Annotated in this window: 97 protein-coding genes, 5 tRNA genes and 1 pseudogene (1 of these 103 running past the window's edge); 48 read left to right on the top strand and 55 right to left on the bottom strand. The window is 74.6% G+C overall.

Annotated elements, in window-relative coordinates:
• From proB to ndk, 8 genes are all read right to left on the bottom strand, one after another.
• Positions 1 to 741: the 5' portion of a glutamate 5-kinase gene (proB, locus tag ACI789_RS00515; RefSeq protein ID WP_457006191.1), read on the bottom strand. The gene continues 381 nt to the left of window position 1, outside the view; the window shows 741 of its 1,122 coding nt (coding positions 1-741); the start codon lies at positions 739 to 741; its stop codon lies beyond the left edge, outside the window.
• A complete protein-coding gene (gene obgE / locus ACI789_RS00510) occupies positions 738 to 2,213 on the bottom strand; it encodes a GTPase ObgE (RefSeq protein ID WP_457006190.1) in 1,476 nt (491 codons plus the stop codon). Before obgE ends, proB begins: the two co-directional genes overlap by 4 nt.
• 75 nt (positions 2,214 to 2,288) lie before the next feature.
• Entirely contained in the window at positions 2,289 to 2,546 is a 258-nt protein-coding gene (rpmA, locus tag ACI789_RS00505; RefSeq protein WP_457006189.1) for a 50S ribosomal protein L27, read from the bottom strand.
• A 7-nt stretch (positions 2,547 to 2,553) separates the two neighbouring features.
• On the bottom strand, positions 2,554 to 2,865 hold the full coding sequence (gene rplU, locus ACI789_RS00500; RefSeq protein WP_456875603.1) for a 50S ribosomal protein L21: 312 nt from the start codon (positions 2,863 to 2,865) through the stop codon (positions 2,554 to 2,556).
• A 276-nt stretch (positions 2,866 to 3,141) separates the two neighbouring features.
• A complete protein-coding gene (locus tag ACI789_RS00495; RefSeq protein WP_457006188.1) occupies positions 3,142 to 6,270 on the bottom strand; it encodes a ribonuclease E/G in 3,129 nt (1,042 codons plus the stop codon).
• A gap of 270 nt (positions 6,271 to 6,540) precedes the next feature.
• Entirely contained in the window at positions 6,541 to 7,308 is a 768-nt protein-coding gene (locus tag ACI789_RS00490) for a TIGR03936 family radical SAM-associated protein (RefSeq protein WP_457006187.1), read from the bottom strand.
• A complete protein-coding gene (locus ACI789_RS00485; protein WP_457006186.1) occupies positions 7,308 to 9,236 on the bottom strand; it encodes a TIGR03960 family B12-binding radical SAM protein in 1,929 nt (642 codons plus the stop codon). The genes ACI789_RS00490 and ACI789_RS00485 overlap by 1 nt, the downstream gene beginning before the upstream one ends.
• Before the next feature lie 119 nt (positions 9,237 to 9,355).
• Positions 9,356 to 9,766 carry a nucleoside-diphosphate kinase gene (ndk, locus tag ACI789_RS00480; RefSeq protein ID WP_457006185.1) on the bottom strand — a complete coding sequence of 137 codons (411 nt, stop codon included), beginning with the start codon at positions 9,764 to 9,766 and terminating at the stop codon, positions 9,356 to 9,358.
• A gap of 85 nt (positions 9,767 to 9,851) precedes the next feature.
• Between ndk and ACI789_RS00475 the strand changes: the two genes are divergently transcribed.
• Positions 9,852 to 11,933, top strand: a complete 2,082-nt coding sequence (locus ACI789_RS00475) for a S8 family serine peptidase (protein ID WP_457006184.1) — start codon at positions 9,852 to 9,854, stop codon at positions 11,931 to 11,933.
• Here the strand turns inward: ACI789_RS00475 and ACI789_RS00470 are convergent.
• Positions 11,930 to 12,334, bottom strand: coding sequence for a DUF4233 domain-containing protein (locus ACI789_RS00470; protein ID WP_456919045.1), 405 nt, complete (start codon positions 12,332 to 12,334; stop codon positions 11,930 to 11,932). The genes ACI789_RS00475 and ACI789_RS00470 overlap by 4 nt on opposite strands.
• Positions 12,331 to 13,686 (bottom strand): bifunctional tetrahydrofolate synthase/dihydrofolate synthase, encoded by a 1,356-nt coding sequence (gene folC, locus ACI789_RS00465; RefSeq protein WP_457006183.1) that lies wholly within the window; start codon positions 13,684 to 13,686, stop codon positions 12,331 to 12,333. The genes ACI789_RS00470 and folC overlap by 4 nt, the downstream gene beginning before the upstream one ends.
• 42 nt (positions 13,687 to 13,728) lie before the next feature.
• Here folC and valS point away from each other — a divergent pair, with 42 nt between their 5' ends.
• Together valS and ACI789_RS00455 are read left to right on the top strand one after the other, a co-directional pair.
• Positions 13,729 to 16,326, top strand: coding sequence for a valine--tRNA ligase (gene valS, locus ACI789_RS00460; RefSeq protein ID WP_457006182.1), 2,598 nt, complete (start codon positions 13,729 to 13,731; stop codon positions 16,324 to 16,326).
• 177 nt (positions 16,327 to 16,503) lie between these two features.
• Entirely contained in the window at positions 16,504 to 17,421 is a 918-nt protein-coding gene (locus tag ACI789_RS00455; protein ID WP_457006181.1) for a DUF559 domain-containing protein, read from the top strand.
• 130 nt (positions 17,422 to 17,551) lie between these two features.
• Here ACI789_RS00455 and clpX read toward each other — a convergent pair whose 3' ends face one another.
• The 5 genes from clpX to ACI789_RS00430 all read right to left on the bottom strand — a co-directional run bounded on the left by clpX (position 17,552) and on the right by ACI789_RS00430 (position 22,382).
• Complete coding sequence (clpX, locus tag ACI789_RS00450) at positions 17,552 to 18,823, bottom strand: ATP-dependent Clp protease ATP-binding subunit ClpX (RefSeq protein ID WP_456919041.1); 1,272 nt, start codon at positions 18,821 to 18,823, stop codon at positions 17,552 to 17,554.
• Positions 18,824 to 19,110: 287 nt separating this feature from the next.
• Positions 19,111 to 19,737, bottom strand: a complete 627-nt coding sequence (locus ACI789_RS00445; protein ID WP_456919040.1) for an ATP-dependent Clp protease proteolytic subunit — start codon at positions 19,735 to 19,737, stop codon at positions 19,111 to 19,113.
• 20 nt (positions 19,738 to 19,757) lie between these two features.
• A complete protein-coding gene (locus ACI789_RS00440) occupies positions 19,758 to 20,393 on the bottom strand; it encodes an ATP-dependent Clp protease proteolytic subunit (protein ID WP_456919039.1) in 636 nt (211 codons plus the stop codon).
• A gap of 310 nt (positions 20,394 to 20,703) precedes the next feature.
• The gene (gene tig, locus ACI789_RS00435) at positions 20,704 to 22,173 is read right to left on the bottom strand and encodes a trigger factor (RefSeq protein ID WP_457006180.1); all 1,470 of its coding nucleotides are present in this window, start codon (positions 22,171 to 22,173) and stop codon (positions 20,704 to 20,706) included.
• Positions 22,174 to 22,308: 135 nt separating this feature from the next.
• Positions 22,309 to 22,382 (bottom strand) — tRNA-Pro (locus ACI789_RS00430).
• A 73-nt stretch (positions 22,383 to 22,455) separates the two neighbouring features.
• Between ACI789_RS00430 and ACI789_RS00425 the strand changes: the two genes are divergently transcribed.
• Positions 22,456 to 22,529, top strand: a tRNA-Gly gene (locus tag ACI789_RS00425).
• Between the two features lie 368 nt (positions 22,530 to 22,897).
• Here ACI789_RS00425 and ACI789_RS00420 read toward each other — a convergent pair.
• A complete protein-coding gene (locus tag ACI789_RS00420; protein WP_457006179.1) occupies positions 22,898 to 23,419 on the bottom strand; it encodes a hypothetical protein in 522 nt (173 codons plus the stop codon).
• A gap of 54 nt (positions 23,420 to 23,473) precedes the next feature.
• On the opposite strand from ACI789_RS00420, the gene ACI789_RS00415 reads away from it, so the two are divergent.
• A complete protein-coding gene (locus ACI789_RS00415) occupies positions 23,474 to 23,683 on the top strand; it encodes a hypothetical protein (RefSeq protein ID WP_457006178.1) in 210 nt (69 codons plus the stop codon).
• Here the strand turns inward: ACI789_RS00415 and ACI789_RS00410 are convergent.
• Positions 23,670 to 29,966 carry a hypothetical protein gene (locus tag ACI789_RS00410; RefSeq protein ID WP_457006177.1) on the bottom strand — a complete coding sequence of 2,099 codons (6,297 nt, stop codon included), beginning with the start codon at positions 29,964 to 29,966 and terminating at the stop codon, positions 23,670 to 23,672. The two genes, ACI789_RS00415 and ACI789_RS00410, sit on opposite strands and share 14 nt — an antisense overlap.
• Positions 29,967 to 30,743: 777 nt before the next feature.
• Here ACI789_RS00410 and ACI789_RS00405 point away from each other — a divergent pair.
• From ACI789_RS00405 to ACI789_RS00390, 4 genes are all read left to right on the top strand, one after another.
• Positions 30,744 to 30,893, top strand: coding sequence for a hypothetical protein (locus ACI789_RS00405; RefSeq protein WP_457006176.1), 150 nt, complete (start codon positions 30,744 to 30,746; stop codon positions 30,891 to 30,893).
• A gap of 369 nt (positions 30,894 to 31,262) precedes the next feature.
• Positions 31,263 to 32,339, top strand: a complete 1,077-nt coding sequence (locus ACI789_RS00400; RefSeq protein WP_457006175.1) for a YaaC family protein — start codon at positions 31,263 to 31,265, stop codon at positions 32,337 to 32,339.
• A 145-nt stretch (positions 32,340 to 32,484) separates the two neighbouring features.
• Positions 32,485 to 32,703 carry an excisionase family DNA-binding protein gene (locus tag ACI789_RS00395; protein WP_457006174.1) on the top strand — a complete coding sequence of 73 codons (219 nt, stop codon included), beginning with the start codon at positions 32,485 to 32,487 and terminating at the stop codon, positions 32,701 to 32,703.
• 65 nt (positions 32,704 to 32,768) lie between these two features.
• Positions 32,769 to 33,878: a site-specific integrase gene (locus ACI789_RS00390; protein WP_457006173.1), complete on the top strand. Its 1,110-nt coding sequence runs from the start codon at positions 32,769 to 32,771 to the stop codon at positions 33,876 to 33,878.
• A 205-nt stretch (positions 33,879 to 34,083) separates the two neighbouring features.
• On the opposite strand, the gene ACI789_RS00385 is transcribed toward ACI789_RS00390, so the two are convergent.
• Positions 34,084 to 35,571, bottom strand: a complete 1,488-nt coding sequence (locus ACI789_RS00385) for a hypothetical protein (RefSeq protein WP_457006172.1) — start codon at positions 35,569 to 35,571, stop codon at positions 34,084 to 34,086.
• Positions 35,572 to 35,804: 233 nt separating this feature from the next.
• On the opposite strand from ACI789_RS00385, the pseudogene ACI789_RS00380 reads away from it, so the two are divergent.
• Together ACI789_RS00380 and ACI789_RS00375 are read left to right on the top strand one after the other, a co-directional pair.
• Positions 35,805 to 36,047, top strand: a pseudogene (locus ACI789_RS00380) (tyrosine-type recombinase/integrase); the annotation flags it as partial.
• 395 nt (positions 36,048 to 36,442) lie between these two features.
• Entirely contained in the window at positions 36,443 to 36,862 is a 420-nt protein-coding gene (locus tag ACI789_RS00375) for a hypothetical protein (protein ID WP_457006171.1), read from the top strand.
• Between the two features lie 227 nt (positions 36,863 to 37,089).
• On the opposite strand, the gene ACI789_RS00370 is transcribed toward ACI789_RS00375, so the two are convergent.
• On the bottom strand, positions 37,090 to 38,061 hold the full coding sequence (locus ACI789_RS00370; protein ID WP_457006170.1) for a sigma-70 family RNA polymerase sigma factor: 972 nt from the start codon (positions 38,059 to 38,061) through the stop codon (positions 37,090 to 37,092).
• 69 nt (positions 38,062 to 38,130) lie between these two features.
• A complete protein-coding gene (locus ACI789_RS00365; protein WP_457006169.1) occupies positions 38,131 to 39,774 on the bottom strand; it encodes a hypothetical protein in 1,644 nt (547 codons plus the stop codon).
• A gap of 220 nt (positions 39,775 to 39,994) precedes the next feature.
• Here ACI789_RS00365 and ACI789_RS00360 point away from each other — a divergent pair, with 220 nt between their 5' ends.
• Together ACI789_RS00360 and ACI789_RS00355 are read left to right on the top strand one after the other, a co-directional pair.
• Entirely contained in the window at positions 39,995 to 41,308 is a 1,314-nt protein-coding gene (locus ACI789_RS00360) for a sensor histidine kinase (RefSeq protein WP_457006168.1), read from the top strand.
• Positions 41,296 to 41,940: a response regulator gene (locus tag ACI789_RS00355; protein WP_457006167.1), complete on the top strand. Its 645-nt coding sequence runs from the start codon at positions 41,296 to 41,298 to the stop codon at positions 41,938 to 41,940. The genes ACI789_RS00360 and ACI789_RS00355 overlap by 13 nt, the downstream gene beginning before the upstream one ends.
• Here the strand turns inward: ACI789_RS00355 and ACI789_RS00350 are convergent.
• Positions 41,879 to 42,289, bottom strand: coding sequence for an MmcQ/YjbR family DNA-binding protein (locus tag ACI789_RS00350; RefSeq protein ID WP_457006166.1), 411 nt, complete (start codon positions 42,287 to 42,289; stop codon positions 41,879 to 41,881). The genes ACI789_RS00355 and ACI789_RS00350 overlap by 62 nt on opposite strands.
• A 70-nt stretch (positions 42,290 to 42,359) precedes the next feature.
• Between ACI789_RS00350 and ACI789_RS00345 the strand changes: the two genes are divergently transcribed.
• Entirely contained in the window at positions 42,360 to 43,601 is a 1,242-nt protein-coding gene (locus ACI789_RS00345; RefSeq protein WP_457006165.1) for a GNAT family N-acetyltransferase, read from the top strand.
• A 94-nt stretch (positions 43,602 to 43,695) separates the two neighbouring features.
• On the opposite strand, the gene ACI789_RS00340 is transcribed toward ACI789_RS00345, so the two are convergent.
• Positions 43,696 to 44,187 carry a ribose-5-phosphate isomerase gene (locus ACI789_RS00340; protein WP_457006164.1) on the bottom strand — a complete coding sequence of 164 codons (492 nt, stop codon included), beginning with the start codon at positions 44,185 to 44,187 and terminating at the stop codon, positions 43,696 to 43,698.
• A 42-nt stretch (positions 44,188 to 44,229) separates the two neighbouring features.
• Here ACI789_RS00340 and ACI789_RS00335 point away from each other — a divergent pair, with 42 nt between their 5' ends.
• Together ACI789_RS00335 and ACI789_RS00330 are read left to right on the top strand one after the other, a co-directional pair.
• Positions 44,230 to 44,907 carry a DUF429 domain-containing protein gene (locus ACI789_RS00335; protein ID WP_457006163.1) on the top strand — a complete coding sequence of 226 codons (678 nt, stop codon included), beginning with the start codon at positions 44,230 to 44,232 and terminating at the stop codon, positions 44,905 to 44,907.
• Complete coding sequence (locus ACI789_RS00330; protein ID WP_457006162.1) at positions 44,904 to 45,665, top strand: MBL fold metallo-hydrolase; 762 nt, start codon at positions 44,904 to 44,906, stop codon at positions 45,663 to 45,665. The genes ACI789_RS00335 and ACI789_RS00330 overlap by 4 nt, the downstream gene beginning before the upstream one ends.
• Here the strand turns inward: ACI789_RS00330 and ACI789_RS00325 are convergent.
• Positions 45,658 to 46,413 (bottom strand): SDR family oxidoreductase, encoded by a 756-nt coding sequence (locus tag ACI789_RS00325; protein WP_457006161.1) that lies wholly within the window; start codon positions 46,411 to 46,413, stop codon positions 45,658 to 45,660. The genes ACI789_RS00330 and ACI789_RS00325 overlap by 8 nt on opposite strands.
• Before the next feature lie 64 nt (positions 46,414 to 46,477).
• Positions 46,478 to 47,143 (bottom strand): mycothiol-dependent nitroreductase Rv2466c family protein, encoded by a 666-nt coding sequence (locus tag ACI789_RS00320; RefSeq protein WP_457006160.1) that lies wholly within the window; start codon positions 47,141 to 47,143, stop codon positions 46,478 to 46,480.
• A 131-nt stretch (positions 47,144 to 47,274) separates the two neighbouring features.
• On the opposite strand from ACI789_RS00320, the gene pepN reads away from it, so the two are divergent.
• Positions 47,275 to 49,827 carry an aminopeptidase N gene (gene pepN, locus ACI789_RS00315; RefSeq protein WP_457006159.1) on the top strand — a complete coding sequence of 851 codons (2,553 nt, stop codon included), beginning with the start codon at positions 47,275 to 47,277 and terminating at the stop codon, positions 49,825 to 49,827.
• 133 nt (positions 49,828 to 49,960) lie between these two features.
• Here the strand turns inward: pepN and ACI789_RS00310 are convergent, their stop codons facing one another.
• Genes ACI789_RS00310 through ACI789_RS00300 form a run of 3 tightly spaced genes read right to left on the bottom strand, consistent with a single transcriptional unit; the run spans position 49,961 to position 52,319 of the window.
• The gene (locus ACI789_RS00310) at positions 49,961 to 50,425 is read right to left on the bottom strand and encodes a DUF5130 family protein (RefSeq protein WP_456919006.1); all 465 of its coding nucleotides are present in this window, start codon (positions 50,423 to 50,425) and stop codon (positions 49,961 to 49,963) included.
• A 48-nt stretch (positions 50,426 to 50,473) separates the two neighbouring features.
• Positions 50,474 to 50,848 (bottom strand): aa3-type cytochrome oxidase subunit CtaJ, encoded by a 375-nt coding sequence (ctaJ, locus tag ACI789_RS00305; protein WP_456919005.1) that lies wholly within the window; start codon positions 50,846 to 50,848, stop codon positions 50,474 to 50,476.
• Positions 50,849 to 50,885: 37 nt separating this feature from the next.
• Positions 50,886 to 52,319: an amidase gene (locus tag ACI789_RS00300; protein WP_456919004.1), complete on the bottom strand. Its 1,434-nt coding sequence runs from the start codon at positions 52,317 to 52,319 to the stop codon at positions 50,886 to 50,888.
• A 33-nt stretch (positions 52,320 to 52,352) separates the two neighbouring features.
• Here ACI789_RS00300 and kynU point away from each other — a divergent pair, with 33 nt between their 5' ends.
• The gene (gene kynU / locus ACI789_RS00295) at positions 52,353 to 53,609 is read left to right on the top strand and encodes a kynureninase (RefSeq protein ID WP_457006158.1); all 1,257 of its coding nucleotides are present in this window, start codon (positions 52,353 to 52,355) and stop codon (positions 53,607 to 53,609) included.
• Between the two features lie 62 nt (positions 53,610 to 53,671).
• On the opposite strand, the gene ACI789_RS00290 is transcribed toward kynU, so the two are convergent.
• Positions 53,672 to 54,529, bottom strand: a complete 858-nt coding sequence (locus ACI789_RS00290) for an SCO6745 family protein (protein ID WP_457006157.1) — start codon at positions 54,527 to 54,529, stop codon at positions 53,672 to 53,674.
• A 76-nt stretch (positions 54,530 to 54,605) separates the two neighbouring features.
• On the bottom strand, positions 54,606 to 55,262 hold the full coding sequence (locus tag ACI789_RS00285) for an HNH endonuclease (RefSeq protein ID WP_457006156.1): 657 nt from the start codon (positions 55,260 to 55,262) through the stop codon (positions 54,606 to 54,608).
• Positions 55,263 to 55,389: 127 nt separating this feature from the next.
• On the opposite strand from ACI789_RS00285, the gene ACI789_RS00280 reads away from it, so the two are divergent.
• Entirely contained in the window at positions 55,390 to 57,459 is a 2,070-nt protein-coding gene (locus ACI789_RS00280; RefSeq protein WP_457006155.1) for a prolyl oligopeptidase family serine peptidase, read from the top strand.
• A 134-nt stretch (positions 57,460 to 57,593) separates the two neighbouring features.
• Here ACI789_RS00280 and ACI789_RS00275 read toward each other — a convergent pair whose 3' ends face one another.
• The gene (locus ACI789_RS00275; RefSeq protein ID WP_457006154.1) at positions 57,594 to 58,556 is read right to left on the bottom strand and encodes an ABC transporter substrate-binding protein; all 963 of its coding nucleotides are present in this window, start codon (positions 58,554 to 58,556) and stop codon (positions 57,594 to 57,596) included.
• Positions 58,557 to 58,762: 206 nt separating this feature from the next.
• Here ACI789_RS00275 and ACI789_RS00270 point away from each other — a divergent pair, with 206 nt between their 5' ends.
• The 5 genes from ACI789_RS00270 to ACI789_RS00250 all read left to right on the top strand — a co-directional run bounded on the left by ACI789_RS00270 (position 58,763) and on the right by ACI789_RS00250 (position 64,971).
• Positions 58,763 to 59,779, top strand: coding sequence for a mechanosensitive ion channel family protein (locus tag ACI789_RS00270; protein WP_457006153.1), 1,017 nt, complete (start codon positions 58,763 to 58,765; stop codon positions 59,777 to 59,779).
• Between the two features lie 77 nt (positions 59,780 to 59,856).
• Positions 59,857 to 61,095: an MFS transporter gene (locus ACI789_RS00265; protein WP_457006152.1), complete on the top strand. Its 1,239-nt coding sequence runs from the start codon at positions 59,857 to 59,859 to the stop codon at positions 61,093 to 61,095.
• Entirely contained in the window at positions 61,092 to 61,517 is a 426-nt protein-coding gene (locus ACI789_RS00260; protein WP_457006151.1) for a globin, read from the top strand. The genes ACI789_RS00265 and ACI789_RS00260 overlap by 4 nt, the downstream gene beginning before the upstream one ends.
• Before the next feature lie 139 nt (positions 61,518 to 61,656).
• The gene (locus tag ACI789_RS00255) at positions 61,657 to 63,240 is read left to right on the top strand and encodes a glycoside hydrolase family 13 protein (protein WP_457006150.1); all 1,584 of its coding nucleotides are present in this window, start codon (positions 61,657 to 61,659) and stop codon (positions 63,238 to 63,240) included.
• 195 nt (positions 63,241 to 63,435) lie between these two features.
• Positions 63,436 to 64,971 carry an ATP-binding cassette domain-containing protein gene (locus ACI789_RS00250; protein ID WP_457006149.1) on the top strand — a complete coding sequence of 512 codons (1,536 nt, stop codon included), beginning with the start codon at positions 63,436 to 63,438 and terminating at the stop codon, positions 64,969 to 64,971.
• An 87-nt stretch (positions 64,972 to 65,058) separates the two neighbouring features.
• Here ACI789_RS00250 and ACI789_RS00245 read toward each other — a convergent pair whose 3' ends face one another.
• On the bottom strand, positions 65,059 to 65,427 hold the full coding sequence (locus ACI789_RS00245) for a hypothetical protein (protein WP_456921089.1): 369 nt from the start codon (positions 65,425 to 65,427) through the stop codon (positions 65,059 to 65,061).
• 598 nt (positions 65,428 to 66,025) lie between these two features.
• Between ACI789_RS00245 and ACI789_RS00240 the strand changes: the two genes are divergently transcribed.
• The 5 genes from ACI789_RS00240 (at position 66,026) to ACI789_RS00220 (ending at position 69,026) form a co-directional block, all read left to right on the top strand.
• The gene (locus tag ACI789_RS00240) at positions 66,026 to 66,592 is read left to right on the top strand and encodes a biotin transporter BioY (RefSeq protein ID WP_457006148.1); all 567 of its coding nucleotides are present in this window, start codon (positions 66,026 to 66,028) and stop codon (positions 66,590 to 66,592) included.
• 3 nt (positions 66,593 to 66,595) lie between these two features.
• The gene (locus ACI789_RS00235) at positions 66,596 to 67,330 is read left to right on the top strand and encodes an energy-coupling factor ABC transporter ATP-binding protein (protein ID WP_457006147.1); all 735 of its coding nucleotides are present in this window, start codon (positions 66,596 to 66,598) and stop codon (positions 67,328 to 67,330) included.
• Positions 67,330 to 67,959 carry an energy-coupling factor transporter transmembrane component T family protein gene (locus ACI789_RS00230; protein ID WP_457006146.1) on the top strand — a complete coding sequence of 210 codons (630 nt, stop codon included), beginning with the start codon at positions 67,330 to 67,332 and terminating at the stop codon, positions 67,957 to 67,959. The genes ACI789_RS00235 and ACI789_RS00230 overlap by 1 nt, the downstream gene beginning before the upstream one ends.
• Complete coding sequence (locus tag ACI789_RS00225; RefSeq protein WP_457006145.1) at positions 67,959 to 68,489, top strand: MOSC domain-containing protein; 531 nt, start codon at positions 67,959 to 67,961, stop codon at positions 68,487 to 68,489. Before ACI789_RS00230 ends, ACI789_RS00225 begins: the two co-directional genes overlap by 1 nt.
• Positions 68,490 to 68,594: 105 nt before the next feature.
• Positions 68,595 to 69,026, top strand: a complete 432-nt coding sequence (locus ACI789_RS00220; protein WP_457006403.1) for a YccF domain-containing protein — start codon at positions 68,595 to 68,597, stop codon at positions 69,024 to 69,026.
• Between the two features lie 21 nt (positions 69,027 to 69,047).
• Here ACI789_RS00220 and ACI789_RS00215 read toward each other — a convergent pair whose 3' ends face one another.
• The 4 genes from ACI789_RS00215 to ACI789_RS00200 form a co-directional block, all read right to left on the bottom strand.
• Positions 69,048 to 69,464, bottom strand: a complete 417-nt coding sequence (locus tag ACI789_RS00215; RefSeq protein WP_456921094.1) for an acyl-CoA thioesterase — start codon at positions 69,462 to 69,464, stop codon at positions 69,048 to 69,050.
• Positions 69,465 to 69,634: 170 nt separating this feature from the next.
• The gene (gene ettA, locus ACI789_RS00210; RefSeq protein ID WP_457006144.1) at positions 69,635 to 71,305 is read right to left on the bottom strand and encodes an energy-dependent translational throttle protein EttA; all 1,671 of its coding nucleotides are present in this window, start codon (positions 71,303 to 71,305) and stop codon (positions 69,635 to 69,637) included.
• Positions 71,306 to 71,406: 101 nt separating this feature from the next.
• Positions 71,407 to 71,928 carry a single-stranded DNA-binding protein gene (locus ACI789_RS00205; protein ID WP_457006143.1) on the bottom strand — a complete coding sequence of 174 codons (522 nt, stop codon included), beginning with the start codon at positions 71,926 to 71,928 and terminating at the stop codon, positions 71,407 to 71,409.
• 184 nt (positions 71,929 to 72,112) lie between these two features.
• On the bottom strand, positions 72,113 to 72,919 hold the full coding sequence (locus tag ACI789_RS00200; protein ID WP_457006142.1) for a class I SAM-dependent methyltransferase: 807 nt from the start codon (positions 72,917 to 72,919) through the stop codon (positions 72,113 to 72,115).
• 132 nt (positions 72,920 to 73,051) lie between these two features.
• Here ACI789_RS00200 and ACI789_RS00195 point away from each other — a divergent pair.
• Positions 73,052 to 73,124 (top strand) — tRNA-Arg (locus tag ACI789_RS00195).
• Between the two features lie 44 nt (positions 73,125 to 73,168).
• On the opposite strand, the gene ACI789_RS00190 is transcribed toward ACI789_RS00195, so the two are convergent.
• Positions 73,169 to 73,750, bottom strand: coding sequence for a hypothetical protein (locus ACI789_RS00190; RefSeq protein WP_457006141.1), 582 nt, complete (start codon positions 73,748 to 73,750; stop codon positions 73,169 to 73,171).
• A 439-nt stretch (positions 73,751 to 74,189) separates the two neighbouring features.
• On the opposite strand from ACI789_RS00190, the gene ACI789_RS00185 reads away from it, so the two are divergent.
• A complete protein-coding gene (locus tag ACI789_RS00185) occupies positions 74,190 to 74,894 on the top strand; it encodes a L,D-transpeptidase family protein (protein WP_457006140.1) in 705 nt (234 codons plus the stop codon).
• 49 nt (positions 74,895 to 74,943) lie between these two features.
• Here ACI789_RS00185 and ACI789_RS00180 read toward each other — a convergent pair whose 3' ends face one another.
• Positions 74,944 to 75,990: an LLM class flavin-dependent oxidoreductase gene (locus ACI789_RS00180; protein WP_457006139.1), complete on the bottom strand. Its 1,047-nt coding sequence runs from the start codon at positions 75,988 to 75,990 to the stop codon at positions 74,944 to 74,946.
• A 198-nt stretch (positions 75,991 to 76,188) separates the two neighbouring features.
• On the opposite strand from ACI789_RS00180, the gene ACI789_RS00175 reads away from it, so the two are divergent.
• The gene (locus ACI789_RS00175; RefSeq protein WP_457006138.1) at positions 76,189 to 78,159 is read left to right on the top strand and encodes a putative bifunctional diguanylate cyclase/phosphodiesterase; all 1,971 of its coding nucleotides are present in this window, start codon (positions 76,189 to 76,191) and stop codon (positions 78,157 to 78,159) included.
• Positions 78,160 to 78,169: 10 nt separating this feature from the next.
• On the opposite strand, the gene ACI789_RS00170 is transcribed toward ACI789_RS00175, so the two are convergent.
• A complete protein-coding gene (locus tag ACI789_RS00170; protein ID WP_457006137.1) occupies positions 78,170 to 78,964 on the bottom strand; it encodes an SGNH/GDSL hydrolase family protein in 795 nt (264 codons plus the stop codon).
• Between the two features lie 98 nt (positions 78,965 to 79,062).
• Between ACI789_RS00170 and ACI789_RS00165 the strand changes: the two genes are divergently transcribed.
• Positions 79,063 to 79,848, top strand: a complete 786-nt coding sequence (locus ACI789_RS00165) for a transglutaminase-like domain-containing protein (protein WP_457006136.1) — start codon at positions 79,063 to 79,065, stop codon at positions 79,846 to 79,848.
• A 62-nt stretch (positions 79,849 to 79,910) separates the two neighbouring features.
• The gene (locus ACI789_RS00160; protein ID WP_457006135.1) at positions 79,911 to 80,438 is read left to right on the top strand and encodes an NUDIX domain-containing protein; all 528 of its coding nucleotides are present in this window, start codon (positions 79,911 to 79,913) and stop codon (positions 80,436 to 80,438) included.
• 46 nt (positions 80,439 to 80,484) lie between these two features.
• Here the strand turns inward: ACI789_RS00160 and ACI789_RS00155 are convergent, their stop codons facing one another.
• Entirely contained in the window at positions 80,485 to 81,909 is a 1,425-nt protein-coding gene (locus ACI789_RS00155; RefSeq protein WP_457006134.1) for a dihydrolipoyl dehydrogenase family protein, read from the bottom strand.
• A gap of 35 nt (positions 81,910 to 81,944) precedes the next feature.
• Here ACI789_RS00155 and ACI789_RS00150 point away from each other — a divergent pair, with 35 nt between their 5' ends.
• On the top strand, positions 81,945 to 82,457 hold the full coding sequence (locus tag ACI789_RS00150) for a flavin reductase family protein (RefSeq protein ID WP_457006133.1): 513 nt from the start codon (positions 81,945 to 81,947) through the stop codon (positions 82,455 to 82,457).
• A gap of 95 nt (positions 82,458 to 82,552) precedes the next feature.
• Entirely contained in the window at positions 82,553 to 85,156 is a 2,604-nt protein-coding gene (locus tag ACI789_RS00145; RefSeq protein ID WP_457006132.1) for a bifunctional FO biosynthesis protein CofGH, read from the top strand.
• A gap of 69 nt (positions 85,157 to 85,225) precedes the next feature.
• Here the strand turns inward: ACI789_RS00145 and ACI789_RS00140 are convergent, their stop codons facing one another.
• Both ACI789_RS00140 and ACI789_RS00135 read right to left on the bottom strand, forming a co-directional pair.
• Positions 85,226 to 87,085, bottom strand: a complete 1,860-nt coding sequence (locus ACI789_RS00140; RefSeq protein ID WP_457006131.1) for a putative bifunctional diguanylate cyclase/phosphodiesterase — start codon at positions 87,083 to 87,085, stop codon at positions 85,226 to 85,228.
• A 74-nt stretch (positions 87,086 to 87,159) separates the two neighbouring features.
• Positions 87,160 to 88,056: an ATP-grasp fold amidoligase family protein gene (locus ACI789_RS00135; protein ID WP_457006130.1), complete on the bottom strand. Its 897-nt coding sequence runs from the start codon at positions 88,054 to 88,056 to the stop codon at positions 87,160 to 87,162.
• Positions 88,057 to 88,164: 108 nt separating this feature from the next.
• On the opposite strand from ACI789_RS00135, the gene ACI789_RS00130 reads away from it, so the two are divergent.
• Positions 88,165 to 88,812, top strand: coding sequence for an HAD family hydrolase (locus ACI789_RS00130; RefSeq protein ID WP_457006129.1), 648 nt, complete (start codon positions 88,165 to 88,167; stop codon positions 88,810 to 88,812).
• A gap of 40 nt (positions 88,813 to 88,852) precedes the next feature.
• Positions 88,853 to 89,878 carry an NADPH:quinone reductase gene (locus ACI789_RS00125; RefSeq protein WP_457006128.1) on the top strand — a complete coding sequence of 342 codons (1,026 nt, stop codon included), beginning with the start codon at positions 88,853 to 88,855 and terminating at the stop codon, positions 89,876 to 89,878.
• A gap of 41 nt (positions 89,879 to 89,919) precedes the next feature.
• On the opposite strand, the gene ACI789_RS00120 is transcribed toward ACI789_RS00125, so the two are convergent.
• The 5 genes from ACI789_RS00120 to ACI789_RS00100 all read right to left on the bottom strand — a co-directional run bounded on the left by ACI789_RS00120 (position 89,920) and on the right by ACI789_RS00100 (position 97,570).
• Positions 89,920 to 90,534: a GNAT family N-acetyltransferase gene (locus ACI789_RS00120; RefSeq protein ID WP_457006127.1), complete on the bottom strand. Its 615-nt coding sequence runs from the start codon at positions 90,532 to 90,534 to the stop codon at positions 89,920 to 89,922.
• A gap of 4 nt (positions 90,535 to 90,538) precedes the next feature.
• A complete protein-coding gene (locus ACI789_RS00115) occupies positions 90,539 to 92,443 on the bottom strand; it encodes a hypothetical protein (protein ID WP_457006126.1) in 1,905 nt (634 codons plus the stop codon).
• A gap of 228 nt (positions 92,444 to 92,671) precedes the next feature.
• Positions 92,672 to 93,835: an acyl-CoA dehydrogenase family protein gene (locus ACI789_RS00110; protein ID WP_457006125.1), complete on the bottom strand. Its 1,164-nt coding sequence runs from the start codon at positions 93,833 to 93,835 to the stop codon at positions 92,672 to 92,674.
• Positions 93,832 to 95,826 carry an ATP-binding protein gene (locus ACI789_RS00105; protein WP_457006124.1) on the bottom strand — a complete coding sequence of 665 codons (1,995 nt, stop codon included), beginning with the start codon at positions 95,824 to 95,826 and terminating at the stop codon, positions 93,832 to 93,834. The genes ACI789_RS00110 and ACI789_RS00105 overlap by 4 nt, the downstream gene beginning before the upstream one ends.
• Positions 95,827 to 95,956: 130 nt before the next feature.
• Complete coding sequence (locus tag ACI789_RS00100) at positions 95,957 to 97,570, bottom strand: carboxyl transferase domain-containing protein (RefSeq protein WP_457006123.1); 1,614 nt, start codon at positions 97,568 to 97,570, stop codon at positions 95,957 to 95,959.
• A gap of 135 nt (positions 97,571 to 97,705) precedes the next feature.
• On the opposite strand from ACI789_RS00100, the gene ACI789_RS00095 reads away from it, so the two are divergent.
• A complete protein-coding gene (locus tag ACI789_RS00095; protein WP_457006122.1) occupies positions 97,706 to 98,299 on the top strand; it encodes an SACE_7040 family transcriptional regulator in 594 nt (197 codons plus the stop codon).
• Positions 98,300 to 98,322: 23 nt separating this feature from the next.
• Here ACI789_RS00095 and ACI789_RS00090 read toward each other — a convergent pair whose 3' ends face one another.
• A complete protein-coding gene (locus tag ACI789_RS00090; protein WP_457006121.1) occupies positions 98,323 to 100,107 on the bottom strand; it encodes a hypothetical protein in 1,785 nt (594 codons plus the stop codon).
• A 160-nt stretch (positions 100,108 to 100,267) separates the two neighbouring features.
• Entirely contained in the window at positions 100,268 to 101,497 is a 1,230-nt protein-coding gene (locus ACI789_RS00085; RefSeq protein WP_457006120.1) for a hypothetical protein, read from the bottom strand.
• Positions 101,498 to 101,647: 150 nt separating this feature from the next.
• On the opposite strand from ACI789_RS00085, the gene orn reads away from it, so the two are divergent.
• Both orn and ACI789_RS00075 read left to right on the top strand, forming a co-directional pair.
• The gene (gene orn, locus ACI789_RS00080) at positions 101,648 to 102,337 is read left to right on the top strand and encodes an oligoribonuclease (protein ID WP_457006119.1); all 690 of its coding nucleotides are present in this window, start codon (positions 101,648 to 101,650) and stop codon (positions 102,335 to 102,337) included.
• A 63-nt stretch (positions 102,338 to 102,400) separates the two neighbouring features.
• Positions 102,401 to 102,476, top strand: a tRNA-His gene (locus tag ACI789_RS00075).
• 59 nt (positions 102,477 to 102,535) lie between these two features.
• Here the strand turns inward: ACI789_RS00075 and ACI789_RS00070 are convergent.
• Positions 102,536 to 103,894, bottom strand: a complete 1,359-nt coding sequence (locus ACI789_RS00070; RefSeq protein WP_457006118.1) for a sensor histidine kinase — start codon at positions 103,892 to 103,894, stop codon at positions 102,536 to 102,538.
• Positions 103,895 to 104,420: 526 nt separating this feature from the next.
• Here ACI789_RS00070 and ACI789_RS00065 point away from each other — a divergent pair.
• Positions 104,421 to 107,507, top strand: coding sequence for an Ig-like domain-containing protein (locus tag ACI789_RS00065; RefSeq protein WP_457006117.1), 3,087 nt, complete (start codon positions 104,421 to 104,423; stop codon positions 107,505 to 107,507).
• A 100-nt stretch (positions 107,508 to 107,607) separates the two neighbouring features.
• On the top strand, positions 107,608 to 107,853 hold the full coding sequence (locus tag ACI789_RS00060) for a hypothetical protein (protein ID WP_456920545.1): 246 nt from the start codon (positions 107,608 to 107,610) through the stop codon (positions 107,851 to 107,853).
• A 33-nt stretch (positions 107,854 to 107,886) separates the two neighbouring features.
• Here the strand turns inward: ACI789_RS00060 and ACI789_RS00055 are convergent, their stop codons facing one another.
• The 4 genes from ACI789_RS00055 to ACI789_RS00040 form a co-directional block, all read right to left on the bottom strand.
• Positions 107,887 to 108,165, bottom strand: coding sequence for a MoaD/ThiS family protein (locus tag ACI789_RS00055; RefSeq protein ID WP_456920544.1), 279 nt, complete (start codon positions 108,163 to 108,165; stop codon positions 107,887 to 107,889).
• On the bottom strand, positions 108,165 to 109,247 hold the full coding sequence (locus tag ACI789_RS00050; protein WP_457006116.1) for a WD40/YVTN/BNR-like repeat-containing protein: 1,083 nt from the start codon (positions 109,245 to 109,247) through the stop codon (positions 108,165 to 108,167). Before ACI789_RS00050 ends, ACI789_RS00055 begins: the two co-directional genes overlap by 1 nt.
• Positions 109,248 to 109,321: 74 nt before the next feature.
• Entirely contained in the window at positions 109,322 to 109,795 is a 474-nt protein-coding gene (locus ACI789_RS00045; RefSeq protein WP_457006115.1) for a hypothetical protein, read from the bottom strand.
• A gap of 79 nt (positions 109,796 to 109,874) precedes the next feature.
• Complete coding sequence (locus tag ACI789_RS00040) at positions 109,875 to 111,050, bottom strand: L,D-transpeptidase (RefSeq protein WP_457006114.1); 1,176 nt, start codon at positions 111,048 to 111,050, stop codon at positions 109,875 to 109,877.
• A gap of 194 nt (positions 111,051 to 111,244) precedes the next feature.
• On the opposite strand from ACI789_RS00040, the gene ACI789_RS00035 reads away from it, so the two are divergent.
• The 5 genes from ACI789_RS00035 (at position 111,245) to ACI789_RS00015 (ending at position 114,187) form a co-directional block, all read left to right on the top strand.
• Positions 111,245 to 111,317 (top strand) — tRNA-Lys (locus ACI789_RS00035).
• Positions 111,318 to 111,562: 245 nt separating this feature from the next.
• On the top strand, positions 111,563 to 112,129 hold the full coding sequence (locus ACI789_RS00030) for a hypothetical protein (RefSeq protein ID WP_457006113.1): 567 nt from the start codon (positions 111,563 to 111,565) through the stop codon (positions 112,127 to 112,129).
• Positions 112,130 to 112,180: 51 nt separating this feature from the next.
• On the top strand, positions 112,181 to 112,831 hold the full coding sequence (locus tag ACI789_RS00025) for a hypothetical protein (protein WP_457006112.1): 651 nt from the start codon (positions 112,181 to 112,183) through the stop codon (positions 112,829 to 112,831).
• Positions 112,832 to 112,925: 94 nt separating this feature from the next.
• The gene (locus ACI789_RS00020; protein WP_457006111.1) at positions 112,926 to 113,750 is read left to right on the top strand and encodes a helix-turn-helix transcriptional regulator; all 825 of its coding nucleotides are present in this window, start codon (positions 112,926 to 112,928) and stop codon (positions 113,748 to 113,750) included.
• A complete protein-coding gene (locus tag ACI789_RS00015) occupies positions 113,747 to 114,187 on the top strand; it encodes a VOC family protein (protein ID WP_457006110.1) in 441 nt (146 codons plus the stop codon). The genes ACI789_RS00020 and ACI789_RS00015 overlap by 4 nt, the downstream gene beginning before the upstream one ends.
• Here the strand turns inward: ACI789_RS00015 and ACI789_RS00010 are convergent.
• Both ACI789_RS00010 and ACI789_RS00005 read right to left on the bottom strand, forming a co-directional pair.
• Positions 114,172 to 114,912 carry a hypothetical protein gene (locus ACI789_RS00010; RefSeq protein ID WP_457006109.1) on the bottom strand — a complete coding sequence of 247 codons (741 nt, stop codon included), beginning with the start codon at positions 114,910 to 114,912 and terminating at the stop codon, positions 114,172 to 114,174. The two genes, ACI789_RS00015 and ACI789_RS00010, sit on opposite strands and share 16 nt — an antisense overlap.
• A complete protein-coding gene (locus ACI789_RS00005) occupies positions 114,909 to 115,082 on the bottom strand; it encodes a hypothetical protein (RefSeq protein WP_457006108.1) in 174 nt (57 codons plus the stop codon). Before ACI789_RS00005 ends, ACI789_RS00010 begins: the two co-directional genes overlap by 4 nt.
• Between the last annotated feature and the right edge of the window lie 261 nt (positions 115,083 to 115,343).

Raw genomic sequence — 115,343 nt, 5'->3', positions numbered from 1 at the left:
GGCGGCGGCCTGGGCGGTGGAGGTCACGACGACGGGGACGCCGGCGTGCGCCGCGATCAGCGCGGCCTCCACCTTGGTCGCCATCCCACCGGTGCCCACCCCGTTGCGGCGCGCGCTGCCGAGGGTGACGACCTCGAGGTCGGCGGGGTCGCGCACGGTGTCCAGCAGCCGGGCCGGGCCCTGGCGGGGGTCGCCGTCGTAGACGCCGTCGACGTCGGAGAGCAGCAGCATCGCGTCGGCCCGGGCGACGTGCGCCACGAGCGCGGCCAGCCGGTCGTTGTCGCCGAACCGGATCTCCTCGGTGGCCACCGTGTCGTTCTCGTTGACGATCGGCAGCACACCGAGGGTGAGCAGCCGGTCCACCGTCCGCTGGGCGTTGCGGTAGTGGCTGCGGCGGGTGAGGTCGTCGGCGGTCAGCAGCACCTGGCCGACGGTCACCTGGTGCTTGGCGAAGGCGTCGGCGTAGGTCTGTGCCAGCCGGACCTGGCCCACGCTGGCCGCGGCCTGGGCGGTGGCGAGGTCCCGGGGCCGGCCGGTCACGCCGAGCGGGGCCAGCCCCGCGGCGATCGCACCGGAGGAGACGAGCACGACCTCGCGGCCCTGGGCGCGCACCCCGCCGAGGACGTCGACGAGCGCGGTCAGCCGCGCCTCGTCCAGGCCCCCGGGCAGCGTGGTCAGCGACGAGGAACCGACCTTGACCACGACCCGGCGGGCGCCGGCGATCGCCTCGCGGACGGTCACCGGTCCTCCTCGGGCAGGTCCTCGTCGGTCCAGGTCTCGGTGAGCTCGTAGGGCACCCGGCGGGCCCGCTTGGCCGCCAGCCGCTCCTCGGCACGCACCCGGTGCGGGGCGTCGATCCGCGCGTCGGTACCGCGCCCGCCGAGGCCGGCGGTCTCCTCCGCGGAGAGCGTGCCGGCGGGCAGGGTCGGCACGAAGTCGAAGGTGACCTCGCCGATGGTGACCGCGTCGCCCTCCTGCGCCCCCGCCTCGGCCAGCGCCTCCTCCACGCCGAGCCGGTTGAGCCGGTCGGCCAGGTAGCCCACGGCCTCGTCGTTGGTGAAGTCGGTCTGGCGCACCCACCGCTCGGGCTTGACCCCGCGGACGATGAACGCCCCCTCCTCGTCCGGGTCGGCCTCGACGGTGAACCCGGTGTCGTCCACCGCGCGCGGGGTGAGGGTGATCCGGACCGGCTCGGGCTCGGGCAGCGCGGCGCGGTACTCCTCCACGGCCGCGGCCAGCGCGAAGCCCAGCTCCTTGAGCCCCTCCCCGGTCGCCGCGCTCACCGGGAAGACCCGCAGGCCGCGCACCTCCAGCGGCTCGCGCACCAGGTCGACCAGCTCCCGCGCGTCCGGCACGTCGATCTTGTTCAGGACGGCGAACCGCAGCCGGCCGACGAGGTCCTCGCGGTACTGGGCGAGCTCGTGCACCAGCGCGTCGATGTCGCTCTCGGGGTCGCGGCCGGGCTCCATGGTGGCCATGTCGACGACGTGCACCAGCACGGCGCAGCGCTCGATGTGGCGAAGGAACTCCAGGCCCAGGCCCCGGCCCTCGGACGCGCCGGGGATCAGCCCGGGGACGTCGGCCATCGTGAAGGCGACGTCGCCGGCGCGGACCACGCCGAGGTTGGGCACGAGCGTGGTGAACGGGTAGTCGGCGATCTTCGGGCGGGCCGCGGACATCGCCGCGATCAGCGAGGACTTGCCGGCCGAGGGGAACCCGACCAGGCCGACGTCGGCGATGCTCTTGAGCTCGATGACCGCGTCGAAGGCCTCACCCGGCTCACCCAGCAGCGCGAAGCCGGGGGCCTTGCGGCGGGTGTTGGCCAGCGCGGCGTTGCCCAGGCCGCCCTTGCCCCCGTGGGCGAGGACGACGCGCGTCCCGGCGCCGACCAGGTCGGCGACCACCCGCCCGTCGGGGGTGCTGACCACCGTGCCCGCGGGGACGCGCAGCACGCGGTCCTCACCGCGGGCGCCGTGCCGGTTGCTGCCCTCACCCGGGCGGCCGTTGCCGGCCTTCTGGTGCGGCCGGTGGTGGAAGTCCAGCAGCGTGTGGACGCTGGGGTCGACCTCGAGGACGACGTTGCCGCCGTCTCCGCCGTTGCCGCCGTCGGGGCCGCCGAGCGGCTTGAACTTCTCGCGGTGGATCGAGGCGACGCCGTGCCCACCGTTGCCGGCTGCCACGTGCACGACGACGCGGTCGACGAAAGCGGCCATGTCAGTTCTCTGTCGTCAAGCGCCACGAGCGCACGGGCCGACGGCCCGTGCGCTCGTGAGCGGAGTGGAGGAGGTTCAGGCCTCGACCGCGGAGACGGAGACGGTCTTGCGACCCCGCCGCGTGCCGAAGGTGACCGCACCCGGCTGCAGCGCGAACAGCGTGTCGTCGCCGCCGCGGCCGACGCCGAGACCCGGGTGGAAGTGGGTACCGCGCTGGCGCACGATGATCTCGCCGGCCTTCACGACCTCGCCACCGAAGCGCTTCACGCCGAGGCGCTGCGCGTTCGAGTCGCGGCCGTTGCGGGAGGACGAGGCGCCCTTCTTGTGAGCCATGTCGGCGTCAGCCCTTCGTGATGTCGCGGATGACCACGTCGGTCAGCGGCTGACGGTGGCCCTGACGCTTGTGGTAGCCGGTCTTGTTCTTGAACTTGTGGATGCGGATCTTCGGGCCCTTGCCGTGGCCGACGATCTCGCCGGTCACGGTCACGCCCGCCAGGGCCTGCGCATCGCTGGTGACGGTCTCGCCGTCGACCAGGAGCAGGGCCGGGAGGGTGACGGTGTCGCCCGCCTCACCCGCGAGACGGTTGACCGTGAACCGGTCGCCCACGGCCACCTTGTGCTGCCGGCCACCGGCCTTCACGACTGCGTACACCACTGACTCCTCGATCGCTTCTACGTGTCCTGCGTGCATCCCGGCGTCGGGCGCCGGGGCTGGACGGGCTGCTCGCCTCCCAGGCGGCACCGTGCGGCGCCCCGCCCGGGGCGGTGCAACCCGACCAGCGTACCCGAGCGGACCGCACCGGGTCGAACGGGGGATGGAGCTCTGCCGTGGCCCCGTCCCGGGCCCCGCCCTGAGCTCGCGAAGGGTGGGGAGGACGGGGTCCTTCCAGGGCCCCGTCTCCCTCAGGAGGCGGGGCCCGGCGGGCGCCTAGCTGGCGGGGGGCCCGGCCGGGCGGCTGGCCGCCCGACGGCGGCGCGGGCGGGTCCCCGTGACGACCGCGGTGCCGGTGCCGTCGTCGGCGGCCGGCGGCGCGTCGTCCGCGGCGGGTTGCTCGTCCACGGGACCGGCGTCCACGGGACCGGCGTCGTCGGGACCGGCGCCCGCGGGCACCGCCTCCTCGTCGTCCGTCGCCGCGGTCGGCTCGACCACAGCCGGGGCCGGCTCGACGACCGCAGGCTCAGCGGGCGCCGCCTCGGCCTGCGCCTCCTCGACCGGGGCCTGCTGCTCGACCGGCTGCGCCTCGGGCTGCGGCGTCTCGGCCTGCTCCGCCGCCGGCTGCGGCGCCTCGTCCGGGACCACCGCGTCGGGCTGGTCGGGCACGGAGGGCGCCTCGGCGTCGGCCACCTCGACGTCGGCCAGCTCGGCCTCCGCGGTCGCGTCGTCGTCCTGCGCCGGGCTCCCGGCGGCGGCGAGCACGGCGGCGTCCTCGGCGGCCCGCTCCTCGCCGGACTGGCTGCGGTTGCGGCGCCCCCGGCTGCGGCGCCCGCCGGAGCGGCCCTCGCCGTCGGGCTCGCCGGCTCCGGAGGCCTCCGCCACCACCGAGACGCTCTCGCGGACCTCGGCGGGGCCGTCGTCCCTCGCCCCGCCGTCCTTGGCCCCGGCGTCCTTCTGCGCGGTGTCCTTGCCGCCCCGGTCGGACCGGCCCTGGTCCCGACGGCCGTTGCCACCGCCGCTGCTGGACCCGCCGCCGGAGCCGTTGCCGCCCCGCCGCCGCTCGTCGACCGGGTCGGTGTGCACCAGCACCCCCCGGCCGCGGCAGTGCTCGCACGGCTCGGAGAAGACCTCCAGCAGGCCCTGACCGACCCGCTTGCGGGTCATCTGCACCAGGCCCAGCGAGGTCACCTCGGCGACCTGGTGCTTGGTGCGGTCGCGGCCCAGGCACTCGGTGAGCCGCCGCAGCACGAGGTCCCGGTTGCTCTCCAGGACCATGTCGATGAAGTCGATGACGATGATGCCGCCGATGTCGCGCAGCCGGAGCTGGCGGACGATCTCCTCGGCCGCCTCCATGTTGTTGCGCGTGACGGTCTGCTCGAGGTTGCCGCCCGAGCCGGTGAACTTGCCGGTGTTCACGTCGACGACGGTCATGGCCTCGGTCCGGTCGATGACCAGCGACCCGCCCGAGGGCAGCCACACCTTGCGGTCGAGCGCCTTGGCCAGCTGCTCGTCGATGCGCAGGTCGCGGAAGACGTCGCCCTCGCCGGTGAAGCGGGTCAGCCGGCCCACCAGCTCCGGGGAGACGTGCGCGACGTAGGCCTCGACGGTGTCCCAGGCGTCGCCGCCCTGGACGACGAGCTCCTTGAAGTCCTCGTTGAAGACGTCGCGGATGACCCGGATGGCGAGGTCGGGCTCGCCGTAGAGCAGCGTCGGCGCGCTGGAGGAGGTCTCCGCCTTCTTCTGGATGACCTCCCACTGCGCCTGCAGGCGGGCGACGTCGCGGGTGAGCTCCTCCTCGGACGCGCCCTCCGCGGCGGTGCGGATGATGACGCCGGCGTCCTCGGGGACGATCTTCTTGAGGATGTCCTTGAGCCGCTGCCGCTCGGTGTCGGGCAGCTTGCGGCTGATGCCGGTCATCGACCCGCCGGGCACGTAGACCAGGAAGCGGCCGGGCAGGTTGACCTGCTGGGTGAGCCGGGCGCCCTTGTGGCCGATCGGGTCCTTGGTGACCTGCACCAGCACCTTGTCGCCGGACTTGAGCGCCTGCTCGATGGAGCGCTGCTTGCCGGTCAGCCCGGCGGCGTCCCAGTTGACCTCGCCGGCGTAGAGGACGGCGTTGCGCCCCTTGCCGATGTCGACGAAGGCCGCCTCCATGCTGGGCAGCACGTTCTGCACGCGGCCGAGGTAGACGTTCCCGGCGAAGGACGTCGCCTGCGCCTGGGTCACGTAGTGCTCGACGAGGACGTCGTCCTCGAGGACGGCGATCTGGGTGCGCTCGCCCCGCTGGCGGATGACCATCTTGCGGTCTACCGCCTCGCGGCGGGCCAGGAACTCGGCCTCGGTGAGGATCGGCGCGCGGCGGCGGCCGGAGTCTCGGCCGTCCCGGCGGCGCTGCCGCTTGGCCTCCAGCCGGGTGGAGCCGGTGACGCCCTTGACGTCGTCCTCGCTGGTGGTGCGGCCGTCGCGGCCGGCCCGCTCGGGGCGCTCCTCCTCGGCGCTCTCGGCGCGCTCCTCACCGGTGCCGCGGCGGCGGCGCCGGCGACGGCGGCGGGTGCTGGAGCCGCCCTCGCCGTCCTCGGCCTCGCCGGCGTCCTCACCGGTGTCGGTGTCGGCGTCGGCGTCGGTGTCGTCCTCGTCGGACTCCTCGCCCTGCTCGTCGCCGTCGTCCTCGGCCGACTCGTCGCTGTCGTCGGCGGAGTCCTCGCCGCTGCGGCCCCGGCCGCGACCGCGGCGGCCCCGGCGGCGGCGCCGGCTGGCTCCGGGGCCGCCCTCCTCGCGGTCCTCGGCCGCCGCGTCGGTGTCCGCGTCGCCCTCGGTGTCGTCCTCGTCGGTGTCGAGGTCCTCGGCGGGAGCGGCCGGCTCGTCGGTACCCGGGCGGCGGCGGGACCGGCTGCGCCGCGAGCGGGGTGCTGGGGCCTCCTCGTCGTCGAGGTCCTCGGCCGGCTCGACGTCGGGCTCCTCCACCGCCGGGGACTCGGCGACGGGACGGCGGCTGCGCCGGCGCGGCGCGGGCGCCTCGGGCTCGGCCGGGGCGACGAAGCTGACGAACGCGGGCGCGGCCGGGGCGACCGGCGGCGGGGCGACGTAGGCGCCGGGGTCGGCGGCACCGGCCGGGCGGGTGGCCCGGCGGCGCGGGCGGGCGATGACGGCCGTGGGCTCCGGAGAGCTGAACTGCGCGCCGAAGCGCGAGACCGGGTGGTCCTCCGGCTCGGGCTCCTCGGCGGTGGCCTCCTCGGGGGTGGCCTCCTCCGGGTCCGTGTCCGGGCTCGCCGCCTCGAGGTCCTCCTGGGCGTCGTCGGCGGCGGAGGGGTCGGCGCCCTCCTCGGGAGCGGGCAGGACCACGCTCTCGTCGGTCCCGCCCGGGGTCGTCGCGGTGGTGTCGTCGTCGTTCTGGTCGGCCACGAGGGCTCGCCTCCTGTGCGGTGCTCCCGGGCGCCGATCACGAGGACTGGCGGCCGCGCAGGAGCACGGGGGTTGGGCGGGCCGGGCCGCCGCGCCGGTCAGGGCGGCGTGCTCGACTCGCGAAGTCTGTGGGCCGGCCCCCGGGCGACGGTTGTCGCGGCCGGGTGCCGGTGGTGCGGTGGAGCAAGGTCTGGCGGTGGTGCGAGATCTCGGGGTGCGTCACGTCTGGCAGCCGTTCCGCCGACGGCGCGAGGCCCCGGGCCCCACCGGTCAGATCGCCGCGTGCTCCCCCTGGCAGCGGGTGCGCGCCGCGCGGTCCGGACCGAGCGGGTCGGCCACGGTCCCGTTGTCGTCGAGCCGGCCCTGCGCCTCACGCACGGCCCGAGGGGGCGACGGCGGGCGCAGGTCGGCGACGGCAGCGAGAGCAGCCAACACGTCGTCGGGTCGAACGGCGGGCGTCACCTGCCGGACGACCATCGTCAGTATGGCACAACCTGATGTGCCCTCCGCCGCAGCCGAGGCCACCGCGGCGCGCGCGTCGACGTCCCGCAGGCCGTTCTTGGTGCGCTTGGCGACGGTCACCTCGTCCCTGACCAGGAAGGCCTCGACGGCGGCCGCGAGGTCGGCGGGCGACACACCGGGCAGCTCGACCCGCCAGGAGGTGGCGTCGATCCGGTCGGCCAGCGAGCCGGTGCCCTCGGCCGCCTCCACGCACTCGAGGACGTCGATCCCCGCGGGCAGCGACGCGTCCAGGGCCGCCCGCACCGCCTCGGGGTCGCACCGCTGCGCCAGCCCGATCTCGACGTACTCGGCCTCGCTGGCCGCGCCGGTCGGCGCCGCGCCGACGTAGCTGATCTTCGGGTGCGGGGTGAAGCCCGCGGAGAACGCCATCGGCACCCGCGCGCGGCGCAGCGCCCGCTCCAGCGCCCGGGCGAGGTCGCGGTGCGAGGCGAAGCGCAGCGGGCCGCGCTTGGCGTAGCGCAGCCGCAGCTTCTGGACGGTGGGCGGCGGGGGCGGCCCCTCGGGCTGGCGGGCCACTACCGGCCGACGACCGTGAGCGGGAGCAGGCTGCGCCCGGTCGGCCCGATCTGGATCTCGGTGCCGTTGGTCGGGCAGACGCCGCAGTCGTAGCAGGGGGTCCACCGGCAGTCGGCGACCTCCTCCTCGGAGATCGCGTCCTGCCAGTCGTCCCAGAGCCACTCCTTGTCCAGCCCGGAGTCCAGGTGGTCCCAGGGCAGGACCTCGGTCTGGGTCCGCTCGCGGGTGGTGAACCAGTCGAGGTCCACACCGAAGGGCGCCAGCTCCTCGGCGGCGGCCTTCGTCCAGCGCTCGTAGGAGAAGTGCTCGCTCCAGCCGTCGAACCGGCCGCCCTCGCGCCAGACCCGCTCGATGACCCGGCCCACGCGGCGGTCGCCGCGGGACAGCAGGCCCTCGACGGTGCCGGGCTGGCCGTCGTGGTAGCGCAGGCCGATGGAGCGGCCGACCCGCCGGTCGGCGTTGATCGCCTGGCGCAGCAGCCGCAGCCGGGCGTCGATGGTCTCGGCGCTGGCCTGCCCGGCCCACTGGAACGGCGTGTGCGGCTTGGGCACGAATCCGCCGATCGAGACGGTGCAGCGGATGTCCTTGCGGCCGCTGGCCTCCCGGCCGGCGCGGATCACCTCGACCGCGAGGTCGGCGATCTCCAGCACGTCCTCGTCGGTCTCGGTCGGCAGACCGCACATGAAGTAGAGCTTCACCTGCTGCCAGCCGTTGGCGTAGGCGGTGGTGACCGTGCGGACCAGGTCGTCCTTGGAGACGGTCTTGTTGATCACCCGGCGGATGCGCTCGCTGCCGCCCTCGGGGGCGAAGGTCAGCCCGGAGCGGCGGCCGTTGCGGGACAGCTCGTTGGCCAGCGTCACGTTGAACGCGTCGACCCGGGTGCTCGGCAGGCTCAGCCCGGTGTTGGTGCCCTCGTAGCGGTCGGCGAGCTCCTTGGCGATCTGCCCGATCTCGGAGTGGTCGGCCGACGACAGCGAGAGGAGACCGACCTCCTCGTAGCCGGTGGCGCGCAGCCCCTGGTCGACCATCGAGCCGATCCCGGTGATGGTCCGCTCCCGCACCGGGCGGGTGATCATGCCGGCCTGGCAGAAGCGGCAGCCGCGGGTGCAGCCGCGGAAGATCTCCACGCTCATCCGCTCGTGCACGCTCTCGGCGAGCGGCACCAGCGGCGTCTTCGGGTAGGGCCACTCGTCGAGGTCCATGACCGTGCGCTTGCCCACCCGTGCGGGGACGTCGTCCCGGGTGCGGGTCACGGCCGCGATCGCGCCGTCCGGGCCGTAGGAGACCGCGTAGAACCGCGGGACGTAGACGCCCTCGACGCGGGCGAGGCGGGCCAGCAGCTCGACGCGGCCGCCGGGCCGGCCCTGCTGCTTCCACGCCTTGACGACGTCGGTGATGTCGCCGACGACCTGCTCGCCGTCGCCGAGGACGGCGCAGTCGACGAAGTCGGCGATCGGCTCGGGGTTGAACGCGGCGTGCCCGCCGGCGACCACCACGGGGTGCGTCTCGTCGCGGTCGACCGCGTGCAGCGGGACGCCGGCGAGGTCGAGCGCCTCGAGCAGGTTGGTGTAGCCGAGCTCGGTGGCGAAGCTGACCCCGAGCAGGTCGAAGTCGGCGACGGCGCGGTGGGCGTCGACGGTGAACTGGCCGACGCCGTGCTCGCGCAGAAGCGCGGCGAGGTCGGGCCAGACGGCGTAGGTGCGCTCGGCCAGGGCGTCGGGGCGCTCGTTGAGCACCTCGTAGAGGATCATCAGGCCCTGGTTGGGCAGGCCGACCTCGTAGGCGTCGGGGTACATGAGCGCCCAGTGGACGGCGACGTCGTCCCACGCCTTGACCTGAGCGTTGAGCTCACCGCCGACGTACTGGATCGGCTTCTGCACCTGCGCGAGGAGCGGTTCGAGACGGGGGTAGAGCGTTTCACCGTTCATGACCCGTCCAGGGTAGACGCCGCCGTCGCACCCGTTCCCGCCCTGGCGCCCGCACGGCGGCCCCCTCGCAGGGCCCCGCCACGAGCGCGCGAGTGGCGGGGGGCGAGGGGGTTCCTCTCTCAGGCCAGGTCGGGGAAGAAGAGCTTGACCTCGCGCTCGGCGGACTCGGGCGAGTCCGAGCCGTGCACGATGTTGCTCTGCACCTCGAGGGCGAAGTCGCCGCGGATGGTGCCCGGCCCGGCCTTGACCGGGTCCGTGGCCCCGGCCAGTGCGCGGAAGGCCTCGATGGCGCGCGGGCCCTCGATGACCAGCGCCACCAGCGGACCGCCGGTGATGAACTCGACCAGCGAGGCGAAGAACGGCCGCTCGCGGTGCTCCGCGTAGTGCGTCTCGGCGGTGTCGCGGTCGAGGGTGCGCAGCTCGGCGGCCACCAGGCGCAGCCCCTTGCGCTCGAGGCGGGTGATGACCTCGCCGACGAGGCCGCGGGCGACGCCGTCGGGCTTGACGAGGACGAGAGTGCGTTCAGTCACGGGGCCGGAGCCTACGGGGACCTCCGGCTCACCCGAGGGGGTGGACCGGTTACGGGACCCCGGCGTCCGTGCCGATGACGTCTGCATGCCGTCCCGCCCGTGGCTCGTCCGGGGAGCCGTCGCCACCGCGCTCCTCCCCGTCCTGTCCGTCGTCGTCGCCTCCCCCGCGCTCGCGGAGGACGAGGCGACCGTCGACGTCCCGCCGGTGCTGGAGGCCGACCTCTCGGCCACGGAGGAGCAGACGCTGGCCGCCGCGACCAGCGGCGAGGGTGTCCCGCTGTCGGCGTTCGTCACGACGCCGGACGGCCCCGAGATCCTGACCCTGGACGCCGGCTCGCGCGCCGACGCCGCCACCGCGGCCGCCGTGCTCGAGGCCCAGCCGTCGGTCGAGGCGGCCGGCGTCTCCCAGCCGGCCCGGGCCACCAGCGTCACCTACGCGGACTACCTGTACGGCAACACGATGCTCCGCTCCGAGGCGGCGCGCGCCGAGGTCGACCACCCGTTGTCCGACGTCGTCGTGGCGGTCCTCGACACCGGGGTGTCGCGTCACCCGGAACTCGTCTCCGCCCTGGTCCCGGGCCGGAACTTCACCGACAGCGCCGGCGGGGCGCTCGACGTGACCGACCGTCACGGGCACGGCACCCACGTGGCGGGCACGATCGCCGCTGACGCCGGGTCGGACGTCGAGGGGGTGGCCCCCGGGGTGCGCGTGCTGCCGGTGAAGGTGCTCGGCGACAGCGGATCCGGGTGGGACAGCTGGATCAGCAGCGGCATCGTCTGGGCCGCCGACAACGGCGCCGACGTGATCAACATGTCGCTGGGCGGACCCGGCTCCTCGTCGGTCGAGGCCTCCGCCATCGCCTACGCCCGCTCCAAGGGCGTGACGGTGATCGCGGCCGCCGGCAACGAGAACTCCTCGGCGATGCACTCCCCCGCCGGCCTGCCCGGGGTGGTCGGCGTCGCGGCGGTCGACGACACGAAGGCGCGGGCCTCGTTCTCGAACTACGGCCCCTCGGTCGACGTCGCCGCTCCGGGCGTGGGCATCCTGTCGACCTACCTCGACGGTGACCTGGTCTTCATGAGCGGGACGTCGATGGCCTCGCCGCACGTGGCGGGCGTGGCCGCGCTGGTCGATGCCACGGCCCCCGGGCTGACCCCGGACCAGGTTGAGCAGGCGCTGGTCACGAGCGCCACCGACCTCGGCGCCGCCGGCCGCGACGACTACTACGGCTCCGGCCTGGTCGACGCGGTCCGCGCCGTGCGGGCGGCCGACGCCCTGGAGGCCGGCGGCAGCACCCCGGTCGTCGCGCCGCCGTCGGCTCCCGGCACCAGCACGCCGACGCCGTCCGCCGGCGCCGTGCGCGTTGCCTGGTCGCCGCCCGCCGATGACGGCGGTGCCCCGATCACCGAGTACCGGGTCTCCACCTACCGCGGCTCCACCCTCGTCGGGGTCACGACGGCCGCCGCCACCGCCCGCAGCGCCACGGTCGGCGGCCTGGTCAACGGGACCGCGTACACCGTCGCGGTCGCGGCGGTCAACGAGGCCGGCGTGGGGCCGTCGTCCGCACGCAGCGCCGCGGTCACGCCGCGCACCGCGCCCGCGGCCCCGGCGATCGGGCAGCCCACCCCGGACAACGCGGCGGTGACCGTGCGCTGGACCGCACCCAGGGACACCGGAGGCGCAGCCGTCACCGGCTACAGCGTGCGCGTCCACCGCGGCGACAGCGTGGTCAAGACCGTGACCGCCCGCGCGGGCAGCACCAGCCTGTCCGTGACCGGGCTGGCCAACGGCACCGGCTACCGGTTCAGCGTGGCCGCGGTCAACGCCGCCGGCACCGGGCGCTGGTCGGCCACGAGCGCCACCGTCACGCCGCGCACCGTGGCCGGCGCCCCCACGATCGGCCGGCCGTCCGCGGGCAACGCCGCCGCGACCGTCCGCTGGGTGGCCCCGAAGGCCACCGGAGGCGCCGCCGTCACCGGCTACACCGTCCGCGTGTACCGGGGCACGAAGGTCGTGAAGACGGTGACCGCCCGCGCCGGCACCACCAGCCTCGTCGTGAAGGGCCTGACCAACGGCACCGCCTACCGGTTCACCGTGGCCGCGGTCAACGCCGCCGGCACCGGGCGCTGGTCCGCGACGAGCGCCACCGTCACCCCGCGGCGCTAACGCGCCGGGCCGGCGTCGTCCTCCCCCGGGAGGCGCGCCGGCCCCGGCTCGCCGAACGGCGAGCCCAGCAGCTCCTTGCGGATCTGCAGCAGGTAGAGCCAGATCAGCACGAACGCGCCGGCGACGAACCACATGACGCTGTTGAAGAAGCCGGTCGCCAGCAGCGGCACCTGCAGCACGGTGCCGGCCACCAGGCCCCACGAGCGGCGCTGCACGCCGGAGGCGAGGACCAGGACGACGGCGAGCACCAGCAGCGCGGTGAGCCGGCCACCGGTCAGCCCGGGGCCGCTCTGCGCGATGCCCCGCGGCACGAAGAGGACGGCGATCCCCTCCAGGACGAGGACGGCCGCGGCCGCGCCGCGCAGCGCCCGGGCGGCGCGCGCCGGGTCGGGCGCCGTCACGGGACCTGGCCGCCCATCAGCGTCCGGGCCTCCCCCGCGGTGATGACGCTGCCGGTCACGAGCACCCCGGACCCGCCGAGCGCGTCGTCCGGCCCGGCCTCGGCCAGCTCGATCGCCTCCGTGAGGGCCTCGGGCAGCCGCGGCGAGACGCTCACCCGGTCGGCGCCGAAGACGTCGACGGCCAGCGCGCCCAGCTCGTCGGCGGGCATGGCGCGCGCCGAGCTGTTCTGGGTGACCACCAGCTCGGCGCAGATCCCCTCGAGCGCCGCGAGCATCCCCGCGACGTCCTTGCCGCGCACCGCCCCGACCACGCCGACCAGCCGGGTGAAGTCGAACGACTCGCGGATCGCGTCCACCGTCGCGGCCATGCCGGCCGGGTTGTGCGCGGCGTCGACCAGCACCGTGGGGCTGGTGCGCACCCGCTCCAGCCGCCCGGGCGAGCGGACCGCGGCGAACGCGGCGCGCACCGTCTCGACGTCGATCGTCCCGGTCGCCGCCCCGGCGCCCAGGAACGCCTCGACGGCGGCCAGCGCGGTCGCGGCGTTCTGCGCCTGGTGGGCGCCGAACAGCGGGAGGAAGACCTCGTCGTACTCGCCGCCCAGGCCCTGCAGCCGCAGCTGCTGCCCGCCGACGGCGACCCGGCGGTCGAGGACGCCGAACTCGGTGCCCTCCCGGGCGACCACGGCCTCCACCTCGACGGCGCGCCGCACCAGCGCGTCCAGCGCCCCGGGCTGCTGGTGGGCGAGGACGGCGATGGCGTCGCGCTTGATGATCCCGGCCTTCTCGCCGGCGATCGTGGCGACGTCGGGACCCAGGTACTCGGCGTGGTCGAGGGCCACCGGCGTCACGACGGCGACCCGCGCGTCGACCACGTTGGTCGCGTCCCAGGTGCCGCCCATGCCGACCTCGATGACGGCGACGTCGACCGGCGCGTCGGCGAACAGCGCGTAGGCCATGCCGACCACGACCTCGAAGAAGCTCATCGGGTGCTCGCCGGCGCTGTCGACCATCTGCACGTAGGGCGCGATGTCGTCGTAGGTCTCGACGAACCGCTCGGCACTCACCGGCTCGCCGTCGAGCACGATCCGCTCGCGCACCGACTGCAGGTGCGGGCTGGTGAACCGGCCCACCCGCAGGCCGAAGCCGCGCAGCAGCTCGTCGACCATGCGCGCCGTCGTCGTCTTGCCGTTGGTTCCCGCGACCTGGACCACCGGGTAGGCCCGCTGCGGGGCGCCGAGCAGGTCGAGCAGGGCGGAGATCCGGCCGAGCGAGGGCTCCAGCCGGCTCTCCGGCCAGCGGGCCAGCAGCTCCTTCTCCACCCGGGCCAGGTCACCGGTGCCGCCGTCGCTCATCCTCCCCAGGATGCCAGCCGCCGCCTTCCTAGGATGAGGCACATGGACACCCGCATCGCGACCCCGGACACGGCTGCCCCGGGAGCCGGGGGCGGCGTACCCGAGAAGCCGTCACTGGACGGGCTCGAGGAGAAGTGGATCGCCCGCTGGGCGGCGGAGGACACCTACGCCTTCGACCGCGCCGCCGCGCTGGCCGCGCCGCGCGAGCAGGTCTACTCGATCGACACCCCCCCGCCGACCGCCAGCGGCTCGCTGCACGTGGGGCACGTCTTCAGCTACACCCACACCGACATCGTCGCCCGCTACCAGCGGATGCGCGGCAAGCACGTCTTCTACCCGATGGGCTGGGACGACAACGGCCTGCCCACCGAGCGCCGGGTGCAGAACTACTACGGGGTGCGCTGCGACCCGTCGCTGCACTACGACCCCCACTTCGAGCCGCCGGCCAAGCCGGGCAAGGACCAGCAGCCGGTCTCCCGGCGCAACTTCGTCGAGCTCTGCGAGCGGCTGACCGCCGAGGACGAGCAGGCCTTCGAGCAGCTGTGGCGCCGGGTCGGCCTGTCGGTGGACTGGAACAACGTCTACCGGACGATCTCGGCGTCCTCCCGCGCCACCGCGCAGCGGGCGTTCCTGCGCAACCTCGCCCGCGGCGAGGCCTACGCGCAGGAGGCGCCGACCCTCTGGGACGTCACCTTCCGGACGGCGGTCGCCCAGGCCGAGCTGGAGGACCGCGAGCGGCCCGGCGCCTACCACCGGATCTCCTTCCACGCCGCGCACGGCCCGGTGTTCATCGAGACCACCCGCCCCGAGCTGCTGCCCGCCTGCGTCGCGCTGGTCGCCCACCCCGACGACGAGCGCTACCGGTCGCTGTTCGGCCAGACGGTGCGGACGCCGGTGTTCGACGTCGAGGTCCCCGTCGTGGCGCACCGCCTCGCCGAGCCCGACAAGGGCTCCGGCATCGCGATGATCTGCACCTTCGGCGACCTCAACGACGTCACCTGGTGGCGCGAGCTGCAGCTGCCCACCCGCGCGGTGATCGGGTGGGACGGCCGGCTCGTCGCCGACCCGCCGCCCGGACTCAACTCCGACGGGGCCGCCTCGGCCTACCGCGAGCTGGCCGGCAAGACCGCCCACGCGGCCCGCGAGCGGATGGTCGACCTGCTGCGCGACTCCGGCGACCTGCACGGCGACCCGAAGCCGATCACCCACCCGGTCAAGTTCTTCGAGAAGGGCGACCGGCCGCTGGAGATCGTCACCACGCGGCAGTGGTACATCCGCAACGGCGGGCGGGACGCCGACCTGCGCGAGGCGCTGCTGGCGCGGGGCCGGGAGATCCAGTGGGTCCCCGAGCACATGCGGCACCGGTACGACAACTGGGTCGAGGGCCTCAACGGCGACTGGCTGATCAGCCGGCAGCGCTTCTTCGGCGTCCCGTTCCCGGTCTGGTACCGGCTCGACAGCGAGGGCGAGCCCGACTACGCCGACCCGATCCTGGCGCCCGAGTCGGCCCTGCCGGTGGACCCGTCCTCCGACGTCCCCGAGGGCTTCACCGAGGACCAGCGCGGCAAGCCCGGCGGGTTCATGGCCGACCCCGACGTCATGGACACCTGGGCCACCTCGTCGCTGTCGCCGCAGGTGGCCTCGGGCTGGGACACCGACCCGGAGCTGTTCGCGCACGTCTTCCCGATGGACCTGCGCCCGCAGGCGCACGACATCATCCGCACCTGGCTGTTCTCGACCGTCGTCCGGTCGCACTACGAGTTCGGCGCCGTGCCGTGGTCGCACGCGGCGATCTCCGGCTTCGTCGTCGACCCCGACCGCAAGAAGATGTCGAAGTCGAAGGGCAACGTCGTCACGCCCATCGACGTGCTCGACCGCTTCGGCACCGACGCCGTCCGGTGGCGGGCCGCCGGTGCCCGGCCGGGCGCGGACTCGCCGTTCGACGAGGCGCAGATGAAGGTCGGCCGCCGGCTAGCCATCAAGATCCTCAACGTCGGCAAGTTCGTGCTGGGGCTGGGGGCGTCGGCCGACCTGTCGGCCTCGGCCGTGACCGAGCCGATGGACCTCGGCCTGCTGGCCGGGCTGGCGACGGTGGTCGACGAGGCGACGGCGGCCATGGACGCCTACAACTACACCCGCGCGCTCGAGGTGGCCGAGGCGTTCTTCTGGTCGTTCTGCGACGACTACGTGGAGCTGGTGAAGTCCCGGGCCTACGGCTCGGACGACGCCGCCCGCTCCGCGCAGGCATCGCTGGCGATCGCGCTGTCGGTGCAACTGCGGCTGTTCGCCCCGGTGCTGCCGTTCGTGACCGAGGAGGTCTGGTCGTGGTGGCAGTCCGGGTCGGTGCACCGCGCGCTGTGGCCGGCCGCCGCCGAGCTGCCGACCGGCGGGGACCCGACGGTGGTGTCGGTGGTCGCCGCCGCGCTGGCCGGGGTCCGCAAGGCCAAGTCCGACGCCAAGCAGTCGATGCGGGCCGACGTCGAGTCGGCGACGGTGACCGCGCCGGCGGAGCAGGTGCCGCTGGTGGAGGCGGGGCGCCGCGACCTGGTGGAGGCCGGCCGGATCGCCGAACTGTCGATCGTCGCCGGGAAGGGCCCGCTGACCGTGGACGTCGTCCTGGCCCCGCCTTCGGAGGCCTGAGGCGCGCCGCGGCCGGCCCTCCGCGGCCGCTACCCGCGGGTGATGTGCGGTCGTGGCGCGTTCTGAGTCGGGACCGCGCCACGACCGCACATCGCTGGGCCCTCCACAGCTCCGGGGTGGGTCCACAGAACCGGTGACGCGCCGCAGCGGTCGTCTTCCACGGGCGACGGTGGCCGCGTGGCGCGTGACCCCCTCCCCCTCCTCGGCCCCCACGGAGTCGCACGCGTCTCCGACCTCGCCGGCCGGGTGGACCGGCACACCGTCGGCCGCTGGGTCGCCGCCGGGCGGCTGCTGCGACCTCACCGGGGCGTCGTCGCGCTCCCTGAGTCCTGGGGGGACTGGCGGACCCGCGCCCTCGCCGGCGTCCTCGCGACCGGGGGCACGCTGAGCCACTGGTCGGCGCTGGCCGTGTGGCGGGTCGTCGAGGGCCACGGTCCCGTCCACGTCTCGGTCCCCGCCGGCCGTCGTGCCCTGGACAGCCGCGGGCTGGCCGTGCACCGAGTGCGCGACCTCGTCACCGACCACCTCGGCCCGTTCCCGGTCACCCTCCTCCCCCGGTCCCTCGCCGACAGCTGGGGGGCGGCACACGGACAGGGCGTGCACCGGCGGGCCGTGGAGCAGGCCCGCGGGGCCGTCATCGGCATGCTCCGGGACCGACGGGTGACCGTGGCTCAGCTGCGCGCGGAGACCCTGCGGCGCCCGGCCCTGCCGGGACGGCGGGAGCTGGCCGCACTGATCGGCCAGGTCGAGCAGGGCTGCCAGAGCGAGCTGGAGATCTGGGGTGTGCGCGAGGTCCTGCGGGCCCCGGGCATGCCGCGCTTCGTGCAGCAGCACCCCGTCGTCCTGCCCTTCGGCACGGTGCACCTGGACGCCGCCGTCCCCGAGTTGAAGGTCGCGGTCGAGCTCGACGGGGCGGCGTTCCACGGGAGCGCGGAGGACCGGGAACGGGACACCCGGCGGGACGTCGCGCTGGCCGCTCTCGGTTGGGTGGTCCTCCGCTTCAGCTACCGCCGACTGACCCGGGAGCCGGAAGCCTGCCGTCGGGAGATCCTCGCCGTCTGCAGGGCTCGACGGGAGCTGCTCGCGGCTCGGTGATGTGCGGTTGGTGGGCGTTCCCGGCGTAGAGCGCGCCCTGACCGCACATCACCGCCGGCACACGGTCGGGCCCGGGAACGCGAACGGCCCGCCTCCCCCACGGGGAGACGGGCCGTCGGTCAGCGGTGGCTCAGGCCGACTTCTCGCGCGGGGCGCGGGAGGGCTTGCGCGGCACGATCGTCGGGTTGACGTGCTCGAGCACGACCTCCTTGGTGATCACCACCGAGGCGACGTCCTCGCGGCTGGGCACCTCGTACATCACCGACTGGAGGACCTCCTCCATGATCGCCCGCAGGCCGCGGGCGCCGGTGCCCCGCAGGATGGCCTGGTCGGCGATCGACTCGAGCGCGTCGTCGGTGAACTCGAGGTCCACCCCGTCGAGCTCGAACAGCCGCCGGTACTGGCGCACCAGGGCGTTCTTCGGCTCGGTGAGGATGTTGATCAGCGCCTGGCGGTCCAGCTTCTCGACGCTGGTGATCACCGGGAGCCGGCCGATGAACTCGGGGATCATCCCGAACTTCAGCAGGTCCTCGGGCATGACCTCGCCGAAGACGTTGGCCTCGTCCATCTCCTTCTTGCTGCGGATCTCCGAGCCGAAGCCGATGCCCTGCTTGCCGGCCCGCGCCTCGATGATCTTCTCCAGCCCGGCGAAGGCGCCGCCCACGATGAACAGCACGTTCGTCGTGTCGATCTGGATGAACTCCTGGTGCGGGTGCTTGCGGCCGCCCTGCGGAGGCACCGAGGCCGTCGTCCCCTCGAGGATCTTGAGCAGCGCCTGCTGCACGCCCTCACCGGAGACGTCGCGGGTGATCGACGGGTTCTCGCTCTTGCGGGCGATCTTGTCGACCTCGTCGATGTAGATGATGCCGGTCTCGGCGCGCTTCACGTCGTAGTCGGCGGCCTGGATCAGCTTGAGCAGGATGTTCTCGACGTCCTCACCGACGTACCCGGCCTCGGTGAGGGCGGTGGCGTCGGCGATGGCGAACGGGACGTTGAGCATCCGGGCCAGGGTCTGTGCGAGGTGGGTCTTGCCGCAGCCGGTCGGGCCCATCAGCAGGATGTTGGACTTGGCCAGCTCGACCGACTCGTCCCGGCTGCCGGCGTTGCCGGCCTGCACCCGCTTGTAGTGGTTGTAGACCGCCACCGAGAGCGCGCGCTTGGCCTTGTCCTGGCCGATCACGTACTGCTCGAGGAAGTCGTGGATCTCCTTGGGCTTCGGCAGTTCGTCGAACTTCAGGTCCGACGACTCCGAGAGCTCTTCCTCGATGATCTCGTTGCAGAGGTCGATGCACTCGTCGCAGATGTAGACCCCGGGGCCCGCGATGAGCTTCTTGACCTGCTTCTGGCTCTTCCCGCAGAACGAGCACTTGAGCAGGTCACCGCTCTCACCGATTCGTGCCACCTGCTGACCTCCACCTCGGGGAATCAGGCCCTGGTCTCAGGTACCTGCGTGTGAACTCTGCCGATGTCCCGTGTCCGGCCTCGCCTGTCGTGCAGCTCCGCGAGGCTCTCCTCCCGGCGCTCAGGGCCGGGGGTCGGGCGCTCGCCGACGGTACCTGCCGGCCCCGGCCCCGAAGGGCGATGACTCGCCCTCCGGCCCCGACGCCAACCACATGCGTCCCGTGTCCCCCGACGGTACGGGTCGAAGGCGCGTCACGCGCCCCCTCGACCCGTACCGAATTCCGGGGATCAGGCCGGGAGGGCGTTGAGCTTCCGGCTCTGGATGACCTGGTCGACGATGCCGTAGGCCTTGGCCTCGTCCGCGGTCAGGATCTTGTCGCGCTCGATGTCGAGGCGGACCTGGTCGACGGTCTGGCCGGTGTGGCGGGCCAGGATCTCCTCCATCTGCGACCGGACCCGCTGGATCTCGGCGGCGTGGATCTCCAGGTCCGACACCTGGCCGCCGGACTCACCCGACGGCTGGTGGATCAGCACCCGCGAGTACGGCAGCGCCAGGCGCTTGCCCGGCGTCCCGGCCGCGAGCAGGACGGCGGCGGCGGAGGCGGCCTGGCCCATGCAGACGGTCTGGATGTCGGGCCGGACGAACATCATCGTGTCGTAGATCGCCATCAGCGAGGTGAACGAGCCACCGGGCGAGTTGATGTAGATCGTGATGTCGCGGTCCGGGTCGGCCGACTCGAGGGTGATGAGCTGCGCCATCACGTCGTTGGCCGACGCGTCGTCGATCTGCACCCCGAGGAAGATGATGCGCTCCTCGAAGAGCTTGTTGTACGGGTTGGACTCCTTCATGCCGTAGCTGGTCCGCTCCACGAAGGAGGGCAGCACGTAACGGCTGGAGGGCATCTGGAAGCTCATCGGTGTTCTCCTCGCAACCGTCAGTTGTCGGTGACCGGGTTGGCGCTGTCGGTCATGGCCGCCCGGCTGACCACGTGGTCCACGAAGCCGTACTCGAGGGCCTCCTGCGCGGTGAACCACCGGTCGCGGTCGGAGTCCTTCTCGATCTGCTCGATGCTCTGCCCGGTGTGGAAGGACTGCAGCTCGTTGAGCTCGCGCTTCGTGCGCCGGAACAGGTCGGCCTGGATGGCGATGTCCGACGCCGTGCCGCCGACGCCGGCCGACGGCTGGTGCATCATGATCCGCGCGTGCGGCAGGGCGTAGCGCTTGCCCCTGGTGCCGGCGGTCAGCAGGAACTGGCCCATCGAGGCGGCCAGGCCCATGCCGTAGGTGGCGACGTCGCAGTCGATGAACTGCATCGTGTCGTAGATGGCCATGCCGGCCGTCACGGAGCCACCGGGCGAGTTGATGTAGAGGTGGATGTCGCGCTTGGGGTCCTCAGCCGACAGCAGCAGCATCTGGGCGGCCAGCTGGTTGGCGATGACGTCGTCCACCTGGCTGCCCAGGAAGATGATGCGCTCGCGCAGCAGGCGCTCGTAGACCGAGTCGTTGAGGTTCATCCCCCCGGCAGCGGCACGCATGAGCGGCGCGCCGGCCAGGTTCGGGTTGGTGCTCACGGGTGCGGTGACCTCCGTTGGACTGTCGTGCAGGTCTCGGTGGGCGGGCGGGGTGGTGCGGGGCCCGGGAGGACCCCCAGGGACGTGGTGCCCCGGTGCTCGCCGGAGTCTGCGTCGACCCTAACGCGGAGGCGGGGGACGGCAGTCCCGGCGCGGGGGGTGTTCGCCGTGGGCGCATCTCCACCCGGGACGACGGACGCCGCCCCTCCCCTCGGTCGCGGGGTGGGACGGCGTCGGTCGTGGCGCTCGGCCGGCCCCGTCCAGCTCCCCGCCGCGAGCGAGCTCGGGGCGAGGAGGACGGGGTCCTCGTTCAGCTCTTGGCGGCGTCCTCAGTGCCCTCGGACGCGCTGTCGGCGGCCTCGGTCACCGGGGCGTCGGCGGCGTCGGTCGCCGTGTCGGCGACCTCGGGGGTCTCCTCCGCGGTGGTCTCGGCGGTCTCGGCGGCCGGGGCCTGGACGGTGCGCGGGCGCGCGCTCTCGAGGTCGACGACGTTGCCCGAGGCGTCGGTGATCGTCGTCTGCTCGAGCAGCTGGGCGAGGGTCTTGGTGCGGCGGACGTCGGCGACGAACTCGGCGATGTTGCCGCCCTGCTGCAGCTGCTGGGCGTACTGCTCGGGGCTCACCCGGCTGCGCGCGGCCTGGGCCATGATCTGCGCGGAGAGGTCCTCGTTGTCGACGGTGACCTCGCGGGCGTCGGCGACGGCGTCGAGGATGAACTGCGTCCGCACCGCCTCCTCGATGTTCTTGCGCTGATCGGCCTCGTAGGCCTCGCGGTCCTCGACACCGGACATCTGCAGGAAGGTGTCCCAGTCCATGCCGGCCTGCTGCAGGTCGCGCTCCATGGCGCTGTTGCGCCACTCGATCTCGCGGTCGACCAAGTTCTCCGGGATCGGCACCTCGACGGTGGCGATGAGGTGCTCGACCAGCTTGTCGCGGGCCTGGGCGCCCTGCTGCATGACCTTGGTGCGGGCCAGGCGGGTGCGGACGTCCTCGCGGAGCTCCTCGAGGGTGTCGAACTCGCTGGCGGTGGAGGCGAACTCGTCGTCGAGCTCGGGGAGCTCCTTCTCCTTGACCGAGCGGACGGTGACGGTGACGTCGGCGTTCTGGCCGGCGTTAGGGCCCTGCAGCATCGCCGTCTGGAAGGTCTTCGACTCGTCGGCGGACAGGCCGCGGAGGGCGTCGTCCAGCCCCTCCATGAGGCTGCCGGAGCCGACCTCGTAGGACATGCCGGTGGTCGAGCCGTCCTCGAGGACCTCGCCGTCCAGCCGGGCCTCGAGGTCGATGGAGACGAAGTCGCCGTCCTGGACCGGGCGCTCGACCGCGGTCAGCATCGCGAAGCGCTCGCGCATGACCGAGATCTGCTGGTCGATCTCCTCGTCGGTGACCTCGACGTCGTCGACGGTCACGGACAGGTCGTCCAGCGACGGCAGCTCGATCTTGGGGGCGACGTCGACCTCGGCGGTGAAGGCGAGGGTGTCGTTGTCGTCGAGGCGGGTCACCTCGATGTCGGGCTGGCCCAGGACGCGCACCTGGTTCTCCCGCACGACCTCGGAGTAGACCTCCGGGATGGCGTGCTGGACGACCTGCTCGAGCACCACGGGGCGGCCGACGCGGGTGTCGATGACCCGGTTGGGCACCTTGCCGGGGCGGAAGCCGGGCACGCGCACCTGGCGGCCGAGCTCCTTGTAGACCTCACCGAAGGCGTGGTCCAGGTCCCCCCACGGCACCTCGATCGCCATCCGGACCCGCGTGGGGCCCAGTTCCTCGATGGTGCTCTTCACAGCGGCAGTGCTCCTCGATCGAAAGACAGGGACGGGCGCCGGCCGGTCCGACGGCGCCGGGTCGACCCACGAGTCTAGAGACACGCGGCGAACGGCCGGGCCGGCGGGATGGGACCCCCGGTCGGCCTGGCGACGTCGGGGTGGCGGGATTTGAACCCACGGCCCCCCGCTCCCAAAGCGGGTGCGCTACCAAACTGCGCCACACCCCGTGGCGCACCGAGTCTAGGGGGACACCGCGCGGAGCGGTCGCTGGGCAGCGGTTACGCTGTCCGGGCACACCTCGCGGGTGTAGCTCAATGGTAGAGCCCCAGCCTTCCAAGCTGGCCATGCCGGTTCGATCCCGGTCACCCGCTCCACGCATGAGCGCAGGTCAACTGCGCCGTCAGGCTCTCTGGAGAAGGTCTGGAGGACCCTCCGGAAGGCCCGATATGGCCCCTTTTAACCCCTGTTTTCCGCCTCATTGGTCATGTTGTGGTCACGCCAGGCGGCGCATACGGCGAGGTTGCAGCCCCGTGCGAGCTGCCGTGGGGCGCGTGACCACGCTGTGGTCACGCGGTGAGCTCAAGGCCGTGCCGAGCGGCGATTCGTCGCGATTTCCTCCGTACGGCTCGGATCCGACAGTCCCGAGAGCAAGCGAACTGCCCGGCGAGCTCGGAGTGTTCGGGGAGGTGAAGACTCAAGCCGTTACTGGGCCAGGCCTGGCGACCGTGGCGGTCCTGCAGGCCTAGCTGGACGAGGTGCCGTCCTCGGTTGGCGTCCTTGATCTGGTTCCCTCCGCAGCTCCGTCCCGCGTGGCCACGCGAAGGAGGGCGACGACGGTGTCGCGGTAGGTCTCCGCCAGCTGCACCAGGGGGTGAGTCACGAGGATGTCCTTGTCGTCGGAGCCCGGCTCGGCGCCGTCCCCGCCGTCATGGGCCCCGTCGTCGCCGACAGCACGATCGCCTGGCCCGGCGTCGGACTCGCCCGCGCTGTGTGCCAGCCGGCGTCGGAGGCGCCGGATGGCGCCGTCATCGCGGAGCAGGAGGTCGAGACGTCGGTCGACGCTGGCCGCGTGGATGAGCAGCGCCACTTCGTCGGGCGTCAGGCGATCGCCGAAGGCACCCAGCCAGCCTTCCTCCAGCGGGGCGCTGGCGGCGGCGAGGTCGGCCAGCAGGCCCAGCACGTGATGGTGGAGGTGCTGCAGCCGGCCGAGGACGTTCATCCCGCCCCAGCCAGGATCGTCGAGCTCGGGCAGGTCGTCGAGCACGCGGACGATCTGGGCGGCCCGGCGCGGTGGCCATCCGCTCGGCCAGGCCGACCGGTGCTGCCAGAGCTGAAGGATGGCGGTCCTGGCTTCCGCCGCACGGGCATCCGCATCCGGGTCGCCGGCCGTCCGGGCGCGTTCGGCGGCGTCGACGAGGCCGGCGGTGTGGTGGGCGAGCCAGCGGGTGAGGGTCCGGTTGGTCCGGTCGCCGCGGAGCTCGGCAAGGATTCGCTCACCGAGGGCGGTGACGGGGTCAGCGGACGGTGATGTCGCCGGCGGCGTCGATGAGGTAGATGCGGCTGCGGGACGGCCGGTAGTCGTCGAGGTCCCGGTTGCGTCGGTGCCGTCCAATCCGAACCTCCACGATCAGGCTGGTGCCAGTGTCCGTGAGGTGTTGTAGCAACGTCCCGCGGTCGACCCGGACGCGGTAGCCGGCCGAGCTCGGCCTGTCGTCGTCGACGGCGTCGTCGTCGGCCCACTGCTCCGCGCGGGCCACCTCGGCTCCCGCGGGATTGAGCAGGGCGAGGCCGGTCGCGTCGGGTGTGGCGCCCACAGCGTCGCGAAACCGATGTCCGGGCAGCGGACGGGAGGGGCGCAGTTCGTGCGCGTACGGGTCGTGTTCGTCCATGGTGTGACGCCCGTCGCGGGCCGGCGCCAGCCAGCCACGCAGCACGAACGGGCCATGGTCCACCTCGAACTCGTCCTCGGCCTCGTCGGGCAGCTTCCAGTCCATCGGGTCGGAGGCCGCGGCGAGGGCGCGCTGCAGATCGGCGGCGTGATCCGGGCCAACGAGGGCCGACCGGATGGAGACGTCGCCGTACGCTCCGGACCGGCTGATGTCGGTGCCGCCTGCCACGATGACCCTCTCCGGCAGGTGTCCGTCGTCGAGTCCGAGGGCGTGGTCGAACTCGCCGTCAGTCGGGTCGTCCCACTCATCCAGCGCCGGAAGCTGCCCGAACAACCCCGGCTCCACCGGCACCGGGCTGCGCAGGTCGGCGAGCCACAGACCGCTGGCGAGGGGCAGATGCTGCTCGAGCCACTCCTGCCACGGGTCCCCGTCATCCCACTGGTCGACCAGCGCCGGCCGACCGGCGTCGACCAGTTCGCCGGCCGCCGCCAGCATCGCGTGGTACTCCAGGTACAGCCGGAGGTTCTCCTCCGGCGGGATGGAACCGTGCCGGTGGTTCGTCCGGTTCCAGGACCGCTCGTCGCGCAGGTCGCGGGTGTCGGTCCACCAGTCGTCCTCGCTCAGACCCCACCGATCGAGGATCCACCGTTCGGCCCGCTCGGCGACGTCGTCGACCGGAACGTCGAAGACGCGCGCGAGGGGGGCGTACCAGTACGGGATCGTGTCCAGGGGCTCGAAGCGGTACCGCCGGTCGTCAGACATCTGCCGGTCGCCCCAGGGCTGGCTGTGCCGGCGGCCGAGCAGGCACCCGATCGGTCGGTTCGTGAAGCGGAGCTCGCCGTCATCGGCGGTCGGGTGGCCGCCGATGGCGAGCGCGGCGGAGCGGGCGAGTTCCCGGATCTGGGCGTGCGGAAGGTCCCGGCTGGTCGCCAGCCTCACCAGCGTGGGGGCATGCGGCCGGAGCAGCGCCGGTCGGTCGGCGGCGACGCGGGCCAGCGCGGTGAGCATCGCCGCGAGAGCCGACAGCTGGTAGAAGTGCAGGTCACGGCTGCGGTACGGCCCGGGATCGGAGAGGTCCAGGCACCCGACCAGCGCCGCCGTGAGCGCGTCGACGGCACCGGCGTCGGCCGTGGTGAGCAACTCCCGGACGGCGTGCGCGGCCCGCCAGCGGATCTGCCGGCGTGGATGTCCGCAGGCGCTCCACAGCAGCATGACGACGGGCTCGGGCCCCGGGCCGCCGGCGGCGCCGACGCCACCGGTGACCTCAACCGCGTCATCTGCGTCGTCCGCGGCGTCGGCGAACAGTCCGGCGAGCGCGGTCGCGGCTTCCGCCGGAGCGCACAGCCCGCCGAGCACAGCGGCGATCGTTCGCCAGCCATGCGCGGTCAGGTGCGGCCGGGCGGTCGGCAGCGCCGCGAGGACGGCGCGGCGCACCGTCGTATCGTTGGCGATCCTGCGGAGTTGGTGCAGCAAGGTGCCGGGATCGTGACGCCAGGCCAGCTCGGTCAGGAAGCGGCCGAGGAAGCCGGGCAGCGCATCGGCCGCCCAGGCGCTGACCCCGGGCCAGTCGCGCCAGCGGTCGACGAGATCGGCCAGGACCGGGACCGCGGTGTCCACGCCCGGCCGGCCCGGGAGCGCCGCGACCGCGGTGAGTGCGTCCAGCCGCTCCCCCACGGGCACCGCGCCCGTGACTGCCTCGACGAAAGATCGCAGCGGCTCGGCGGCGACGTGCGCCTCTGCCAGCGCGGCGACGTCGTCGGCCAGCGTCGACCATCCCCGCGTGCCCGGGGCGTCGAGGAGCGCCTGGGCGGCCGGCGGGACGTCGCCCCCGAGCCAGGTGCGAGCCGGCCGGTCGCTGTCGCCGTCCACCTGCTCGTCCGGGCGCGTGAGCGCGCAGACGGGGGCCAGCTCGGCGCGCACGGCTCCCCCGAGGCCGCCGTCGTCCGCGGCGTCGAGGAGCTGGCCAGCGAACTGCGGCTGGAGGGCCGCCGGCACGTGGTGTCGCAGCCAGCGCGACGCACGTACCAGCGCGACACGGGCGGCGGCGGTGCCGGCGGCGCCGACGGTCGCCAGCCGGGCCACCAGGCCCAGCTGGTAGTCGAGGCGCACCTCGTCGCGCTCGACGAGGTGGTCGAGCGCGAGGGCGTGGGCGGCCGGGACAGCTCCGCCGTCGACCGCCCCGGTGAGCGCGGCGGGGAGGATGGCGGCGAGTGCCGCACGCGCCTCGTCGTCCCACCGGCTCGCGGCGGCCAGCCCGACGCCGGCGTCGAGCCGAGCGGCGGCGTGGGCGATCGCCGCGTACGGCATGACCGCGGAATCGGTCACGTGCGGGGCGACGCGCTCGGCGACGCGGATCAACGCGTTGGCCAGCCGCGTCCTCTCGGTCGCCGGGACGGCGGCGCGATCGGCCAGGTCGGCATGCACCGAGAGCAGCTGGGCGGCGTCGTCGTTGACGCCGGTCGCCGCGTCGACGGTCTGATCGAAGATCTGCCGGCCGAGTGTCGCGTCGATCCGCCCGGCGACCTCGGCGGCGCGGGCGAGGAGCTCCAGCCGGTCGGGCGCGGAGTACACGTCGGTCCGAGCGCGGGTAGCGGCCCGGAGGCACAGCTCCGCGGCCAAAGCTGTGTGCATGCCGCGGACGACGAGGACCTCGGCGAGGTCCAGCCACGACTGCGGGGCTCCGTCGCGGAGCAGTCTCGGGGCCGCGTCGACGATTTTGTGCAGCAGCCGCTCCGGAGCCCCGGCGTCGGCGACAGCCTCGGCAGCCAGGGCGGCCCAGGTGCGGAAGGACCGGTCGTAGGTGAACCACCGATGCCCGGCCGTCTCCAGTCGGCGCACCAGTTCGTGTTCGACGAGGTCGGCGACCCGATCGGTCACGGCGTCGCCCGCGACGGCGCGGGCGGCGAGTTCGGCGGTCCGTGCGAGCGGTGCCACGGGGTCCAGCCACTCCGCACGGTCACGGCTCCGCGGGTCGTGGTCCTGGCCATCGTCGCGCACTTCCGGGCGCAGGACGGCAGGGACCAGCCCATCCGTGGCCAGGTCCTGCCCGGACAGGGCGGCCGCGGCCGCGTGACAGCGGAGGATCGAGACGCCCTCCGCGTCGGGGGTCGCGAACGCCCATCTGGAGGCGGGCAGCTCGCGGGACCAGTGCCGCGCGAGGGCTGCGGCCGTCCGCCGATCGCCGTGGCGCAGCGCCGCGTCGAGCAGCCGCGTGTGCCACGGTCTCGGCCGTCCGGCGTCGGCTGCGAGCAGGGCGGGGATCACCTCGTCGAGCCAGGCGGCACCGCCTGCTGGCTGGGCGGTCGGGTGTGAGACGTGGGCCAGGATCGGAGCCTGCGCCCGCCGCGGGACGCGGTGCACCCGGAGGAACTCGCGGGCGTCCTCCAGGTCTATCTCGCCAGCCAGGCGCTCGGCCAGCCCCTCGACGGCATCCAGGATCAGCGTCACGGGGCGCCACCGACGCAGCCAGGCGATGGCTGCGTCGGTCCCGTCGAGCCGGTAGACGGCCTCAGCACCCGCGGCCACGTCGTCGTCGTCGACGTCCCAGTGCCGGGTCTCGTCGTCCCGGCCGGCCGCCCACCGGTGCAGCCACGCCTCGACGGCCTCCATGGTGGAGCGGGCCGAGGGGTGCCGCTCGGGGTCGCGGGCAAGGGCGGCCGCCAGCCGCATGAGGAGCGGCCCGAGCCATGGATCTCGGCTCTGGCGCAGTGCGTAGGCCCGCAGCAGTTCTACGTCCGCGTACCGCGCCACCAGGTCGAGGTGGGTCTCGACCAGCCGCGACAGGGTGTCGACCCGGGAGGCGGTGTCGCATCCGCGGGCAGCGATCCGGACGGCGGCGGCGGCATCCCCGCGCTCGCCCGCCGCCCGGGCGGCGAGGTCCAGCCGCCGGCCCTGCACCTGCTCCCGCCGGAAGCCGTCGGCGATCCCCCGCGGCTCGCCCTCCGCGAGCACCAGTTCGATCACCTCGTCCAGCCGGCCGGCGTCGAACAGGTGATCGGCGACGTGCGCCGCCGCGTCCGCGTCCCTGTCGCGTCTGTCCAGGAACAGCTCCGCCAGCCGCCCGTGGGCTGCCATCACATCGGTCGGGTCGACGCGGTCGCGGACGTAGGCTTCGAAGTCCTCGTCCCGGAACTGGATCGCGCCGTCGATCACCTCCACGCCCGGGGTGAGTCCGCCCGCGAACGCCGTCACCGCGTCGACGTCCACGTCGAGCGCGGCGGCCAGCACGTCCATGCTGACCGGCCGGGCGAGCGCCAGCATGAGGGCCAGCCAGCGTTGCCCCGTCGCCGCCGTGGCACGGCCCTGCAGCGCGGAGTCGAGCAAATCCTCGAACAACGCCTCCGGGGTGCGCCGGCACGCCTTCAACAGCGCGGGCACGTCCCGGCCGTCGGCGTCCGCCTCGGCCAGCGCGTAGAACTGGGTCCGCGGGTTCCCGCCGGTGCGCGCGTGGAAGACGGCGGCGTCGTCGTCGGACGCCTCCGGGCGCCGGCGCCGCAGGTGGCGGGCGGAGGCATCGGCATCGAAGGGACACACCTCGACCCGCGGCGCGGACCCGGCGCCCGTCGTGTCGATGCGGTGGGTGCGCGCCGTGAGGACCACGGCGACCCGCGGGGGCAGGGGCAATCGGAGCAGACCGGGCAGGAAGCCGCGATCGCCCCGCTCGTCGGCGGCGATCGCGGCGTTGTCCGCGGCGTCGACGCCGATCACGAGGAGCGCGTCGGGATCGAGGGTGGCGACCGCGCGGTTCAGCGTGCGGGACAGGTACCGCCACAGTTCCTCCTCCAGCCGTGGTGGCTGGAGCAGCAGCGGGGTACCGCAGCGCTGCGCCAGGTCGTTGATGAGCTGGACGACGAACCGGTGGGGGGTGTGCCGTTCCTCGCCGGAGCTCAGGTACTCCCCCCCGCCGTAGCAGTCGAACAGCACGAACGTCGACCCGCGGGGCAGGCGCTCGGGCACCTGCCGCAGCGCGGTCGTCTTCCCGGTTCCCGCCGGCCCGTGCGCGACGATGATCCAGCCGGGGTGCTCGAGGACCGCCCGGGCTATCGCGGCGGCGCCCGGGGTGGGCAGCGGGTCGGGGACGTCCGGCAGCCGCGGCGGGGCTGGGTAGAGGTCCTGGGCGTCGCCGACACCGAGCTCTGCGAGGACGTCGACGTCGCGCAGCCCCCTTCGCTGAGCCTCGGGCATCGCCTCGCGCCGAACCAGCTCGAACAGCCGCCGGGCGGAGTCCGATCCGCGGCCGGCGGTCAGCTCCGATGCGCTCGCCCGGACGCTGCGGGCGAGCGCCGCGCGGTGCAGCGCCCCCGTCTGGGTCAGGTCGAGGACGGCCATGAAGTCGCAGAACTCGCTGCTGGTCAGGCGCGAGCCCACCGCCCTGGACAGCGCCCGGATCACCTCGGCCTGCTTGGGAGGCAGCGCGCGGAGCAACGCGTCGCGGCGGGCGGCCGACGGCTGCGACCAGGCCCACTCCGCGGCCGCGGCGACGCTGGCCAGCAGCGTCGGATCGCCGGGCTGGTTGCTGACCAACTGGATCTTCAGCTTCTTCAGCACCAACTCCCGGCCGTGAGCCTCGACCAGCGGCCGGAACGCGGCGGCGAGATCCGCGATCACCGACCGCGGCGTCCCGGTGGATCCGGTCGCCCGCCGCTTCTCGCACAGCCGGGACACGGTCCACGCCTGGGCGGGATGACGGGTGCTGTACTTCAGCTGCGAGAGCACGACGGCCGTCGCGTCGTCGAAGTCCTCGCCGGCGAAGTACTCGGCGAGGTCGACGGTCTCGTACTGGTCGTCGGCGTCGTCGACAACGCTGAGCCCCTCGACGACCAGCAGCCGGCTGTGCGTGCCGGGCTCGATGAGGGCCAGCGCACGGCTCGCGGCCCACCAGAAGTGGAAGTCGTCACCGGCGTTGGACTCCGCCGCACCCATGCGTCGCCTCCTCCCGTCGGCGGCGTCTTGAGGGGCGCTGCCGCGGCCGCCCACGCTACGAGACTCCTGAGGTGTGGCTGGCGGAGATCCTCTCGTTGTCTCCGGACCGCTGCGGCCGTCAGCTGCCAGGGCTAGCGAAGACCGTGTCTGCGACGGCTTTGGACTCCAACTGGAGCCGGTGCCCGGTCCGCGCCTATCCGTTGGCGAAGGCCGCTCTTACGGCAGGCGGGCACCGGCCGGACCGACGCGCTTCGCCGGGAGGGCCGTCCCTCCTGCTCCGGTCCCTCGTCGGCGTGGGATTGATCAGGCACACCGGCATCAGCACCGGCGAATGGGCGACCAGGAGGTGTTCAAGTCAAGCTGTGACCGTGGGCTAAAGGTGACCAGTCCAGCGGAAGGCGCAGCACAATCATCAAGATCACTAGACGGCACACCTCTTGCATCTCGGATCCGGCTGCGCGCTGCTGGGATCGCCGGGTCAGTGCCGTTGGGCCGGTGCGAGGTCCTCCAGCCGACAGTGCATGAGGTGTGTCGGTCGGGGATCTTGAGATCGCGGAACCCGGCAGGTTGGGGTCAAGCGACACATCTCCAGGGCCGCGGGGACGCCTGAGGTCGCGTCCCTAAAGGCGGCCTATGGGACATCGACAGCGTCCGGGGGACGGTGGTCCGGCCGGCCGCTGGTCCTCCCGGACCGGGTGTACGGGATGGTCTGCTGGGGGTAGTGGCACCCCCCTGGCCGTCCGCACCTGGACGGCAGCCCCCGACTGGAAGGTCGGCATGGCCGAGAAGAGCGGTAAGGGCAGCGCCACAGCCAAGAAGGCGAACGCCAAGGCGAAGAAGGAAGGGAAGACGAACCCGCGCAAGAGCTCGGCCGCACAGAGCGAGCTGGGGAAGAAGGGCGGCAAGAAGGGCGGCAAGAAGTCCTGACCCAGCGCGGCTGTCGTCCCATCTGCCGCCGGGACGAGTAGCGCACCGACCGCCCACGCCCACAGCGCTGAACGGTGAGCTGCTCGTGCTGAAGGCATCGGTAGGACGCCGGACCGGACGATCGCCGGTGTCCCTGAGTGGGCCGCTTAGGGACACCAGTCATGAGGGCGGCCTAAGAGACTTCGTTGCTGCCAGCGGCCGATGTCGTCGAGCCGCGCCCGAACGTCCGCCGTGCGCTCCGCTTCGGAGGACCGAAGCCGATGGACGGTGGCGCTGAGGTCTGTTGAGGGCTGCGCGCACCGGCCCGTAAACACGTCAAGGGGAACGGTTCACAGCATGGATCGAGATCACTACCAGTAGCTTGGCAAAGTGACTAGACCGACTGGGCCGACCTATCGGGATCTGCTGGCGACTCCTCCGGCGGTTGCTTGGCGGCAGTTGCGAACCATCCGCCACGAGCCCCCCGGTGCCGCGAGGCGCGGGGACAGGAAGGCCGTCTTCGGAGCGGCCATGGAACAGGCCGAACAGTTCTTCGCGGCCGCCCAAGCTGTGGGCCCAGCGACGAAGCCAGTCCTTCTGTTCTATGGACTCAGCCAGGCGGCTCGGTCCGTCGCCGCTGCCAGCCTCTCGGCGAGACATGACGAGTGGCGACTCGCAGGCGGCCACGGACTCAGGGTCGGCCCTATGCAAGGAGTCGTTCGCACAGGCATTGCGTCGTTGGAGCTACAGGACAGTGGACGGGACACGTTCACCGGGCTAGCACGAATTCTCGGTGCCGCTTCGCTTCCTTCGGCGACCGCCCTGGGAGACCTTTGGTGCCTCGTCCCGGCGATGGAGTTGGCGCCGCTCACGGGCATGGGAGAGGACGCTCCGCTCGTTCTACGAGCCGAGGACGGGATGGTCCTCCGCAGCCAGCGCACCCGAGTCCGTATCGCACCCTTGCCAAGTGGCTTGATGCAGACCGAGTTCCTTGAGGATGGGGCGTCGGGCGACCTTGCGAAGGCGATCAAAGCGCAAAGAAGCGCGGTGTCCGCGTATTTGAACCGCTTTCCGACCTTGCAGGGCTGGTCCTTCGCCATGCCGGAGGGCAATCCAATCGGCGCGACGATGGTGTCGGCAGAGGAGTTCGAGATACCTATCTTGCTCGGACGTTCGACCTCTGCAGAGGCCGAGCTCAAAGACATCTTGAACCGTGTCTTCAACTACCAAGGCCTGACGTATGCCTTTCCCTCCGTGGGCTCATCCACTCTACCTGCTCACCCACTGCTGCTTTGGTACGGCATTCTCTACGGACTCTCGATGCTGTCTCGGTATGAGCCAAAGGCCTGGGCGCATCTCATTTCTATCGACGCGAGTGCAGATGCGTCTCCCATCGAAGGCGCGTTGGACGAAGCGATGCGCACACTTCCGCAGGTGCTCCTTCAGACATTGCATGACGTGGCCTAGCGGCCCACATGGGCCGTCCCGCTAAAGCAAGCGCTACCTTCATCGCTGACCCATAGTGGGCCGCTTAGGGACACCGTCGTGCGTTGGCCTCCCGGGGCGAGACGGCCCTGGAGGCTGACTGGAGACTGCTGCCCAGGCTTTCGTCATGACGGCGCACCAGAAGATCGACGAGCGGCGCTCCTCCGCCAACCCGCTGTTGACCGTCGCACAAGCGGGCGAGTATCTCGGCACCGGGGAGCGGTTCATCCGCCGGCTCATCACCGAGCGCCGGATCAGCTACGTCAAAGTCGGCAAGTATGTGCGCCTGGAGCGCTCGACGCTAGACGCTTTTGTGGATGCCGGCCGCATCCCCAGCCAGCGATGATTTCAACGGACTACCGCTGACGCTTCCGCCAAGGTCGCGGCGTGGCCAAGCGGACGTTCGGGTCGGTGGACCGGCTGCCGAGCGGCCGTTTCCGCGCCCGGTACCTCGGCCCCGACGGTCGGCGTTACGCGAAGGTCTTCGCTGCCAAGGCCGATGCCTGGGCCTGGCTGGCGAGCCAGCAGACCGACCTCCTCCGCAAGAGCTGGCGTGCCCCGAACGCAAGTCGCCGGACAGTCGGTGAGTACGCCGAGGACTACCTCGCCCGCACTGATCTCCGCGAGAGCACCCGCATCCTCTACGCGTCGCTGTGGCGTCATCACCTCGCCGAGCCATGGGCCGACGTTCCCGTCGACGAAGTCACGCCGGCCGCCGTCCGCTCGTGGCACGCCACGGCGGGCCGGACCACAGGCCCGACAGCGCTGGCCCAGTCGTACCGGCTCCTGCGCGCCGTCCTCAACATCGCAGTCGCCGACGAGGCTATCCCGTCCAACCCCTGCCGGCTGCGCGGCGCCGGAACGCCCAAGGCCGCCCGCCCCTCCCGGGCGCTCACGGCAGCGGAGGCGCTCCAGCTGGCGGAGCAACTGGGGCGAGACCGGAGGACCGAGCGCTACCGCGCACTCGTCTTGGTCTTGGCCTTCGGCGGTCTCCGGTTCGGCGAGGCCACGGCACTGCGCCGGTCCGACGTCCTGCCCGGCGGACGGCTGCGCGTCGAGCGCTCGGTCCGCCGCGTCGGCGGCCGGTGGGTGGTCGGCGAACCCAAGACCGACGCAGGACATCGAATCGTGACCCTGCCCGCCGCGGTCGCGGCCGTACTTGAGGACCACTTGGAGAAGCACGTCCCCGCTGCTCCGGACGCCCTCCTGTTCGCCACCAGTTCCGGCGGCTACCTCGCCCGCAGCAACTGGAACTCGACCTTCCGCCGCGCCGCCGACGCGATCGGCCTGCCGGCAGTCCGGCCGCACGAGCTGCGCCACACCGGCGCCACCCTGGCCGCGGCCACCGGCGCCACCACCAAGGAGCTGATGCGCCGGCTCGGCCACTCCTCCCCCGCCGCCGCCCTCCTCTACCAGCACGCCGCCGACGACCGGGACGCCGACATCGCCCGTGCTCTCGACGCCATGCTGGGCGCTGTCACAGCCACCCCGGATGACAGCACCCGGGGACATCGGAGGTGAAGGCAATGGACGTGGAAGATTGATTGAGGAGGTCGTATTGCCCAGCTCGAGTCTTACCCAGGATAGGGAGAAGTCTTGGGGCGACCGTTAGCCCGTCCGTCTCGTTGTCAGTTGCGATCCCGGCGATTCAGCCGATTCGCCTTCCCTGTCTTGGGTGCCACTAGCTCGCTGGACTTAACCAGCCCACCAGCGACAACTCCAAGTATTATTGGGGGAACGGCTCGCGCAACCTTAACCAAGTGCTGATCCGCATAGAGGCCTGGCGGATTCGATCCACGAAACCTTGCTCCCGCACGTCACCAGTGATCGTCTTCAGAGGATCGTCATCGATACGACTCAGACGCGAAAGTCCATCGCCCACCTTCACGAGGCAGTCGACGAAGATGCGCTGCGCCTCGAGGAGGGGAAGGTCATCGGGTGGTGCCAGGCCTTCATGCACCAATCTTGAGCGAGCCTCGTACAAGCGGCGCACTACGTCGCCGTCAGCTGAACTACCAGTCAACAGGGTGGCTCGCCTCTGCAGGCGAGCCGTAACGCCCGCTTGGTAGTGGCTCGTGAGGAGCATCTCAAAGGCGGTGCCGAGGCTAACAGTCGCATACCAGCGATTGACGCCCAGGCTCCGTCGGAAATAGTCGAGCGAAGTAAATAGCTTGCGCGCAGTCCTACCCTTCGCCGTTCGTGCCACCGACGGCCGGGACACTCTAGTCTGCAGATTGATCTCACCTAGAGCATTAAGGGCGCGCCAAAGATCCTCGCCTTCGTCGGCACGCTTGTTCCAATGATCTGAGTCGAGGATCACTGGCAGGTCGGAGAGCTCACCCAAATAGTCCGCATCCACGTTCATGGGCACGGCGTCTCCAGCAAGGACCCCTTGCGGGTCGGTACGTCCGTTCATCACGAAGTAATGCCCAATGTCTCGGGTGGCGAAGTTGTTCACCGTACTGGTAGTGAACATGACTTCTCGCGGGTCCTCGACCGCAGGCTGCGTGACCGCAAGACCAGCTAAGAATGAGGTTGCAATGTGAAGTCGATCGGTGATTAGGCGTTGATTCTCGTAATACGTGCCGCTGACCGCGGTAATCTTGACAGCCAAGAGTGGATTACGGCGTAGCCACGGAGCCCGGCTGCGCTCCCAATGCTGCAGCAGCCCCAGCGGCACCCCACCCTTGACACCGAACCAGTCGTGGACCTGCTCCAGCCAGGCACCGATCGATTCCATGTCCCATGTCTGGGAAGTCACTGCTATACCGAACTTTCGCGCGAGCCCCTCGGTCGTTACCGAGCTCTTATCGAGTAGCAGGTTGGCGCGCCGAAGACCGAGTCCGTATAGCGGATAGAGAACGTACGCTGGTTCCAGTGCCCGGCTACCGACAAGCTGACGAACAACCGCGTCAACGGGACTGGTCTCTCCGTTGCGGACTGCCGTCCAGAGCAACTCATCAAGCACGGTCACTCCTACAAACAAGTGCCGCGTCCACAACTGTCGCGCCATCTCGGCGCGGACGGTCACCAAGTGGTGACCGATCGGGCCCTGAGCATCAGTGGAGACGGCCCAATCTTCGACAGTCTCCCAATTGCGCAACTTCGAAGAGTTGTGAACGAGCCAATTCACGCTTTGCGCCACCCGCTTCCCAGCCTGCACGTCCGCAGATAGCTTGGTCGCGTTGACAGTGAGCGAGGGCGCCGCCGTCACGAAACTCCTCAATCCGAATGATCGTAGTTGCTTTATCGATGCACCTGACTACCCGATCATTAGGCCGACACGCTTCCATCGGCACCCCGACCCGATCGTTGGCGCCACATTAGGGTTACAACAGGCCAGCCGACGCGTCGGCTCGCTGACGAGCAAGCAGCCGGTCCACGGCAACGCAGCGATCCGGCGGCTACGCCGCCTGAAGCAACTGGAGCTCGACCGTCCGCTGCGCCGCCGACGCCGTCGGCCTGCCGGCAGTCCGGCCGCACGAGCTCCGCCACACTGGCGCCACCCTGGCCGCGGCCACCGGCGCCACCACCAAGGAGCTGATGCGCCGGCTCGGCCACTCCTCCCCCGCCGCCGCCCTCCTCTACCAGCACGCCGCCGACGACCGGGACGCCGACATCGCCGACGCACTCGACGCCATGCTCGGCGCGGTCACCGAGGCACCCGACGACGACGAGCGGCCGGAGTAGGGGCGATTGGTCACACAGTGGTCACGCCGGGCCCTCTGAGGGGCCGAAGCAAGCCCCCGACCAGCGCAGACGGGCCTACAGGGTCCCGCCTTCCAAGCTGGCCATGCCGGTTCGATCCCGGTCACCCGCTCCACGCGTCGTCGCAGGTCGGGATTCCTGTCTCGCTTCCTCGAGGATCGCTGGAGAGGCCCCGGAACGGTCGTTCCAGGCCCTAGGCGACCGGTGCTCCCGAACGCACGAAGGTGCACAGACCGCGCACGCCCGGATGGAGACGTGCCGGGCCGGCGCTAGTACGGTGTTCGTCCTGTCGCCCGTGAGCTGTGCCACCGCGAGCGAGGGACGGGATCCGAGGCTGGTCATCGGCGGGCGACAATCCGCTACAGCGCCAGGGGGCGATGGCCTTGAGGAAACGTCTTGTAGCAATCCCAGCGGTCGCGGTCTTCGCCACGACCACGGCAGCGGCGGTCGTGCTTGCGCCCGTGGCGGCGGCGGGAACGGTGCCCGTCGTCACCACGACCTGTCCACACACGCTCACCGTCGCCACGTTCGAGCCAGGGAACGAGGTCTCGGGCACCGCGACCGTGACCTCACGGGATGGGGCAGACCGGGTGAACCGGGGAGAGGGGCTCTTCCTCGTCGAGGAAGGAACGTCGAGGCCGTTCACCCAGGCGGTGCACCTGGGCGCCGAGAGCGAGGTGAGCCAGACCTTCTCCTTCACCGCCTCGGGGACTTCGCTGAGCGCTTGCCTCCTCGCAACGACTCAAGGCGGCGGTGAGGAGAACATCGGCACCGTGTGGACCAACGTGACGACGTAGACGACGTTGCGTCGTCCACGGGTAGGCCTCGGGCGCAGACGACCGCGGCCCCCACCGCGGGTCCAGCCCCAGGGCTTCACCGCCGCGCAGGCCGAGTACGGGGTGAACCAGGCAGGGTTCTGACCGACCCCGCTCGCCCGGACCCCGGCCCTCAGTGGCGCCGGGGTCCGGGGCGCCCCTGCGCCGTCGTCGCGGTGGAGCCGTCCGTTGGCCCCACAGAAGCAGCGTCAGGCCGGCTCAGTGGGCAGGCCCAGCCGGCGGAACAGGTCGTTGTCGAGGTCGAGGAAGCTCGAGATGTGGGCGATGCGGCCGTCCCGCACCTCGAGCACGTGCAGCGCCCACGGAGCGTGTCCACCCCCCGGCACCGGCCGGTACTGCGCGAACGCCGGCGCGCCGTTGGCCCGCGTGGCGAGGATCCGCGACCCGCGGCAGCCCGAGCCCGGCCCGAGCATCCAGGTGCCGATGTCCTCCGCCCCGCGCAGCCACATCTCGAACGGCGGCATGTGCTGGGTGGCGTCCTCGTGCAGGAGCGCGACGAAGGCGTCGATGTCGTAGCGCTCGAAGGCGTCGACGTAGCGGTCGAGCAGGTCGCGCTCGTCGTCGTCCAGTGGCGCGGGGTCGATCTCCCCGCCGACGTCGGCCAGCGTGGCCCGGGCGCGCTGCAGCGCGCTGTTCACCGAGGCGACCGTGGTGTCGAGCAGCTGGGCGACCTCGTCGGCCTTCCACCGCAGCACCTCGCGCAGCAGCAGGACGGCGCGCTGCCGCGGCGGCAGGTGCTGCAGCGCGGCGACGAACGCCAGCCGGATCGACTCCCGCTGCACCGCCTGGTCGGCCGGGTCGGAGTCCTCGGCGACCACCTGGCGGTCGAGCACCGGCTCCACCCAGGCCGACGACGGCTTGCGCGCGGCCAGCGAGGCCTCGACCGGCTGCCAGGGAGAGCCGGTCAGGTCCATCGGCAGGGCCCGGCGCTGCCGCCCCGAGAGCTGGTCGAGGCACACGTTGGTGGCGATGCGGTAGAGCCACGACCGCAGCGCCGACCGCCCCTCGAAGTCGGCCAGCCCCCGCCAGGCACGGACCATCGTCTCCTGGACGGCGTCGTCGGCGTCGAACGCCGATCCCAGCATCCGGTAGCAGTAGCCGGTGAGCTCCCGCCGGTGCTCCAGCAGGCGGGGATCGAGCTCTTCGCTGACGACTGTCACGGGGCCTCCTCGACTCGACGGCCGCGACAGCAGACCACAGGGCACCGACGAAACGGGAGGGGCCGGGCGCTACTGGTAGCTGATCAGCTCAGGTCGGGGGTTGACCTGCGCGATCGTCTCCTCCGGGCTGAGCATCGGGGCGTCCTCGTCGTAGAAGTTCTTCCACCCCCAGTACACGGCGTCCGGGTCGGTCTGCCGCAGCGCCTGCCAGGTCGCCTGCTTGTCCCCCTGCGAGCCCTGGCCGTCGGCGTGCACGAGCACCGCCAGCTCGTCGCGGGAGGTGTCCAGCCGCTCCCGCTCGGGGATCATCCGCACCTGGAACTGGTGCAGCACGAGCAGCTTCTGCGGCAGCGCGTTCTCGCGGGTGAGGTCGGCCAGCCAGGTCACCACCTGGTTGACCTCGTCGACCGACACCGACCCGATCTGGGTCAGGTGCACCTGCCCGGGCGCCAGCCGCCACTCCGGGTCCAGCGCCAGGCCCACGTAGGGCAGCTCGAGCAGCGACCGGTACTGCTCGGCCTGGGTGACGAAGTCGGTGCGGCCCGGCTGCAGGTCGAGGACGACGTAGAGCCCGGCCTCCCCCGCCGCCTCCACCCACGGCCGCAGCTGCTCGACGTCGGTCTCGGTGGAGTAGTTGCCGTCCGGGCCGGCGAACTCCGAGGCCACGGTCGCGATGACCTCGAACGCCGGGACGACGGTGGCGTCGGGGACCAGCCCCTCGTAGGGCGCCGCGTGCTGGCGAGCCCGCTCCACCGAGGCCTGCGGGTCCTGCTCGCCGAGCACGCCCAGCGCACCGCTGCCCGGGTGCCCGTAGAGCGCGACCAGGAAGTGCTCCGGGAACAGCAGCTGGCCACCTCCGGGCAGCTGCTCCCCGGTGGCGGCGGTGGCGAGCTTCCAGTCCAGCCCGTCCTCGGCGGCGAACCCCGCACCGAGGGCGACGACCGAGCCCGAGCCGTCCGCCAGCGCCTCCACCACCTCGGCCGACGCCCGCGGGTCGGTCGCGCCGCCGGTCAGCAGCACCCGCGCCCCGGCGGCCCGGGCGGTGGCGATCCCGGCCACGGACTCCGGCGTGCCGGCGGCGAGCACCAGGGTGCCGTCCAGCGGCTCGGCGCGCTCGACCGCCGGCAGCGCCGTCACGTCGCCGTCCGCACCGGGTGCGTCCCCGGGCGCCTGCAGGGCGACCGGGTCGTCCGGGTCCAGCTCGGCGACCGCCCCGGCCGCGGCGTCGCCGTCCACCTCGCGCGTCTCGGCGAGGTCCAGCCCCGTCGCCTCGGCGACCGCCTCCGGCGCGGCGGGGACGGCGACGACGTCGAGCCCATCGCCGAGCCCCTCGGCCTCGCCCACGGCCAGCACCGTCGTCGCGCCCAGGCGGTCCAGCTCGCCGGTGAGCGCGTCGGCCGCCCCGCCGTCGGCGGGCTGCACCAGCAGCGGGGCGCCGAGGCCGACCGCGGCCGAGGCGCCCAGCAGCGTGCCGGCCGCGTCGCCGTCGCGGGCGACCACGACCACCTCCGCGGAGTCGAACAGCGCGCGGCTGGCCGACGCGGCCGATGCGGCCGGGTCCTCGTCGGCGACGAGGGTGAACTCGGCGTCGGGGGCCGACGTCCCCACGCGCAGGGACTCCCCGGCCTCGGCGTCGGTGTCCTCGGTGAACGAACTGCAGCCGCCCGCGAGCAGTGCGGCGGCCATCACGATCGGCGCTGTCTTGGAGCGCACGGCTCCCTCCCCCGCCGGGCGTGCGGTCGCGCGGGGGCGCGACGACAGCGACGCGCTCGGCTGCCGGGGACCCTAACGGGGCGGGGTGCTGGACACGGCCCTGCCGCGCCACGAGCATCGGCCGCGACATGAGCACCGCACCCCTGTCGGGCCAGCCCGACACCCGATCGACCGGCTGGCGGGATGGGTCCGAGCCCCTCCCGCGGCGAGGCTCGACGGCATGACCACCGACACCGCCGTCCTGCCGACCGTGTCCCCGACCTCGAGCGCCCGCCCGTCCGGGTGGCTGCGCCAGCTCGGCGTCGACACCGGCTACTCGCTGCTCGCCTTCCCGCTGGCGATCGCCGCGTTCGTCCTCGTCGTGACCGGCCTGTCGGCCGGCACGGGCCTGCTCGTCGTGTGGGTGGGGGTCGCCGTCCTGGCGGCCACCCTGCTGGCCGCCCGGGGCCTGGCCGCCGTGGAACGCGCCTTCCTGCCCGGGGTGCTGGGCCGGCCGGTGCCCTCCCCGGCCTACCTGCGTGGCGGGGAGGGCGGCCGCGTGCGCCGGCTGACGACGCCGCTGCGTGACCCGCAGTGCTGGCTCGACGTGCTGCACGCCGTTCTGCGGTTCCCGTTCGCGATCCTCGGGTTCGTCGTCACGGTGACGTTCTGGGCGGGGGCCCTGGGCGGTCTCACCTACGGCCTCTGGGACTGGGCGCTGCCCGACGCGTCGGCCGACCCGGACAACACCGACCTGCTCGAGCTGCTCGGGTTCGAGTCGTCGCCGTGGTCGCGGATCCTGCTGTACACCGCGATCGGGGTCGTCTTCGCCGTCCTGCTGCCGTTCGTCGTCCGCGCGACGGCGCTGCTGCAGGCCCAGCTCGGCCGGGCCCTGCTGACCTCCCGGGCGGCCACCCAGGCCGAGATCGGCCGGCTGGCGCAGGGCCGCGACGCCGCCGTCGCCGCCGAGGCGGTCGCGCTGCGCCGGCTCGAGCGGGACATCCACGACGGGCCGCAGCAGCACCTGGTCCGCCTCGGCATGGACCTCTCCCGCGCCCAGCGGCAGCTCGACCGCGACCCGGACGCCGCCCGCACGACGCTCGGCGAGGCCGCCGTCCTGGCGAAGGAGGCGCTGGAGGAGCTGCGCGCCCTCTCCCGCGGCATCGCCCCGCCGGTGCTCGCCGACCGCGGCCTGGCCGCCGCGCTCGCCGCGATCGCCGCCCGCTCCCCCGTGCCGGTGGAGCTCTCGGTCGACCTGCCCGAGCAGCGGCTGGCCCCCGCCGTGGAGAACACCGCCTACTTCGTGGTCAGCGAGGCCCTGGCCAACGTGGCCAAGCACAGCGGCGCGTGCACCGTCCAGGTGGTCGTCGTGGCCGCCGGCCCGGCGCTGCGGGTCACCGTCGAGGACGACGGCGCCGGCGGTGCGGTGCTCGCGCCCGGGCACGGCCTGGCCGGGCTGGCCGACCGGCTGCGCGCGGTGGACGGCGTCCTGACCGTGGACAGCCCACGGGGCGGACCCACCCGGCTGGTCGCGGAGCTGCCGTGCGGGTCGTGATCGCCGACGACTCGGTGCTCCTCCGGGAGGGCCTGGTCCGGCTGCTCGAGGAGGAGGGCTGCGAGGTGGTCGCCGCCGTGGGCGACGGCCCCTCGCTGGTCCGGGCGGTGGCCGAGCACCGCCCGGACGTCGCCGTGGTCGACGTCCGGATGCCGCCCACGCACAGCGACGAGGGGCTGCGCGCGGCGGTGGAGGCCCGGACCACCGTCCCCGGGACGGCGGTGCTCGTCCTCTCCCAGTACGTCGAGGTGGCCTACGCCGACGAGCTGCTCGCCGACGGCCGCGGCGGGGTCGGCTACCTGCTCAAGGACCGGGTCACCGACCTCGACTCCTTCCTGGGCGCCCTGTCCGACGTCGTCGCTGGCGGCACCGTGCTCGACCCCCAGGTCGTGGCTCAGCTGTTCGCCCGCCGACGCGCCGACGACCCGGTACGGCGGCTGACCCCGCGCGAGCGCGAGGTGCTCGGGCTGATCGCGGAGGGCTCCTCGAACAGCGCGATCGCCCGGCGGCTGGTGGTCACCGAGGGCGCCGTCGAGAAGCACACCCAGCGGATCTTCGCCAAGCTCGGCCTCACCCAGGACGACGACCAGCACCGCCGGGTGATGGCGACCCTGGCCTACCTCCGCGCCTGAGCGGCGGTCCGGCTTCGTCGTACGCGGCGCGCAGCCGGGCGGGGGCGCGCAGCCGCCAGGCCTCGGTGAGCAGCTCGGCGAGCTCCTCGGGGTCGGCCGCGGCGAGGTCCACCACGACCATCGTCGAGTTCCGGTAGTGGTGCGGCACGGAGAACACCGCCGGCCGCTCGGCCGCCAGCGCGCGGTTCTCCCCCTCCGCCAGCCGGATCGCCACCCAGGTCTCCTCCGGTGGCATCGAGGCGAAGATCTTGTCCCGCACGCGCAGGCAGGCCATGTCCCAGGCCGGACGCTCGGTGGTCTCGGGCAGGGCGAGGGCGACGGCGCGGACGTCGTCCGGGGTGGCGGCCACGGCGCGCATCGTGGCACCGGCGTCCGACAACCCGTTCGCGACCGTCGGAGGGTGCCGGTAGACAGCGAGGGTGACCGATCTCGCCGACGCCCTCCGGCCCGCCACCGCCGAGGAGTGGCCCACCTTCAGCCGCGCCATGTTCACCGCCTTCGCCGAGCCGGCGCCGCGGTCCTTCGTCGACGCCGTCCCCGCGCACGCGGAGCTGGACCGCTCGCTCGGGCTGTGGGAGGGCGACCGGGTGGTGGCGACGTCGGGGGTCTACAGCCGGGAGATGACGGTGCCCGGCGCGGTCGTACCCATGGCGGGGGTCACCTGGGTGAGCGTCTCCCCCACCCACCGGCGGCGCGGCGTGCTGACCGCGATCATGCGGCGCCAGTTGACCGAGCTGCACGAGCAGGGCCGGGAGCCGGTGGCCGCGCTGTGGGCCTCGGAGGGCTCCATCTACGGCCGGTTCGGGTACGCGCCGGCCACCTGGCGGGGCAACCTCTCCGGCGCGGTCGGCCGGCTGCGGCTGCGGCCGGGCACCGGCGTCGGCAGCGGGCGGGTCGACGTGGTGACCGTCGAGCAGTACCGGGCCGCCGCGGTGGGCCTGTACGACCGGGTGCGCCGGTTCGTCCCGGGCAACCTGGCGCGCGACGACCGCTGGTGGGACCGCGCGCTGCGCGAGGAGGACGACCACCGCTCCGGCACGCCCGAGCGGCGGTACCTGCTGCACACCGAGCCCGACGCCACGGTCACCGGCTACGCCGCCTACCGGGTCAAGGGCGCCTGGACCGAGGACGGCGAGGCCGACGGCACGGTCACCGTCGAGGAGATCCGCGCGGCGGGCACCCCGGCCTACGCCGCGCTCTGGCAGTTCCTGCTGTCGATCGACCTGGTCCGCACGGTGAAGGCGCCGTCGCAACCGGACGACGACCCGCTGCGCCACCTGCTCGTCGACCCGCGCGCGCTGCACGCCCGCCCGATCGACGCGCTGTGGGTGCGCCTGGTCGACGTCGGCCGCGCCCTCGCCGCCCGGCGCTACCCCACGCCGATCAACCTGGTGTTCGAGGTCCGCGACCGGTTCTGCCCGTGGAACGACGGGCGGTGGGCGCTGACCGCGGGGCCCTCGGGCGGCTTCTGCGCGCAGACCGACAGCGACCCCGACCTGGTCGTCGACGTCGAGGCGCTGGCCGCCGCCTACCTGGGCGGCACCTCGCTGGCCACGCTCCAGGCGGCCGGCCGGGTCACCGAGGTGAGCCCCGGGGCGGTCACGCTGGCGGCGACCGCGTTCCGGTGGCCGGTCACCCCGTGGTGCCCGGACGAGTTCTGAAAGGACCCCGTCCTCCTCACCGCTCGCAGGCTCGCGGCGAGCCTCTGGACGGGGCCACGGCGGGGCCCTCCGGCGGGGCCGCGGCGCATGAGGGTCAGACCGGTTCCTCGCGGGTGGGCAGGCCGCCGGCGGGGCGGTGCCGGTTCTGCTCGTAGTCGGTGACCAGGCCGATGCGGCGGGCGTGCCGCTCCTCGCCGCTGAACGGGGTGGCGAGGAAGGTCAGCACCAGCTCGGTGGCCTCCTCGACGCTGTGCTGCCGGGCGCCGATGGAGACCACGTTGGCGTCGTTGTGCTGGCGGGCGAGCTCGGCGGTCGCGGTGTTCCACACCAGGGCCGCGCGGACGCCGGGCACCTTGTTCGCCGCGATCTGCTCGCCGTTGCCCGAGCCGCCGATCACCACGCCGAGGCTGCCCGGCTCGGTGACGGTGCGCTCGCCGACCTCGAAGCAGAACGGCGGGTAGTCGTCCTCGGCGTCGTACTCGAAGGCGCCGCAGTCGACCGGCTCGTACCCGGCGTCGGCGAGCGCCTTCTTCAGGTGCTCCTTGAACTCCAGCCCAGCGTGGTCGGTGCCGACGAAGACGCGCATGGCCGCGAGTCTGTCAGGCTGCCGCTCTGTCAGGCTGCCGAGGTGGCGGTGCTGGGGGTCGACGGCTGGCGGGGCGCCTGGGTGGGTGCGCGGCTCGAAGGCCGCACCGTGACGCTCCAGGTGCTGCCCGACGCCGCCGCCGTCCTCGCCGTGCCGGACGTCGACGTGGTCGGCATCGACATGCCGATCGGGCTCCCCGACGACGGCCCGCGCCGCTGCGACGACCAGGCGCGGGAGCGGCTGCGCGGCCTCGGGGCCGGCAGCTCGGTCTTCCCGACCCCGGTGCGGGCGGTGCTCGCCACCGACGACTACGCCGAGGCACGGGCGCTGTCCCGGGCGGCCACGCACCCGCCGCGGGCGCCGTCGGCCCAGGCGTTCCAGCTGGTCAAGGCGATCCGCGCGCTCGACGACGTCCTCGGCGACCCGCCGGTGGACCGCGTCGTCGAAGTGCACCCGGAGCTGGCGTTCCGCGCACTGGACGGCCGCGTGCGCGACCCGAAGGGGACCGCGCGCGGCACGGCCCAGCGACTCATCGCGCTGCGCGCCGTCATGGACGTCGAGGAGGCGCTGCTGCACGCCCCGCCGCGCGTCCCCGTCATCGACGCCCTCGACGCGTGCGCGGCGGCGTGGTCGGCCCGGCGGATCGCCGACGGGGTCGCCGAGTGCGTGGGCGACGGGGCCCGCGACGCCCGGGACCGGCCGATGCGGATCTGCTGGTGAGCTTCCGCGAGGTCGCCGACGGGGTCTTCGTCCGCCGGCACGAGTCCCTGGACCTCAACTGCGGGCTGGTCGTGGGCGAGGGCGCCTGCCTGGTCGTCGACACCCGCTCGGACCTCGGCGAGGCCGCCGACCTCATCGCCGCCGTCCGCCGGGTGACGTCGTCCCCCTGGACGGTGGTCGACACCCACGCGCACTACGACCACTGCTTCGGCAACGCCGCGTTCCGCCCGGCGACGGTCTGGGGGACGCGCGGGTGCGCCGCCGCCGTCCGCGCCACGGGCGAGGCGCAGCGCGCCGCGCGGGTCGCCGAGCTGCTGGCCGCCGGGGACCCGGCAGCGGCGGAGCGGGTGCGGCAGGCACCGCTGGACCCGCCGGACGCCCTGGTCGACGACGCCGCGGTCCTGGACGTCGGCGGTCGTGAGGTGGTGCTGCGGTTCCTGGGCCGCGGCCACACCGATCACGATCTGGTCGTGGAGGTGGACGACTGCGCCGTCTTCGCCGGGGACCTCGTCGAGGAGGGTGCCCCGCCGGCGTTCGAGGACGCCTTCCCCGCCGAGTGGCCGGCGACCATCGGTCGGCTGCACGCGCTGGCCCGCGGGCCGGTCGTGCCCGGTCACGGAGCGGTCGTCGACGCGGCCTTCGTGGGGGCGCAGCGGGAGGAGCTGCTGGCGGTGCTCGCCGCCGTCCGCGCCGGCCGGCTGGACGCCGGTCCCTACGACGAGGCGACGATGCGCACGGCCGCCTCCCGGCCTAGGTGAGCCGGCGGACGACGGGCAGCGGCAGCACCCGCAGCAGGGCCGCGACCGGCCGCCAGGGCCACTCCGGGACGTAGGCGCGCGCCGGCTCGCGCTCGATCGCCGCGGTGAGGGCGGTGACGCCGGTGTCCAGGTCGACGGTGAACGGGCCGCGCCGGCCGACGTTGATGTCGGTGGCGATGTACCCGGGCAGGACCGTGGTGACGCGGATGCCGGTGCCCAGGAGGTCGGCGCGGATGCCCTCCGCCAGGGAATTGAGCGCGGCCTTGCTCGCGCCGTACGCCGTCCGGGTGCCGTGCATGCCGCGGATCGAGGCGACCGAGGAGACGACCACGAGGTGGCCGGCGCCCTGGGCGCGGAACAGCTCGACCGCGGCCTCGCACTGGGCGTGCGTGCCCAGCACGTTGGTGAACAGCGTCGCCCGGTTGGCCCACGCCGTGCCGGTGCCGACCGAGGCGCCCTTGCCGATGCCGGCGTTGGCGACGAACCGGTCGATCCCGCCGAGCTCGCCGGCCAGCTCCGGGACCACCTTCTCGACCGCGGTGGCGTCGTCGACGTCCAGCTCGGCGGTCACCACGCGGATGCCGGGGTGCGCGGCGAGCAGCTCCTCGCGCAGCGCCTCGAGCCGGTCGGTGCGCCGGGCGGCGAGCGCCAGGTCGCGGCCCATCGCGGCGAACCGGCGGGCCATGCCCTCGCCGAGACCGGAGCTGGCGCCGGTGATCAGGATGCGCTGACGGACGGGACGCGACACACGGTCAGCATGCCCGACCGCGTCCGAGGGGCAGAGATGGCCATCTCTGCCCCTCGGACGGCCTTCAGCTGCGGCGGGTCAGCTCCAGCGCGTCGGCGGGCACCGAGTCCATGTCGGGGCCGGACAGGCGGGTCCGCTTGAGCTCCCAGAAGTCGGGCAGGTTGGCCAGCAGGACGGCGCCGTCGAAGGCCCGCCCGGCGTCCTCACCGGTCGGCACCTTGCTGATCACCGGGCCGAAGAAGGCCACGCCGTCGATGTGCATGACCGGCGTGCCGACGTCGTCGCCGACCGGGTCCATGCCCTCGTGGTGGCTCTTCTCCAGCGCCTGGTCGTACTCGGTGGAGGTGGCCGCCTCGGCCAGGGAGGCCGGCAGGCCCACCCGCTCCAGGGCCGGGGCGATCAGCTCGTCGAGCTCGACGCCCTCGTGGTGCCGCAGCGTGCCCATGGCGGTGTAGAGGTCGCCGAGGACCTCGTCGCCGTGCTGCTGCGCCGCGGCGATCGCGACCCGCACCGGGCCGATCGCCTTGGTCATCATCTCCTGGTACTCCGGCGGCAGGTCCCGGCCGCGGTTGAGCACGGCCAGGGACATGACGTGCCAGTGCAGGTCGATGTCGCGGACCTTCGCCGCCTCGAGCACCCAGCGGCTGGTCAGCCAGGCCCACGGGCACAACGGGTCGAACCAGAAGTCCACGCGGGCCTTCACGGGGGCGCTCTGCACTGCCTCGGTCACGGGTCACTCCTCGCTGCGCGACGTCTGTTCCGCCTGTTCCCAAGTCGGACGGCGGGATGGTTGTTCCCTCAACCGGACGAGGATCCCGCGCACCGCGAGTGGTGTCGGACGTCCGTGGGAAGCTGCCGTTCGTGGCCGTACCCAACCTGACCCGCGATGACGCCGCCCGCCGCGCCGAACTCCTGGCGGTGCACGACTACGACGTCCGGTTCGACCTGACCGACGGTGCCGGCGCCCCCGGCGAGCGCACCTTCGGGTCGACGACGACGGTGCGGTTCACCTGCCGCGAGCCCAGCGCGAGCACCTTCATCGACCTGGTCGCCGAGACCGTCCACTCGGCCACGCTGAACGGCACGGCGCTCGACGTCGCCACCTACACCGAGGAGGGCGGCCTGCCGCTGCCCGACCTCGCCGCGGAGAACACCCTCGTCGTCACCGCCGACTGCCGGTACTCCAACTCGGGCGAGGGCCTGCACCGGTTCGTCGACCCCGAGGACGGACAGGTCTACCTCTACACGCACTTCGAGCCGGCCGAGGCCAAGCGGGTGTTCACCTGCTTCGACCAGCCCGACCTCAAGGCGACCTACACCGTCCACGTGACCGCCCCGGCCGGCTGGGAGGTCGTCTCGAACACCGGCGGCCGCACGGTCGAGGACGCGCCCGCGGGCGCCCAGCTGGTGCACTTCGAGCCGACCAAGCGGCTGTCGACCTACCTGCTGGCGCTGATCGCGGGGCCGTACGCCAAGGTCACCGACTCGCACGAGGGCATCGCGCTGGGGCTGTTCTGCCGCGCCTCGCTCGCCCGGTACCTGGACCCCGACGAGCTGTTCCGGGTCACCAAGCAGGGCTTCGACTTCTACCACCGGGTGTTCGACTACCCGTACCCGTTCGACAAGTACGACCAGCTGTTCGTGCCCGAGTTCAACGCCGGGGCGATGGAGAACGCCGGCGCGGTCACGATCCTCGAGGACTACGTCTTCCGCTCGAAGGCCACCCGCGCCCGCTACGAGCGGCGCGCCGAGACGGTGCTGCACGAGCTGGCCCACATGTGGTTCGGCGACCTGGTGACCATGCGCTGGTGGGACGACCTGTGGCTCAACGAGTCCTTCGCCACCTACATCTCCACCCTCTGCCAGGCGGAGGCCACCGAGTACACGACGGCGTGGACGACGTTCGCCAACACCGAGAAGGCGTGGGCGTACGCGCAGGACCAGCTGCCCTCCACCCACCCGATCGCCGCCGACATGGTCGACGTCGCCGCGGTCGAGGTGAACTTCGACGGGATCACCTACGCCAAGGGCGCCTCGGTGCTCAAGCAGCTGGTCGCCTACGTCGGCCGCGACGAGTTCCTGGCCGGCGTCCGCCGCTACTTCCGCAAGCACGAGTACGGCAACACGACGCTGGCCGACCTGCTCGACCCGCTGTCGGAGGCCACCGGCCGCGACCTGTCGGCGTGGGCCGAGCAGTGGCTGCAGACCAGCCAGGTCAACACCCTGCGGCCGGTGTTCGAGCTGACCGACGACGGCCGCTACGCCCGCTTCGCCATCGAGCAGACCGCGGTGCCCGAGCACCCGGTGCTGCGCCGCCACCGGCTTGCCGTCGGCCTCTACGACCGCGGGCCCGGCGGGCTGACCCGTACCACCCGCGTGGAGCTCGACGTCGACGGGGAGCGCACCGAGGTGCCCGACCTGGTCGGCTCCCCGGCCGCCGACCTCGTCCTGGTCAACGACGACGACCTGACCTACGCCAAGCTGCGGCTCGACGAGCGCTCGCTGGCCACGCTCCAGGAGAGCATCGGCACCATCCCGGACTCCCTGGCCCGCGCGCTGTGCTGGTCGGCGGCCTGGGACATGACCCGCGACGCGGAGCTGCCGGCCCGAGACTGGGTCGCGCTGGTCCTGGCCGGGGTGGACGCCGAGACCGAGATCAGCGTCGTCCAGTCGCTGCTGGCCCGCGTGCAGAGCGCCCTGGCCAACTACGCCGACCCGCGCTGGGCCGAGACCGGCTGGCGCGCCCTGGCGGACAAGGCGCTGGCGGCGCTGGAGGCCGCCGAGCCGGGCAGCGACACCCAGCTGCAGTGGTCGCGCACCTTCGCCACCGCGGCGCGCACCGAGGAGCACGCCGCCGTCCTCCGCGGCCTGCTCGACGGCTCCCGCGTGGTCGAGGGGCTGCCGGTCGACGCCGACGCCCGCTGGGCGTTCCTGCACGGGCTGGTCGCCATCGGCGCCGCCGGGGACGCCGAGATCGAGGCCGAGGAGGCCCGCGACGCGACCGCGACCGGACGGCGGCGGGCCGCGACCGCGCGGGCGCTGCGCCCGACGGCGGAGTCGAAGCAGGAGACCTGGGAGCGGGCCTTCACCGACGACACCATCCCCAACGCGGTGCACGAGGCGATGCTGCAGGGCTTCTGGCACCCCGCCCAGCGGGAGCTGACCGCGGGCTACGTCGAGCGCTACTTCGCCGACGTCCGCCCGCTGTGGGACCGCCGTCCCGGGGAGATCGCCAAGAACGCGGTGCAGTACCTGTTCCCGCCGGTGGTGGAGCTGCGCACGGTGCAGGCGGCCGACGCCTTTCTGGCCGGGGAGGACCACCCGGCGCCGCTGCGGCGGCTGGTCGCGGAGGGCCGGGACGGGATCGCACGGTCGCTGCGGGCCCGGGAACGGGACGCCGCCGAGAGCGCCTGAGCCCGGACGCCACGGGGCCCGGCCGGGACGCTCGTCCCGGCCGGGCCCCGATGCGTGGGACGGCCCCGCCCGACCGTGGGCCCCTGCAGGGTCCGCCGCGAGCTCGCGAGTGGCGGGGGCAGGGGGTCCTTCGTCAGTGGGTGCGCAGGCTCCGCGGGTGGCCGGCCTGGTCGGACAGCTGGCGCAGCCCGTTGACGATGCCGCCCACCAGGTCGCCGGAGGCGAAGGAGTTGGTCATCGACAGCACCGCCAGCGCGCACGCCCGGTCGGGCAGCCGGCGGGACGCCGCGGCACCGGCGACCACCTCGATCACCCGCTGCCCGGGCGAGACCGCCAGGAGCACCGACTCGGCCAGGTGGTCCCCGGACCGCTCGAACAGCTCCTCGGCCCGCTGGCGCGTCTGGGCACCGAGGTCACCGATGTAGAGGGTGAACCGCAGCCCGGTCTCCCGGGAGGACATGGTCAGCGCCTCGTCCAGGCGGAGCAGGTCGCGGTAGCTGAAGATCGAGTCGAGCGGCTCGGCCTCGTCGGCCCGCGTCGGCAGGGTGCCGGCCGACGTCGCCGTGTCGTGCGACTCGGCTTCCAGCGCGCGGGTCATCGCAGGCCTCCGGAGGCGTTCTCGGTGCGGGTCTGGGGCGTCATCGGGTCACCACGTCCCTCGGGCGCCGCCGTAGGGGCGGGCCGAGGCGACGGCCGCCGGCGAGGGGGTGTGTCCCCCGCCGCCGTGCCCGCCCTGCGGCAGGGCCGGCGCACCGCCGTGCTGCTCGGGGTACATCGACGAGCCCAGCGCGGTGGTGCCGTCACCGGGGACGGCGGCCGGGCCGTGGGCCTCGGCCGGGCCGTGCCCGCCGCCGCCCTGCGGGTGCGGCTCGTACCAGACCGGCTCGTGCTCCCACGGCTGGCCCGGCTTGTAACGGGGCCTGCGGCGACGCGCGCCGGGGGCGAGCGTCAGCAGCGCGAGGAGGAGGACGACGGCCAGCGGGGCCACCACGTAGACGAGGATGGTCTCGACGACGGTCACGGCCCCAACCTACCGGCAGCCGCTCGGCGCCTCCTGGTCAGTCCCACCCGGCGGGGTGACGGTGCGCCCAGGGGCGCGCGGCCTCCAGTTGGGCGGAGAGCGCGATGAGGGTCGCCTCGTCGGCGGGCCGCCCGACGAGCATGGTGCCGATCGGGTGTCCGGCGTCGGTCCAGTGCAGCGGGACGCTGACCGCCGGCTGCCCGGTGACGTTGAAGACGGCGGTGAACGAGGCGTATCGCTTCTGCCGCTCGAAGTCGGCCGCGCCGTCCCCGTCGGCGTCGAACCAGCCCAGCGGCCGCGGCGTCATGGTCGTCACCGGCGCCAGCAGGACGTCGAAGGCCCGCGTGGCGTCGATGAACCGGCGGGAGAACAGCCGCAGTGCGGTCAGCGCCTCCATCGCCGCCTGGGCAGACAGCGCGAGGCCCCGGGCGCGCAGCTCGCGGGTGAGCGGCCGCAGCTCGTCGACCCGGCCGGGCGGGACCGGCAGCAGCGTGCCCGACAGCGACCACACCCGCTCGAAGGCGGCGAGCACCTCGGGGCCGAGCAGCCCCGGCGGGACGTCGTCCACCTCGTGGCCGAGGTCGGTCAGCAGCCGGGTGGCGTCGTCGAACGCGGCGGCGACCTCGGGCTCGAGCGCCGTGTCCGCCATCGGGGACTCCAGGTGCCGGCCGATCCGCAGCCGGCCCACCGGACGGTCGGCGTAGCCGAGGAACGTCTCGCCCGGCGGGGGCGGCGGGGCCCAGAGCGCGTCGCCGAGCACCGGCCCGGCCAGCACGTCCAGCATCGCCGCGGCGTCGCGCACCGTGCGGGCGATCGGCCCGTTGGTGCCCAGGCCGGTCACGTCGCCGCCCAGCGGCGCGTTGCTGACCCGACCGCGGGTGGGCTTGATCCCGAACAGCCCGTTGATGCTCGCCGGGATGCGGATCGAGCCGCCGCCGTCGCTGCCCTGGGCGAACGGCAGCATCCCGGCGGCGACCGCGACCGCCGCTCCCCCGCTGGACCCGCCGGCCAGCCGGGTGCGGTCCCAGGGGCTGCGCGCCGGACCGGCGAGGGCGTTGTCGGTGTAGCAGGGGAAGCCGAACTCGGGGGTGTTGGTCTTGCCGACGCTGATGGTCCCGGCCGCGGCCAGGGCGGTCACCACGTGGTCGTCGACGGTGGGCACGTTGTCGGCGAAGACCGTGCAGCCGTACGTCGTCCGGACGCCGGCGGTGTTGTTGAGGTCCTTGACCGCGGTCGGGACGCCCAGCAGCGGCGGCAGCTCGCCGCCGCGCGCGACCCGGTGCTCGGCGCGGCGCGCCGCGGCCAGGGCCCGCTCCGGGGTGACGGTGAGGAAGGCGCCGAGCCCGGGGTCGAGCGCCTCGACGCGGCGCAGCGCGTGCTCGACGAGCTCGACGGGGCTGACCTCTCGCGCGCGGACGGCGGCGGCCTGCTCGAGCGCGGTGAGGTCGTGCAGCTGGGTGCCGGAGGTCACGGTCGGGGACGCTAACCCGGTAGACAGGGCGGCGTGGACCTCTCCCGCGCGCACGCCCAGTCCCTCGACGCGGCCGACCCGCTGGCCGGGTTCCGGAGCCGCTTCGCCGGCGCCGGGGAGGACGGCGTCCTCTACCTGGACGGCAACTCGCTGGGCCGGATGCCTCGGGAGACGCCGGCGGCCCTGGCCCGCGTGGTCGAGGAGGAGTGGGCCCGCGGGCTGGTCGGCTCCTGGTCGTCGTGGATCGGCGCGGCCACCCGCATCGGCGACCTGCTGGCCGAGGGCGTGCTGGGCGCCCGCGCCGGCGAGGTGCTGGTGAGCGACTCCACGTCGGTGGACCTCTACAAGCTCCTGGTCGCCGGGGTCGACGCGCGGCCGGGCCGGGACGTGCTGGTCTGCAGCGCCGACGACTTCCCGACCGACCGCTACATCGTGGCCGGGGTCGCCCAGGCGCGCGGCATGACCGTGCGGGAGGTCCCGGCCGACGTCGACGACGGGCTGGACCCGGCGGTGCTGGCCGCGGCGCTCGACGAGCGGGTGGCCGTCGTCGTCCTGTCCGCGGTCGCCTACCGCTCGGGCGCGCTGGCCGACGTCGCCGCCGTCACGAGCGCCGCGCGGGAGGTGGGCGCACTCGTCCTCTGGGACCTCTCGCACGCCGCCGGCTCCGTTCCGCTGGACCTCACCGCCGCCGGCGCCGACCTCGCCGTGGGGTGCACGTACAAGTACCTCAACGGCGGGCCGGGCGCGCCGGCGTTCCTGTACGTGCGCCGCGAGCTGCAGGAGCAGCTGCGCCAGCCGATCTGGGGCTGGTTCGGCCAGCGGGACCAGTTCGCGATGGGGCCGGCCTACGACCCGGTGCCGGGCATCGAGCGGTTCGGCGTCGGGACGCCGCCGGTGGTGGCGATGGCCGCGGTGGAGGTCGGCGCCCGGCTGGTCGCCGAGGCCGGGATCGAGGCGCTGGCGGCCAAGGGCCGCGCGATGGGCGAGCTGACCGTCGCCCTGGCCGACGCGTGGCTGGCGCCGCTCGGCGTCACCCTGGCCTCACCGCGGGACCCGGCGCGGCGGGGCACGCACGTCACCCTCGCCCACCCGCAGGCCTGGCAGCTCACCCAGGCGCTGATCGACCGCGGCGTGGTCCCCGACTTCCGGACGCCGGACCGGGTGCGGCTGGGCCCCGCGCCGCTCTACACCCGCTTCGTCGACGTGTGGGACGCGATGGACTGCCTCCGCGAGATCGTGGCGACCGGCGCCCACGAGGCCTTCCCGGTGGAGCGCACCCGCGTCACCTGAACGGCCCTCGTACAGGGCCCCGCCGCGAGCTCGCGAGTGGTGGGGGGCACGAGGGTCCTGCTTCACTCCGGGTCGGGGACGCCGATCGGGTTGCGGTCGGGCCACAGCCCCGCAGCGAGGACGGCGCGCCGCAGCGGCACCAGCAGCTCGGCCAGCCGGTCGCACCCCACGTCGCCGAGCTCCCGCCACGGGCCCAGCGCCAGCCGGTCGGTGTCGGCCTCGACGGCGGCCACGATCGCGGCGCCCTCCGCGGTGAGCTCCTCGCCGGCCAGCCAGCCGCGACCGGCGAGGTCCGCGGCGGCGGCGTCCCACGCAGCGGCGTCCCACCCGCGGGCGCGCATGAGCCACTCCTTCTCCGTCCGGCCGGCCGCGGCGGCCAGGACGTGGGCGCCGACCCCGCTGATCTCCCGCTGCAGGAGCGCGGCGTCGTGCCCGTCGCCCCGGTGCTCCCGCAGCGTGGTGAGCGACTGCCACAGCGCCAGGTGCGCCTCGGCGGGGACCGGCAGGCCGGCGTTGGCCGCGGCCAGCGGCCGTCCGGGCAGGTCCACCGCCGCGGCGGCGACCCCGGCCAGCTCGGCCGCCTCGGCCGCGGCGGCCGGCCCGTCCTCGCCCAGCACCCGGCGCAGCGCCGCGTCGACCCCGGCCAGCCGCGCGGTGAGCGCCTGCTCCGGCGTCACCGCCTGCCAGACCGCCGGCACCCGCCGCGCCACGAACGCCGGTGCGAAGTTGTAGAAGGTCGCCGTCACCACCTCGGGGCCGACCGGCCCCAGCGGGGCGGCTCGCATGGCGAAGTAGGCCGACCAGAAGCCGGTCAGCCCGGCGGCCTCGGCGACCGACCGGGACTCGTCGGCGAAGTAGGTCAGCGCGTGGACCGGCTCCGCCAACGCCCACAGGCGCCGGGCCGTCGCCGGCGAGGTCACGGGGAGCCCCTGCTCCCCGGCCCCGTCCCGGGTCCCGCCCTGAGCTCGCGGAGGGTGGGGAGGACGGGGTCCTCGCTCACGCGACCTCCTCGCCGGCGCGCCGCACGGCCGCCTGGCCCACGCCCGCCCGCTCGCTGCCCTTCTCCGGCACGCCGAGCCACTCACGCCACCGCGGGTCGACGGTGCGGGCGCCGAGCAGCCGCCAGGCGGCTCCGCTCGGGGTCCGGGGCGGGTGCGGCAGCTTCCAGCCGAGCTCGGCCAGCGACCGGTCGGCCTTCGTGTGGTTGCACCGGCGGCAGGCCGCGACCACGTTGTCCCAGGTGTGGGTGCCCCCGCGGCTGCGGGGGACGACGTGGTCGATGCTGGTCGCCGAGCTCCCGCAGTAGACGCAGGAGGAGCCGTCCCGGGCGAAGACCGCGCGCCGCGACAGCGGCACCTGCGCCGGGTAGGGGACGCGCACGTACCGGGTCAGCCGCACCACGACCGGCACCGGCAGGGTGACCGTCTCGGAGTGGACCTGCTCGGTGGCGGTGTCCACCGACACCGCCTTCTCGGCGAGGACGAGCACGATGGCGCGGCGGCTGGACACCACGCACAGCGGCTCGTAGGTGGCGTTGAGCAGCAGGGTCGCTGCCGTCGTGGCCCGCGGTGAGGCGGGCGCCAGTGGGTGGTGGGGTGGGTCGTGCCGCTGACCTGGATGGCCGGCGGGCGACCCCGTTGCATGACGCGGCACGAGGCACCTCCGAGCGCCCGCGTGCCGCGCGCCGGGTGCAGTGCGACCCGTGGGCGCCCCCATTCTGACCTGCGACGCCGCATCCGCGCTGCCGGGAACCGTCCAGGGCCTCGATACCGTGACCCGGGTGCGCTATCCCGACGCCCCCCGGCTCGACCTCGTCGAGCACCTCCACGGCACCACCGTCGCCGATCCCTACCGCTGGCTGGAGGACCCCGCCGACGCCCGCACGGTGGCGTGGACGCAGGCCCAGGACGCCCTGACCGCCGACCAGCTGGCCGCCCTGCCGCTGCGCGACCGGTTCGCGGCCCGGCTGGCGGAGCTGGTGCACGCCGGCGCGGTCGGCGTCCCCGTGTGGCGGTCCGGCCGCGCGTTCTCCACCCGTCGCGACCCGGGGCAGGAGCACGCGGTCCTGCGCGTGCGCGAGCCCGACGGCACCGTCCGGGTCCTGGTCGACCCGACGGCGATCGACCCCTCGGGCACGACGACGCTCGACGCGTGGTCGCCGTCGTGGGAGGGCGACCGGCTGGCCTACCAGCTGTCCACCGGCGGCGACGAGGAGTCGCGGCTGTACGTCCTCGACGTGGCCACCGGCGAGCAGCTGGACGGCCCGGTCGACCGCTGCCGGTACTCCCCCGTCGCCTGGCTGCCCGGCGGCGAGGAGCTGTTCTACGTCCGCCGGCTGGCCCCCGAGCTGGTGCCCGCGGGCGAGGAGCAGTTCCACCGGAGGGTGTGGCGCCACCGGGTCGGTGCCGACCCCGACGCCGACGCCCTGGTGCACGGCGAGGGCAGCGACCCCGCGACCTACTTCGGCGCGCGCACCAGCCGCGACGGCCGCTGGCTGGTGGTCTCCGCGTCGGTCGGCACCGCTCCGCGGGACGACGTCTGGCTGGCCGACCTCGCCGGGGAGGGCGTCCTGCGCGAGCTGCAGGTGGGGGTCGACGCGCAGACCGCCGCGTGGGTGGCCCGCGACGGCCGGCTGTGGCTGATGAGCGACCGCGGCACGCCCCGCTGGCGGCTGGCCGTGGCCGACCCCGCCGACCCGGGCACCTGGGCGCCGGAGGCCTGGCGGGACGTCGTCCCCCAGCAGGAGGACGGCGTGCTCACCGACGTCGCCCTCGTCGACGGCGCGGACGGCGGCCTGCAGGTCCTCGCCGTGCACTCGGTGGACGCCACCGACCGGCTGTCGCTGTGGGCCGGGAACGGCTCCGGACGCGTCGCCGAGCTCCGCCGGCCCGGCGCGGGCAGCATCTCCGGGGTCAGCTCGCCGCCCGAGGGCGGGACGACGGCCTGGATCGGGTACACCGATCACGCCACGCCGCCGTCGGTGTACCGGTGGGACAGCGCCGCCCCGGCGGAGCTGGCCGGCTGGGAGCGGGCGCCGGTGGCCGGCGAGGTGCCCGAGGTGCACGTCGTCGAGACGCACGCGACGTCGGCCGACGGGACGCCGGTGCACCTGTTCGTGCTCTCCCCGACCGGACGGCCCGACACCCCGCGCCCGACGGTCCTCTACGGCTACGGCGGCTTCAACGTGGCCCTCACCCCGTCCTACACGGCGCAGGCGCTGGCCTGGGTGGCCGCGGGCGGCGTGTGGGCGGTGGCCAACCTGCGCGGCGGCTCCGAGCACGGCGAGGAGTGGCACCGGGCGGGGATGCGCGAGCGCAAGCAGAACGTGTTCGACGACTTCGCCGCGGCCGGCGAGCACCTGGTCGCCGAAGGCTGGACGACGCACCGGCAGCTGGCGGTGATGGGCGGCTCCAACGGCGGCCTGCTGGTCGGGGCGACGCTGACCCAGCGGCCCGACCTCGCCGCCGCCGTCGTCTGCAGCGCGCCGCTGCTGGACATGGTCCGCTACGAGCTCTTCGGCCTCGGCCGGACGTGGAACGACGAGTACGGCACAGCCGAGGACCCGGTCGAGCTGGGCTGGCTGCTCGGGTACTCCCCGTACCACCGGGTCGTCGAGGGCACCGCCTACCCGGCGGTGCTGTTCACGACCTTCGAGTCCGACACCCGCGTCGACCCGCTGCACGCGCGCAAGCTCGCCGCGGCCCTGCAGCACGCGACCAGCTCCGAGGCGCCGGTGCTGCTGCGCAGGGAGACCGAGGTCGGCCACGGGGCCCGCGCGGTCAGCCGGACGGTCGGGCTGGCCGCCGACCAGCTGGCGTTCCTCGCCGCGCACACCGGCCTGACCGGCTGAACGCGGCGGGCCCCGTCCCCCCTCTGCGACGGAAGGGGGACGGGGCCCGCTCTCGGCCTTCGCAGGCCACCGTCCCGGCCCCGTCCAGAGGCTCGTCGCGAGCCTGCGAGCGGTGAGGAGGACGGGGTCCTTGCTCAGTCCTGCTGGAAGTAGAGCTGGTCGAGGTCGACCTCGCCCTCGATGATCCCGTCCTGCTCGCCGAGCTGGAGCAGCTTCTCGACCGACTCCTGGTTGATCTCGCTCTGGTAGGTCGGCAGGGTCAGCTGCTGGGCGATCTCCGGGGAGATCTGGGTGTAGGTGCCCAGCACCTCACGCACCTGGTCGGGGTTGGCCTGGGCGTACTCCTGGGCCTCGACCATCGCGTCGGCGAACTGCTGCACGACCTCGGGGTTCTCCGCCGCGTACTGGTCGGAGGTGAAGTACCCCGCCACGGTCAGGTCGTCGTCGGTCTCGGTGTAGGGCGCCGAGACGCGGCGCAGCCCCTGGCTCTCCCCGACCGTCGCCGACGGCTCGACGGCGAAGGCGGCGTCCACCTGACCGGTGCTCACCGCGGCGGGCATGTCCGGGAAGGGGATCTCGACGAACTGGATGCTCGAGGGGTCACCGCCGGCCTGGCGGACGCTCTCCCGGACGACCGTGTCGCTGATGTTGTTGATCGAGTTGATCGCGACCCGCTTGCCCGCCAGGTCGGCGGAGGACTGGATCGGGCTGTCGGCCGGGACGACGACGGCGGCGAAGTCGTCCTCGGCGTTGCCGGTCGCGCCGGGGCCCGGGGCGACCAGGGCCAGCGGGACGCCGCGGCCGGTGGCCTGCAGCAGGCTGGTGATGTTGGAGAAGCCGAACTGGGCCTCCCCGTTGACGACGGCGGGCACGATCGCCGCGCCGCCCTGGGCGAGGAACGGCTCGACCTCCAGGTCGTGCTGCTCGAAGATGCCCTGCTGGATGCCGAGGTAGAGCGGGGCCACGTCCACGATCGGGATCGCGCCGACCCGGATCTGGGTGGGGCCGGACTCGCCGCCGCCACCGGAACCACCGGAGTCCTCGTCCCCGCCCCCGCAGGCGGCGAGCACCACGGTGCTCGCCAGGGCGAGGGCCATCCACGTACCACGCACAGGTCCTCCAGGGTGTTTCGTCGCCGGACACGTGCAGGACACGGATCCGACGCATGGTCGGCGGCGATCGTCAGATCGGTGTCGCGGCTGCGTCAACACGGCCGCCGGAACCGCTACCGAATCGTGGCCGGACGCCCGGACCTCCACGATGTGGTCCCACGGGGGGCCGGAACCTGAGAGTATTCCCCGTGATGACTGCATCACCCTCCGTGCTCGCCGCTGCCGACGACGGCCTGACCGGATCCGTGCCGGACTGCGCCGACTACTGGCTGTGCCAGAAGGTCTACGACTGGTTCGGGATGGACTGGCTGGCCCAGAACGCCCAGGCGCTGATCGCCAAGCCGGCCAAGATCCTGCTGATCGTCGTCCTCGCGACGGTGGTGCGGGCGCTGGCGCACCGCGCCATCCGCCGGCTCACCGACTCCACCGCCGGCGGCGCGGTGCCGGTGATCCTGCGGGCCCGCCGGGTCCGCGCCTCCGCGCCCGGGGAGGCCGGTGAGCACGTCGCGGCCCGGCGCACCCAGCGCGCCGAGGCGATCGGGTCGGTGTTGCGCAGCTTCTCGTCGATCGTCGTGCTGGGCATCGCCGTGGTGCTCGTCCTGGGCGAGCTGGGCATCAACCTGGCGCCGATCCTGGCCAGCGCCGGCGTGGTGGGCGTGGCGCTGGGCTTCGGCGCGCAGAACCTGGTGAAGGACTTCATCGCCGGCATCGGCATCATCCTGGAGGACCAGTACGGCGTCGGGGACGTCGTCGACCTCGGCGAGGTCAACGGCACCGTGGAGGCCGTGGGGCTGCGGATCACACGCCTGCGCGACGTCAACGGGGTCGTGTGGTACGCCCGCAACGGCGAGATCCTCCGGGTGGGGAACATGAGCCAGGGCTTCGCGCAGGTGGTCATCGACATGCCGGTCGCCCACGGCACCGACCTGGAGCGCTGCCGCACCGTCCTGCAGGAGGTGGCCGACGAGATGTACGCCGAGGAGGAGTGGGCGCCGGTGCTGCTCGCAGCCCCGGAGTCCCTCGGCGCCGAGCAGATCACCGCCGAGGGCGTCGTCATGCGGCTGCAGGTGCGCAGCACCAGCGCCGACCAGTGGCGGGTCGGCCGCGAGCTGCGCATGCGGCTCCAGGAGCGCTTCGTCCTCGAGGGGATCAAGACCCCGCTGCCCCTGGCGGGCGCGGTGCCCGGCGCGCGGGCGGGGGCGCCCTGACCGGGGGTGCGCCGGCGGGCCAGGGCCCGGCCGGCGCCACGCGCGCCCGCCCGGCGAGCTTCCGCTCGGTCTTCGCCGTGCGGGAGTACCGGCCGCTGTTCGGCAGCTACCTGCTGTCGACGATCGGTGACGAACTGGCCCGCGTCGCGCTGACCGTCCTGGTGTACCAGCGCACCTCCTCCCCGCTGCTCTCGGCGATCACCTTCGGGATCAGCTACCTCCCGTGGCTGCTCGGCGGCCCGCTGCTGTCCACCCTCGCCGACCGGTTCCCCCGGCACCGGGTCCTCATCGCGACCGACGTCGCCCGGGCCGTGCTGGTCGCGGCCATGGCGGTCCCCGGGACCCCGCTGCCGGTGCTGCTCGGGCTCCTGCTGCTGGTCGCGCTGGGCTCGCCGCCGTTCGAGTCGGCCCGCTCCGCGCTCATGGCCGACGTCCTGGACGGTGACCGCTACGCCGTGGCGACGTCCCTCACCAACGTCGTCGGGCAGGTGGCCCAGGTCGTCGGCTTCGTGCTCGCCGGCGCCCTCGTGGCCGTGCTCTCCCCGTCCGTGGTGCTGCTGCTCGACGCCGCCACCTTCGTCCTCTCCGCGGTGTGGCTGTGGGCGGGCCTGCAGCGCCGGCCGGCCCCCGACGACGGCGGGGACGCCGACGGCCCGCGCTCGGTCTGGCGGGACGCCGCCGACGGGCTGCGGCTGATCGGCCGGACGCCCCGGCTGCGCGCCATCATCGCGCTGACCTGGATCGGCACCCTGTTCGGCAACGCCTCCGAGGGCGTCGCCGCCCCCCTGGTCGACGAGCTGGGCCAGGGCGCCACGCAGGTCGGCATCCTGCTGGCCGCCAACCCCCTCGGCGCCACCGTCGGCGGGCTGGTGATCGCCCGCGCCGTCACCCAGGACCGGCGGGAGCGCCTGGTCCCGGGTCTGGTGCTGCTGTCCCTGGCGCCGGTCCTGCTGGCCGGGTTGGTGGCGGTGTGGGGCGACCCGGGGTGGGGCGCCTACGCCCTCGTGGTGGCGCTGGTGTTCGTGGCCGGGCTCGGGGCGGCGTGGCAGATCCCGCTCAACGTCGCCTTCGTCCAGGCGGTGCCGCAGGCCTACCGCGGGCGGGCCTTCGGCGTCGCGGTCAGCGGGCTCTACGGCGTCCAGGGGCTGGGCGTGCTCGCCGCCGGACTCGCGGCGGAGGGGATGTCCTCGGGCGCGGTGGTGGCCCTCATCGGGGGCGTGGGGCTGCTGGCCGTCGTCCCGCCGCTGCTGGCCTACGGACGTACCCAGGGTCACGTGGCAGCGGGCGCCGCGGCTGCGGGACGATCGGTGTCATGAGCCGTTCCCTGCCCTCGGCGCGGACCTTCTACCAGGAGGTCGGCGGTGCGCCGACCTTCGAACGGCTCGTGGCCCGCTTCTACGCGGGGGTGCGCACCGACCCGGTGCTCGCGCCGCTGTACCCCCAGGACGACTGGGACGGCGCCGAGGCCCGCCTGCGCGGGTTCCTCGAGCAGTACTGGGGCGGCCCGACCACCTACTCCGAGCAGCGCGGCCACCCGCGGCTGCGGATGCGGCACGCGCCCTTCGCCATCGGCCCGGCCGAGCGCGACGCGTGGCTGGCCCACATGCGCGACGCCGTCGACTCCCTCGAGCTCACCGCCGAGCAGGACGCCACGCTCTGGGGTTACCTGGAGATGGCCGCGCGCAGCATGCAGAACCGCTGGCCCGACGACACCCCCGGCGACCTCTCCATCGTCTAGAAGGACCTCCCTGCCCCCCGCCACTCGCAAGCTCGCGGCGGGTCCCTGCAGGGAGGCCGCCCGTCCTCCCGACCCCTCGCGAGCTCGGGGTGGGACCCGAGACGGGGCCGCACGCCCGCACTACTCCTCGAGGAGACCGGTGAGCCCTGCCCGCACGTTCCGCACGTCCGGCCCCGACTGGTGGCGGGACGCCGTCTTCTACCAGGTCTACATCCGCAGCTTCGCCGACGGGAACGGCGACGGCGTCGGTGATCTCGCCGGCATCCGCGCGCGGCTGCCGCACCTGGTCGACCTCGGCGTCGACGCGCTGTGGATCACGCCGTTCTACCCCTCCCCCATGGCCGACCACGGCTACGACGTCGCCGACCCCCGCGACGTCGAGCCGGCCTTCGGCGACCTCGCCGAGTTCGACGCCCTGCTCGCCGAGGCGCACGCCGCCGGCATCCGGGTGACCATCGACCTGGTCCCCAACCACAGCTCGCACCAGCACGAGTGGTTCCAGGCGGCGCTGGCCGCCGCCCCGGGCTCGCCGGAGCGGGCGCGGTACGTCTTCCGCGACGGCCGCGGCCCGGACGGCGCCGAGCCGCCCAACAACTGGCCGTCGGTCTTCGGCGGCCCGGCGTGGGACCGGGTGCCCGACGGGCAGTGGTACCTGCACCTGTTCGCGCCCGAGCAGCCGGACCTGGACTTCACCAACCCCGAGGTGCTCGACGACCTCGAGACGACGATGCGGTTCTGGCTCGACCGCGGCGTCGACGGCTTCCGCATCGACGTCGCCCACGGCATGGCCAAGCCCGAGGGCCTGCCGGACATGCAGCCGATGGAGGACACCGGCCTGCTCGACGACCACGGCCCGGGCGACCACCGGTTCGACGACGACGGCGTGCACGACGTGCACCGGCGGATCCGCGCGGTGCTCGACCGGTACCCGGGCACCATGGCCGTGGGCGAGGTGTGGGTCTCCGACGACGACCGGCTCGCGCAGTACCTGCGCCCCGACGAGCTGCAGCTGGCGTTCAACTTCAAGCTGCTGACCGCCGACTGGGCCGCCGAGGACCTCCGGGACGCCGTCGTGCACTCGCTGGCCACGGTCGAGGGCACCCCCGCCCCGGCGTGCTGGGTGCTGTCCAACCACGACCGCCCGCGGCACGTCACCCGCTACGGCGGCGGGGAGCTCGGCACCCGCCGGGCCCGGGCCGCGGCCCTGCTGCAGCTGGCCCTGCCCGGGGCGGCCTACCTCTACAACGGCGACGAGCTCGGCATGCCCGACGTCGACCTGCCCGACGAGGCGCTGCAGGACCCGATCTGGGAGCGCTCCGGCCACACCGAGCGGGGCCGCGACGCCTGCCGCATCCCGGTGCCCTGGTCGGGCAGCGAGCCGTCCTACGGGTTCTCCGCCCGCCGGGACACCTGGCTGCCGATGCCCGAGGGCTGGGGCCCGCTGACCGCGGAGGCGCAGGCGGCCGACGCCGGTTCGGTGCTGTCGCTGTACCGGTCGGCCCTCGCGCTGCGCCACACCTCGCCGGCCTTCGACGGGGAGTCGCTGGAGTGGCTGCCGGCCCCGGACGGCTGCCTGGCGTTCCGCCGTCCGGGCGGCCTGGTGTGTCTGCTCAACGTCTCCGGGGCCGACGTCCCGCTGCCCGAGGGCGAGGTCCTGCTGGCCAGCGCCGACGTGTCCCGCGGCGCCGTCCCGGCGGACACGGCGGTGTGGCTGCGCGCCTGAAGGAGGACCACCCTTCCCCCACGCCTCGCACGCTCAGGCGGAGGGTCCCTGGAGGGCGGCCGTTCCATCGCTTCACCAGGCGCCGGCTCCGTGCGCGGGTAGCATCGGACCCGTGACGAAGCGTCGCGGGGGACGCTGACACGACGATCGACCGACCCCGTGGTCGGGGACCATGCCGGGGGAGGCCGCCCGCCCATGACGCTGCTCAAGGTCGAGGGACTCACCAAGTCCTTCGGGGGGAGGCGCGTCCTGCGGGACGTCTCCTTCAGCCTCGGCGAGGGCGAGATCGTCGGGCTGGTCGGCACCAACGGCGCGGGCAAGTCGACCCTCGGCGACATCATCGCCGGGATCACCCCGGCCGACGCCGGGGCGATGACCTTGCAGGGGCACCCCTACGCCCCCCTGTCCGCCGACGACGCCCGCCACGTCGGGGTCGGGGTCGTCGAGCAGCTGGTCCGGATCGACCCCGAGCTCACCGTCGCCCAGGCCGTGTTCCGCGGCACGCCGGAGGGCGGACGCCCGCAGGCCGAGCTGCGCGAGCCGGCCCGGGTCCTGCTCACCGAGGTCGACCTCGACGTCGACCCCGACATCCTCGTCGGGGAGCTGCCCCACTTCGTGCACCCCCTGGTGGAGACCGCCCGCGTGCTGGCCGAGGACACCCGGCTGGTCGTGCTCGACGAGGTGTCGGCGGTCCTGCTGCCGTCGGAGGTCACCCGGCTGCACGCCGTTGCCGGCCAGCTGAGCCGGCAGGGGCGGGGCGTGCTCTACATCAGCCACCGGCTGCCCGAGATGCTCGAGGTGGTCGACCGGGTGCTGGTGCTGCGCGAGGGCCGGATCGTCCTGGACAGCCCGAGCGCGTCCCTCGACCCGGTCCGGCTCGCCGCGGAGACGGTGGGCGGTCCGGTGTCGCTGCCGGTGCGCCGGGAGCCGACGGTCCCCCAGCCGGCCCCGCCGGAGGACGCTCCGGTCCCCGCACCGGTCCGGCCGGCCCCCTCCGAGGAGGTCGCGCTGCGGGTCCGCAACCTGCGGGTGCCCGGCCGGGTCGAGGGCGTCGACCTGCTGCTGCGCCGCGGCGAGGTGGTCGGGCTGACCGGGCACCGAACCTCCGGCGTCCGCGAGATCGCCGGGGCCCTGACCGGGGAGCTGCCGGCGCTCAGCGACGAGGCGGTGCTGCACGGCGAGCCGCGCTCGTTGGACCCGACGGCGGACGACGAGGCCCTTCGGCTGCCCGTCTACCGCCCCGACGACGACGCCTACGGGGTCGACCCCGGCGAGACCATCGCCCGCACGCTGACCCAGGAGGCGTGGGGCTCGCTCACCGACCTGCGCAAGGAGATCGCCACCCTGCGCAACGTGATCGACACGGTGCACAAGCTCGACGTCAAGACGCTGAGCATCCGCACCGTCTTCGGCGCCCTGTCCGGCGGTGACCAGCACAAGCTGGCGCTGGCCCGGTGGATGGCCTCGGCGCGGGACGTCGTGGTGCTGCACGAGCCCACCCGCGGCCTCGACGTCCGGGCCCGCCAGCAGGTGCGGCAGCTGCTCGACGAGGCGACCGCGCACGGGACCTCGGTCGTCGTGGTGTCGGTGGACCCCGACGAGCTGGCCGACTTCTGCGACCGGGTGGGCATCGTGGCCGGTGGCCGCGTCGCCCGGTGGATCGACACCGGCGAGCTCGCCCTCGACGCCGTGCGGGAGCGGATCGTCGAGGCCGCCACCGCCGCCGCCTGAGCAAGGACCCCCTGCCCCCCACGGACGAGGGCCGACGGGGTCGCCGGCGCCGCCCGGCCCTCGGGCCGGGGCGGCGCCGCCGCCGCGTCAGACGCTGACGGTGCCCGCGATCGCCCGCAGCTTGTGCCGGGCCAGGGCGAGGTTCGCCGTCACGCGGTTGAGCACGAGGTAGATGAACAGGCCCGCGTTGCCCTGGCCCTTGAGCACGTTGATCAGGTGGTACTGGCTCTGCAGCGTGATGAGGATGTCCTCGACCTCGTCCTTGAGCTCGAGGTCGTTGATGGTGCGCAGCTTCGCGCGCACCACGTTCGAGTTCCCGGCGGCCGCGACGTTGAGGTCGAACCCGGGCGTGCCGCCTGCGGCGAGGGCCATCCCGCTGTCGATGTCGACGATCGCGGCGCCGTTGGCGCCCTCGATCGCGAGCAGGTCGGCGATGACGTTGTCGAGCTGTGCCACGGATGGGGCTCCTGTCGTCTCGTTGGTGGGCCGCAGCGGGGTGCTGCGCACCGGGTCGGGGGGCGACCCGGCTGGAGCGGACGGACCGGGCGTCTGTCGGCGCGCGGAGTGCCGAGGGGGCGCCGGTCCTGCGCGGGTGCGCGTCGCACCGGCCGGAGCGCGGTGCGCGGCCTCCTCGTCGACGGCGGGCGGCAGGTCCGGCGGCGTCCGGTACCCGGCGTCGGGTGCCGGCTCCGGGGACCGCGGTCGCTCCGCCGGGAGCTCCCGCGGTGCGGAGCGTCCCCACGGCCACAGGGACGTCCACCTCCCGCTTGCCATGCCGTGTTCCGCCTTCGCCGAGGGGGCTCAGGAACCCCAGACAACACGCCTCCGGCAGGCCCGGCAAACCGGCCGGCGTATCTGCAGGTGAGCGCGCAGGCACCGACGGCGACGACTTCCGAGACCCGTCGGACCAGGGTCCGACGACGGTGCGACGCCGCGGTCGCCGGCCCGGGGCGGTCGGGAAGCCGGGCGGCGGACGGCGGCCGGCCCTCCGGTACGTTCCGCGGGGACCCGAGCGCGCGGGGAACCGAGCCGCCGCCGTCAGGAGGAGACCGCCGTGAAGACCAGGGATCTCGCCTACATCGCGCTCTTCGCGGCGATCACCGCCGTGCTCGGTCTGCTCCCGCCGGTGCCCGTCCCCGGCATCCCGGTGCCGATCACCGCGCAGACCCTCGGCGTGATGCTGGCCGGCTCGGTGCTCGGCGCGAAGCGGGGCGGGCTGGCCCTGCTCGTCTTCCTGGCCGTCGTCGCGGTCGGCGCCCCGGTGCTCTCCGGCGGCCGGGGTGGCCTGAGCGTCTTCGTCGGGCCGACCGCCGGCTACCTCTACAGCTGGCCGGTCGCGGCCTTCGTCATCGGCTGGCTCACCCAGCTGTTCTGGCGGCGGTTCAACCTCGCCTGGGCGCTGGTCGCCAACCTGCTCGGCGGGGTCGTCGTCATCTACGCGATCGGCATCCCGTTCACCAGCCTGTACGGCGACGTCCCCCTCTCGGCGTCCTTCACCGGCGCGCTGGCGTTCATCCCGGGTGACGTGGTCAAGGCCGTCGCCGCCTCGGTCGTGGCGGTGGCGGTGCGCCGCGCGTACCCGGTGATCGAGGTGCCGGCCCGGCGCGCCACCGCCGGCTGACGCGTGCGCTGGGGACGGCGGGGCGCGACGGCGGCAGCGCCCGCGGCGACCCTGCCGCGCACCGGGATCGAGCTGCGTGAGGTCGGTCACGCCTACGGCGAGCGGACCGTCCTCACCGACGTCTCGCTGACCCTGACCGAGTCGCGAGTGGGGGTCATCGGGGCCAACGGCTCGGGCAAGAGCACGTTCGCGCGGCTGCTCAACGGACTGGTCGTGCCGACGACCGGGACCGTGCTCGTCGACGGCCTGGACACCCGCACCCGGGTGCGGGAGGTGCGCCGCCGGGTGGGGTTCGTGTTCCAGGACCCCGACGCGCAGATCGTGCACCCCACGGTCGCCGAGGACGTCGCCTTCGGGTTGACCAACCAGGGCGTGCCGGCCGAGGAGATCGCCCGCCGGGTGGACGAGGTCCTGGTGCGCTACGGGCTGGACGGGCACCGCGACCACCCCGCGCACCTGCTGTCCGGCGGCCAGAAGCAACTCCTGGCGATCGCCGGGGTGCTCGTGATGCGGCCGGAGCGGGTGGTGTTCGACGAGCCCACGACCCTGCTGGACCTGGCCAACACCCGGCGCGTGGCGCGGGTCGTCGAGGAGCTGGAGCAGGACGTCGTCGTCGTGACCCACCACCTGGACCTGCTCGACGGGTTCGACCGGGTGCTCGTGTTCGACGAGGGCCGGGTGGTCGCCGACGGCCCGCCCGCCGAGACGGTGCCCTGGTACGTGGCCAGGATGGCGTGATGCTGTCGCTGTACCTCCCGGGCACCAGCCCGGTGCACCGCGTCCCGGCGGGGCTGAAGCTCGCGGTGCTCGCGGCGCTCGGCGTCGGGCTGTTCCTGACCGCCCGCCTCGAGGTGCAGGCGGGGGCCCTGGCCGCGGTGCTGGTGCTGGGGCTGCTCGTCGCGCGGCTGCCGGCCGGCGCGCTCGCGGCGCAGGTGCGGCCGGTGTGGCCCTGGCTGGCCGCGCTGCTCGCCGTCCACCTGCTGGTCACCGACGCCGTCACCGGGGTGACCGCCGTGCTGCGCCTGCTGACGCTGGTGCTGGCCGCCGCGGTCGTCACCGCCACCACCCGCGTCACCGCACTCGTGGCCGTCGTGGAGTGGCTGGCCGCGCCGCTGCGCGTGGTGGGGGTCCGGCCGGCCCGGGTCGGCCTGGTCATCGCGATGACGCTGCGGTTCATCCCCCTGGTGGCCGAGCAGGCCGCCCGGATCCGCGAGGCGCAGGCCGCTCGCGGCGCCGGCCGGCTGCGCGCCGGGATGCTGGTGCCGCTGCTCATCTCGGTGCTGCGGCTGGCGCACACCCTGAGCGAGGCGCTGGACGCGCGGGGGGCCGACGACGTGCCGCCGCGGCGGAGCCCGAGGAGTGCGTGATGGGCGAGCTCGCCGAGATCTGGCTGGCCGAGGCGGCCGCCGCGCCGATGCGGCGGGTGGCCTCGGCCCGGCTGCTGCCCGGGCTGGGTCTGGAGGGCGACCGCTACGCGCTCGGCGGCGGCACGTGGGCCGGCTACCCCGACCTGGAGAAGCAGCTCACGCTCATCGACGCCGGCGACGTCGCGGCCGTCGCGGCGGAGGTGGGTGCCGACCTGACGCCCGGCGACATCCGCCGCAACCTGGTCACGACCGGGATCGACCTACCCTCGCTGGTGGGCCGGTGGTTCGCCGTCGGGGACGCGCTGCTGTTCGGGGCGAAGCGCTGCCCGCCGTGCACCCACCTGGAGCGGCTGACCGGGACGCGACTGGTCAAGGCGATGGTGCACCGCGGCGGCATCAACGCGGCGGTGTTCGCGGGCGCCGTGATCGCGCCCGGCGCCCCGGTGCGAGTGGTCTACGAGGAGGAGGCCGCGCGCCGGGGCGCACCGACCGGCGCCGACCGGCCGGTGCCCCGCGTCGTCGGTGGCTGAGGAGCCGCGGCCGGACTCCGGGTGGTCCGCCCCTCACCGTGGGGAGGCACCACGGCGCGCGGGGAACCGGCCCGGAGCCCGGCCCGTGGAACAGGCGTGGACACCATGCGGACGCTGCTCAACCTGGTCTGGCTGGTCTTCCAGGGCTGGATCCTGGCCCTCGCCTACGCCCTGGCGGGCCTGATCGCCTGCCTGCTGGTGGTGACGATCCCCTTCGGCATCGCCGCCTTCCGGCTGGCCGGCTTCGTGGTCTGGCCGTTCGGCCGGACGACGGTGCGGGCGCCCGGGGCCGGCGTCGCCTCGGCCCTGGGCAACCTGGTGTGGTTCCTGGTCGCCGGGTGGTGGCTGGCGCTGGTGCACATCGCCAGCGGCATCGCGTTCTGCCTGACGATCATCGGGATCCCGTTCGGGATCGCGTCGTTCAAGCTCGCCGCCGTGGGCCTGTTCCCGCTGGGCAAGCGCGTGGTCGAGACCGATCCCCCGCGGGACTGGCTGCACGCGGGCAGCGGCGTGGTGCAGGCGCCGGCCGTCCGCTGAGCCGGCGGGCCGGGCGAGGCCTCAGGACTGCGGCGCCTCGTCGGTCCAGCGGGCCAGGAACTCCTTCTCGTCGGGGGTGAGCCGGCGCGGCCGGTTGATCGAGAAGTCGAAGGGCACCAGCAGCGTGCTGCCGGTGACCGCGAGGTGGTCGTGGTCGAAGGCCTCGTAGTGGCAGCTGAAGGCGGCCGCCCGGATGCCCGACACCCAGATCTGGACGTCGAGCGGCCGGGGCGAGTAGACGACCGGGCGCTTGTACTGGATGTCGTGCGCGGCGACGACGGTGCCGCGGCGCAGGCCGGTGCGCTCCTCGAGCGAGGCCCGCTCGAAGAACAGGTCGACGCGGGCCATCTCGAAGTACTGCAGGAAGACGACGTTGTTGACGTGGCCGTAGGCGTCCATGTCCGACCAGCGCATCGGGACCTGCACCGTGTACCGCACGGCCGACACCCTGCCGTACGGCAGCCGCGGGCGCGCAGACGCCTCGGGCACGGACGCCGACGGCCGGCCGGAGCGCGTGCTCCGACCGGCCGTCGGTGAGGTGCTGCAACGGCCCCGCTGCAGGGTCCCGCGCCGGGCCTGCGAGGCGTGGGGGGCAGCGGGGTCCTCGTTCAGTCGCGGGTGAGCTTGCGGTAGGTCGCCCGGTGCGGTCGCGCCGCCTCCGGGCCGAGCCGCTCGACCTTGTTCTTCTCGTAGTCGGCGAAGTTGCCCTCGAACCAGAACCACTTCGAGTCGCCCTCGTAGGCGAGGATGTGCGTCGCCACGCGGTCGAGGAACCACCGGTCGTGGCTGACCACCACGGCGCAGCCGGGGAACTCCAGCAGCGCGGACTCCAGGCTGGTCAGCGTCTCGGTGTCGAGGTCGTTGGTCGGCTCGTCGAGCAGCAGCAGGTTGCCGCCCTGCTTGAGGGTCAAGGCGAGGTTGAGGCGGTTGCGCTCACCGCCGGACAGCACGCCGGCCGGCTTCTGCTGGTCGGGCCCCTTGAACCCGAACGCGGCGACGTAGGCCCGCGAGGGCATCTCGACGTTGCCCACCTGGATGTGGTCCAGGCCGTCGGAGACGACCTCCCACAGCGTCTTCTTGGGGTCGATGCCGCTGCGGTTCTGCTCGACGTAGGACAGCTTCACCGTCTCGCCGACCTTGATCTCGCCGTCGTCCGGCTTCTCCTCGCCGACCAGCATCTTGAACAGCGTGGTCTTGCCGACGCCGTTCGGGCCGACGACGCCGACGATGCCGTTGCGCGGCAGCGTGAACGACAGGTCGTCGATGAGGACGCGGTCGCCGAAGCCCTTGGTCAGGTCCCTGGTCTCGACGACGACGTTGCCCAGCCGCGGGCCCGGCGGGATCTGGATCTCCTCGAAGTCCAGCTTCCGGAACTTGTCGGCCTCGGCCGCCATCTCCTCGTATCGCTGGAGGCGGGCCTTGCTCTTGGCCTGGCGGGCCTTGGCGCCGGAGCGGACCCACTCCAGCTCCTCCTTCAGGCGCTTCTGCCGCTTGGCGTCCTTGGCGCCCTCGACCTTGAGCCGGGCGGCCTTGGTCTCGAGGTAGGTGGAGTAGTTGCCCTCGTAGGGGTAGGCGCGGCCGCGGTCGAGCTCGAGGATCCACTGGGCCACGTTGTCGAGGAAGTACCGGTCGTGGGTGACCGCGACGACGGTGCCGGCGTACTTCTCCAGGTGCTGCTCCAGCCAGGCCACGCTCTCGGCGTCGAGGTGGTTGGTGGGCTCGTCGAGCAGCAGCAGGTCGGGCGCCTCCAGCAGCAGCTTGCACAGCGCCACCCGGCGGCGCTCACCACCGGACAGGACGGTCACGTCGGCGTCCCCGGGCGGGCAGCGCAGCGCGTCCATGGCCTGCTCGATGCGTGCGTCGAGCTCCCAGCCGTCGTGGTTCTCGATGTACTCCATGAGCTCGCCCTGCTCGCCGAGGAGGGCGTCGAAGTCGGCGTCGGGCTCCCCCATCGCCGCGCTGACCTCCTCGAAGCGGGTCAGCGCGTCGCGGAGGGGCTTGACCGCCTCCTCGACGTTGCCGCGCACGTCGAGCTCCTCGTTGAGCGGCGGCTCCTGCAGCAGGATGCCGACCGTGGCCTCCGGCGCCAGCATCACGTCGCCGTTGGAGGGCTGCTCCAGACCGGCCATGATCTTGAGGACGGTCGACTTGCCGGCACCGTTCGGCCCGAGCACGCCGATCTTGGCGCCGGGCAGGAACGACAGGGTGACGTCGTCCAGGATCACCTTGTCGCCGTGCGCCTTGCGCGCACGGACCATCGTGTAGATGTACTGAGCCACTGGGCTTCGAGGCCTTCCGTCGTTCGCGAGTGGAGGGCGGGCCGGCCGACTACCGGCCCGCCCCCGTGCGTGCTCCCGTCCGATCCTCCCAGCCTCGACGACTAGACGTGCGCGGGCTCCGCGACGGGATCGGTGGGGTTCGTCCCGTACAACGCCTCGGGACCGTCGACGTAGTCCCGCCCGGACACCAGCTCGCCGGCCTCGCCGCCGAACGCGTCGTCGGCGGGCGCCGACGGGACCGGCCCCTCCTCCGCGCTGCGCGCCGGCCGGCTGCGCTTGAACAGGGCCGTCCCGCGGTTGAGGTTGGGCCCCACGGCGGTGGCCCGGATGCGCGGCACGCTCCGCCGGCCGTTCTCGCTCTCCCAGCTGTGCGTGCTCAGCGTGCCGTAGACGATGACGGGGTCGCCCTTGCTGACACTGCCGGAGACGTTGCCGGACAGCTCGTTCCAGCACTCGACGTCGACCCAGAAGGTCGTGCCGTCGACGAACTCCTGGGTGCGGCTGTCGAACCGGCGCTGGGTGGACGCCATGCGGAAGTTGGTGACGGGGTTGCCGCCGTCGGGGCTGAAGCGACGGGGCGAGTCGACGACGTTGCCGACGACGGTGACGTGGGTCTCGTTCACGGTGCTCCTCGGGTCTGCGCGGCGCCGGGACGGCGCGGCCGGCGCGGTGCCGGTGTGCCGTCGACCCTCGGCTGCGGGCACCCCGGAGAACAGCGGACCGGGGCATCTGTGGACGACCCGGCCCCCTGTGGACGACGCTGCCGACACCGCGGCGACCGCGTGCTGCACTCCCCGGGTGACCGCCTCACCTCCTCCGCCCGCGCACCGCCCAGGCGCGCGCGGAGAGCCGCACGACCCCGTCGGCCCCGACGGGCAGCCGTCGTCCGACCTCCGCCCGCAGCGCGGTCCGGTCGGCCTCGGCCAGCGAGGCCACGTACGCCGGCGCCGGCCCGGTGCCGCCGAGGAACGGCGTCCAGTAGTCGTCGAGGTCGCAGAACACCGTCGGGACGACGATCTCCCGGACCGACACGTCGGCCAGGCCGGCCCCGGTGAAGAGCGTGTGCAGGGGGTCGGGGGCGCAGCCGGGGAACCGGACCGCCTCGTCCAGCGCCCGGGCAGCCGGGTCGACCGCTGCGGCGGCGTCCCAGAACAGCCGGATCAGCTGCATGCCCTCGGCGTAGTCCCACACGTACGCGCCCACAACTCCCCCGGGCCGAGCCGCGCGGGCCATCTCGGCGAGCGCGGCGGCGGGCTCGGGCACGAAGTTGAGGACCAGAGCCGAGACCACCGCGTCGACCGATCGGTCGGCCACCGGCAGCGCCCGCGCGTCGCCTTCCCGGAACGAGGCCCGGGGGTCTCGGACGTGCGCGGTGGCGTGGCCGAGGAAGGCCGCGGAGGGGTCGACGCCGAGCACGCTCTCCGGCGCGCAGGCGGCGAGCACGGCCTCGGTCAGCGCGCCGGTGCCGCAGCCCACGTCGAGCCACCGCAGCCGGCCCGGCACGGCGAGCCAGGCCAGGAACCGCCGCGCGACCGGCCTGCTCCACCGGCCCACGTAGGCCTCGTACTGGGTAGCGCCGGCCCACGAGCCCGGCGCCACGACCGGCTGGTCCACGGCGGCCTCCCCACGCAGGGCGGCGGTTGCGCAGCAGATCGTCGTCCCGACCGACGGTCGGCACCAGAGGCGGGTGGCCCCTGGCCCGTCGGCGGACCGGAGGGGCGCCGGGGGTGCGATGATCGCCCCCGAGCGCCCGTAGCTCAGCGGATAGAGCAGGTGCCTTCTAAGCACTTGGTCGCAGGTTCGATCCCTGCCGGGCGCGCCCAGCGCACCGCCCGGCGGCGGCGGTGGCGCGACCGGACCCGGCTAGCAGGGACCTCCGCCGGTCGGTGCGACACCGGCGGCCAACGCCTGCGCAGCCTCCGGTGCAGGTGCCTCCCCCGGCACCGCGTCCAGCACGACCGTCCCCTCGTACGTGGTCTGGACCTCGCCGTCCACCACGACGTCGCGCATCTCGAGGAGCCCCCGGGCGCCCTGGAAGCCGTCCCTCCCACCGGTGACCGGGTGGGTGCAGGCACCTTCGATCAACGTCCCCGTGGCCGGGTCGAACGTCGCCCACTGGACGTAGTCGAACCGCAGGTCACCGGTCGGCTCGTCCGCCCCGCAGTTCGCGTCGAGGTCCACGTCGACGCAGCCCACGAACCGCTCGGTGCCGGTTCCGATCACCAGGGAGTCGGACTCGTACAGCGGGTCGAACGTGAGGATCCAGAAGTCCCCCAGCAGCCCTCCCTCGCTGCGGTAGGAGTTCTCGCCGACCAGGCTCTGGGTGCCCTCCACGTGCAGCGTGGTCGGCCCCTCCGGAGCGGCAGCCGCCGGAGCCGCGGTCGCCACGGACGAGCAGGCGATGACGAGGGCTGCCAACGGGGTGCTCCGCAGTGCGGCGTTCATCGATCTGCGCTCCCCTCGATGACCACGGAGCGCCGTTCCGACCGTTCCAGGCCATCGACGACGAGACGGTCGCCGGACGTTGCCGCGGGGCGACCTCGACGTGCAGAACAGAGCGACAGGAGAGGCGCACCGGAAGTCGGGCCGGAGGACGTCGATGACCTGCGTCCGGGATGCTAGGCCGGTCCACCGGCCTCGACGGCCCGGACGGCGACCGCGGACGGCGGCGTCCCGGTCGATCCCCGTCGGGCACAGCGGGTCACACCGGTGCGCACCAGGCGCCTGACGCGCGGTGACGCGGCGCACCTCTCCCGCCACCGCCGCCCCGTCCTGCACGCCCGCCTCGGCGGTCACCTCGGGGAGTTCCGGAACGGGTACGTTGCGCCGACCCGGGTGCACGCGCGGCTCCGCGCCTCCCGTCGAGCCGCCGGTGGAGGCAGCAGTGAGACAGCGCGTACCCGTCCTCGGGCTGATCGCGGCCCTGTTCCTGGGCGGCCTCGTCGGCGCCGCGCCGACCCCGGCCGCGGCGGCGACGACGTCCGGCCAGGTGGTGACCGTCTCCGCGCCGTCGGCGACCAGCACGTACGCGACGGTGGAGGCGTGGTCCCGCCAGCCCGACGGCCGGTACAAGCGGGTCGCGCGCTTTCCGAACGCCCGGATCGGCTCCGCGGGCATGGGCGCGGCCAGCGAGAGCGTGGCCCGCACCCCCGTCGGCCAGTTCCGGCTCAACCAGCCCTTCGGGATCAAGCCCGACCCGGGCGTCGCCGGCTACCACCGGGTCGACCGCAACGACGTGTGGACCGGCTCGACCGGCTCGGTGATCAACCAGCACCGGCGCTGCGCCCCGGGCACCTGCCCGGCCAGCTACGGCTCGATCGAGCGGCTGAGCAACTACCCGGGCGCCTACGACTACGCCGCCTTCATCGGCTACAACGCGCCGTCGCCCTACGGCACCGGCGCGGTCCGCGGGAAGGGCTCGGCGTTCTTCCTGCACGTGAAGAACTCGCGGGCCACCGCCGGGTGCGTGGCCGTGTCCTCGAGCCAGATGGTGTGGCTGCTGCGCTGGCTGCGCGCCGCGCAGAACCCGACCATCTCGATCGGCGTCGGGTCGCGGGCCTACGCGCCCATCCCCAAGCGCTACGTCTGACCCGCCGAGGCGGTGACCCGGGACCCCGGCGCCACCGCCCGGCGTCGGGTCAGCGGCTCCGCTCGGCCGGCGGCACCCAGCCGATCGCCGGGGCCACGTGGCGCACGATCGTCTCCAGCAGCCGGGCGTTGTAGTCGACGCCCAGCATGTTCGGCACCGTGAGCAGCAGCGTGTCGGCCTCGCGCACGGCGGCGTCCTTCGCCAGCTCCTCGGCCAGCTGTTCGGGCTCGCCGACGTAGCTCTTGCCGAAGCGGGCCCGCACGCCCTCGAGCAGGCCGACCTGGTCCTCGCCCGAGCGCTCCCCGAAGTACTGCCGGTCCAGGTCGGTCACGATCGGCATCACGCTGCGGCTGACCGACACGCGCGGTGTCCGCTCCCAGCCGGTGTCGGCCCAGGCCGCCCGGTAGCGGGCGATCTGGTCGGCCTGCAGCTCGTCGAAGGGCACGCCGGTGTCCTCGCTGAGCAGCGTGGAGCTCATCAGGTTCAACCCCTGCCGGGCGGTCCACTCGGCGGTGGCGCGGGTGCCCGACCCCCACCAGATCCGCTCGGGCAGCCCCGGCGACTGCGGCTGGATCGCCAGCCGGCCGGCCACGCCGCCGGTCATCCGCGGGTCGGCGTCCACGACCGGCTGCCCGGCGATCGCCGCCAGGAACAGCGCGGTCTTGTCCCGGGCGAGCTCGGCGTCGGACGAGCCCTCGGGCAGCACGTAGCCGAACGCCTCCGAGCCGCGCAGCGCCGTCTCGGGTGACCCGCGGCTGACGCCCAGCTGCAGCCGGCCGTCGCTGAGCAGGTCGGTGGCCGCCGCCTCCTCGGCCATGTACAGCGGGTTCTCGTAGCGCATGTCGATGACGCCGGTGCCGATCTCGATCCGGCTGGTCCGCGCGGCGATCGCGGCCAGCAGCGGGAACGGCGAGGCCAGCTGCCGGGCGTAGTGGTGCACCCGCACGAAGGCGCCGTCCACCCCGAGCTCCTCGGCGGCCACGGCCAGCTCGACGCTCTGCACCAGCGCGTCCCGGCCGGTGCGCACCTGCGACCCGGGGATCGGCTGCCAGTGCCCGAAGGACAGGAACCCGATCCGCTTCTCCACTGCGTCCACGCCCCCCGGAGCACCGCGGGGAGCGGGTCTGTTCCCGGCCGGTGGGGGACCTCACAGGGACGGTCGCCCCCGCTCGCGAGTCCCACCCACCCCTCCTGCCCCACCGCACACGGCTCATCACGCTCTGTGTCCGATCGACCACGACTCTCCGCTGACGGGTTCCGTCACTTCGCGGCTCCGGTCCCGCACCCTGTCCAGGTGACTCTGAGCGCCCCCGACGTACCGCGGCCCCGGGCGGGGACCCGCGGACCCGCCGCCGGCTCGAGGCTCCGCGCCATCGACACCCTGCTCGCCGACCGCGGCCAGCTCTTCCGCGCCCTGTTCCTCGAGGCGCCGATCCCCAAGGCGCTCGTCGACCTCGACGGGCACCTCCTCGTGGTCAACGAGGCGCTGTGCGAGCTCACCGGGCGCACGCCCGAGGACATGGTCGGCCGGCACGTCGACCTCCTCGCCCACCCCGACGAGGCGCCGGTCCCCGACCTCCCGCCGGACACCGAGACGGCGCTGGACCCGTGGCTGCGGCTGGACGGCGAGCGGCGGCTGCGCCGGGCCGACGGCGAGGAGCTGTGGGCGCAGCAGTCGCACCAGGTCATCCACACCAGCACGGGGGCGCCGCACTTCGTCGTCCTGTCGCTGGTCGACGTGACCGACCGCCGCCGCGCCGAGGAGGACCTGGTCCGACGGGCGTTCACCGACCCGCTCACCGGCCTGCCCAACCGCCGCGCCCTGGGCGACCGGCTCAACCACGCGCTGGCCCTGTCCCGGCGGCGGGGGCTGCAGGTGGGGCTCGTGCACCTGGACCTCGACCGGTTCCAGGCGGTCAACGACGTCCTCGGCCACGAGGCCGGCGACCAGCTGCTCACCCAGGTGGCCGACCGGCTGCGCTGGAGCACGCGGGTCGAGGACACAGCCGTCCGGCTGGGCGCCGACGAGTTCCTCATCCTCGCCGAGGACGTCGAGGACCTCGACGGCCTGCGCGCGCTCGCCGACCGGCTGCTGTCGGTGCTCGACGACCCGTTCCTCATCGGCGAGCGGGAGATCGTGCTGTCGGCCAGCGTCGGGCTCACCCTCGGCTCCGACGTCGCCCCCGACGACCTGCTGCGGCAGGCGCACAACGCCCTCACCCGCGCCAAGGCCGACGGCAGCCGGGCCCGCATCGAGGTGCACGACGGGGGGCTCAGCGACAGCGAGGTCGACGCGCTCCAGCTGGAGGCCGACCTCCGGCACGCCCTGGAGGCCGACGAGCTGCGGCTGTTCTACCAGCCGATCGTGTCGCTGACCGACGAGACGCTGCTCGGCTACGAGGCGCTCATCCGCTGGCAGCACCCCACCCGCGGACTGCTGCCGCCGGGCGCGTTCCTCGACGCCGCCGAGAACAACCGGCTGACCTCCCGGCTCGGCGCCTGGGTGCTCCGGCAGGCGTGCCTCGACGCCGCCGGCTGGCCCGTCGGGCTGCGGGTCCACGTCAACGTCTCCGCCCGGCACCTGGCCGAGCCCGGCTTCGCGGACCTGGTCGCCGAGGCGCTGGCCGAGTCGGGGCTGCCGCCCGAGCGGCTCGAGCTGGAGATCACCGAGTCGACGGCGCTGTTCGCCGCCGAGGCCACGCTGCAGGCCGTGTCGGAGGTGACCGACGCCGGCGTCACCCTCGCCCTCGACGACTTCGGCACCGGCTACTCCGCCATCACCGCGCTGCACCGGCTGCCCATCCACACGGTGAAGATCGACCGCTCCTTCGTCGCCGACGTGGTCACCGAGCCCTCGACCGCGGCGCTGGTGCAGGGCCTGCTCCAGCTCGGCCTGGGCATGGGCCTGCAGGTCATCGCGGAGGGCATCGAGGACCTCGAGCAGGCGCAGTGGCTGCGCGAGCACGGCTGCGCGATGGCCCAGGGCTACGCCTTCGGCCGGCCCGCGCCGCTGCCCGGCTCCGGCCCGGCGTCCGAGGACGACGAGCTCGCCGGGACCCTCCCGCCGGGCACGGTCACCGTGGAGGACGTGCTCGCCGCCGAGCAGCCGGCCGAGCCCGCCGTCGAGCCGCCGGTGACGCAGCTGATGAGCGTCGAGGAGCTGACCGCCGAGGGGCTCGCCGCGCACGACCTCACCGGCCACGACCTCAGCGGCCACGAGCCCGCCGGGGACGACCCCGAGGGCCGGCCCGCCGACCCGGAGTAGCCGGCGGCGGTCAGGCGCGCGGCAGGGCAAGCGGAACCGGTCGCTTGGCTGCGCGGCCGTCCCCGGAGGACCGGCCGCGCAGCCGGCGGGCGATCCACGGGGCGACGAAGCCGCGCACCCAGGCGGCCTCCTCGGCCATCGCCGCCCGCAGCGCCCGCCGCGGCTGCGGCGGCAGCGGGGTGCGCCAGTCGTCGCCGACCGGCAGCCCGAGCGCGGTCGCGGCGGCCAGCGCCGTCCTGCGGTGGCCCTCGTCGGTGAGGTGGATGCGGTCGGTGTCCCACATCCGCCAGTCCTGCAGCCAGTCGGCGCCCCACTGGTCGAGGACGACGGCGCCGTGCCGGGCCGCGATCGACCACAGCGAGGCGTTGAAGACGGCGACCCGCCCGCGGGTGCGGCGGATGATCGGCGTCTGCCGCGGGTCGACACCGGTCGCCAGGAGCACGTCGGCGCCCGCGGCCCGGAACCGCGCGACGGCGTCCTCGAGGGTGGCGGCCAGCCGGTCGGGGTCGGCGCCGGGGCGCAGCAGGTCGTTGCCCCCGGCGACCAGGCTCACCAGGTCCGGCCGCGCGGCCAGCGCCACCGGCACCTGCTCCTCGACGACCTGGTCCAGCAGCCGGCCTCGGACGGCGAGGTTGGCGTACTCCAGGTCGCCGTCGGCGGTGGCCGCCAGGTGCTCGGCCAGCCGGTCGGCCCAGCCGCGGTACTCCCCCGGCCGCCGCGGGTCGGGGTCGGCCAGCCCCTCGGTGAAGGAGTCGCCGAGGGCGACGTAGCGGCGCCAGGTGGTCCGGGAGGGCTCGAGCTGCACGCTCCCCACTCCAGCACGGGTTCGGCGCGGGAGCCGGTCCCGGGTGTGGTGACCGACCCCACAGCCCACCCGACCTGCGACGACGCGACCATGGAGGCATGCGGACCGACGTCGCGGCGACGATGACCATCTCCTCCCCGGCGCCGGCTCCGGCCCTGCTGCAGGTGGCCGTCGCGGCCCCGCGCGAGGAGCGGCTGACCGTGCTCTGCGACGGCCGGCCGCTGCCGGTCGAGGAGTTCGCCGTGGGCGAGGCCCGCGTGCACCGGGTGGAGCTCGCCGAGGGCACGACGACGGTGGCCTACACCGCCACGGTCGACGGCGACGGACCGCCCCGGCCGGTCACCCCCGCTGCGTGGGTCGAGGCGCTGCGGCCCAGCCGCTACTGCCCGTCGGACCAGCTGGAGGGCTTCGCGGCAGGCGAGTTCGACCGCACGATGCCGCGCGCGGAGCTGGTGGAGACCGTCGCCGGCTGGGTCCACGACCGGCTCACCTACACCGCCGGCGCCAGCCGCCCGGTCGACACCGCCGTCGACACCCTGCTCACCGGGCGGGGGGTGTGCCGCGACTACGCGCACCTGACCGTCACCCTGCTGCGCGCGCTGGAGGTGCCGGCCCGGCTGGTCGCCGTCTACGCCCCCGGGCTGGACCCGATGGACTTCCACGCCGTCGTCGAGGCCGACGTCGACGGCACCTGGCACGTCGTCGACGCGACCCGGCTGGCGCCGCTGCGCTCACTGGTGCGCATCTGCTCGGGCCGGGACGCCGCCGACACCGCGTTCCTGACGACCCTGGGCGGGGTGGCCCGGTTCGAGTCGATGACGGTCACCGCCACCGTCGAGGGCGAGCTCCCGCAGACCAGCACGGCGCCGCACCCGCTCCCCTGACGAAGGACCACCCTGCCCCCCACCGCTCGCAGGCTCGCGGCGGGCCCCTGCAGGATGGCCACGTGCGGACGACGAGCAGCCGGGAGGTCTACCGCAACCCGTGGATGCGGGTGCGGGAGGACACGTTCGAGCTCGCCGACGGCTCGCCGGGCCTCTACGGGGTGGTGGAGAAGTCGCACTTCGCGCTCGTGCTGCCCTACGCCGACGGCGGGTTCTGGCTGGTCGAGCAGTTCCGCTACCCGGTGGGACGGCGGGCCTGGGAGTTCCCGCAGGGCACCTGGACCCCCGGCACCACGGGTGACGCCGAGGAGCTCGCCCGCGCCGAGCTGGCCGAGGAGACCGGCCTGCGCGCGGGGTCGCTGCGCCACCTGGGCCACCTCGACCTCGCCCCGGGGCTGTCCACCCAGGAGTTCGACGTCTGGCTGGCCACCGACCTCACCGCCGGGCCGACCGCGCGGGAGGCCACCGAGGCCGACATGCGGCAGGCGTTCGTCCCCGAGCCCGAGCTGCGCGCGATGGTTCGGTCGGGCCGGTTCACCGACGGGCCGAGCCTGGCCGCCTACGGCCTGCTGCTGCTCGACCGCGGCTGAGTCCGCCCCTGCATGGGTCCGTCCCCGGTGAGGAGGACGGCCTCCTTCAGCCGCGGTAGGTCTCCAGCAGCCGCAGCCAGATCTCGCTGGTCGTCGGGAAGGCCGGGACGGCGTGCCACAGCCGGGCGATCGGCACCTCCCCGACCACCGCGACGGTCGCCGCGTGCAGCAGGTCGGCCACACCGGCGCCGACGAACGTGACGCCGAGCAGCACCTCCCGCCCCGGGTCGACCAGCGCGATCGCCGTCCCCCGGTAGCCGTCGGCGCACAGCCGCGCCCCCGCGACGTCGCCGAGGTCGTAGCGCACCACCCGGTGGGGCACGCCGTCCCGCTCGGCCTGCGCGCGGGTCAGGCCGACGGAGGCCACCTGCGGATCGGTGAACACCACCGACGGGGTGGCCACCCGGTCGGCGGTCGCGGTGACCGGCGACCAGTCGGCCAGCGACACCTGCTCCCCGCGGGCACGCGCGACGATCGCCGCGCCGGCCTGCCGGGCCTGGTACTTGCCCATGTGCGTGAGCTGCCGGCGGCCGTTGACGTCGCCGACGCCGTAGAGCCACGGCCGGCCGCGCACCTGCAGGGAGTCGTCGACGTCGAGGTACTCCCCCGGCGGCAGGCCGACGGTGTCGAGGCCGACGTCCCCGGTCCGCGCCCGCCGGCCCACCGCGACGAGCACCTCGTCGCCGCGCACCTCGCCGGAGGTACACCGCAGCACCACCTCGTCCCCCTCCCGGCGCGCCGCGATCACGTCCGTGCCCAGCCGGACGTCGACGCCCCGGTCGCGCAGCGCGGCGGCGACCGCCTCCCCGGCCTCGGGCTCCATGTCGTCGAGCAGCCGGTCGGCGCGCTGCAGCAGGGTGACCTGCGCGCCGAGCGCCTGCCACGCGGTGGCCATCTCGCAGCCGACGTACCCGCCGCCCACCACGAGCAGCCGGCCGGGGACCTCCTTGGCGCTGGTCGCCTCCCGCGGCGTCCAGGGCCCGACCTCCGCCAGCCCGTCCACCGGGGGGACGGCGGCCTCCGACCCGGTGCAGACCGCGACGGCCGACCGGGCGGTCAGCCGGGTCCTCGTCCCGTCGGGCCCGGTGACGACGACGGTGCGCTCACCCTCGAGCCGGCCGGCGCCGCGGACCAGGTCGATGCCGGCGTCGGCCACCCAGCGGGCCTGGCCGGAGTCGTCCCAGTGCCCGGCGAAGGAGTCGCGGCGGGCCAGGGTCGCGTCGACGTCCTGCTCGCCGGTGACCGCCTGCCGGGCGCCGTCCACGGCGCGCGCGGCCGCGAGCACCTCGCTGCCGCGCAGCAGCGCCTTGCTGGGCATGCACGCCCAGTACGAGCACTCGCCGCCCACCAGGTCGGCCTCGACGAGCGCGGCACTCAGCCCGCCCCGGACGACGACGTCGGCGACGTTCTCCCCCGTCGACCCGCCCCCGAGGACGACGACGTCGTAGGTCTTCTCGTCTGCGCCGCTCACCTGCCCGATCCTGTCGGTGTGGTCGACTGGCCGCCATGCCGGTCGACCCCGCCACCTACGCCGAGGCGCTCCGCCTGTACGCCGCCGGGGTGTGCCTGCTGACCGTGCGGGACGACATGGACGACGTCGGGACGACGGTCTCCTCGGTGATGAGCGTGTCGGCCGCCCCGCCGCTGGTGGCCGTGGGTCTGGCCGCCGACGGCTACCCCGCGGAGGTGCTCGAGGCGGTCGGCCGGTGCGCGCTCACCGTGCTCGCCGCCCCGCAGGCGATCCTCGCCAGCCGGTTCTCCTCCGCCGGGCGGCCCGGCGCGCGGCACCTGCTCGAGTCGGTGCCGTGGCGCCGGGCGGCCGGCAGCGGCGCGATCGTCCTGGACGCGGCGGTCGCGGCGCTGGACTGCCGGCTGGACCGGGTGGTCGAGGCCGGCGACCACGTCCTCGCCCTCCTCGAGGTGGAGGACGTGCCGGTGCTGGACGCCGCCGCCGTCCCGCTGGTGCGGCTGCGCGGCCGCTACGTCGAGGGCACCGGCGGGCCGGCCGGCCGGGCGTGATGCCCAGCCCCCGCCGCGAGCGTGCGGACGGTGGGGCCCACCGCGAGCCTGCGAGTGGTGGGGGGCAGGGGGTCCTTCCACTAGCGTCGGCCGGGATGACCGAGCAGCTCACGCCCACCGACTCCGCCCTCCGCCGCGCGCTGGCCCGCGCCGACCGCGGCGTGACGCTGGACGCCACCGAGGCCGAGATCCTGCTGTCCGCGCGCGGGCTGGGCCCCGGCGAGCCGCTGGACCGGCTGCTCACCGCGGCCTCCCGGGTCCGGGACGCGGGGCTGGCCTCGGCCGGCCGCCCGGGGGTGGTGACCTACAGCCGCAAGGTGTTCATCCCGCTGACCCACCTGTGCCGCGACCGCTGCCACTACTGCACGTTCGTGACCACGCCGGGCGCGCTGCGCCGGGAGGGCAGGGCGCCGTTCCTCTCCCCCGACGAGGTGCTCGACGTCGCCCGCGCCGGCGCCGCGCTGGGCTGCAAGGAGGCGCTGTTCACCCTCGGCGACCGGCCCGAGGACCGCTGGCCGGTCGCGCGCGAGTGGCTGGAGGCGCACGGCTTCGACTCGACCCTGGCCTACCTGCGAGCGATGGCGATCCGGGTGCTGGAGGAGACCGGGCTGCTCCCGCACCTCAACCCCGGCGTGCTGTCGTGGGAGGAGATCCAGCGCCTCAAGTCGGTGTCGGCGTCCATGGGGATGATGCTCGAGACCACCGCCACGCGGCTGTGGGCGGAGCCGGGCGGCCCGCACTTCGGCTCCCCGGACAAGGAGCCGGCGGTGCGGCTGCGGGTGCTGGAGGACGCCGGGCGGTCGGCGGTGCCCTTCACCACCGGCGTGCTCCTGGGCATCGGGGAGACCCCGGCCGAGCGGGTGGAGGCGATCGGCGCGATCCGGGCCGCGCACTCCCGGCACGGGCACGTGCAGGAGGTCATCGTCCAGAACTTCCGGGCCAAGTCGCGGACGGCGATGGCCGGCGCCGACGACCTGGAGCTGCAGGAGTACGTCGCCGCGGTCGCGGTCACCCGGCTGCTGCTCGGCCCGAAGGCACGGGTGCAGGCCCCGCCGAACCTGAGCGACTCCACCGAGCTGGGCCTGCTGCTGCGCGCCGGCGTCGACGACTGGGGCGGGGTCTCGCCGCTGACGCCCGACCACGTCAACCCCGAGCGGCCCTGGCCCAACATCGACAAGCTGGCCGCGCTGAGCGCCGAGGCGGGGTTCACCCTGCGGGAGCGGCTGGCCGCCCAGCCGCGGTACGTGCTGGAACCCGAGCCGTGGCTGGACCCGCGGGTGCGCCCGCACGTCGCCGCGCTGGCCGGGCCCGACGGGCTGGCGGTGGCCGACCGGATCCCGGCCGGGCTGCCGTGGCAGGAGCCCGACGAGGCGTGGACGTCGTCCGGCCGGACCGAGCTGCACGTCGAGGTCGACACCGTCGGGCGCACCGCCGACCGGCGCAGCGACTTCGACGCCGTCTACGGCGACTGGTCCGAGCTGCGCGAGCGGACGACGTCGGCTCGGGACGGGCACTCGACGGCGCTGGCGGTCGGCGACCGGGAGGTGCTCGCGGCGCTGCTGCACGCGGAGACCGACCCGGCCGGGCTCTCCGACGACGAGTACCTGACCCTGCTCGGCGCCGACGGCAGCGACCTGGAGCACCTGTGCGCGCTGGCCGACGCCGTCCGCGCCGACACCGTCGGCGACGACGTCACCTACGTGGTGAACCGGAACATCAACTTCACCAACGTCTGCTACACCGGCTGCCGGTTCTGCGCGTTCGCCCAGCGGCGCACCGACGCCGACGCCTACACCCTGTCGATGGCCCAGGTGGGCGACCGGGTCGACGAGGCGTGGCGGGCCGGGGCGACCGAGATCTGCATGCAGGGCGGCATCCACCCCGACCTGCCGGGCACCGCCTACCTCGACCTGGCCCGCGAGGTGAAGCGCCGGCAGCCCGGCATCCACCTGCACGCGTTCTCCCCCATGGAGATCGTCAACGGCGCGGCTCGCACCGGGCTGTCGTTCGAGGAGTTCCTGGTGGCCGCGAAGGAGGCCGGGCTGGACTCGGTCCCCGGCACCGCGGCGGAGATCCTCGACGACGACGTCCGCTGGGTGCTGACCAAGGGCAAGCTGCCCGCCGCGACGTGGATCGAGATCATCACCACCGCGCACCGGGTGGGCATCCCGACGACCTCCACGATGATGTACGGCCACGTCGACACCCCCGCGCACTGGGTGGCGCACCTGCGCACGCTGGCGGCGGTGCAGGACGAGACCGGCGGGTTCACCGAGTTCGTGCTGCTGCCGTTCGTGCACCACAGCTCGCCGATCTACCTGGCCGGCGTCGCACGCCCGGGGCCCACGGTGCGGGAGAACCGCGCGGTGCACGCCGTCGCCCGGCTGCTGCTCCACGGCCGGATCGCCAACGTCCAGACCTCCTGGGTCAAGCTCGGCGAGGCGGGCACGAAGGCGGTGCTGCAGGGCGGCGCGAACGACCTCGGCGGCACCCTGATGGAGGAGACGATCAGCCGGATGGCCGGCAGCGAGAACGGCTCGCTGAAGACCATCGCCGAGCTCGAGGCGATCGCCGCCGCCATAGGCCGCCCCGCCCGTCAGCGCACCACCGAGTACGGCACCCCGTCGGCCGAGCGGATGGCCACCGCGCGCTCGGACGAGGGCCGCCGCGCGCTGACGCTCTCGATCACACCGATATGACGCGTCCAGTGGCGAGCGGCCGTGGTCTCCGGTGCGGGGAGACCACGGCAGCTCGCCACTCGGGCCGGCTCAGCGGAGGGCGGTCACCGGGCCACGCGCGGTGGGGAGGGCCGGCCGCGGGGGCGGCTGCTGCGCGCCCGCGGGAGCCGGCCTGCCGAACAGGTAGCCCTGCGCGTGCGAGCAGTCCAGCGAGCGCAGGACGGCGTGCTGCTGGGCGGTCTCCACGCCCTCGGCGACGACGTCCAGGTGCAGGCTGCGGGCCAGCTCGATGATCGACGCGACCAGCGTCGTCGTCGTGCCGCCGGTGCCGAGGTCCTGCACGAAGCTGCGGTCGATCTTCACGATGTCCGCGGGCAGCCGGCGCAGGTAGGACAGGCTGGAGTAGCCCGTGCCGAAGTCGTCGATGGCGATGCGGACACCGAGCGCGCGCAGCGCCCGCAGCTGGCGCACGACCTGGTCGACGTCGCGGACGAGCACCCCCTCGGTGACCTCCAGCGTCAGCTGGCGGGCCGGCAGGCCGCTGCCGTCGAGGGCCTCGCGGACCGCGGCCACCACGTCGTCGTCGGCCAGCTGCCGCGGTGAGAGGTTCACCGCGACGCCCAGCGGCCGGCCGGCGAGCGCCGACCAGGCGGCCGCCTGGCGGGTGGCCACGGCCAGCACCCAGCGGCCGATCTCGACGATGTGCCCGCCCTCCTCGGCGAGCGGCACGAACTCCCCCGGCGGCACCAGCCCGCGGCTCGGGTGGCGCCAGCGCAGCAGCGCCTCGAAGCCGGTGACCGCGTCCGAGGCCAGGTCGATGGTCGGCTGGTAGTGCACCTCGAGCTGGCCGGCCGTGGTGGCGCGGGCGAGGTCCTCGAGCAGCTCGGCCTTGTCCCGCGCCGCCTGGGCCATGCCGTCGGCGTAGTGCACCAGCCGGTTCTTGCCCAGCGCCTTGGCCATGTACATGGCCAGGTCGGCGTTGCGCAGCAGGGTCACGGCGCTCCGCTCCCCGGCGGTGGCGGTGCCGGCCGCCCCGATGCTCACGTGCACCGACAGCGGCCGGCCGTCGACGGCGACCGGGTCGGCCAGCGCCCGCAGCACCCGCTCGCCGACGGCGTGCACGACCTCGGGGCCGCCGTCCACCACGACGGCGAACTCGTCGCCCCCGAGCCGGCCGACCCGGTCGCCGGCGCGCACGCACCCGGCCAGCCGCCGCCCGAGGGCGACCAGCAGCCGGTCGCCGGCGGCGTGCCCGCGGGCGTCGTTGACGTCGCGGAAGTCGTCGACGTCGAGCAGGAGCACGCCGACCGGGCCGCCGTCGCGGGCGAGCAGGCGCTCGGCGTGCTCGACCAGCCGCGTGCGGTTGGCCAGGCCGGTGAGCGGGTCGCGCAGCCCCTGCTCCTCGTTGAGCCGCCACGCCGCGAGGTGGGCCAGGCTGGCGGCCAGGACGAACGCACCGTGCAGCGCCGCCCACGCCCACGGGGAGCGGTGGGCACCCTCGTGCCCGAAGACCTCGTGCGGGAAGATGGTGCCCACGACCCCGTGGTGGACCAGGACCACCAGCAGCGCCAGCCCGAAGGGCAGCCAGCTCTGGTAGAGGGCCACCAGGCCGACGACGACGAAGAAGTGGAAGTGGGCCTCGGTCAGCCCGCCGAGGATGTGCACCAGCGCCACGGAGGCCAAGAGCAGACTGAGCGACGTCGCGGCCGCTTGGAGGGTCCGGCCGACGCCCGGCAGCAGCAGGAAGGCCAGCGGGTAGGCGACGCCGCACGTCACGAACACCGCGGTGAGCGCCGCGTGGCCGGCCCCCAGGGTCAGCAGGCCCAGGCCCAGGGCCTGGACGGCCGCGATCCACACGATGGCGCGGTGCCGCCGCTGCCAGACCTCGTCGGGCAGGCTCCGCCCTTCGGGGAGCAGGGCCACGATGCGGCCGGGGAGTCTGAGCTGCACGCCTCTGTCATCGCCCGGACACCGCCTGCGCTGGAGGGGTGCGGCCCGGGCGTCACCCCGAGGGGGGACGGCGGTCAGGCGGCGGCGCGCTGCTCCGGCCGGTCCGCGGGCAGGAGCAGCGGCAGGACCGGCGCCCGACGGCGGCGCCAGGGCAGCGTCCACCAGGTGCCCAGCAGCTCGTCGAACTCGGGCTCCAGCCGCGTCCAGCCGGCGCCGGGGTACGGCGTGAGCTCGCCGAACCACAGCTCACCGGCGTGCTCGTAGAAGTCCACGCGGAGCATGTCGTAGCCGGCGGCCAGGGCCGAGGCGGCGGTGAGCATCTCCGCGAGCCGGTCCGGCGGCGGGGTGTCCGGGCCGCGCCGGTAGCCGGCGGTCCACGGCAGCGGCGCCCAGTCCGGCGTCCGGAACCGGATCCGGTGCTCGGGTCCGCGGCTGGTGTGCTCCTCCACGAGCCGCGGCACGCCGTCGAAGACCAGGACCTTGAGGTCGACGGGCACCTGGCCGGGGACGCCGACGTACTCCTCGGCCAGCAGGCCCGGACGCGCCCGGCGGTAGGCCCACTCCTCGCTGAGCTCCCAGTACCGCTCCTCGACCCAGCCCTCCGTGCGCCGGGCCAGCTCGGCGGGGTCGGCCGCCCCCGAGCCGACGTGCACCCGGCGGCAGGAGTGGTTGGGCTTGACCACCCAGTGCGCCGGCAGCGCCACCTCGGCGAGCTCGGCGAGGTCGGTGCCGGCCCACAGCGTCCGCGGGATGCGCAGGCCGGCGGGTGCGCGCCGCCGGGCGTGCTCCTTCATCGCCAGCTTGTCGCAGGTGTGCGCGAGCAGGGCCCGGCGGTCGAAGCAGATGCGCCAGTTCAGCTTCTCGTTGAAGGTGCGCGGCCGCAGCAGGGGCGGGAACCGTCCGGTCACCTCGCGGTACTGCCGGATCCGGCGCAGCGGGAACGGGGCCGGTCGGGTCGGCAGCGCGGGCACCGCCCGACCTCACCAGCCCGTGCGCGCCCCGGCAACGCGAACCCGCCCTCCGAGCGGAGTGCGCACGCGCAGGTTTCCTGCGCCCCGGCACTCCGGTACTCCCCCGGCATGAGCCCGACGGTCGTGGTCGACCTGGACAAGGTGCTGCTCGGCGGGGACGCCTCGACGCTGTTCCTCTCCGGCCGGCTGCGGCAGTCGCCGCTGCACGCTCTGCCGCTGCTGCTGCTCGCCCCCGTGCTCCTGGTCGGCTCCGCCCTGCCCTGGACCCGCCCGCTGGCCGCCCGGCTCCTGACCCGCGTGGCCGTCGGCCGGCAGCCGGACGGCGGCGTGGCGGCGATCGCCGGCGCCTACCGCCGCGTCCTCGCCCGCAAGCCCGAGGCCGCCGTCGCCGAGGCCGTCGCCTGCGTGCGCCGGCACCAGCGGCAGGGCCACCGCGTCGTCGTCGCGACCGGTTGCGAGGAGACGATGGCCCGCGGCTTCCTGGCCGCCCTCGGGCTGGCGGACGTCGACGTCGTCGGCTCGACCGGGTCCTTCCGGCCGCTGCGGGTGCGCCGGGCCATGGGCGAGACGAAGGTGACCCTGCTCACCGAGCGCGGCCACCCGCCGCCGTGGGTGGCCGTCTACAGCGACAGCGCCTCGGACCTGCCGCTGTTCGCCGGCACCGCCCGCCCGGTGCTGGTCAACGGCGGCGGCCGGGCGGAGCGGGAGGTCCGGCGGGTGCTGGGGCGGCCGCCGGAGACGGTCACCTGGCGCTGACTCCGGCACTGATCGGCGCAGGAACGGGTAGGGCGCTGCCGTGCGAGCGATCACCTACACGCAGAACGGCGATGCCGACGTGCTCCGGCTCGTCGAGCGGCCCACTCCCGAGCCCGGTCCCGGCGAGGTGCGCGTGCGCGTCGCCTTCTCCGGGGTCAACCCGACCGACTGGAAGTCCCGCAGCGGCGCCACCGCGGGTGCCGCGATCGGCCCGGACGGTCAGATCCCCCACCAGGACGGCTCGGGCACCGTCGACGCCGTCGGGGAGGGCGTCGACCCGGTGCTGGTCGGCGAGCGGGTGTGGATCTGGGAGGCGGCCTGGCAGCGGCCGTTCGGGACCGCCGCCGAGTACACCGTCGTCCCAGCCCGGCAGGTCGTGCTGCTGGGCGCCGGCCCGTCCTTCGAGCTGGGCGCCGCGCTGGGCATCCCGTTCCTCACCGCGCACCGCTGCCTGACCGTCGCCGAGTCGCTCCCCGACCGGCTGGGCCCCGGCTCGCTGACCGGCTCCACCGTGCTCGTGCAGGGCGGCGCCGGCGCGGTGGGCAACGCCGCCATCCAGCTCGCCCGCTGGGCCGACGCCACCGTGATCGCCACGGTGAGCAGCCCGCGCAAGGCGCAGCTGGCCGCCGCCGCGGGTGCCAGCCACGTCATCGACTACCGGCAGCAGGACGTCGTCGCCGAGGTCCGCAAGATCACGGCCAAGGGCGTGGACGCCGTCGTCGAGGTGGCGCCGGCGCAGAACGCCGCCGTCGACGCGCAGGTAGTCGGGCTGCACGGTTCGGTCGCGGTCTACGCCAACAACGGCGGCGACGAGGTGACCCTGCCGGTCCGCACGCAGATGGGCCCGAACGCACGCTGGCAGTTCGTGCTCGTCTACACCGAGCCGGAGCGGGCCAAGGCGATCGCCGTCGAGGACGTGAACGCCGCGGTCCTCGACGGCGCCGTCCGGGTCGGTGAGGACGCCGGCCTGCCGCTGCACGTGCACCCGCTGGCCGAGACCGCGCAGGCGCAGCGCGCGGTCGAGGACGGCGCCGTCGGCAAGGTGCTCGTCGACGTCACCGCCTGAGCGGAGCGCCACGGGCGCAGTTCCCGCGCCGTGGCACTCCGCTACTCCCCCGGCGTCATCGACGGGAGGCGCTCGCTGCGCGGGGCCAGCCGCCAGGCGAGGAAGTCCGGCAGGCCGGCCCGCCAGCGCTCGCCGTCGTCGGTGCGGCGGCCGTCCCCGTGCAGCCCGGGCAGCCCCCGGGCGGCCTGGATGCCGTACGCCGCCTGCACGAGCTTGCCCGCCACGCCGCGGCGGCGGTGCTGCGGCGCGACGTAGACCTGGTGCACCAGGCCGGTGCCGGTCCACCAGCGCAACGCCGCGACCTGGTGCCGCCCGGCGACCCCGGCCGCCCGGGCCTGCTCACCGCTGAGCAGGGTGCCCTCGGCGTGCCGCGCGTCGGAGAAGGCCACCAGCGTGGTCGCCCCCTCGCCGGGCTCGGGGAGCTCGACGTACCAGAGCAGGGGCGCCTCAGGCAGGGCGACCTCGACGGAGTGCACCCGGGTGCCGTCCACGTCGGCCCGGACGGCGACCTGCCACCCGGCGGGGCGGCGCGCGTCGGGCAGGTCGACCACGGCGTGTGCCGGGAACTCCGCCGAGAGGACGCCGACCAGCGTGTGCTGCGCGGGCGAGCCCGGCTGCCGTGGTCCGGGCAGCCGGGCCCACCACCCGGAGAGCACCGGGTCAGTCCTGCCGGCGGGCGCGGCGGCGCACCAGGCCGAGGCCGACGACGACCGCGGCGACGAACAGGACGCCGAACCCGATCAGACCGGCCTCGAACGCCGTGCTCTCGCTGGCCGGCTCGAGCTGCTCGGAGCCGCCCGCGTCCTCAGCGACCGGCTGCGGCGAGGACGGCGCGGTGGACCGCTGGGGCGTCGTGGCCGACGGCGTCGCGGCCGGGGTGTCCGGAGCGACGGCGGCCGGGGCCGGGACCGGGGCGGGCACACCGCGCGAGCTGCCGTCGGTGCTGCCCTCGCTGGTGCGGCCGGTGGTGCCGCCGGTGGAGCCGCCGCCCGCGGCCTGCTCGTCGTCCGTCGAGGCGGGGACCGGGTCCGCAGCCGGCTCGGGGCGCGGACTCGGCTCGGTCGGCCGGCTCGGGGTCGGCGACGCCTCCGGGCTGTCGTCCGCGTCGCCGGTCGACCCGACGGGGCGGAGGCGGCGGGTCTGCTCGAAGGTCTGGTCGAGCTCGCCGTACCCCTCGTCGACCACCGGGGCGGAGAGCGCGGTGGTGAAGGTGTCGCCCGGGGCGTAGCCGGCGGGGGTGTGCACCGCCGTCATCCGCCACGTGCCGGGCAGGAAGCAGCCGGTGTGGACCACGAGCCCGTGCTCGTCCGTGGTGGGGACGGCGTCCTCGTCCGGTACGGCCGCTGCGGCTGCCGCGACGGCGGTCCCCGCGTCCTGGGCGTCGTCGGTGTCGGCGACCTCGCGGGAGTCGGCAGCCGCGACGGCGCCGGCGTCGGGGACCTCGCCGGGGTCGGTGCCCGCGTCGCCGGGGTCGGTGCCTGCGTCGCCGGAGTCGGTGCCTGCGTCGCCGGGATCGGTGTCTGCCACGTCGGGCGTGCCGGTGTCGGCGGTCGCGGCGCCGGTGTCCTCAGCCGCCGTGTCCGCGCTCGGGGACCCGGGCTCGGTGGCCTCGGAGTCGGTGGCCTCGGAGTCGGTGACCTCGGTGTCGGCGACCGCCTCGCCGTCCACGGCCGCAGCGCCGTCCGCCGGTGCAGTGCCCGCCGCCTCGGTTCCGGCGCCGGGGAGGGGCTCGCCGGCAGGGCTGCCCAGGCGCACCGGGAAGGGGTACTCCGGCTCCGGCGTCGGATCCTCCTCCGGCTCCTCCGCGGCCTGGCAGTCGTCGGCCGTCTCGGCGTCCGGGGCGTGCCGGTAGTCCGGCCCCGTCAGCTCGTAGCCCACCCCGGACACCGGCCGCCCGGTGACCCGGTCGACGACGGTGGTCTCGATGCGGGTGTGGAACCGGGAGGTGTTGGCGACCGCGAGCTCGTACGGCACCGCCGACGCCATGCTGCAGAACAGGCCTGCGAACGACTCCTCCTCGGGGTCGCAGATGGAGATCGTCCAGGACCGGCCCGCGGCCGGGGCCAGCCCGGGCACCGGCGTGGTCTGGCGCAGGGCGTACGCGCCGGCCGGGACGCGGACCACGGACGGGTCCTCGCTGCGCCCGGTGCCGAACTCGACGCGGCACGCGCCCGCGACGTCGGTGGTGCAGCGGAACGACGCGGTCTCGTCGGCGGTGCTGGTCAGCGTGAACTGCCCGCCGGACAGGTCCAGGTCACGCGGCGCGATGCCGTCCACGGCGATCCCGATGGGCACGGACGCCTTGCCGAGGCCGAAGTCCCCGTCGAGCGGGTCCTCCACGGCGGCGGCCGCCGGGGTCTCGTTCAGCGGTGCGGCCGCCGGGCGCTGCTCCTCGGGCTGGGTGCGGGGGTCGGCGCCCCCGGTCGCGGCGTCGTCCACCTCGGCCAGGGCGGCGGGAGCGGTGGCCGCACTGGCGACGAGCAGGCCGAGCCCCAGGGCGGAGCCCCGCGCGACCGCGGCACGGGACGGACGGGGGACGCGGGCGGGACGACGGGACGCCGACATCGCAGGACTCCTGGCGGTCTCCTGACGACCGTCGTCAGGAGCCGCCGAGAGCCTCCCCACGGACCCGTCCGGTCACAGCGCCGGGCCTGCCGACACGCCGTCCCCACCAGCGCCTTCGTCCCGCGCACCCCGCCCGTAACAGGGTCGCTCCCGTGCCGGTACCGGACCGTCCGGGTCCTGCCGGCAGCGGAGTGCCACGGGCGCGTTCTCCGCGCCCTCCCACTCCGCTCAGCCGACGCCGAGGTCGCGGGCGATGAGCATCCGCTGCACCTCGCTGGTCCCCTCGCCGATCTCCAGGATCTTCGCGTCGCGGTAGAAGCGGCCCACCGGGAACTCGTTCATGAACCCGTAGCCGCCGTGCACCTGGGTCGCGTAGCGGGCGTTGTCCATCGCGATCTCCGAGCTGTAGAGCTTGGCGATCGCGGCCTCGCGCTTGAACGGCTCGCCGCGCAGCATCTTCTCCGCCGCCCGGTAGTAGGCCAGCCGCGCGGTGGAGGCCCGCACCTCCATGTCGGCGATCATGAACTGGATCGCCTGGTTGCGGCCGATCGGCTGGCCGAACGCCTCCCGCTGCCCGGCGTACTTCACCGACTCGTCGACGCACCCCTGGGCCAGGCCGACCGCCAACGCGGAGATGGCGATCCGGCCCTCGTCGAGGATCGAGAGGAACTGCGCGTAGCCGCGGCCCCGCTCGCCGACGAGGTTCTCCTCGGGCACGCGGCAGTCGCTGAAGGACAGCTCGCGGGTGTCCGAGGCGTTCCAGCCCACCTTCGAGTACCGCTGGCCCACGGTGAAGCCCGGGGTGTCGGTGGGGACGGCGATCGCGGAGATCTCCTTGCCGCCGTCCGGGCGGGTGCCGGTGACCGCGGTGACGGTGACCAGGTCGGTCATGCCGGTGCCGGAGTTGGTGATGAACGCCTTCGACCCGTTGACCACCCACTGCCCGTCCTCGAGCCGCGCGGTGGTGCGGGTGGCGCCGGCGTCCGAGCCGCCGCCGGGCTCGGTCAGGCCGAAGGCGCCCAGCGCCTCCCCGGCGCACAGCCGCGGCAGCCACCGCTGCTTCTGCTCCTCGGTGCCGAACCGGTAGATCGGCATCGCGCCGAGCGAGACGCCGGCCTCGAGGGTGATCGCCACCGACGAGTCGACCCGCGCCAGCTCCTCCAGCGCCACGCACAGGTCGAAGTAGGTGCCACCCGACCCGCCGTACTCCTCGGGGAAGGGCAGCCCGAACAGCCCCAGCTCGCCCATCTGGCGGACGATCGCCGTCGGGAACTCGTCCCGCTCGTAGAACTCCCCGATCTGCGGTGCGACGACCTCCTGGGCGAACTCACGCACCAGCTTGCGCAGGGCGTCGGTCTCCTCGTCGAGCCGGTAGTCCAGCACGTCGGTCACTCCCCCTCGTCGGCGGCTCGTGGGGTCACCACGGCCACCCGCTCGTCGAGCCGGACCTGTCGGCCGGCCTCCACCGGGAGCTCGGCGACCGTCCCCGCGACGGGGGCGGTCAGCACGTGCTCCATCTTCATCGCCTCGACGACCAGCAGCGGGGTCCCCGCCTCCACCTGGTCGCCGACCGCCGCCTGCACCACCGTCACCGTCCCGGGCATGGGCGCGGTGACGACGCCGTCCCCGCCGGCGCCCTCGGCGGCGGAGTGCAGCCGCTCGTGCTCGCGGAAGGCCGCCACCCGGCCGTTCGCGGCCAGCCAGACGTCGCCGCCGGCGTGGACGACGGCGTACCGCGAGGTGACGCCGTCCAGGGTCACGGCGAGCTCGCCCCCGTCCCGCCGGGCGGTCGCGGGCACCGGGTCGGCGTCCCCCACCTGCACCTCGGCGGCCGCCGCCCGCCCGCGGACCCGCACGGTCACCGGCTCACCACCGGCGGCCTGCAGGCGGCGCACCGTCCAGGCGGGCTCGCCCAGCCGCCAGCCGTCGGGGACGTCCCAGCGGTCCACCACCGGCCCGGCCGGCTCGGCCTCCACCAGCAGCGCCAGCGCCGCGGCGGCGTACGCGGCCGGGGGCACCGGGTCGGCCGCGGTGAGCGCCTCGCCGCGCCGCTCGATCAGCCCGGTGTCGAGCCGGCCGGCGACGACGTCGGGGTCGGCCAGCAAGGCGCGGAGGAACGCGGTGTTGGTCGGCACGCCGAGGACGGCGGTGTGCCCGAGCGCGCCGACCAGCCGGGCCCGCGCGGTCGCCCGGTCGGGACCGGAGGCGATCACCTTGGCCAGCATCGGGTCGTAGTCGGTGCCGACCACCGACCCCACCGCCAGCGAGCTGTCCAGCCGGATGCCCGTGCCGCTGGGCTCGCGCAGGCCGAGCACGGTGCCCGCCTGCGGGAGGAAGCCGCGGGCGGGGTCCTCGGCGTAGAGGCGCGCCTCGATGGCGTGCCCGTCGAGCCGGACGTCGTCCTGGCCGAACGGCAGCCGCTCCCCCGCGGCCACCCGCACCTGCAGCTCGACCAGGTCCAGGCCGGTCACGCACTCGGTGACCGGGTGCTCCACCTGCAGCCGGGTGTTCATCTCGAGGAAGAAGAACTCCGCCGGCTTCTCCGCGTCGACGATGAACTCCACCGTGCCCGCGCCGGTGTAGCCGACCGCGCGCGCCGCCTCGACCGCGGCGGCACCCATCGCCGACCGCTGCGCCGGGGACAGCAGCGGCGACGGCGCCTCCTCGATCACCTTCTGGTGCCGGCGCTGCAGGCTGCACTCGCGCTCGCCGAGGTGGACGACGGTGCCGTGCGCGTCGCTGAGCACCTGCACCTCGATGTGCCGGGCCGCGCCGATGTAGCGCTCCACCAGCAGGGTGTCGTCGCCGAACGAGCCGCGGGCCTCGCGCCGGGCGGCGGCGATCGCGTCGGGCAGCTCCGCCTCCGACCGCACCACCCGCATGCCCTTGCCACCCCCGCCGGCGCTCGGCTTGAGCAGCACCGGGAAGCCGGCCTCGACCGCCGCGGCGGCCACCGTGTCGTCGTCCATGCCCGGCTTAGTGCGCCCCGGGACGACGGGCACGCCGGCGGCCGCGACGGTCTGCTTGGCGCGGATCTTGTCGCCCATCGCCTCGATCGCGGCGACCGGCGGGCCGATGAAGACGATCCCGGCCTTCTCGCAGGCGCGGGCGAACTCCACGTTCTCCGACAGGAAGCCGTAGCCGGGGTGCACCGCCTGCGCCCCGGTGCGGACGGCGGCGTCGAGCACCCGCTCGATCGACAGGTAGCTCTCGACGGCGGGCGCGGGCCCGATCGGGACGGCGACGTCGGCGACCTGGGTGTGCAGCGCACCGGCGTCGGCCGCGCTGTAGACGGCGACCGAGCGGATGCCCATCGAGCGCAGCGTGCGGATCACCCGGACGGCGATCTCGCCGCGGTTGGCGACCAGGACGGTGTCGAACATCGGGCTCACTGTTCGACTCCGCACTCGTTCCGCTCCTCGGTCGCTGGCGCTCCCTGCGATGCTCGCTCGCGCGTCGTTCTCACGGTCACTTCCCGATCCGTCGGGGCGGAGGCGGCCACGCCTGCCCCTCTCACATCCGGAAGACGCCGTAGCCGACGTCCTCGAGCGGCGCGTTGGCGCAGGCGGACAGGGCCAGGCCCAGCACGGTCCGGGTGGAGGCGGGGTCGATCACGCCGTCGTCCCACAGCCGGGCGGTGGCGTAGTAGGGGTGCCCCTGGGTCTCGTACTGGTCCCGGATCGGCTTCTTGAACGCCTCCTCCTCCGCGGCCGGCCACTCCCCGCCGCGGGCCTCCAGGCCGTCGCGGCGCACCTGGGCCAGCACCGACGCGGCCTGCTCCCCGCCCATCACCGAGATCCGCGCGTTGGGCCAGGTGAACAGGAACCGCGGCGAGTACGCCCGGCCGCACATCGAGTAGTTGCCCGCCCCGAAGGAGCCGCCGATGACGACGGTCAGCTTCGGCACCCGGGCGCAGGCGACGGCGGTGACCATCTTCGCGCCGTGCTTGGCGATGCCGCCGGCCTCGTAGTCGCGACCGACCATGAACCCGGAGATGTTCTGCAGGAACAGCAGCGGGATGCTGCGCCGGTCGCACAGCTCGATGAAGTGCGCGCCCTTGAGCGCCGACTCGCTGAACAGCACGCCGTTGTTGGCGACGATCCCGACCGGGTGGCCGTGCAGCCGGGCGAACCCGGTGACCAGCGTCTGCCCGTAGAGCGGCTTGAACTCGGCGAACCGGCTGCCGTCGACCAGCCGGGCGATCACCTCCCGGACGTCGTAGGGGGTGCGCGGGTCCGGCGGCACCACCTCGTAGACCGACTCCGGCGGGTACAGCGGCTCCTCGGCCGGCTCGACGTCCCACGGCCGCGGAGCCCGCGGCCCGAGGGTGGCCACGATCTGCCGGACCAGCTGGAGCGCGTGCGGGTCGTCCTCGGCCAGGTGGTCGATGACCCCGCTGACCCGGCTGTGCAGGTCGCCGCCGCCGAGCTCCTCGGCGGTGACCACCTCGCCGGTCGCGGCCTTCACCAGCGGCGGGCCGCCGAGGAAGATCGTGCCCTGCTCGCGGACGATGACCGCCTCGTCGCTCATCGCCGGCACGTACGCGCCACCCGCGGTGCACGACCCGAGGACGGCGGCGATCTGCGGGATGCCGGCCTTCGACATCGTCGCCTGGTTGTAGAAGATCCGGCCGAAGTGCTCGCGGTCGGGGAACACCTCGTCCTGCATCGGCAGGAACGCCCCGCCGGAGTCGACCAGGTAGACGCACGGCAGCCGGTTCTGCAGCGCCACCTCCTGCGCGCGCAAGTGCTTCTTCACCGTCATCGGGTAGTAGGTGCCGCCCTTGACGGTGGCGTCGTTGGCGACGACCACGCACTCGCGGCCGGAGACCCGGCCGATGCCGGTGATGATCCCGGCGGCCGGGGCGTCGCCGCCGTAGAGGCCGTGCGCGGCCAGCGGGGAGAGCTCGAGGAACGGGCTGCCCGGGTCGAGCAGCGCGTCGACCCGCTCGCGGGGCAGCAGCTTGCCGCGCTCCACGTGCCGCTGCCTGGCCCGCTCCCCGCCGCCTTCGGCGACCCGGCGCAGCTGGGCGGCCAGGTCGGCGGCGAGGTCGGCGTGGGCGGCGGCGTTCCGGGCGGCGGCCGCCCCGTCGGCCGTCGGTGTGCGGGAGAGCACAGGTGCGTCCACGGCGGCGATGTTAACGACGGTTCACTCGGTGGGTCAACGCGCGTTAGCATTCGCGCGGTGACCGAGCCGGTGAGGTCACCTGCGGATCGGAGCGCCGTCGGTCACGTGCCCGACGAGCGACGGCGAGGAGGGCATGTGGCCGAGGTCGACACCGCCCTGCACGCCGACGCGGCCCGGCCGTCCCGCCGGGAGCAGATCCTGCGCGCTGCCGCGCAGCTGTTCGCCGAGCGCGGCGCACGGGCGGTCGGGGTCGACGACGTCGGTGCGGCGGTCGGCGTCACCGGCCCGGCGATCTACCGGCACTTCGCCAGCAAGGACGCGATGCTCGCCGAGATGCTGCTGCGGATCAGCGAGCGGCTGCTGGCCGGCGGCACCGCCCGGGTGGCCGCCGCCGGCGACGACCCGCTCGCCCAGCTGCGCACGCTCATCGCCTTCCAGGTCGACTTCGCCCTCGACAACCCGGCGCTCATCACCGTGCACGACCGCGACCTCGGGTCGCTGGCCGAGGAGGAGGCCGCGCAGGTGCGGCGGCTGCAGCGCCGCTACGTGGAGGTGTGGGTCGACGTCCTGGGCCGGCTGCACCCCGGCGCGGACGTCGGGGCCAGCCGGGCCCGGGCGCACGCGGTGTTCGGGCTGATCAACTCCACGCCGTACAGCGCCGGGCGGGTGCCGCGGGCCGCGATGGCCGACCTGCTCGCCGCGATGGCCGAGGCCGCCGCCACCGCCTGATGCGCGGGGAGCACCCAGAAGGGTCAGCCGGCGACGGGATCGGGCATGGGCAGGACCAGCCCGGTCGAGGCCACGACGTCGAGGTCGTGCGCGGTGCCCTTCTTGCCGCCCCGGGCCCACGCCGTCTCCACGATCGTCACCGTGCTGCCCGACACCGCGCTGGCGTACTCCGCGTCCTTCAACTGGTCCGGCCCGCCGTCGTAGCGGGCGCCCTCGCGCAGCAGGTCGCTGACGTTGCCGCTGCCGTTGCGGTCGGCCAGCGCGCGCAGCGCCCGGGCGGGCGAGGCCTCGCCCATGTCGACCACCGACACCGACACCACGACCGGCCGCCCCTGGACCTCCGTCGAGTACAGCGCCCGCGCCAGGCCGGCGCAGTCGGTGTCGGAGAAGAAGTCCGCCACGGCGCCGTAGGCGTTGCCCTCGCAGGTGTCGTCGACCCGCACCTCCTGGGCGACGAAGGTCAGCCCGTCGACCACCTCGCGGTCGCCGACCTCGGGGCCGGCCGGCGCCTGCACGGGCGCGGTCGAGTCCCCCGCCTCCGACGTCCCGGCGCCGGCGGAGGCCTGCTCGTCGTCCCCGCCGAACAGCAGCGTCGCGCCGATCCCGAGGACGACGACGAGCAGCAGCGCAGCCGCGACCAGCAGGGCGGTGCGCCGCGCCGACGGCGGGCGCCGACGAGGCCCGACCAGCGGGACGCCGTCGGCCAGCGGCGGCCGGGCGGCCGGTGGTGCGGGGGCGGGCGGGGGCGCGGGGGCCGCCGGCGCCTCGGCCCGGACCGGCTCCTCGGCTCTGGCCGGCTCCTCGGCCTGGACCGGCTCGTCCGGCTCGGCGCGGGCGAACAGCCCGCCGATGCCGCCGGTCTCCTCCGCGGTCACGCCGACGGTGGGGCCGACGAGGGTGTCCTGCGGGCCGCCCCGGGGGGACTCGGTGCGGGGGCCGGGTGCCGGCGGAGCGGGCGCGACGAGGGCGGAGGCGGCTGCGGCGTCCCGGGTCGCGGCGGCGCGGGCGGCCGCCTCCTCGTCGGCGCGGATGGCCGCCGCGGCCACTGCCGCCGCGGCCACCGGGTCCACCAGCGGACGGCCGGACGGCGCGGCGACCGGGGCCGGCGCCGGGGCGGGCTTCGGCGCGGCGGCCTTCATCGCGGCGGGCGCCAGCAGTTCGGGGGTGCGCAGCACGTAGGGCGAGTACGGGAAGCCCTCGCCGTTGAGTTCCTGCACCGCGGGACCGCGGCCGGCCAGGCCCAGCGCGTCCAGTGCGGCGCGGACGTCGGCGGTGGTCCACAGCCGGGGGTTGTCCACCCCGGTGTAGCGGGCCGCCCGGGCGATGCCCAGCAGCAGCGAGCGCGGCTCGAGCAGCGCCACCTGGTCGCCCTCGCCCAGGTCGCCGTCGGCGGGGACCAGACCGGTGAGGTCGCCGACCAGCACGGTGAGCCGCGCGATCCGGCCGGGCTCCAGACCGGCGCGGCGCAGCCGGACGGCGGCGTCCATGCCCGCGCGCATGAGCCCGTCCAGCGGGGTGGACCCGCCCCCGGACAGCCGCAGCACGTCGCCGGGCCGGCCGGCCTCCGGCCCGATCGTCCAGGAGCCCTCGGGCGTCGCGGTCACCACGCCGCTCTGGCGGACCACCTCGGCCACGCGGACCACCGCCAGGCCCTCCGGCACGAACAGGACGGCGTCGGCGAGCCGCCGCTCCATCGGTCCGTCGACGACGGGGATGGAGGCCACGACCGCACCCCGGACCGCGCCGCCGGTGTCCCAGCGGCTCAGCTCGTCGAAGAGCGCACGTTCCCCCGCCGTCTGGAGCGGCATGGGGGTGAGGGGCAGCACGTGGTCCTCCGAGCGGGTCTGGCGGCGGGGCGGCGGGGAGCCGCGCCAGCGCTGGAGCCGGGGCCCGGCGGTCGACGGCGACCCGCCCCCGGCAGAGCTGTCATCCGAACGTTACGTCATGTGACGCGGGGGGCCGGGGCCCTCAGCGGGTCGGCGTGCCGCCTCCGACCGCGCTCAGGACGGCGTCCGGCGCGTCCTCGCGGCCGGGCTCCACCGGGCGCGCCCAGGCCTCCAGCCACCGGCTGCGGCCGACGGCGTCGACGACCGCCCAGAGGGCGGTGAACACGACACCGGTCAGCACCACCGCCGCCGGGCTCCAGTCCCAGGGCGGGAGGAAGCCGATCGCGTCCTGGCCGGCGCCGGCGAGGTAGAAGGCGGCGGCGGCCAGCGGCCCGGCGAGCCAGCCGGGCAGCCGCAGGGTGACCGCGAGGTCGATCGCGACCGCCCCGACGAGCAGCACCAGGGGGATGACCGACGGCGGGAAGTCCAGCGCCACCAGCCCCAGCCACATGACGCCGCGGTAGGCGAGGTACGTGGCCGCGACCGCGGTCGCCGTCCAGCGCAGCCCGACCAGCTTGCGGGCCACGACGAGCGCGAGCAGGCCGGCGCAGAGCATCCAGGCCGGGTGCACCCAGGACGGGACCGGGAGCATGAACATCGTCGGCGTCTGCCCCTGGGCGGCGGCGAAATCGAGCAGCTGCGGCTCGGCCGTCGTCCGGCCCGCGTCGTAGGCCTGCAGCGACAGGACGCCGTACTCCTGGTGCTGGTTCGGGAAGACGACGTTCTCGACGAAGAACAGCCACAGGCCGAGCGACACCAGGTCCCGGACGCGGCCGGGCCCTGCGTAGAGCCACCAGCCGCGGATCGCGCCGGCGAGCATGATCGCCGTCCCGATGTAGAGCAGCGCGTGACTGGGGCTCCAGCTGGTGATGTCCAGGCCGTTGATGCGGTGGTTGAGGATGTCGATCGGGATGGCCACGAGGAAGGTCGCGATGCCGACCTGCATCAGGCGCAGCGCCCGGCGGTCGACGCCGTAGCCGGTGTAGCTGTGGAAGACCACGAGCCCGATCACCACCGCGGTGCCGGCCGAGTTGAGCAGGTGCGGTGGGGCCAGGTCGTCGCGCAGCCACTTGAAGTGCCAGGAGACGTCCCACGAGGAGCCGAGCATCTTCAGCAGGAACGCGCCCAGCCACGCGGCGTAGATCCAGCGCAGCTCCTGCTGCCGGGTCGGGCGCCCCGGCCGGCCGGGCGTCGCGTACGCCGCCCAGAACCAGCGCAGCGCGAGGAGCGGGTGGCGCAGGACGGCGCCGAGGGACCCCGGAGCCGGCGGGACCGCTCGGTCGGTCGCGGCAGGTGCAGCGGCAGCGGGCACGGCGGAACTCCTGGTCTCGGGGCGGATCGCCGCCGAGCGTAGTGGTCCGGCGGCCGTTCCCCGGGGCCCCGAGTGGCACCGGTGTGGCGGATGCGCTATGGAGCCGACACGCGGGGCAGTGGTGGCGAGCGGGACGTAGGGTCGTCGGTCGTGGCTGACAGCGCGGGACACCTGGTCTGGATCGACTGCGAGATGACCGGACTGGACCTCACCCGGGACAAGCTCATCGAGGTGGCGGTGCTGGTCACCGACTCGGAGCTCAACGTCCTCGACCCGGGCCTGGACCTGGTGATCTCCGCGTCGGACGACGACCTGGCCGGCATGGCCGACGTGGTGACCGAGATGCACGCGAAGTCCGGCCTCACCGAGGCCGTGCGCGCCGCGACCCTGACCGTCGCCGAGGCCGAGCAGCAGTTGCTCGCCTACGTGAAGCGCTTCGTCCCCGAGCGGCGCACCGCACCGCTGTGCGGCAACTCCATCGGCACCGACCGCGGCTTCCTCGCCCGGGACATGCCCGAGCTCGACGACCACCTGCACTACCGGATGATCGACGTCTCCTCGATCAAGGAGCTCGCCCGCCGCTGGTTCCCGCGGGTGTACTTCGCCCAGCCGCAGAAGGGGCTGGCCCACCGCGCGCTGGCCGACATCATCGAGTCGGTCCGCGAGCTGGCCTACTACCGCCGGACGCTGTTCGTGGACGGCCCCGGCCCCTCGACGACCGAGGCGCAGACGGCCTCCGAGCAGGTGACCGCGTCGTTCGCGGCGGTCTTCGCGGTCGAGGACGCCGGTCAGCCGGGCGAGGCGACCGGCGAGGCACCCCCTGCGGCGACGGGCGCCTGAGACCCGGTATCGTTGCGCCGGTTCCCCGGTCGACCCGCTCTGAGCAGCCGGCCGGGAGACGTGGTGGGTGTAGCTCAGCTGGTAGAGCACCAGGTTGTGATCCTGGGTGTCGCGGGTTCGAGCCCCGTCACTCACCCCACCGAGAGGGCTGGTCAGGCGACTGACCAGCCCTCTCCTCGTCTCGGCGGCGGTGCGGCGTCAGCGCCCGGCCGCGCTCGCCGCGCCGGCGTCCGCCTGCTCGCGCACGACCGCGTCCGCCGCCCGCAGCAGGAGGGTGAAGACCGGCGGCGACGACTGGGTGAGGTGCAGTCGTCCCTCCTCCGCCTCGGCCAGACGCCGGGCCAGTGCCAGGCCGATGCCGTGGCCGTCGCGCCGGTCGGCCCGCTGGGCGAACAGCAGTCCGGGAGGGTGGCACACGCCCGCTCCCTGGTCGCTGACGTCCACCGCCACCGCACCGCTGGCCTGGCGCACCGCGACGCCGACCGGCCCGGCCCCGTGCACCGTGGCGTTGTCGACGAGCACGGCGAGGACCTGCCGCACCGCGGCGGCCGACGCGCGCGCCGGCGGGACGTCGGGGTCGACCCGGACCACCAGGTCCCGGCCCTGGAGCGCCAGCCGCGCGCCCCACTCCGGGGACAACTCCCCGACCAGGGCACCGAGGTCGACCGGCCCGGTCGCGGTGGCCTGGCCGGCCCGGGCGAGCAGGAGCAGCTCCTCGATGGTCGCCTCGAGGCGGTCGGCGTCGGCCAGGCTGGCCACGATCGCCGGCCGCGGGTCCTGGGAGGGCTGCTCCAGCGCGGCCTCCAGCCGTAGGCGCAGACCGGCCAGCGGGGTGCGCAGCTGGTGCGAGGCGTCGGCGGAGAACGCCCGCTCCCGCGCCAGCAGGTCGTCCAGGCGGGCGGCGGTCGTGTCCAGCGCCGCCCCCACGGAGTCCAGTTCGGGGATGCCGCCCCGGCGGCTGCGGACGCTGAAGTCGCCGTCCCCCAGCCGACGGGCGGTCTCCTCCAGGTCCTCCAGCGGTCGAGCCAGCCGCCGGGCCTGCCGGCGGCCGACCAGCCATGCGACCGTCACCGCCGCCGCCGCGAGGCCGGCCATCCCGGCCCAGATCAGCGCGACCTCGTGGAGCACGTCGGAGCGGTCCTCGGAGACGAGAACCGCCCCGATCACGTTGTCCGCGTGCGTGACCGGGGCAGCCGCGACCAGGACGTCGTCGTCGACCCCGGCCTTGATGTCGCCGTCGAGCGCCCTCTCCACGACGCCGAGGTCGTCGTCGGGCGCCACCCCGGCCAACTGGTTCTCGTCGTCGTCGAACACGGCCACCTTCAGGTCCTCGCCGTCGTCGCCGACGTCGGTGATGTCCTCGCGGTCGATCGCCGAGCCCGCGCTCACGTCGTCGGAGACCTCGATGGCCACCTCGTTGGCCACCCGCACCAGGTGACCGCGCTCGTGCTGGACGACGTACTGCAGCACCGCGACGGCCAGCGGGACGCCGAAGAGGAGGGTCGCGAGGACGGAGGCCAGCACGGCCACGCCGATGATCCGAGTGCGCACGGGCATCGACTCCATTCCGCAGCCGTCCGGGGGCGCAGCGCTCGTCAGCCGTCAGGATGCAGCGCGCCCGGCGGGGTGTCACGTGTCCCCGTGCCCGTTGTTGGCAGGTCCCTGTGAGTTCGGCAAGAACTTGGCAAACCGTCGCCGCCCCGGCACCGGCCCGTCTCGGATCGATCGAGTGTGCCGCGTGTCCCGGGACATCGGCCTCCGGTCTCGAACCGTGGCGGCCACCGCGCGTCGAGAGGAGAGAACGGCTGATGACACAGACGGACGTCCTGATCGTGGCCGTCATCGCGGGCCTGATCATGGTGGTCGGGTTGGTCATGTGGGTGCTGGAGCGGCGACAGTAGGCCCCCCCCCCCCCCGTTTCGGGGACCGGGCAGGACCGTCGGCACCCCCCGGACTCGGGATCCGCGACCGCCCGCGCCCCCGCAGGGTCGGAGTCCAGCGGTCGCGGCGCCGCCGTCCGGTCGACGGAGGGCAGGCGTCGTAGGCAGGGAGCCCAGGACCGCGCTGGACCCGGGGAGCCGCGATGCCCATCCCGTCCCTCGTCCGCCGCACCCGGCGCGGCGCGGTCGCGACCGTGGTGGCCGGCACCGCCCTCGCCCTCGTCGGCCAGGAACTGCTCGGCGCGGCACCGGCCCGGGCGTCCCTGACCGGCCCGGGCGTGGACGACGGCGAGCACGTCACCGTCTCCTCCGACGCGGACTCCGTGGCGGTCCACGGCCACCCCGAGGGGACGCCGCTGGTCGTGGAGGTGCTGCGCCAGGACCCGGCCACCAGCGAGGACGTCGTCCTCGGGCGGGCGAGCGGGCCGGCGCGCGCCCTGGAGGGCGGTCCCGGCCTGGCGGTCAACGCCGGACCGGCGGGGGTCGCCGCGCAGCCCGGGGACTGCTGGGACGTCCAGACCCCCGACATCCGCCCCGGCGACCGGGTCGTCGTCACCACCCCCGAGGACACCGACGAGGTCACCGTCGACGACCTCCGGTGGACCGGCCCGCCCGCTCTGGACCGCGACACCGGCGACGTGCTCGTGGCCGGCGTCGCCCGGTACGCCGACGGCGAGCCGATCCCCGTCGCCGAGCTGACGGTCGACGAGTTCGCCGACGACACGGGCGGCTACCGGATCGTCGCCGACGAGGTGGTCGCCACCGACGCGGACGGCGGCTTCCGGATCCGCTACCGGACGCCGTTCACCGGCTCCCGCAACGACGCCGAGCTCACGCGGGACCAGCGCGCGGCGGTGCTGCTCGGCAACGGCCACGGCGTCGAGCACGTCGTGTACGCCGAGCCGCCGGCTGCCGAGGTCGTGCCCGGGGAGACGGTGCTCGGCGAGACGGTGCTCGAGGAGCCGCGGGCAGGGGGGACGGACGCGTCGTCCACCGAGGAGCCGCCGGCCGGCGAGGACCCGGCCGGGGAGGACCCCGCCGGCGGGGCGCCCGCCGGGACGACGTCCGACGAGCCGCGGCCGGTCGAGACCATGCGGATCACCGGTCCGGCCGAGACCCCCGGCCCGGCCGAGGGCTGCGAGGACTCACCCGCGGCCGGGGACACCCCGCTGCCGGCCGACGAGGCCACCCCCACGGCCCCCGCGACCGAGCCGGCCGACGACAGCACCGACACCGACACCGAGACCGAGACCGACGGTGCCGCGCCGACGGTCACGGCCGCCACCCCGGCCGACGCCGCCACCGGCGTCGCGGTGGGCACCCCGGTGACCGTCACCTTCAGCGAACCGGTGCGCGGTGTCGACGCGACGACCCTCACCCTCACCGGGCCCGACGACACCCCGGTGCCGGCCGACGTCACCTACGACCCGGACACGACCACGGCGACCCTCGAACCGCGGGGCCCGCTCGCCGCTGACACGGCGCACACCGCGTCGGTCGAGGGCGTCACCGACGATGCCGGCGACCCGCTGGCCGCGACGTCGTGGACCTTCACCACCGCACCCGCGGCGCAGGAGCCCGCCGACACCACGCCGCCGCAGCTCACCGCGCAGACCCCGGCGGCCGGTGGCACCGGCGTCGCCCTCGACGCACCGGTCACCGCCGTGTTCAGCGAGGACGTCACCGGGGCGGGCGACGGCGGCCTCACCCTCACCGGCCCGGACGGCGCCGTCCCCGCGGACGTCCGGTACGACCCCGCCACGCGCACCGCGTCGCTCACCCCGGACGCCCCGCTCGCGTGGGGGACCACCTACACCGCCGCGGTCGGCGCCGGGATCACCGACGCGGCCGGGCTCCCGCCGGCCGCCACCGCCTGGACCTTCAGCACCGCCCCGGCGCCGGACACCACGGCCCCGGCGGCGACCGCGACCTCCCCCGGGTCGGGCGCCTCGGCCGTGCCGCTGGACGCGCCGGTGACGGCCACGTTCAGCGAGCCGGTCACCGGCGTCGACAGCGCGACGCTGACCCTGACCGGCCCGGACGGCGCCGTGCCCGCGACGGTCACCTACGACCCGGCCACGCGGGTGGCGACGCTGGACCCGGCGGCGCCGCTGCCCCCCGGGACCGCCCACGTGGCGACCGTGACCGAGGGCATCCGGGACGCTGCCGGCCACGCCCTCGCCCGGTCCTCGTGGACCTTCACCACCGGGCCCGCCCCCGACACCGCTGCTCCCACCGTCGCCGGAGCCACCCCGACCGACGGCACCGCGGGCGTGCCGCGGGACGCGACCGTCACCGCCACCTTCAGCGAACCGGTCGACGGGGTCGGCCCCGCGACGATGGTGCTGCGCCCGGACGGCGGCGACGCCGTCCCCGCCGCCGTCCGGTACGACCCCGCCACCCGGGCCGCCGTCCTCGACCCGGCCGCGGACCTCGCCCCCAGCACCCGCTACACGGCCGCGCTCGACGGTGCGGTCCGGGACGCCGCGGGCAACCGGCTCGCGCCGGTGTCCTGGTCGTTCAGCACCGCCGCGCCGGCGCCGGCGGTCGCCGTGGCCGCTCCCGCCATCAGCGACCGGACCCCGGCGCCGGGCGCGACCGGGGTCGCCCGCGAGGACGACGTCCGCATCACGTTCAGCGAGCCGGTCACCGGGGTCGACGCCGACACCGTCACCCTGCGCGCCGAGGGCCTCGGTGCGGTGAGCGCAGCGGTCCGGTACGACCCCCGCACCCGCGTGGCGACGCTCGCCCCGGCCGCGCGGCTCGTCGCGGACACCACGTACACGGTCGGCGTCGGCAGCGGGGTGCGCGACACCGCCGGGGACCGGCTGGCGGCCACGACGTGGCGCTTCACCACCGAGGCGGCCCCGCCGCCGGACCGGACGCGCCCGACCATCACCGGGCACGGCACCCCGCCCGGTGCCACCGGGATCGCTCCCGACGCCACCGTCGCGCTGGTCTTCAGCGAGCCGGTCACCGGACTCACCGGCTCCTCGGTGACGCTGCGGTCGGCCGCGGGGCGCACCGTCCCGGCAGACCTGCGGATCGACCCCGGCACGAACTCGGTGGCCCTCGTGCCCACCGTCGACCTCGCCCCGGGCACCCGCTACACGGTGACGATCGGCACCGCGGTCCGGGACGCCGCCGGCAACCGGTTCCCCGGCACCTCGTGGACCTTCACGACCGCGGCCGGCCCCGGCGACGCCCGGTCGGCCGTCCGGGGCAGGTGACCGCGCCGCCCCCGTGTCGGGTGGGGCGGCAGTGACAGGAGCGCCGAACACGCTCGCCGGGGTGCTGGTCGGCCCCGGCGGGCCTGGCGACCCTGGGGGCATGACTCTCGCCTACTCCTACGGGACCGCTCACGCCGTCGTGATGGTCGGCTCGGTGGGCAGTCCCGAGGGCCTGCAGCCCCGGCAGATCGGGCCGGCGCACGCCACGATCGGCCGGGTCACCGGCCGCAGCCGCAAGGCGCTGTGCGGCGCCTACGTCGCCGTCGACGAGCAGACCGTGTGGCCGCCCGAGGGCTACGAGAACTCGCAGCTGTGCGCGGAGTGCGCCACCCTCGCCGCGCTCTGACGACCCGCTCGGCGCGCCCCGGTCCCCTGCTGCTCAGCCGCCGGCCACCGACGGCAGCACCTGCACGACGGCGCCGTCCGGCACCGCTGCGCCCAGGCCGCCGGTGAACCGGACGTCGTCGCCGTCGACGTAGACGTTCACGAACCGGCGCAGCACCCCGGCCTCGTCGCGGATCCGGCGGTCGAGCAGCGGGTGGTCGGCGGCGAGGGAGTCCAGCACCTCCCGGAGCGTGCCGCCGCCGTCGACCTGCAGGTGCTTGGCCCCGCCGGCGAGGTCGGCGAGCACGCCGGGCAGCACCACCTCGACGCTCATCAGCCGATCCTCGCGGCGCGGACCACCAGCACGTCGGGCAGGTGGTCGGCCACCAGGGTGAAGGTGTCCCCCTCGTCAGCGCTGGCGTAGACGCAGCCGTCCCGCGTGCCCACGTACAGGCCGGTCGGGTCGGCCTCGTCGGCGCAGAACCCGTCGCGCATCACCGCGGCCCAGAACCGGTCGGGCAGGCCGGCGCCGAGCTCGGTCCAGGTCTCGCCGGCGTCGCGGGTGCGGTGCACCCGCAGCCGGCCCTCAGGCGGCACCCGCTGCATGTCGGCGACCAGCGGCACGACCCACGCCGTCCCGGGGGTGGTCGGCGAGGCGACGATCGGGAAGCCGAAGTCGGCCGGGAGGCCGCCCGCGATCGACGTCCAGGCCTTCCCCGCGTCGTCGGTGCGGAAGACACCGAAGTGGTTCTGCGCGTACATGCGGTCCGGGCCGGCCGCGTCGACGGCGACCTTGTGCACGCACTGGCCGTACTCGGGCGGGGGCTCGGGCAGGAAGACGGCGCTGATGCCGGAGTTGCGCGGCGTCCACTCCCCGCCGCCGTCCTCGCTGACGTAGACGCCGCCGGTGCTCATGGCGATCGTGACGCGGTCCGACGCCGGGTCGGGCAGCACGGTGTGCACCGCGCCTCCCCCGCCGCCGGGCTCCCAGGTCGGCCGGTGCGGGTGCTCCCACAGGCCGCGGACCAGCTCGAAGCTGCCGCCGCCGTCGGTGCTGCGCCACAGCGAGTGCGGCTCGCACCCGGCCCACACGACGTCCGCCCGCTCGGCGCTGTCGGGGCGCAGCTGCCAGACGCGGGCGAGGGCCGCGCCGGTGTCCTCGGGGAAGCGGATCGCGCCGGACTCGGTCTCCTGCCAGCTCGCGCCCAGGTCGTCGGAGCGCATGACCGTAGGGCCCCAGTGCCCGTACTGGATCCCGGCCAGGACCCGCGGCGTCGGCCGGCGGGTGTCGATCGACACCGCGGCGACCTCCTGGGCGAGCAGGTGCGGCTCCCCCAGCGTCCAGGTCCGGCGGTCGTCGTCGCTGCGGGCCAGCCACAGGCCCTTGCGCGTGCCGATGGCGAGCAGGTCGGTCATGGCGCCCCTCCGGGTCGGTCCGCGGGGCACAGAGTTCGCCCCTCGGACGTACAGACCGTCCGAGGGGCGAGAACTCAGCGGCGGGTGGCGCCGCCGGCGGGCTGGTCGGGACCGGCGGGCTGGCCCTGGCCGCTGTCGCCGTAGCCGTCGCCCTGGGCGTGCCGGCCGTCGGCCGGGGTCCCGTCGCTGTGCCGGCCGTGCGAGTCGGCCAGGCCCGGCGCCAGCTTCTCGGCCTTGGCGCGCAGCTGGTCGGCGGCCGACGCGTGCTCCTGCGCCGCCGCCGCGCGCTGCTGCGCCTCCTGCTCGGCCAGCCGGGTCCGCTCCTCCACCTCGGCGCGCTCGCGCCGGGCCCGGGCGGCCTGTTCCTCGGCGGCGGCGCGCTCCTTCTCCGCCTGCGCGCCACGCAGCTGCGCCTCGCGCAGGTGGTCGCGGGCCTGCTCCCGCTTGCGCGCGGAGTTGATCCGGTTGCGCTTGGCCATGGTCAGGGCCAGCAGTGCGAGCAGCACGACGGCCACCACGACGATGAGCACGATCACCCAGGTGTCCACGGCACTCTCCTCAGCTCGGGAACCGGGTTGATCACTTCCCGCGCCGGGCCTGCCGGAAACGCCGGGCAGGGCCGTCAGCTCACTCGAGCGCGCTGCCGGCCTGCCACTCCTCCCACGGGATGGTCCAGTCGTAGATGTCCGAGCGCAGCGTGCCCGCACTGGAGCCGCGGATCTCGACCACGTCGCCGGGCTGCGAGAACTCGAAGAACCAGCGGGCGCGCTCGGTCGACACGTTGATGCAGCCGTGCGACACGTTCTCCCGGCCCTGCTGGGCGACCGACCAGGGTGCGGCGTGCACGAACTCGCCGCTGTCGGAGATCCGGACGGCGTACTCGACCGGGGTGCGGTATCCGCCGGGACTGTCCACCGGCACCCCGTAGGTGCTGGAGTCCATGACCCGGTCGCGGTTCATCTCGGTGACCACGTGCGCCCCGTTGTAGCTCGGGTTGTCCGGGCTGCCGGCGCTGATCGGCCAGGTCTGCACCAGCTGGTCGCCGTCGTAGACCTCCATCGTGTGGGTGGACGCGTCGGCGATCGAGACGTGCCGCTCGCCGATCCGGAAGGAGACCGTGCGGTCCTTCTCGCCCCACACGCCCCCGCCGAAGTCGACGCCGTAGAGGTCGGCCTCCAGCGTGACGTCGGTGTTCTCCGGCCAGTACTGGGACGGCCGGAAGTGCACCTCGGTGTCGCTGAACCAGTTCCAGACGCCGTCGGTGGGCGTCGAGCTGGTGACCTGCAGGTGGCTCTCGACGGCGGCCTTGTCGGTCACCGGCTCGTCGAAGTAGACGCGGATCGGCATGCCGACACCGACGGTCTGCCCGTCCAGCGGCCCGATGGAGGGCGTCGTGACCGTCGCCGGGTCCACGGTGGTGAACGTGGCCGAGGCCTCCGCCGGCTGGTCGTCGGCGTTCTCGGCCGTCGCGGTCAGCGTGTAGCTGGTGGCGTAGGCCAGCGGGGTGTCCGGCGTCCAGACGTCGGTCGCCGGGTCGTCCGGCGAGTCCCCGACCGACCCGGTCACCGGCGCGCCGGCCCCGTCGACGACGGTGACGTCGGTGAGCTCGCCGTCCGTGACGGAGATCTCCACCGGGGCGGTCGGCGAGACGTCCGCCGTGCCGTCGGCCGGGGACACCTCGACGGTGGCCGGCGCGGCCGTCGCGGTGGTCGCGGCGCTGGCCTGCCCGCTGTCGTCGCTGCCCTGGCAGCCGGTCAGCAGGGCCAGTGCCCCCACCGTGACCAGCGCGGCCGTCCGTCGCATGCGTTCCCCTCCACCTCGTCGGGAGCCGTCCCGCCCCGTCTCCCTGTATCGGCGCACCAGTGTCCATCCTGGAACCGGAACAGGACCGGACGACGACCGACGGGGCCGCAGGACCGGCCCACCCGACCACCCCGACGGGGCCCGGGAGGGCGCTGGTATCGTTCTCTCTCGTTGCCGGCCCAGCCGGACGGCACGCGCCATTAGCTCAATTGGCAGAGCAGCTGACTCTTAATCAGCGGGTTCGGGGTTCGAGTCCCTGATGGCGCACTCCACGACAGCGGCCTCGTCCTCCGGGACGGGGCCGCTTCGTCGTCTGCGGCCCGGCCGGCCCGCGCCCGCCACCCGACTCACCCCTCGGGGATGACGCACGTCCGGCCCGCGGACCGGACGATCCCTCCCAGACCGCCCCGAGCTGGAGGTCCCGTCATGGGGAGCACCGCGCGCCGGCCGGACCTGCTGCCGCGGCCGGCGGCCCAGCGCCCGCCGGCGTCGCGCTGCGCGGAGCGTGCGGCGTGACCGGCGTCGGCGTGGTCCTCGTCGGCCTGCTGCTGTGCTTCGCCGGGCGGCTGTCGATCCACCTGGCCGTGCTGGCGTCCGGCTTCGCGCTCGGCTGGCTGCTCGCGGAGGCGCTCGGGAGCTCGGCCGGCGTCGCGGCCGTCGTCGCCCTCTGTGTCGCAGCGGTCGCCTGGGTGCTGGCCACCGTCGTGTTCCGGGCTGCGCTGTTCGTCGTGGGCGCGGTCGCCGGCGGGGTCATCGGGGCGAAGCTGTTCGGGCTGCTGCAGGGCGACGACGGCAGCGTGGTCCTGGCCGTCCTGTTCACGGGAGCCGTCGCCGTGCTCACCGGCCTGGCCACGCAGCGCTTCCGCGAGACCGCCGTCATCGCCGCCTGCGCGCTGGGCGGCGCCGGCCTCGCGCTCAGCGGGGTGGCCCGGTCGTGGCCGGACACGCTGGGGTTCCTGCGCGTGCCCGACACCCCGACCGAGGCGGTCGTCAGCGCCGCGGCGTGGCTCCTGCTCGGCGCGCTGGGCTGGTCGGTCCAGCGGCGGCTGGCCGAGCGGCGCAGCAGGGTCCCGGGGTAGGCGCCGCACCCGGACCACCGCTCGAACCCCCACCGATGGGAGGCCCGGACCATGCGGAGACAGCACCACGTGACCTCGCCGCTGCTGATGCCGCCGCTCGCGATGCCCGTCCTGCAGCGCGGCAGGCACCGGGACCCGTCGCAGGGCGCCTGCTTCATGGAGTACACGGCGCTCCTGGCCGGCGAGGAGTTCACCGACGAGCCGCGCTGCGTCGACGCGGACCTGGCCCTGGTCCTGCGCGTCGCCAACGACCGGCTCCCGGACGCCGACCGCCACCGGCTCGTCCCGCTGCTCGGCCGGGCGATCGGCCTCCGCGTCGAGCGCCCGGTCCGGTCCTCGGGCCGGGGGGCGTGGCGGCTGCACCTCCGGCGGTTGGCCCGCTACCGCGACCTGACCGCGCAGCTGCGCCGCAGGGCGTCCGCACGCTTCATGGCCGCCCTGGGCGTGGCACCGACGGCGGCGACCCGGTTGCTCTACGGCGACGGGGAGTGCTGCGCGTCCCTCTTCTGGGACCTGGTGGACGACCCGCCTCCCGACTCGAACGAGAGCAGCGCCGACCGCATCGTCGACCGGCTCCGGCTGCTGCACGAGTGCTACGAGCAGGCGCTGGACGACCTCGGGCTGGAGCGCGCGCCCACCGCCGGCCCCGCCGCCGAGCGGCCGGTGCCGCCGGCGCCCCGGGCGGAGGAGGTCCCGGGCTGACCGCCCCGGCCGGGGGACGGCGCTCCCGCGGAGCACCCGCTCGGGAGCGTCGGCGGGCAGGATGGCGCCCCCGGGTGGAGGAGGTCCGCAGGCCGTGCTCGTCGTGCACCGCGTGCCGTCGCCGCTGCGGCCGTTCGTCGCCGGGGCGCACGGCTACCGGGTGCCGGCCAACCCGACCGGGGTGCACCGCGGCCTGCCCTCCCGCCACCTGACGCTCGTCGTGGAACTGGCCGCGCCGCTGCGGCTCACCGGCCTCGGCGGCCCGGTCGCCGCCCACGCCGTCGCCGGGGGCCTGCACACCCGGCCCGCGCTGATCGACGCCGGCCGGCCGCAGGACGGCGTGCAGTACGCGCTCACCCCGCTGGGCGCCTCGGCCCTGCTCGGCCTGCCCGCCGGTGAGCTCGGTGAGCGCGCGGTCGACCTGGCCGACGTCCTCGGCCCCGCCGCCGACCGGCTGGTGGCGCAGCTCGCCGAGGCCCCCGGGTGGGCGGAGCGGTTCACCCGGCTCGACGCCGCGCTGCTGGGCCGGCTCGGCGGGCGCCCCGACCCGGTGCCGCCGGAGGTGCGGGAGGCCTGGCGGCTGGTGCACGGCAGCGCCGGCCGCTGCCGGGTCGAGGACCTCGCCGGGCACGTCGGGTGGAGCCGGCGGCACCTGACCGAGCGGTTCCGGGTCGCGACCGGCCTGACCCCCAAGCAGGTCGCCCGGATCGCCCGGTTCGAGGCCGCCCGGCGGCTCCTGCTCGCTCCCGGCCGCCCGCCGCTGGCCGAGATCGCCGCGCGGTGCGGATTCGCCGACCAGCCGCACCTGGCCCGGGAGTGGCGGGCGCTGGCCGGCTGCAGTGTGGGCACGTGGCTGCGTGAGGAGCTCCCATTCGTCCAAGACACCGCGGCCGAGGGCGGGGCAGCCTCTCCCGCATGACCACCGAGACCTCTCCCGCTCCCACCTCACCCGCCGGCGTCGACCGGCCCGCCCCGACCGTCTGGCCCAGCGTCGGCTTCACCGACGTCGACGCCGGGATGCGCTTCCTCACCGAGGGGCTCGGCTTCGTCGTCACCGCCTGCTACCGCAGCGAGGACGGGACCGTCGAGCACGCCGAGGCCCGCTGGCCCGACGGCGGCGGCGTCGTGTTCGGCAGCCGCGGCAAGCCCGGGGACTGGGGCGCGCTCGGCCCGCAGGGCGTCTACGTCGCCGCCGCCGACCCCGCCACCGTCGACACCGTCTGGACGCGGGTACGCGACATGGCCGGCGTGCAGGTGCTGCGCGCGCTGCACGACACCGACTACGGGTCCCACCAGTTCGACGTCCGCGACGCCGACGGCAACCTGTGGACGCTGGGCACCTACCGCGGCGCCTGACCGGCCGGGCCGGCGTCCCGGGTCGCCGGCGGCGGTGAGCCCCGGAACACCAGCCAGACCAGGGTGGCCTGCCACAGGACGAACCCGGCCAGGGCCGCCAGCCACTCGGCCGGGCCCATCGCAGCCAGGGCCCTCCGGGGCACCACGGCCACCGAGCACAGCGCCAGGACGCCGGCCAGCCACACGACCACGGCGGCCCAGCGGTAGCGCGGTGCCCGGCTGGGACGGACGGTGATGCCCAGGGCGGAGAGGTCTTCGGGCGGGTGCCGGCGCAGCATGCTCCGCCGGGACCGGTAGACCGCGGCCCGCGGGTACCGCTCGGCCAGGACCCGCTCGCACCGGCGCCGGCGGGACGGGCGCAGCCGGGTGCGGCGCGGGAGGGTGACCGCCTCGACGCGCGCCGCGGCGGCCCGGAAGCCGGTGTCGCCGAGGACGATGCGGCCGCGGGCGGCGATCACCGCCGTCACGTCCCCCCAGCCGACGCCCAGGCCGGTGTGGCTCGGGTGGTACCAGCCGTAGAGGCCGCAGCCGCAGCCCCACGCAGGCGGCGCGTGCGCCTCGTTCACGGCGCACCGGGCGGAGTGCACGTGCCCGCTCCACGGCCCGTCGGCCACGTGCACCGGCGGGCGGAGCCCGTCCTCGGCCAGGCGGAACCGGCGGTAGCCCCGCAGCTCCCCGGCGACCAGCGGGGGCGGGTCGCCGGGGGGCTCGGCCGGGGCGGTCACGCCGGCGCGGGGGCGGCCGGCGCGGGCTCGGTCACCGGCTCGGCCGGCGCGGGCTCGGTCAGCGGCTCGACCTCGATCTCGCGGCGCTCCCTGCCGATGTCCCCGGCCACGCACCGCCGCACGGGCCGTGCGGCGACGCGGGCGGAGCGGAGTTCGGTCGACGTGTCCATCTGCGGCTCCTCGTCCGTGCGGCTCCGCCTCGACCCGGTGCTCACGGCCGACGCGTCGGCTCCGCCCAGTGAAGCACCGCCCGGTGCTCCGGAGGGGCCCCTCGGGCGTGGCCGCCCACGGGGGTGCGGCGCCCCCTCCCGGCGCGCCGCGGCGCCGGTCCGGACCTCAGTCGGGGAGCGGGCCGGAGGGGCGCCGGGCGGGGGGGGGGGCGCCGCCGCACACCCAGACGACCTCCCCACACAAAACACCACACCCCAACC

It is taken from the genome of Geodermatophilus sp. SYSU D00965 (assembly GCF_054050075.1).
The sequence above is the reverse complement of the archived record's forward strand: the minus strand, read 5'-3'. Positions and strand labels throughout refer to the sequence as shown.

Bases quoted from the DNA above. Each gene is read 5' to 3' on its own strand.
- valS (WP_457006182.1), top strand. From the start codon at position 13,729: ATGGACACCCGCATCGCGACCCCGGACACGGCTGCCCCGGGAGCCGGG.
- ACI789_RS00360 (WP_457006168.1), top strand. From the start codon at position 39,995: ATGACCACCGACACCGCCGTCCTGCCGACCGTGTCCCCGACCTCGAGC.
- ACI789_RS00375 (WP_457006171.1), top strand. From the start codon at position 36,443: ATGGCCTTGAGGAAACGTCTTGTAGCAATCCCAGCGGTCGCGGTCTTC.
- ACI789_RS00150 (WP_457006133.1), top strand. From the start codon at position 81,945: ATGCCGGTCGACCCCGCCACCTACGCCGAGGCGCTCCGCCTGTACGCC.
- folC (WP_457006183.1), bottom strand. From the start codon at position 13,686: ATGAGCGACGGCGGCACCGGTGACCTGGCCCGGGTGGAGAAGGAGCTG.
- ACI789_RS00015 (WP_457006110.1), top strand. From the start codon at position 113,747: ATGACCACCGAGACCTCTCCCGCTCCCACCTCACCCGCCGGCGTCGAC.
- ACI789_RS00025 (WP_457006112.1), top strand. From the start codon at position 112,181: ATGCGGAGACAGCACCACGTGACCTCGCCGCTGCTGATGCCGCCGCTC.
- ACI789_RS00165 (WP_457006136.1), top strand. From the start codon at position 79,063: ATGCGGACCGACGTCGCGGCGACGATGACCATCTCCTCCCCGGCGCCG.
- ACI789_RS00250 (WP_457006149.1), top strand. From the start codon at position 63,436: ATGACGCTGCTCAAGGTCGAGGGACTCACCAAGTCCTTCGGGGGGAGG.
- ACI789_RS00115 (WP_457006126.1), bottom strand. From the start codon at position 92,443: ATGTCGGCGTCCCGTCGTCCCGCCCGCGTCCCCCGTCCGTCCCGTGCC.
- ACI789_RS00260 (WP_457006151.1), top strand. From the start codon at position 61,092: ATGAGCCGTTCCCTGCCCTCGGCGCGGACCTTCTACCAGGAGGTCGGC.
- ACI789_RS00405 (WP_457006176.1), top strand. From the start codon at position 30,744: ATGGCCGAGAAGAGCGGTAAGGGCAGCGCCACAGCCAAGAAGGCGAAC.
- ACI789_RS00485 (WP_457006186.1), bottom strand. From the start codon at position 9,236: ATGAACGGTGAAACGCTCTACCCCCGTCTCGAACCGCTCCTCGCGCAG.
- ACI789_RS00270 (WP_457006153.1), top strand. From the start codon at position 58,763: ATGACTGCATCACCCTCCGTGCTCGCCGCTGCCGACGACGGCCTGACC.
- ACI789_RS00310 (WP_456919006.1), bottom strand. From the start codon at position 50,425: ATGACCCGCGCGCTGGAAGCCGAGTCGCACGACACGGCGACGTCGGCC.
- ACI789_RS00145 (WP_457006132.1), top strand. From the start codon at position 82,553: ATGACCGAGCAGCTCACGCCCACCGACTCCGCCCTCCGCCGCGCGCTG.
- obgE (WP_457006190.1), bottom strand. From the start codon at position 2,213: ATGGCCGCTTTCGTCGACCGCGTCGTCGTGCACGTGGCAGCCGGCAAC.
- ACI789_RS00060 (WP_456920545.1), top strand. From the start codon at position 107,608: ATGACTCTCGCCTACTCCTACGGGACCGCTCACGCCGTCGTGATGGTC.
- ACI789_RS00005 (WP_457006108.1), bottom strand. From the start codon at position 115,082: ATGGACACGTCGACCGAACTCCGCTCCGCCCGCGTCGCCGCACGGCCC.
- ACI789_RS00225 (WP_457006145.1), top strand. From the start codon at position 67,959: ATGGGCGAGCTCGCCGAGATCTGGCTGGCCGAGGCGGCCGCCGCGCCG.
- ACI789_RS00475 (WP_457006184.1), top strand. From the start codon at position 9,852: ATGCCGTCCCGCCCGTGGCTCGTCCGGGGAGCCGTCGCCACCGCGCTC.
- ACI789_RS00070 (WP_457006118.1), bottom strand. From the start codon at position 103,894: ATGCCCGTGCGCACTCGGATCATCGGCGTGGCCGTGCTGGCCTCCGTC.
- ACI789_RS00445 (WP_456919040.1), bottom strand. From the start codon at position 19,737: ATGAGCTTCCAGATGCCCTCCAGCCGTTACGTGCTGCCCTCCTTCGTG.
- ACI789_RS00050 (WP_457006116.1), bottom strand. From the start codon at position 109,247: ATGACCGACCTGCTCGCCATCGGCACGCGCAAGGGCCTGTGGCTGGCC.
- rpmA (WP_457006189.1), bottom strand. From the start codon at position 2,546: ATGGCTCACAAGAAGGGCGCCTCGTCCTCCCGCAACGGCCGCGACTCG.
- ACI789_RS00395 (WP_457006174.1), top strand. From the start codon at position 32,485: ATGACGGCGCACCAGAAGATCGACGAGCGGCGCTCCTCCGCCAACCCG.
- ACI789_RS00040 (WP_457006114.1), bottom strand. From the start codon at position 111,050: ATGCGACGGACGGCCGCGCTGGTCACGGTGGGGGCACTGGCCCTGCTG.
- ACI789_RS00105 (WP_457006124.1), bottom strand. From the start codon at position 95,826: ATGTTCGACACCGTCCTGGTCGCCAACCGCGGCGAGATCGCCGTCCGG.
- ACI789_RS00220 (WP_457006403.1), top strand. From the start codon at position 68,595: ATGCGGACGCTGCTCAACCTGGTCTGGCTGGTCTTCCAGGGCTGGATC.
- ACI789_RS00275 (WP_457006154.1), bottom strand. From the start codon at position 58,556: ATGGCCCTCGCCCTGGCGAGCACCGTGGTGCTCGCCGCCTGCGGGGGC.
- ACI789_RS00230 (WP_457006146.1), top strand. From the start codon at position 67,330: ATGCTGTCGCTGTACCTCCCGGGCACCAGCCCGGTGCACCGCGTCCCG.
- ACI789_RS00065 (WP_457006117.1), top strand. From the start codon at position 104,421: ATGCCCATCCCGTCCCTCGTCCGCCGCACCCGGCGCGGCGCGGTCGCG.
- ACI789_RS00090 (WP_457006121.1), bottom strand. From the start codon at position 100,107: ATGCCGCTCCAGACGGCGGGGGAACGTGCGCTCTTCGACGAGCTGAGC.
- ACI789_RS00055 (WP_456920544.1), bottom strand. From the start codon at position 108,165: ATGAGCGTCGAGGTGGTGCTGCCCGGCGTGCTCGCCGACCTCGCCGGC.
- ACI789_RS00410 (WP_457006177.1), bottom strand. From the start codon at position 29,966: ATGGGTGCGGCGGAGTCCAACGCCGGTGACGACTTCCACTTCTGGTGG.
- ACI789_RS00130 (WP_457006129.1), top strand. From the start codon at position 88,165: ATGAGCCCGACGGTCGTGGTCGACCTGGACAAGGTGCTGCTCGGCGGG.
- ACI789_RS00190 (WP_457006141.1), bottom strand. From the start codon at position 73,750: ATGAACGCCGCACTGCGGAGCACCCCGTTGGCAGCCCTCGTCATCGCC.
- ACI789_RS00340 (WP_457006164.1), bottom strand. From the start codon at position 44,187: ATGCGCGTCTTCGTCGGCACCGACCACGCTGGGCTGGAGTTCAAGGAG.